This window comes from Acidithiobacillus caldus ATCC 51756 (assembly GCF_000175575.2).
In the GTDB taxonomy this organism is placed as follows: Bacteria; Pseudomonadota; Gammaproteobacteria; order Acidithiobacillales; family Acidithiobacillaceae; genus Acidithiobacillus_A; species Acidithiobacillus_A caldus.
The window spans coordinates 1-114,219 of the sequence record NZ_CP005987.1; the positions used below are offsets into that span (position 1 = coordinate 1).

110 protein-coding genes and 13 pseudogenes (1 of these 123 only partly in view) are annotated in these 114,219 nt (G+C 58.3%); 71 read left to right on the forward strand and 52 right to left on the reverse strand.

Features of this window, described 5'->3' with window-relative positions:
* The 14 genes and pseudogenes from ACAty_RS13670 to ACAty_RS13745 all read left to right on the forward strand — a co-directional run bounded on the left by ACAty_RS13670 (window position 1) and on the right by ACAty_RS13745 (window position 10,817).
* A complete protein-coding gene (locus tag ACAty_RS13670) occupies window positions 1-243 on the forward strand; it encodes a hypothetical protein (RefSeq protein ID WP_226823132.1) in 243 nt (80 codons plus the stop codon).
* 439 nt (window positions 244-682) lie between these two features.
* Entirely contained in the window at window positions 683-934 is a 252-nt protein-coding gene (locus ACAty_RS13680; RefSeq protein ID WP_226824455.1) for a hypothetical protein, read from the forward strand.
* A 163-nt stretch (window positions 935-1,097) separates the two neighbouring features.
* A complete protein-coding gene (locus tag ACAty_RS14985; protein ID WP_051620877.1) occupies window positions 1,098-1,970 on the forward strand; it encodes a hypothetical protein in 873 nt (290 codons plus the stop codon).
* Window positions 1,971-1,972: 2 nt separating this feature from the next.
* Window positions 1,973-2,359, forward strand: a complete 387-nt coding sequence (locus tag ACAty_RS13695; RefSeq protein WP_004868193.1) for a hypothetical protein — start codon at window positions 1,973-1,975, stop codon at window positions 2,357-2,359.
* A 62-nt stretch (window positions 2,360-2,421) separates the two neighbouring features.
* Window positions 2,422-2,727: a hypothetical protein gene (locus ACAty_RS13700; protein ID WP_004868191.1), complete on the forward strand. Its 306-nt coding sequence runs from the start codon at window positions 2,422-2,424 to the stop codon at window positions 2,725-2,727.
* 18 nt (window positions 2,728-2,745) lie between these two features.
* On the forward strand, window positions 2,746-3,267 hold the full coding sequence (locus ACAty_RS13705; protein ID WP_004868189.1) for a hypothetical protein: 522 nt from the start codon (window positions 2,746-2,748) through the stop codon (window positions 3,265-3,267).
* Between the two features lie 24 nt (window positions 3,268-3,291).
* Window positions 3,292-4,101 carry a hypothetical protein gene (locus ACAty_RS13710; RefSeq protein WP_004868186.1) on the forward strand — a complete coding sequence of 270 codons (810 nt, stop codon included), beginning with the start codon at window positions 3,292-3,294 and terminating at the stop codon, window positions 4,099-4,101.
* A gap of 49 nt (window positions 4,102-4,150) precedes the next feature.
* Window positions 4,151-4,741 (forward strand): hypothetical protein, encoded by a 591-nt coding sequence (locus ACAty_RS13715; protein WP_004868184.1) that lies wholly within the window; start codon window positions 4,151-4,153, stop codon window positions 4,739-4,741.
* Window positions 4,742-4,852: 111 nt separating this feature from the next.
* A complete protein-coding gene (locus ACAty_RS13720) occupies window positions 4,853-5,398 on the forward strand; it encodes a single-stranded DNA-binding protein (protein ID WP_004868180.1) in 546 nt (181 codons plus the stop codon).
* Between the two features lie 10 nt (window positions 5,399-5,408).
* On the forward strand, window positions 5,409-5,651 hold the full coding sequence (locus ACAty_RS13725; protein WP_040131303.1) for a TraR/DksA C4-type zinc finger protein: 243 nt from the start codon (window positions 5,409-5,411) through the stop codon (window positions 5,649-5,651).
* Window positions 5,652-5,723: 72 nt separating this feature from the next.
* A pseudogene (gyrA, locus tag ACAty_RS13730) lies at window positions 5,724-8,230 on the forward strand (DNA gyrase subunit A).
* Window positions 8,227-8,484 (forward strand): hypothetical protein, encoded by a 258-nt coding sequence (locus tag ACAty_RS13735; RefSeq protein WP_040131306.1) that lies wholly within the window; start codon window positions 8,227-8,229, stop codon window positions 8,482-8,484. Before gyrA ends, ACAty_RS13735 begins: the two are co-directional and overlap by 4 nt.
* Window positions 8,485-8,487: 3 nt before the next feature.
* The gene (gyrB, locus tag ACAty_RS13740) at window positions 8,488-10,443 is read left to right on the forward strand and encodes a DNA topoisomerase (ATP-hydrolyzing) subunit B (protein WP_040131308.1); all 1,956 of its coding nucleotides are present in this window, start codon (window positions 8,488-8,490) and stop codon (window positions 10,441-10,443) included.
* Window positions 10,443-10,817, forward strand: coding sequence for a hypothetical protein (locus ACAty_RS13745; protein ID WP_004868161.1), 375 nt, complete (start codon window positions 10,443-10,445; stop codon window positions 10,815-10,817). The genes gyrB and ACAty_RS13745 overlap by 1 nt, the downstream gene beginning before the upstream one ends.
* A gap of 137 nt (window positions 10,818-10,954) precedes the next feature.
* On the opposite strand, the gene ACAty_RS13750 is transcribed toward ACAty_RS13745, so the two are convergent.
* The 18 genes and pseudogenes from ACAty_RS13750 to ACAty_RS13835 all read right to left on the reverse strand — a co-directional run bounded on the left by ACAty_RS13750 (window position 10,955) and on the right by ACAty_RS13835 (window position 32,617).
* Window positions 10,955-11,803 (reverse strand): IS5 family transposase, encoded by an 849-nt coding sequence (locus ACAty_RS13750; protein ID WP_169737332.1) that lies wholly within the window; start codon window positions 11,801-11,803, stop codon window positions 10,955-10,957.
* Between the two features lie 222 nt (window positions 11,804-12,025).
* Complete coding sequence (locus tag ACAty_RS13755) at window positions 12,026-13,081, reverse strand: IS5 family transposase (protein ID WP_040131310.1); 1,056 nt, start codon at window positions 13,079-13,081, stop codon at window positions 12,026-12,028.
* 48 nt (window positions 13,082-13,129) lie between these two features.
* Window positions 13,130-14,146: a nitric oxide reductase activation protein NorD gene (locus ACAty_RS13760; RefSeq protein WP_153801860.1), complete on the reverse strand. Its 1,017-nt coding sequence runs from the start codon at window positions 14,144-14,146 to the stop codon at window positions 13,130-13,132.
* 93 nt (window positions 14,147-14,239) lie between these two features.
* Complete coding sequence (locus ACAty_RS15980; RefSeq protein WP_153801861.1) at window positions 14,240-14,920, reverse strand: hypothetical protein; 681 nt, start codon at window positions 14,918-14,920, stop codon at window positions 14,240-14,242.
* A gap of 96 nt (window positions 14,921-15,016) precedes the next feature.
* Window positions 15,017-16,060 (reverse strand): aliphatic amidase, encoded by a 1,044-nt coding sequence (locus tag ACAty_RS13770; RefSeq protein WP_040131316.1) that lies wholly within the window; start codon window positions 16,058-16,060, stop codon window positions 15,017-15,019.
* 54 nt (window positions 16,061-16,114) lie between these two features.
* On the reverse strand, window positions 16,115-16,426 hold the full coding sequence (locus ACAty_RS13775; protein WP_040131318.1) for a DUF190 domain-containing protein: 312 nt from the start codon (window positions 16,424-16,426) through the stop codon (window positions 16,115-16,117).
* 81 nt (window positions 16,427-16,507) lie between these two features.
* A complete protein-coding gene (locus tag ACAty_RS13780; RefSeq protein WP_014002536.1) occupies window positions 16,508-17,725 on the reverse strand; it encodes an ISL3-like element ISAtc2 family transposase in 1,218 nt (405 codons plus the stop codon).
* A 340-nt stretch (window positions 17,726-18,065) separates the two neighbouring features.
* Window positions 18,066-19,277, reverse strand: a complete 1,212-nt coding sequence (locus ACAty_RS13785) for an APC family permease (RefSeq protein WP_004868141.1) — start codon at window positions 19,275-19,277, stop codon at window positions 18,066-18,068.
* 37 nt (window positions 19,278-19,314) lie between these two features.
* Window positions 19,315-20,379 carry an outer membrane beta-barrel protein gene (locus ACAty_RS13790; RefSeq protein WP_238323834.1) on the reverse strand — a complete coding sequence of 355 codons (1,065 nt, stop codon included), beginning with the start codon at window positions 20,377-20,379 and terminating at the stop codon, window positions 19,315-19,317.
* A gap of 368 nt (window positions 20,380-20,747) precedes the next feature.
* A complete protein-coding gene (locus tag ACAty_RS13795) occupies window positions 20,748-21,779 on the reverse strand; it encodes an alpha-E domain-containing protein (RefSeq protein WP_040131320.1) in 1,032 nt (343 codons plus the stop codon).
* Window positions 21,764-23,230, reverse strand: a complete 1,467-nt coding sequence (locus tag ACAty_RS13800) for a circularly permuted type 2 ATP-grasp protein (RefSeq protein ID WP_004868127.1) — start codon at window positions 23,228-23,230, stop codon at window positions 21,764-21,766. The genes ACAty_RS13795 and ACAty_RS13800 overlap by 16 nt, the downstream gene beginning before the upstream one ends.
* A 159-nt stretch (window positions 23,231-23,389) precedes the next feature.
* Window positions 23,390-25,918, reverse strand: coding sequence for a transglutaminase family protein (locus ACAty_RS13805; RefSeq protein WP_004868125.1), 2,529 nt, complete (start codon window positions 25,916-25,918; stop codon window positions 23,390-23,392).
* A gap of 68 nt (window positions 25,919-25,986) precedes the next feature.
* Window positions 25,987-27,248, reverse strand: a pseudogene (locus tag ACAty_RS13810) (IS256 family transposase).
* A 109-nt stretch (window positions 27,249-27,357) separates the two neighbouring features.
* Window positions 27,358-28,182 (reverse strand): annotated as a pseudogene (locus tag ACAty_RS13815) (transglutaminase family protein); the annotation flags it as partial.
* 31 nt (window positions 28,183-28,213) lie between these two features.
* Window positions 28,214-28,984: a peptidase gene (locus ACAty_RS13820; RefSeq protein WP_051620880.1), complete on the reverse strand. Its 771-nt coding sequence runs from the start codon at window positions 28,982-28,984 to the stop codon at window positions 28,214-28,216.
* Window positions 28,985-29,095: 111 nt separating this feature from the next.
* Window positions 29,096-30,037: a PDC sensor domain-containing protein gene (locus tag ACAty_RS13825; RefSeq protein WP_004867800.1), complete on the reverse strand. Its 942-nt coding sequence runs from the start codon at window positions 30,035-30,037 to the stop codon at window positions 29,096-29,098.
* 144 nt (window positions 30,038-30,181) lie between these two features.
* Window positions 30,182-31,444 carry an IS256 family transposase gene (locus ACAty_RS13830; RefSeq protein ID WP_004868469.1) on the reverse strand — a complete coding sequence of 421 codons (1,263 nt, stop codon included), beginning with the start codon at window positions 31,442-31,444 and terminating at the stop codon, window positions 30,182-30,184.
* Between the two features lie 408 nt (window positions 31,445-31,852).
* The gene (locus ACAty_RS13835; RefSeq protein ID WP_040131324.1) at window positions 31,853-32,617 is read right to left on the reverse strand and encodes a hypothetical protein; all 765 of its coding nucleotides are present in this window, start codon (window positions 32,615-32,617) and stop codon (window positions 31,853-31,855) included.
* A gap of 192 nt (window positions 32,618-32,809) precedes the next feature.
* Here ACAty_RS13835 and glnL point away from each other — a divergent pair, with 192 nt between their 5' ends.
* The 5 genes from glnL to ACAty_RS13860 all read left to right on the forward strand — a co-directional run bounded on the left by glnL (window position 32,810) and on the right by ACAty_RS13860 (window position 37,648).
* The gene (glnL, locus tag ACAty_RS13840) at window positions 32,810-33,898 is read left to right on the forward strand and encodes a nitrogen regulation protein NR(II) (protein ID WP_040131326.1); all 1,089 of its coding nucleotides are present in this window, start codon (window positions 32,810-32,812) and stop codon (window positions 33,896-33,898) included.
* A complete protein-coding gene (ntrC, locus tag ACAty_RS13845) occupies window positions 33,895-35,340 on the forward strand; it encodes a nitrogen regulation protein NR(I) (protein ID WP_040131328.1) in 1,446 nt (481 codons plus the stop codon). The genes glnL and ntrC overlap by 4 nt, the downstream gene beginning before the upstream one ends.
* Before the next feature lie 110 nt (window positions 35,341-35,450).
* Entirely contained in the window at window positions 35,451-36,407 is a 957-nt protein-coding gene (locus tag ACAty_RS13850) for an IS5 family transposase (RefSeq protein WP_004871535.1), read from the forward strand.
* Window positions 36,408-36,808: 401 nt separating this feature from the next.
* The gene (locus ACAty_RS13855) at window positions 36,809-37,060 is read left to right on the forward strand and encodes a hypothetical protein (RefSeq protein ID WP_226830180.1); all 252 of its coding nucleotides are present in this window, start codon (window positions 36,809-36,811) and stop codon (window positions 37,058-37,060) included.
* Window positions 37,061-37,063: 3 nt separating this feature from the next.
* Window positions 37,064-37,648: a hypothetical protein gene (locus tag ACAty_RS13860; RefSeq protein WP_004873278.1), complete on the forward strand. Its 585-nt coding sequence runs from the start codon at window positions 37,064-37,066 to the stop codon at window positions 37,646-37,648.
* Between the two features lie 33 nt (window positions 37,649-37,681).
* Here ACAty_RS13860 and glnA read toward each other — a convergent pair whose 3' ends face one another.
* Window positions 37,682-39,091 (reverse strand): glutamate--ammonia ligase, encoded by a 1,410-nt coding sequence (gene glnA / locus ACAty_RS13865; RefSeq protein ID WP_040131434.1) that lies wholly within the window; start codon window positions 39,089-39,091, stop codon window positions 37,682-37,684.
* Between the two features lie 478 nt (window positions 39,092-39,569).
* Between glnA and ACAty_RS13870 the strand changes: the two genes are divergently transcribed.
* From ACAty_RS13870 to ACAty_RS15985, 6 genes and pseudogenes are all read left to right on the forward strand, one after another.
* Entirely contained in the window at window positions 39,570-39,908 is a 339-nt protein-coding gene (locus ACAty_RS13870) for a P-II family nitrogen regulator (protein WP_004872123.1), read from the forward strand.
* 51 nt (window positions 39,909-39,959) lie between these two features.
* Window positions 39,960-41,267 carry an ammonium transporter gene (locus tag ACAty_RS13875; protein ID WP_040131329.1) on the forward strand — a complete coding sequence of 436 codons (1,308 nt, stop codon included), beginning with the start codon at window positions 39,960-39,962 and terminating at the stop codon, window positions 41,265-41,267.
* A gap of 103 nt (window positions 41,268-41,370) precedes the next feature.
* Window positions 41,371-41,907 (forward strand): hypothetical protein, encoded by a 537-nt coding sequence (locus ACAty_RS13880; RefSeq protein ID WP_082179252.1) that lies wholly within the window; start codon window positions 41,371-41,373, stop codon window positions 41,905-41,907.
* Window positions 41,908-41,944: 37 nt separating this feature from the next.
* Window positions 41,945-42,700: a type 1 glutamine amidotransferase gene (locus ACAty_RS13885; protein ID WP_040131331.1), complete on the forward strand. Its 756-nt coding sequence runs from the start codon at window positions 41,945-41,947 to the stop codon at window positions 42,698-42,700.
* Window positions 42,682-43,026 (forward strand): P-II family nitrogen regulator, encoded by a 345-nt coding sequence (locus ACAty_RS13890; RefSeq protein ID WP_040131333.1) that lies wholly within the window; start codon window positions 42,682-42,684, stop codon window positions 43,024-43,026. The genes ACAty_RS13885 and ACAty_RS13890 overlap by 19 nt, the downstream gene beginning before the upstream one ends.
* Before the next feature lie 247 nt (window positions 43,027-43,273).
* A pseudogene (locus ACAty_RS15985) lies at window positions 43,274-43,428 on the forward strand (integrase core domain-containing protein); the annotation flags it as partial.
* A 130-nt stretch (window positions 43,429-43,558) separates the two neighbouring features.
* On the opposite strand, the pseudogene ACAty_RS13895 reads toward ACAty_RS15985, so the two are convergent.
* The 3 pseudogenes from ACAty_RS13895 to ACAty_RS16700 all read right to left on the reverse strand — a co-directional run.
* Window positions 43,559-44,416 (reverse strand): annotated as a pseudogene (locus ACAty_RS13895) (IS5 family transposase); the annotation flags it as partial.
* Window positions 44,417-44,563: 147 nt separating this feature from the next.
* Window positions 44,564-45,619 (reverse strand): annotated as a pseudogene (locus ACAty_RS13900) (IS5 family transposase).
* Between the two features lie 58 nt (window positions 45,620-45,677).
* A pseudogene (locus tag ACAty_RS16700) lies at window positions 45,678-45,845 on the reverse strand (IS5/IS1182 family transposase); the annotation flags it as partial.
* A 62-nt stretch (window positions 45,846-45,907) separates the two neighbouring features.
* Here ACAty_RS16700 and ACAty_RS16550 point away from each other — a divergent pair.
* A pseudogene (locus tag ACAty_RS16550) lies at window positions 45,908-46,105 on the forward strand (hypothetical protein); the annotation flags it as partial.
* Between the two features lie 117 nt (window positions 46,106-46,222).
* Here the strand turns inward: ACAty_RS16550 and galU are convergent.
* From galU to bcsA, 5 genes are all read right to left on the reverse strand, one after another.
* Window positions 46,223-47,182 (reverse strand): UTP--glucose-1-phosphate uridylyltransferase GalU, encoded by a 960-nt coding sequence (gene galU / locus ACAty_RS13915; RefSeq protein WP_226824308.1) that lies wholly within the window; start codon window positions 47,180-47,182, stop codon window positions 46,223-46,225.
* Window positions 47,183-47,488: 306 nt separating this feature from the next.
* Window positions 47,489-48,706, reverse strand: coding sequence for a cellulose synthase complex periplasmic endoglucanase BcsZ (bcsZ, locus tag ACAty_RS15590; protein ID WP_169737330.1), 1,218 nt, complete (start codon window positions 48,704-48,706; stop codon window positions 47,489-47,491).
* A 73-nt stretch (window positions 48,707-48,779) separates the two neighbouring features.
* Complete coding sequence (gene bcsS / locus ACAty_RS13920) at window positions 48,780-49,529, reverse strand: cellulose biosynthesis protein BcsS (protein WP_040131339.1); 750 nt, start codon at window positions 49,527-49,529, stop codon at window positions 48,780-48,782.
* A 1-nt stretch (window position 49,530) separates the two neighbouring features.
* Entirely contained in the window at window positions 49,531-51,741 is a 2,211-nt protein-coding gene (locus tag ACAty_RS13925) for a cellulose biosynthesis cyclic di-GMP-binding regulatory protein BcsB (protein ID WP_004868104.1), read from the reverse strand.
* The gene (gene bcsA / locus ACAty_RS13930) at window positions 51,738-54,335 is read right to left on the reverse strand and encodes a UDP-forming cellulose synthase catalytic subunit (protein WP_004868100.1); all 2,598 of its coding nucleotides are present in this window, start codon (window positions 54,333-54,335) and stop codon (window positions 51,738-51,740) included. The genes ACAty_RS13925 and bcsA overlap by 4 nt, the downstream gene beginning before the upstream one ends.
* Before the next feature lie 607 nt (window positions 54,336-54,942).
* Between bcsA and ACAty_RS13935 the strand changes: the two genes are divergently transcribed.
* From ACAty_RS13935 to ACAty_RS13965, 9 genes are all read left to right on the forward strand, one after another.
* Window positions 54,943-55,344, forward strand: coding sequence for an MbcA/ParS/Xre antitoxin family protein (locus ACAty_RS13935; protein WP_004868099.1), 402 nt, complete (start codon window positions 54,943-54,945; stop codon window positions 55,342-55,344).
* A gap of 219 nt (window positions 55,345-55,563) precedes the next feature.
* Window positions 55,564-56,076: an RES family NAD+ phosphorylase gene (locus tag ACAty_RS13940; RefSeq protein WP_004868097.1), complete on the forward strand. Its 513-nt coding sequence runs from the start codon at window positions 55,564-55,566 to the stop codon at window positions 56,074-56,076.
* Window positions 56,077-56,182: 106 nt separating this feature from the next.
* Window positions 56,183-56,365, forward strand: a complete 183-nt coding sequence (locus tag ACAty_RS13945; RefSeq protein ID WP_004868093.1) for a hypothetical protein — start codon at window positions 56,183-56,185, stop codon at window positions 56,363-56,365.
* 177 nt (window positions 56,366-56,542) lie between these two features.
* On the forward strand, window positions 56,543-56,743 hold the full coding sequence (locus ACAty_RS13950; RefSeq protein WP_040131342.1) for a hypothetical protein: 201 nt from the start codon (window positions 56,543-56,545) through the stop codon (window positions 56,741-56,743).
* A 101-nt stretch (window positions 56,744-56,844) separates the two neighbouring features.
* The gene (locus ACAty_RS13955) at window positions 56,845-57,141 is read left to right on the forward strand and encodes a hypothetical protein (protein ID WP_004868089.1); all 297 of its coding nucleotides are present in this window, start codon (window positions 56,845-56,847) and stop codon (window positions 57,139-57,141) included.
* A 9-nt stretch (window positions 57,142-57,150) separates the two neighbouring features.
* The gene (locus ACAty_RS14990) at window positions 57,151-57,987 is read left to right on the forward strand and encodes a single-stranded-DNA-specific exonuclease RecJ (RefSeq protein ID WP_004868086.1); all 837 of its coding nucleotides are present in this window, start codon (window positions 57,151-57,153) and stop codon (window positions 57,985-57,987) included.
* Between the two features lie 54 nt (window positions 57,988-58,041).
* Window positions 58,042-58,668 carry a DHHA1 domain-containing protein gene (locus tag ACAty_RS14995; protein WP_051620884.1) on the forward strand — a complete coding sequence of 209 codons (627 nt, stop codon included), beginning with the start codon at window positions 58,042-58,044 and terminating at the stop codon, window positions 58,666-58,668.
* Complete coding sequence (locus ACAty_RS16160) at window positions 58,644-58,880, forward strand: hypothetical protein (protein ID WP_238323839.1); 237 nt, start codon at window positions 58,644-58,646, stop codon at window positions 58,878-58,880. Before ACAty_RS14995 ends, ACAty_RS16160 begins: the two co-directional genes overlap by 25 nt.
* Window positions 58,877-59,173 (forward strand): hypothetical protein, encoded by a 297-nt coding sequence (locus ACAty_RS13965; RefSeq protein ID WP_004868078.1) that lies wholly within the window; start codon window positions 58,877-58,879, stop codon window positions 59,171-59,173. Before ACAty_RS16160 ends, ACAty_RS13965 begins: the two co-directional genes overlap by 4 nt.
* A gap of 172 nt (window positions 59,174-59,345) precedes the next feature.
* Here the strand turns inward: ACAty_RS13965 and ACAty_RS13970 are convergent, their stop codons facing one another.
* From ACAty_RS13970 to ACAty_RS13985, 4 genes are all read right to left on the reverse strand, one after another.
* Window positions 59,346-59,792 (reverse strand): hypothetical protein, encoded by a 447-nt coding sequence (locus ACAty_RS13970; protein WP_040131344.1) that lies wholly within the window; start codon window positions 59,790-59,792, stop codon window positions 59,346-59,348.
* 149 nt (window positions 59,793-59,941) lie between these two features.
* Window positions 59,942-60,127, reverse strand: a complete 186-nt coding sequence (locus ACAty_RS13975; protein WP_004868067.1) for a hypothetical protein — start codon at window positions 60,125-60,127, stop codon at window positions 59,942-59,944.
* Window positions 60,120-60,305 (reverse strand): hypothetical protein, encoded by a 186-nt coding sequence (locus tag ACAty_RS13980; RefSeq protein ID WP_004868065.1) that lies wholly within the window; start codon window positions 60,303-60,305, stop codon window positions 60,120-60,122. Before ACAty_RS13980 ends, ACAty_RS13975 begins: the two co-directional genes overlap by 8 nt.
* 238 nt (window positions 60,306-60,543) lie before the next feature.
* Entirely contained in the window at window positions 60,544-61,263 is a 720-nt protein-coding gene (locus ACAty_RS13985) for a hypothetical protein (RefSeq protein ID WP_040131347.1), read from the reverse strand.
* A gap of 289 nt (window positions 61,264-61,552) precedes the next feature.
* Between ACAty_RS13985 and ACAty_RS13990 the strand changes: the two genes are divergently transcribed.
* The 11 genes from ACAty_RS13990 to ACAty_RS14040 all read left to right on the forward strand — a co-directional run bounded on the left by ACAty_RS13990 (window position 61,553) and on the right by ACAty_RS14040 (window position 69,965).
* Window positions 61,553-62,260, forward strand: coding sequence for a hypothetical protein (locus ACAty_RS13990; protein WP_226824306.1), 708 nt, complete (start codon window positions 61,553-61,555; stop codon window positions 62,258-62,260).
* A 12-nt stretch (window positions 62,261-62,272) separates the two neighbouring features.
* Window positions 62,273-62,731, forward strand: a complete 459-nt coding sequence (locus ACAty_RS13995; RefSeq protein WP_004868057.1) for a metal-dependent hydrolase — start codon at window positions 62,273-62,275, stop codon at window positions 62,729-62,731.
* 28 nt (window positions 62,732-62,759) lie between these two features.
* Window positions 62,760-63,221, forward strand: a complete 462-nt coding sequence (locus ACAty_RS14000; RefSeq protein ID WP_004868056.1) for a hypothetical protein — start codon at window positions 62,760-62,762, stop codon at window positions 63,219-63,221.
* On the forward strand, window positions 63,211-63,666 hold the full coding sequence (locus ACAty_RS14005) for a LysM peptidoglycan-binding domain-containing protein (RefSeq protein WP_040131348.1): 456 nt from the start codon (window positions 63,211-63,213) through the stop codon (window positions 63,664-63,666). Before ACAty_RS14000 ends, ACAty_RS14005 begins: the two co-directional genes overlap by 11 nt.
* A gap of 3 nt (window positions 63,667-63,669) precedes the next feature.
* Window positions 63,670-64,440: a transglycosylase SLT domain-containing protein gene (locus ACAty_RS14010; protein WP_004868038.1), complete on the forward strand. Its 771-nt coding sequence runs from the start codon at window positions 63,670-63,672 to the stop codon at window positions 64,438-64,440.
* A gap of 64 nt (window positions 64,441-64,504) precedes the next feature.
* Window positions 64,505-64,783, forward strand: coding sequence for a plasmid mobilization protein (locus ACAty_RS14015; RefSeq protein ID WP_040131350.1), 279 nt, complete (start codon window positions 64,505-64,507; stop codon window positions 64,781-64,783).
* A complete protein-coding gene (locus ACAty_RS14020; RefSeq protein ID WP_014003737.1) occupies window positions 64,783-64,995 on the forward strand; it encodes a hypothetical protein in 213 nt (70 codons plus the stop codon). Before ACAty_RS14015 ends, ACAty_RS14020 begins: the two co-directional genes overlap by 1 nt.
* Window positions 64,996-65,547: 552 nt before the next feature.
* Entirely contained in the window at window positions 65,548-66,765 is a 1,218-nt protein-coding gene (locus tag ACAty_RS14025; RefSeq protein ID WP_014002536.1) for an ISL3-like element ISAtc2 family transposase, read from the forward strand.
* Window positions 66,766-67,346: 581 nt separating this feature from the next.
* Window positions 67,347-68,138 (forward strand): COG4705 family protein, encoded by a 792-nt coding sequence (locus ACAty_RS14030; RefSeq protein WP_040131355.1) that lies wholly within the window; start codon window positions 67,347-67,349, stop codon window positions 68,136-68,138.
* Between the two features lie 358 nt (window positions 68,139-68,496).
* A complete protein-coding gene (locus tag ACAty_RS14035) occupies window positions 68,497-69,024 on the forward strand; it encodes a DedA family protein (protein WP_238323836.1) in 528 nt (175 codons plus the stop codon).
* 539 nt (window positions 69,025-69,563) lie between these two features.
* Window positions 69,564-69,965 carry a DUF4168 domain-containing protein gene (locus ACAty_RS14040; protein WP_051620706.1) on the forward strand — a complete coding sequence of 134 codons (402 nt, stop codon included), beginning with the start codon at window positions 69,564-69,566 and terminating at the stop codon, window positions 69,963-69,965.
* A 245-nt stretch (window positions 69,966-70,210) separates the two neighbouring features.
* Here ACAty_RS14040 and ACAty_RS14045 read toward each other — a convergent pair whose 3' ends face one another.
* From ACAty_RS14045 to ACAty_RS14060, 4 genes are all read right to left on the reverse strand, one after another.
* Window positions 70,211-71,494, reverse strand: coding sequence for a Y-family DNA polymerase (locus ACAty_RS14045; protein ID WP_004867765.1), 1,284 nt, complete (start codon window positions 71,492-71,494; stop codon window positions 70,211-70,213).
* A 6-nt stretch (window positions 71,495-71,500) separates the two neighbouring features.
* Window positions 71,501-71,977, reverse strand: a complete 477-nt coding sequence (locus ACAty_RS14050) for a LexA family protein (RefSeq protein ID WP_004867761.1) — start codon at window positions 71,975-71,977, stop codon at window positions 71,501-71,503.
* Entirely contained in the window at window positions 71,967-72,212 is a 246-nt protein-coding gene (locus ACAty_RS16165) for a hypothetical protein (RefSeq protein WP_040131357.1), read from the reverse strand. Before ACAty_RS16165 ends, ACAty_RS14050 begins: the two co-directional genes overlap by 11 nt.
* A 92-nt stretch (window positions 72,213-72,304) precedes the next feature.
* Window positions 72,305-72,985 carry an SOS response-associated peptidase gene (locus tag ACAty_RS14060; protein ID WP_040131360.1) on the reverse strand — a complete coding sequence of 227 codons (681 nt, stop codon included), beginning with the start codon at window positions 72,983-72,985 and terminating at the stop codon, window positions 72,305-72,307.
* A 251-nt stretch (window positions 72,986-73,236) separates the two neighbouring features.
* Here ACAty_RS14060 and ACAty_RS14065 point away from each other — a divergent pair, with 251 nt between their 5' ends.
* The 4 genes from ACAty_RS14065 (at window position 73,237) to ACAty_RS14080 (ending at window position 76,846) form a co-directional block, all read left to right on the forward strand.
* Window positions 73,237-74,241 carry an IS5 family transposase gene (locus tag ACAty_RS14065; protein ID WP_153801871.1) on the forward strand — a complete coding sequence of 335 codons (1,005 nt, stop codon included), beginning with the start codon at window positions 73,237-73,239 and terminating at the stop codon, window positions 74,239-74,241.
* Between the two features lie 99 nt (window positions 74,242-74,340).
* Window positions 74,341-74,778, forward strand: coding sequence for a transposase (locus ACAty_RS15595; protein WP_215846437.1), 438 nt, complete (start codon window positions 74,341-74,343; stop codon window positions 74,776-74,778).
* A 31-nt stretch (window positions 74,779-74,809) separates the two neighbouring features.
* Complete coding sequence (locus tag ACAty_RS14075) at window positions 74,810-75,718, forward strand: LysR family transcriptional regulator (protein WP_004869209.1); 909 nt, start codon at window positions 74,810-74,812, stop codon at window positions 75,716-75,718.
* A gap of 138 nt (window positions 75,719-75,856) precedes the next feature.
* Window positions 75,857-76,846: a hypothetical protein gene (locus ACAty_RS14080; RefSeq protein WP_004869210.1), complete on the forward strand. Its 990-nt coding sequence runs from the start codon at window positions 75,857-75,859 to the stop codon at window positions 76,844-76,846.
* A gap of 228 nt (window positions 76,847-77,074) precedes the next feature.
* Here the strand turns inward: ACAty_RS14080 and ACAty_RS14085 are convergent.
* Window positions 77,075-78,370 (reverse strand): annotated as a pseudogene (locus tag ACAty_RS14085) (ISNCY family transposase).
* A gap of 166 nt (window positions 78,371-78,536) precedes the next feature.
* Between ACAty_RS14085 and ACAty_RS14090 the strand changes: the two are divergent.
* Window positions 78,537-79,499 (forward strand): IS5 family transposase, encoded by a 963-nt coding sequence (locus tag ACAty_RS14090; protein ID WP_004867880.1) that lies wholly within the window; start codon window positions 78,537-78,539, stop codon window positions 79,497-79,499.
* Window positions 79,500-79,577: 78 nt separating this feature from the next.
* Here ACAty_RS14090 and ACAty_RS14095 read toward each other — a convergent pair whose 3' ends face one another.
* Complete coding sequence (locus tag ACAty_RS14095; protein ID WP_004867878.1) at window positions 79,578-80,633, reverse strand: IS5-like element ISAtc5 family transposase; 1,056 nt, start codon at window positions 80,631-80,633, stop codon at window positions 79,578-79,580.
* A gap of 426 nt (window positions 80,634-81,059) precedes the next feature.
* On the opposite strand from ACAty_RS14095, the gene ACAty_RS14100 reads away from it, so the two are divergent.
* The 4 genes and pseudogenes from ACAty_RS14100 (at window position 81,060) to ACAty_RS16555 (ending at window position 84,756) form a co-directional block, all read left to right on the forward strand.
* The gene (locus tag ACAty_RS14100) at window positions 81,060-82,019 is read left to right on the forward strand and encodes a glycosyltransferase family 2 protein (RefSeq protein ID WP_082179312.1); all 960 of its coding nucleotides are present in this window, start codon (window positions 81,060-81,062) and stop codon (window positions 82,017-82,019) included.
* Window positions 82,020-82,028: 9 nt separating this feature from the next.
* Window positions 82,029-83,669 carry an ArnT family glycosyltransferase gene (locus ACAty_RS14105; protein ID WP_040131364.1) on the forward strand — a complete coding sequence of 547 codons (1,641 nt, stop codon included), beginning with the start codon at window positions 82,029-82,031 and terminating at the stop codon, window positions 83,667-83,669.
* Window positions 83,670-83,881: 212 nt separating this feature from the next.
* Window positions 83,882-84,052 (forward strand): hypothetical protein, encoded by a 171-nt coding sequence (locus ACAty_RS16005; protein WP_153801866.1) that lies wholly within the window; start codon window positions 83,882-83,884, stop codon window positions 84,050-84,052.
* 350 nt (window positions 84,053-84,402) lie between these two features.
* Window positions 84,403-84,756: pseudogene (locus ACAty_RS16555) on the forward strand (integrase core domain-containing protein).
* A 191-nt stretch (window positions 84,757-84,947) separates the two neighbouring features.
* On the opposite strand, the gene ACAty_RS14120 reads toward ACAty_RS16555, so the two are convergent.
* Together ACAty_RS14120 and ACAty_RS16655 are read right to left on the reverse strand one after the other, a co-directional pair.
* A complete protein-coding gene (locus ACAty_RS14120; RefSeq protein WP_004872622.1) occupies window positions 84,948-85,994 on the reverse strand; it encodes an IS630 family transposase in 1,047 nt (348 codons plus the stop codon).
* Between the two features lie 323 nt (window positions 85,995-86,317).
* On the reverse strand, window positions 86,318-86,449 hold the full coding sequence (locus ACAty_RS16655; RefSeq protein ID WP_004870081.1) for a hypothetical protein: 132 nt from the start codon (window positions 86,447-86,449) through the stop codon (window positions 86,318-86,320).
* Window positions 86,450-86,827: 378 nt separating this feature from the next.
* Between ACAty_RS16655 and kdpA (ACAty_RS14135) the strand changes: the two genes are divergently transcribed.
* From kdpA (ACAty_RS14135) to proB, 6 genes are all read left to right on the forward strand, one after another.
* Window positions 86,828-88,588: a potassium-transporting ATPase subunit KdpA gene (kdpA, locus tag ACAty_RS14135; protein ID WP_038471437.1), complete on the forward strand. Its 1,761-nt coding sequence runs from the start codon at window positions 86,828-86,830 to the stop codon at window positions 88,586-88,588.
* Window positions 88,589-88,592: 4 nt separating this feature from the next.
* Window positions 88,593-90,653 carry a potassium-transporting ATPase subunit KdpB gene (gene kdpB, locus ACAty_RS14140; RefSeq protein WP_051620888.1) on the forward strand — a complete coding sequence of 687 codons (2,061 nt, stop codon included), beginning with the start codon at window positions 88,593-88,595 and terminating at the stop codon, window positions 90,651-90,653.
* Window positions 90,654-90,663: 10 nt separating this feature from the next.
* Window positions 90,664-91,266, forward strand: a complete 603-nt coding sequence (kdpC, locus tag ACAty_RS14145) for a potassium-transporting ATPase subunit KdpC (protein WP_004870087.1) — start codon at window positions 90,664-90,666, stop codon at window positions 91,264-91,266.
* A 245-nt stretch (window positions 91,267-91,511) separates the two neighbouring features.
* Window positions 91,512-92,681 (forward strand): porin, encoded by a 1,170-nt coding sequence (locus tag ACAty_RS14150; protein WP_038471440.1) that lies wholly within the window; start codon window positions 91,512-91,514, stop codon window positions 92,679-92,681.
* 101 nt (window positions 92,682-92,782) lie between these two features.
* Window positions 92,783-92,977, forward strand: a complete 195-nt coding sequence (locus ACAty_RS14155; RefSeq protein ID WP_004870092.1) for a hypothetical protein — start codon at window positions 92,783-92,785, stop codon at window positions 92,975-92,977.
* Window positions 92,978-93,022: 45 nt separating this feature from the next.
* A complete protein-coding gene (gene proB, locus ACAty_RS14160) occupies window positions 93,023-93,925 on the forward strand; it encodes a glutamate 5-kinase (protein WP_077272696.1) in 903 nt (300 codons plus the stop codon).
* A 681-nt stretch (window positions 93,926-94,606) separates the two neighbouring features.
* On the opposite strand, the pseudogene ACAty_RS14170 reads toward proB, so the two are convergent.
* A pseudogene (locus ACAty_RS14170) lies at window positions 94,607-95,143 on the reverse strand (IS1595 family transposase); the annotation flags it as partial.
* A gap of 289 nt (window positions 95,144-95,432) precedes the next feature.
* Between ACAty_RS14170 and ACAty_RS14175 the strand changes: the two are divergent.
* From ACAty_RS14175 to ACAty_RS14205, 7 genes are all read left to right on the forward strand, one after another.
* Window positions 95,433-95,882: a hypothetical protein gene (locus ACAty_RS14175; RefSeq protein WP_004870098.1), complete on the forward strand. Its 450-nt coding sequence runs from the start codon at window positions 95,433-95,435 to the stop codon at window positions 95,880-95,882.
* Window positions 95,883-96,500: 618 nt separating this feature from the next.
* Complete coding sequence (kdpA, locus tag ACAty_RS14185) at window positions 96,501-98,078, forward strand: potassium-transporting ATPase subunit KdpA (RefSeq protein WP_004870103.1); 1,578 nt, start codon at window positions 96,501-96,503, stop codon at window positions 98,076-98,078.
* Between the two features lie 44 nt (window positions 98,079-98,122).
* Window positions 98,123-98,869 carry a response regulator gene (locus ACAty_RS14190; protein ID WP_004870104.1) on the forward strand — a complete coding sequence of 249 codons (747 nt, stop codon included), beginning with the start codon at window positions 98,123-98,125 and terminating at the stop codon, window positions 98,867-98,869.
* A gap of 243 nt (window positions 98,870-99,112) precedes the next feature.
* On the forward strand, window positions 99,113-99,382 hold the full coding sequence (locus ACAty_RS14195) for a metal-sensitive transcriptional regulator (RefSeq protein ID WP_004868027.1): 270 nt from the start codon (window positions 99,113-99,115) through the stop codon (window positions 99,380-99,382).
* A gap of 328 nt (window positions 99,383-99,710) precedes the next feature.
* A complete protein-coding gene (locus tag ACAty_RS16245) occupies window positions 99,711-99,875 on the forward strand; it encodes a hypothetical protein (RefSeq protein WP_004868022.1) in 165 nt (54 codons plus the stop codon).
* Window positions 99,875-100,132: a hypothetical protein gene (locus ACAty_RS14200; protein WP_004868019.1), complete on the forward strand. Its 258-nt coding sequence runs from the start codon at window positions 99,875-99,877 to the stop codon at window positions 100,130-100,132. Before ACAty_RS16245 ends, ACAty_RS14200 begins: the two co-directional genes overlap by 1 nt.
* A 21-nt stretch (window positions 100,133-100,153) precedes the next feature.
* Complete coding sequence (locus ACAty_RS14205; protein ID WP_014002116.1) at window positions 100,154-100,381, forward strand: hypothetical protein; 228 nt, start codon at window positions 100,154-100,156, stop codon at window positions 100,379-100,381.
* Between the two features lie 150 nt (window positions 100,382-100,531).
* On the opposite strand, the gene ACAty_RS14210 is transcribed toward ACAty_RS14205, so the two are convergent.
* Window positions 100,532-100,948, reverse strand: a complete 417-nt coding sequence (locus ACAty_RS14210) for a GNAT family N-acetyltransferase (RefSeq protein WP_004868018.1) — start codon at window positions 100,946-100,948, stop codon at window positions 100,532-100,534.
* 72 nt (window positions 100,949-101,020) lie between these two features.
* Between ACAty_RS14210 and ACAty_RS14215 the strand changes: the two are divergent.
* The 3 genes and pseudogenes from ACAty_RS14215 to ACAty_RS14225 form a co-directional block, all read left to right on the forward strand.
* Window positions 101,021-101,560: pseudogene (locus ACAty_RS14215) on the forward strand (IS5 family transposase); the annotation flags it as partial.
* Window positions 101,561-101,599: 39 nt separating this feature from the next.
* Window positions 101,600-102,499 carry an IS1595 family transposase gene (locus ACAty_RS14220; protein WP_014002140.1) on the forward strand — a complete coding sequence of 300 codons (900 nt, stop codon included), beginning with the start codon at window positions 101,600-101,602 and terminating at the stop codon, window positions 102,497-102,499.
* 9 nt (window positions 102,500-102,508) lie between these two features.
* Window positions 102,509-102,976, forward strand: a pseudogene (locus tag ACAty_RS14225) (IS5/IS1182 family transposase); the annotation flags it as partial.
* A 167-nt stretch (window positions 102,977-103,143) separates the two neighbouring features.
* Here the strand turns inward: ACAty_RS14225 and ACAty_RS14230 are convergent.
* From ACAty_RS14230 to ACAty_RS14280, 11 genes are all read right to left on the reverse strand, one after another.
* Complete coding sequence (locus ACAty_RS14230; protein WP_004867997.1) at window positions 103,144-103,455, reverse strand: type II toxin-antitoxin system TacA family antitoxin; 312 nt, start codon at window positions 103,453-103,455, stop codon at window positions 103,144-103,146.
* A 60-nt stretch (window positions 103,456-103,515) separates the two neighbouring features.
* Entirely contained in the window at window positions 103,516-105,777 is a 2,262-nt protein-coding gene (locus ACAty_RS14235; RefSeq protein WP_051620890.1) for a DEAD/DEAH box helicase, read from the reverse strand.
* A complete protein-coding gene (locus tag ACAty_RS14240; RefSeq protein ID WP_040131374.1) occupies window positions 105,747-106,907 on the reverse strand; it encodes a hypothetical protein in 1,161 nt (386 codons plus the stop codon). The genes ACAty_RS14235 and ACAty_RS14240 overlap by 31 nt, the downstream gene beginning before the upstream one ends.
* Before the next feature lie 130 nt (window positions 106,908-107,037).
* On the reverse strand, window positions 107,038-107,610 hold the full coding sequence (locus ACAty_RS14245; RefSeq protein WP_004867740.1) for a hypothetical protein: 573 nt from the start codon (window positions 107,608-107,610) through the stop codon (window positions 107,038-107,040).
* A 166-nt stretch (window positions 107,611-107,776) separates the two neighbouring features.
* Window positions 107,777-109,816 (reverse strand): ATP-dependent helicase, encoded by a 2,040-nt coding sequence (locus tag ACAty_RS14250; RefSeq protein ID WP_040131375.1) that lies wholly within the window; start codon window positions 109,814-109,816, stop codon window positions 107,777-107,779.
* A 193-nt stretch (window positions 109,817-110,009) separates the two neighbouring features.
* Window positions 110,010-110,630 carry a hypothetical protein gene (locus ACAty_RS15005; RefSeq protein ID WP_051620892.1) on the reverse strand — a complete coding sequence of 207 codons (621 nt, stop codon included), beginning with the start codon at window positions 110,628-110,630 and terminating at the stop codon, window positions 110,010-110,012.
* Between the two features lie 397 nt (window positions 110,631-111,027).
* Window positions 111,028-112,362, reverse strand: a complete 1,335-nt coding sequence (locus ACAty_RS14260; RefSeq protein ID WP_004867732.1) for a type II toxin-antitoxin system HipA family toxin — start codon at window positions 112,360-112,362, stop codon at window positions 111,028-111,030.
* A complete protein-coding gene (locus ACAty_RS14265) occupies window positions 112,362-112,727 on the reverse strand; it encodes a helix-turn-helix domain-containing protein (protein ID WP_014003854.1) in 366 nt (121 codons plus the stop codon). The genes ACAty_RS14260 and ACAty_RS14265 overlap by 1 nt, the downstream gene beginning before the upstream one ends.
* A gap of 135 nt (window positions 112,728-112,862) precedes the next feature.
* Window positions 112,863-113,429, reverse strand: coding sequence for a DUF6094 domain-containing protein (locus tag ACAty_RS14270; protein WP_082179322.1), 567 nt, complete (start codon window positions 113,427-113,429; stop codon window positions 112,863-112,865).
* A gap of 101 nt (window positions 113,430-113,530) precedes the next feature.
* Window positions 113,531-113,881: a hypothetical protein gene (locus tag ACAty_RS14275; RefSeq protein WP_040131460.1), complete on the reverse strand. Its 351-nt coding sequence runs from the start codon at window positions 113,879-113,881 to the stop codon at window positions 113,531-113,533.
* Window positions 113,882-113,947: 66 nt separating this feature from the next.
* Window positions 113,948-114,219, reverse strand: partial view of a ribonucleotide-diphosphate reductase subunit beta gene (locus ACAty_RS14280; protein ID WP_004867720.1) — the end only. 766 nt of this gene lie beyond the right edge of the window; only the last 272 of its 1,038 coding nucleotides appear in the window; the start codon falls outside the window, past its right edge — the gene reads right to left on this strand; its stop codon occupies window positions 113,948-113,950.

Genomic DNA, 114,219 nt, shown 5'->3' on the forward strand with positions numbered 1-114,219 from the left:
ATGTCTGCACCGGAAACGGTTGCGGCACGACGCTCTGCGTCTGCTTGCGCAACCCAGGAACAGATGTTTTATGCCGCATCGCGGCACAACAGCCTGCTCGACCAGCTGTTCCTCACCTTTGTCGAGGACGGCCTCACCCGAGAGGAACTCGAGAAGAACATCCGCCGCCGACCGCACCTGTGGCGCCGGTGGGAGAACTGGCTCGACAAACTCCCCAGCAATCGGAGAACCCAATGGAGATAAAGGGTTTTTTCACCGCTACAAGGCTCCAAAAATTGAGCCATGAGCTCTCTCTATTGGGTCGTGGCGTGGCCGGAGTGCTTGCATACTCCGGCTATACAGACGACCATTATTTGGCTATCATAGAAGGAGTAATTGCATGGGCTCTGGCTCAGGGCGTTGCCACGGCAATCTTGCCGAATGGAGGCACACAATGAGTATCGACAACACCATATTCTTTTCGTCCATCGCCATCTCGGTCATCATCTTCGCCTTGGTAAGATGGCCGATTGGCAGGCCAAGCACCGAGCGGACAAGAACAAGAAGCACGATTCGAACCATTCCGGCGCCTGACGCCGGGATCTTGATAAACCAGCCAGGAAGCGCCTAGCGCTCCTGGCCACCCCACGCCAAGCCCGCGATCACCGCGGGCTTTTTCATGCCCATTTTTCCGGAGGCATCCATGCGAAACCTCGACCAATGCGTCGCGGCGGCCAGGGAGCTATTGGCCATGCCGCGGCCGCAATCCACCCAAAGCATCACAGACCGCCTGGACCGCATCTGCGAGATCCAGCGCGACTATCGCATAACCATAAGGCTCTGCCAGGTCCTCGGGGCCGCGGTGGACTATTGGGAAGAAGCCCAAGAGATCCACAAGAAGCTCTGCCGTTTGGGGCGCGATCTGTTGGCTCAACACCATCAACTGTCCGTCTAGGAGGAGCCGACTCAGGCTTCTCCCCGCGGGCGTCTTCGGCGAAAGTGTCGGGTCAACCTGAAGGCGAATATCCTCAAGCACCCAAAACAGGGACGAGCATCACGCTCTCCCTGAAATACCCATCGCTGGGTATCCAGCAATCCAATCCAAACAGGAGCACATTATGTCTGTCACATATACCTGCAAACGGGTCGCCGCCGCTTTCCGAGACGGTGACGACGTGGTTTACGCTCTCGGGGAAGTCACCTACGAGAGCAATGTTTACCCCCACACGCGGCATCTGAGCACTACCTTCATTGGCAAGTTGCCAGACGCCATTAAAACCGTTTTTGCCTTTGCGGCAGACACGTGTGGGGGCGATCTCAACAGTCCAGACAGGAAGATGACGCCAGAGCGCTATATCAAGTCCGCGCTCAATGCTTTGAAACAGCCACTTCCGCTGGATCCGGACATGCCGCTTCACATTTCCTCTTGGGACAAAGAGACGGTAGACCGCATCCTGAACACGCTCCAGGAGCGAGGCACGCCGGCCATCTTGCGGAATCATTACGATGTTCCGCGTATCAATTGGTTTGTGAAGCTGCCATTCAGCGACGAGGGCAGACCCCTGTTGGAACCGTGTCCAGATTTGGGCTACCAACCAAAGAAATCTGCTGAACTTCCGCAAGTGAATTTTGGCAAGGTGCTCAAACTCCGGCCATCGTCCGACAATTGGTTCGTCCGAATCGATGCCGATGGGAAGATTCTGGGCCGTCCAGAATGGCAATACCGCATCCTGGGCGACTACGTCTCCAGCATTTGGGAGACGGAGTTGACCCATCCCGGAAGCTACAAAAAGCTGATCCCGGCCTTCCGTGACTACCTGCGGGACTTACCGCAATCCGACGTCCTGTGCGTGCTCGATCCGGGTACAAAGTATTACGGCGTGGACGAGATGATCGCAAAGTACGGGGATGGCGAATTCTTGCTTTCGTCGGTGGATCAAGAAGATCTCTACAAGATCTACGCCGCTCTGAAAAGCGTCCGGGAGGTGTGATCGTGGCTTCCATCATCGCCCTCTCGCTTTTTGTCGACGACGAAACGGACCTGGAAGACTTCTCGCTCGGACAGGTCATCGATCTGGTCCAGACCTTGCGTTCCAGCAGCCGAATCATCGATGGAGTATTTTCATCGAAACGGACGATTCCCGAGCTGGACGACAGCGTCGTGAATGAGACCTACGTTTCCGGAGAGGCCTTTGCCAAGAAGTGGGTATGGTACTCACCGTCCGAGCAGGCCAAGACCGGTTACGGGTATTGGTGTACCAAGACGCAGGGCTTTGAGGACCAAAACCTCGCTACCCGCTTTTTACCGCTTCTCGACGAAGCGGCACACGCGCTGGGAGACCGAACAGACCGCGACCTGACCATCGTACAGATGGACTGAAAGCGGGCACGCACCACAATCCGGCCGGTCCAACCCGGCCATTCCAATCGCAGGAGAAAACCATGGCCTATTTATACGAGGCAGAGATCCATGTTGCCCGCTTCCGGCTTTTGCTTGGTCTTGGGTTATCCCAGGAAGCAGAGGCGGAGCTGCTGCAGGCACTCGACGCCTGCGCAGACGCAGCGAGCAATTACGGGTATCACGGGATGGCGCTTCCAGAACACGTCCGTCCAAGCCCAGAGATCGTCGGCGTATGGGAACACTTTTATGACGACGGGGCATCCTGGGCGCAATCGGAAGCGGAAGATTACGCCAAAATGATCGCTTTCACAGAAAGCCAACCTACCGTCCGCCGATTTCACGGCTGAACCTATCGGGAGAGAAAAATGGGAAACACCAACTATGAGGTGGCAGCCTCCGACTGCTTCATCCACGTACTGGCCGACACCGCGGAACGGGCCATGGAGATCGCCCAAAAGGCAGACCCAAAAGCCGAGATTCTCGGCGCGCAGCGGATGCTCGAGGACGATCATTGCGTACATTACGTCGTGATCGGCGGGAATATCCTGGGCTTTCTGTGGGGGGGCACCGGCAAGGCCGGGGTTCTGCGCAGCAAAGACCAGACCGTGCCGGAGGCCTGCGGACCGATCCTCACCATGGGGCGGAGCTTTCGCCCGGCCACGGTCCAGGACTTTCGCGAATTTCGTGTCTGCGTCCAAGGTTGCCCTCTGATTTACTCGGCAAGCGAAGCCGCCATAAACGCGGGTGCAGGCTTCTGGAATAGTCAATTGGGTTTTACCGACCTCGAAGGCGCGCAAGTCTTTTCCGACGACGAGCTCCTCATAAACAATCGTCCCAAAAGCACGGGAGACGATGCCCGGTTTTTCCGCGCTGGGGCATTTCTGTAAAACACCAACGATCAGGAGAAAATCATGTTTTATGAGAAAAAGGTGAATCGCTACAATCGCAAGGCAATGGTGGAGTTTTTGGCTGGACACTTCACCCACGATGGCATTGTCGCCAACCGGGTGAAGTTTTGTTACCTGGGCCTCTCCAAAAAGCTGGAGGACAAGGCCTGGGAGATGCGGTCCGCCGACGTCAGTTATTGGTCCCACATCTGGGGCCCGGTAATCGATTTTCAGAAATCGTGTTTCCACGAATACACGATCTGCAATGCCGGACGCAGCGGCGGATACCTCGCGCTATACCACAGCCAGCTCGTATCGACGGGGTATTGGTCGTATTGCCGGTCCTGCGGGCAGCGCAACTACCGTAAGGTCGCGCCGGCACTACCGGACGCCCCGCTCGAGCGCGCTGTAGCCACCGAGATCCTGAAAAACGGTGGCGCCTGGTCCGATTCGGCGTACCTGGGCCAGGAAGCCATTCGTTCCCTGCCAAACTCCGACGAGGAAAAACTTGCCGTCATCGCCCGGCTCAAGCCGGAATGGAAGGAGTATTCCTCCACCAATCGGTGCGGAGCCTGCGGCGCCGAGGGCGAGGAAGGACGGGTCAACTATCCGACCCCCCCGATGCAGCTGCACACGCGCCAGGGCGTATCCATCGGAGATATCACCAACATGGATATGATCGAGCTCCACCACATGACGGGAATCGTCGCGGACTTTGATCGCGCCTGCGACCAGGTGCGGGAGCAGTTCATCGAACTGCTGCAAAACTGCGAAGTGCGTGAGGAAGTGGTGATGGTACCCAAGACCGTACGCACGTTGCACTGCACCTGCTAATCACCCAATCAACCATAGGGCCGGGAAACCCGGCCCAGAAGGAGTACATATGCGAGAAATACGCTGTTCCGTATCGATTTACCACGCCGATCACCTGAATCGAGCCGAGTTTATCCGGGAGCTGGAATCGCTCGGCTACGATCTGGTATCCACAAACACGGAAACCAAGCCAGACCTGCACGTGGAACTCTCTGGCGAAATGCCAGAGAGCGACTTTGCGGAACAAACCCTGCAGCGCGGCCTGGTACGCCTTGCGGAAAAGTTTAATGTCGATCTTCTCGGCGTGCTGTACGACCAAACCGACCAGGAGCAATACCCCTTTGTGGGTGGGAAAAACGGAGACGCCCGGAGACACCTTGAATCCGAATACGTCGTCCAGGCCGCCATGAAGGCCTTGTCGGATCTGGGGCGGCAATCGCCGCCGAGCCTTGCGCTCGCCATCCATAGCCTGCTGGAGAATCGCCCATTAAGAGCGGTCCTCTATCAGTCGGGCGGCACGAACGAGGGCCTCAAGGCCGAAGCACCAATCCAACTACTGGTCGTCGACGAGAAAGACGCCTATGCCGAGCTGTTCTCGGTCGATGGCAAAGACCAGGAATCGGTTGTGGCGGAGTTTGACGAGTTTTCACAACATTTCTAACCTTTCGACCAGCACCCCCGCCTGGGGGTGCTTTTTTTTGGTCCAGCGTCGGTAAATAGGGCAATTTTGTGGTAAACTGAGTGCTGTTTAATAAGCAAAGGATCAGCAAAAATGGCCGGTGTAAATCGCGTATTTCTCTTAGGGAATCTGGGGCGCGATCCCGAGATGCGCTACCAGACCAATGGGGCCGCTATCGCCACCCTGAATCTGGCCACGTCGGAGACCTTCAAAGACCGGGATGGCAACCGCCAGGAACGCACCGAGTGGCATCGTGTGGTGCTTTTCGGGCGGTCGGCAGAGGTTGCCGGCGAATATCTCAAAAAGGGCAGCTCCGCCTATGTCGAAGGCCGCTTGCAAACCCGCAAGTGGACGGACAAGGAGGGCCAGGAGCGGTACACCACCGAGATCGTCGGTGATCGGCTCCAGTTGATCGGCGGACGCCGGGACGACGCCGACGCCGATGACCGGGGGCACCGGACGTCGCCGCGCGCCGGTCCGAGCAGCCGCGCACAAAGCAACGGAGGCGGGGGCGGAATCCATCAAAATACCAGCGGATTCAGTGAGCTGGACGACCAGGATATCCCCTTTGCGGCCGCTGATCCCGCCGCCGATCCGATGTGTCGCCTTACCCACCGGTTGCGGCGCGTGCGCTTCTAAGGGGCCGGGGATGATCCACGGAGACGAAGCCGACGTGGCTGCCGAGCTGGAGCAGCGTTATCGGGAACTGGCTCTGGCACGGCTGCGCGCCCTGCCAAGCGAGGAGCCGGACGAAGACGCCAACGGCAACCGCTTTTGCCTCGATTGCGGGGAGCCCACCCCCGCCGATCGGGTGGCCGCGGTTCACGCGGTGCGCTGTGTGACCTGCGCCACCCGCCGCGAACGGCTGGCACGGCAACGAGCCCCCGGATAGTATCGCCACAGGGAACGGCCCAGGGCCGCTCCCGCCCGGAATCGAGGCACGATCCGCAACCAGAGGAGAACCATTTTGCCGATCGCCAAACACATCGAAAACCGGTCCGTTGAGACCGAAATAAGCAAGTCCTACCTCGACTACGCCATGAGCGTCATCGTCGGGCGCGCGCTACCCGACGCCCGCGACGGCCTGAAGCCCGTACACCGCCGTATCCTCTACGCCATGCGCGAGCTGGGCAACGACTGGAACAAGCCCTACAAGAAGTCGGCGCGCGTCGTCGGCGACGTGATCGGCAAATACCATCCGCACGGCGACGTGGCCGTGTACGATTCCCTGGTGCGCATGGCACAGGATTTTTCCATGAGCCTGCGCCTGGTGGACGGACAGGGCAATTTCGGCTCCGTCGATGGCGACAGCCCCGCCGCCATGCGCTACACCGAGGTCCGTCTGCAGCGGGTGGCCAACACCCTGCTCGAAGACCTCGACCGCGATACGGTGAATTTTCAGCCCAACTACGACGAGACCCTGCAGGAACCGTCGGTACTCCCGGCAGGATTCCCGAACCTGCTGGTCAACGGCAGCGAGGGCATCGCCGTCGGCATGGCGACCAAGATCCCGCCGCACAATCTGGGCGAAGTGATCAACGCCTGTCTCGCGCTGATCGAGCGCCCGGACCTCGACAGCGACGACCTCTTTTCCTACATCCCCGGCCCGGATTTCCCGACGCGGGCGATCATTCTGGGGCAGCAGGGATTCCGCCAGGCTTGCCGCACCGGCAACGGTCGCATCACCCTGCGCGCCCGCACCGAGATCGAGACCGACAAAAAGGGCAAGACCACGATCGCCGTCACGGAGCTACCGTATCAGGTGAACAAGGCCCGCCTCATCGAGGGCATCGCCGAGCTCGTGAAGGAGCGCAAGATCGAGGGGATCAGCGACATTCGCGACGAGTCCGACAAATCCGGCATCCGCATTGCGATTGAGCTGCGCAAGGAGGCCATCCCCGAGGTCGTGCTGAACAACCTGTACAGCACACCGCGTTGCAGACCAATTTCTCCATCAACATGGTGGCCCTGGTGGACGGGGCACCGCGCACCATCACCCTGCGGGAGGCGCTGGAGATTTTTCTGCGCTTTCGCGAGGACGTGGTCATCCGCCGTACCCGCTTCCTGCTCAAGAAGGCCGAGGCGCGCGCCCACATCCTCGAAGGCCTCATGGTTGCCCTCGACAATCTCGACGAGATGATCAGCCTGATCCGCCAGGCCGAGTCGCCCGCCGCAGCCAGGGACGCCCTGTGCGCGCGGGAGTGGTCGGGGGCCGCCGTGGGCGAAATGCTCATTCGCGCCGGGCGGAAGGCAGCCGGTGCAGTCTACCGCCTGAGTGTCGAACAGGCCCAGGCGATTCTCGATCTGCGCCTGCATCGGCTGACCGGCCTTGAGCGCGACAAGATTCAGGGCGACTTCACCACGACCCTGGCCGAGATCGCGGACCTCGAACGGCTGCTTGCGGATCGGACGGTGCTGTTGGCCAAGATCGCCGAGGAATTGCGCGCGATCCAGAGCCAGTACGCCGAGCCCCGGCGCAGCGAGATCGTGCTCGACGCCGACGACGATTTTGTGGCCGAGGACCTGATTCCCGACGATCCGGTCATCGTCACCCTTTCCCACGCCGGATACATCAAGGCGCTCTCCGCCAACGAGTTCCGCACCCAGAGCCGGGGAGGGCGAGGCAAACTCGCCGCCAGCGTCAAGGACGGGGATTTCCTGGAGTACATCTTTACGACGACCAAGCATGGGGTCCTGCTCTTTTTCACCGACCAGGGCCGCGTTTTCGCCCGCCGTGGGTACCAGATCCCGGAAGGCAGCCGGACCGCGCGCGGCCGCGCCATCCCCAACCTGCTGCCCCTCGATGCCCAGGAAAAGGTAGCCACGGTTTACGCCACCCGTGCGGATGCCGATACCCAGGGAAGCCTGCTCATGGTGACCCGGCAAGGTACGGCCAAGCGCATTGCTCCAGACCAGTTCACCCGGATTCGCAGCACCGGAACGCGAGCGATCAATCTGCGCGAGGGCGATAGCCTGCTGGCGGTGCTGGCAACCCAAGGGGAGGGCGAAATCCTGCTCTTTACCGAGGCGGGAAGGGCCATCCGTTTTGCCGAAGCCGAGGTACGGGAAATGGGCAAAAACGCTGCGGGCGTGCGCACGATCCGGCTGCAGAGCGAGCAGGATCGGGTCACGGCGGCCATTGCCCTGGAACACGCCGAACAGAAGGTGCTGGTCGTGACCAGCGATGGCATGGGCAAGGTCACCACCGCCGAGGAGTTCCGGCGCACGGCGCGGGGCGGGCAGGGGGTCATCGCCGCCCGCAAGCCCATTGCCGGCGCTGCCCTCATCAACGGCGAAGGCGAAGATATCCTGCTCTTGTCCTCCCAGGGCATCGTGACCCGGATCCCGGCCAACAGCATTCGCGAAACCAGCCGCACGGCGCGCGGGGTGCGCCTCATGCGCCTCGACGCAGGAGACCAGATTCTCGCCGTGGAGCGGGTGCCCAACACCGAGGAAGGAGAAGACCATTGAAACCCAACGAAGCGGACCGGGTACGGCCCGACGATCTGCGCTGGCCGCGTAAGCAGGCGGCCAGCAGCAAAGACATTACTCAGACCCTCATCGAGCTCGCCGAGCGCGCCCACAGCGATCGCACCTTGCCCTACGAGGCCTATCTGCAGCGGCTGCACACCCTGCGCCTGGTGGCCGAAGCGCTGGGGGCCGAGCTTCCCGGTACCGCCTGGGCCGTGCGCGTCCCGCGCCGTGGCAAACCCAAAGGAGAATAATTCGTGAGCGAACCATCCTACGACGCTTCCAGCATCACCGTTCTGCACGGCCTCGAGGCCGTGCGCCGCCGTCCGGGCATGTACATTGGCGATACCGGTCAGGAAAGTTCCGGTCAAGGTGGCCAGGGCTTACACCACATGGTCTTCGAGGTCGTCGACAACAGCGTCGATGAGGCGCTGGCCGGGTATTGCGACCAGATCACCGTGCGCCTGCTCGCCGACGGTGGCTGCGAAGTGAGCGACAACGGCCGCGGCATCCCGGTAGACACTCACGCCGAGGAAGGGCGCTCTGCCGCCGAGGTCATCATGACGGTTCTGCACGCGGGCGGAAAATTCGACGAAAGCTCCTACAAGGTCTCCGGGGGTCTGCACGGCGTCGGTGTCTCCGTCGTCAATGCGCTCTCGAGCCGCCTCGAGCTCTCCATCAAGCGCGAGGGCCAGCGCTGGGAACAGGAGTACCGCCGCGGCGATCCGGTCGCCCCGTTGGCCGCCGTCGGCCCCGCGCGAGGTACCGGCACGACGATCCGCTTCTGGCCGGATCCCGAGATTTTCGAGAGTGTGGTGTTTGCCTTTCGCAAGCTGCAGTCCCGCTTTCGCGAGTTGGCCTACCTCAACGACAACCTGCGCATCACCCTGCGGGACGAACGGCCCGGGAAGATCCGCGAGGAAACCTACCACTACGAGGGCGGGGTCGCCGCTTTCGTGCGCGACCTGAATCAGGGCCGTACCCCCATTCACCCGACCATCCTGACCATCAAAGGCGAGCAGGAGGGCATCGTCGTCGATGCCGCGGTGCAGTGGAACGACGGCTACAGCGAGTCGGTCTACCCCTTCACCAACAACATCCCGCAGGCCGACGGGGGCACCCATCTGACGGGATTCCGGGCGGCCATGACCCGCGCCCTGGGGGCGTATATCGAGCGCGAAACCGCCAACAGCAAGTCCAAGGTGGCCGTCGAGGCGGCGGACATGCGCGAGGGGCTGACCGCGGTACTTTCGGTCAAGGTGCCCGATCCCAAGTTTTCCTCGCAGACCAAGGACAAGCTCGTCTCGAGCGAGGTCCGCCCGGTGGTGGAGGCCCTGGTCAGCGACCAGCTCACGAGTTTTCTGGACGAACACCCGGTCGAGGCCCGGGCGATTGTCGGCAAGATCGTCGAAGCCGCCCGCGCGCGCGAAGCGGCGCGCAAGGCCCGCGAGATCACCCGGCGCAAAAGCGCGCTGGACGTGGCCAACCTGCCGGGCAAGCTCGCCGACTGCCAGGAACGCGATCCCGCTTTGTGCGAGATCTATCTCGTGGAGGGCGATTCCGCCGGCGGTTCGGCCAAGCAGGGGCGCGACCGCAAGTTCCAGGCGATTCTCCCCCTGAAAGGCAAGATCCTGAACGCCGAGCGGGCGCGTTTTGACCGCATCCTGTCCTCGGACGAGGTGGGCACCCTGATCACCGCCCTGGGGACCGGGATCGGCGCCGACGAGTTTCGTCTGGAAAAGCTGCGCTACCACCGCATCATCATCATGACCGACGCCGACGTCGATGGCAGCCACATCCGCACGTTGCTGTTGACCTTTTTCTTCCGGCAAATGCCGGCCCTGCTGGAGCACGGCCACATCTACATTGCCCAGCCGCCGCTGTTCAAGATCGCCAAGGGCAAGCAGGAAACCTACGTCACCGACGAGCGGGCCCTTGAACAATTCCTGAAGACCGAAGCGGAAAAAAGCGGGAAGAGCCTCGAGGAAACCAAGGCGGGCTTCACGATCCAGCGCTACAAGGGTCTGGGGGAGATGAACCCGGAACAGCTGTGGGACACCACCATGAACCCGGAACACCGCCATCTCGTCCGCATCACCGTGGACGACGCGGCCATGGCCGATCAGACCTTTGGGCTCTTGATGGGCGATGCCGTGGCCCCGCGCCGGGCCTACATCGAAGAAAACGCCCACTTCGCGGCCCTGGACCTCTGATGCGCGGACCCGCCTGGGCGATGGTGCCCTTGCAGCAGATCCGCGAGCGGCCCTTCTTGCCGCTCATGGCCGGTGCCGTGACCATCTGGCTTGCACTCCTCAGTAGCCCTGTGGCGCGCGAGCTGTCGGCGGATAGCGGCCTGCCGGCCTTCTATCCCATTCTGGCCGGATATTTCGCGCTCTCTTTGCTGGGATTCGGCATTGCGGCACTCCTGTGCCTGCGCGGGGCGCAGGAACCCTGGACACGCGTCGGCAAGGGAACCATGGCGCAGATCGTTGTGCTGGAAACGGCGTTTGCGAGCCTACTCAAAACGTTGATGAACCTTACGCCCCCACCTGCTTGTACTAGCATCGCGAACAAGCTAAACACTTAAGTAGCTAAGGAAGATCTGATCTAGCCGAAGAAGGCATTGCCGTTGATCCAGAATCTCAAAAAAACGCCATGAGGCCCATTGCTGATCGAAATACCACTATTTTCTGGGAGATTCCCAGAATCTGGACGCACCACTCCCTACGCAGCCAGCAGATACCTCCGCAGCATGTACAAATTAGCCAAGGCAAAGAGCGTGGTCAGTTGAGCACCGTTCTTGGCCAGACCCCGATATCTGGTTCGCTGATAACCGAATTGGCACTTCAGCACCCGGAAGGCGTGTTCTCCCCGGGCACGGATCCGGGCAATGGCGCGGTTGTAGCGCTTGAGGGCCGCCAATCCGGTTTTCTGCCCAGGATAGCGTCGCCGCGCTACCGCGTTCCGTATGCCTCGGGCCGCCAGCGTGTCATGCGCCTGGGGATAGTCGTAGCCCCGGTCAGCGAGGACCACCGACTCCTTTCCAGTAAGGAGCCTATCCAGCTGATTCCCTTTCTTGGTGGAGCTCATCTCTGGATCCCGCTTTCGGTCTCGGTTCTTGGTGGAACTCGGGGCGTGAATCCAGGTGGCGTCCACGGTCTTGCCTTCCTGCAGCAAGAGCCCTTTCTCCTGCAACACCGCCTGTACCTCGGCAAAGATGGCCGGAGCCAGTGCGTGGCGTTCCAACAGGCGGCGGGATTTCAGGATGGTCGTCTCATCGGGAACGAAGTCCCGGCCCAGGTCGATACCGACGAATTGACGGAGCAGAGGAACCTCGTACAGGGCCTCTTCCATCCCCGGATCGGAGTAGCCGAACCATTGCTGGAGAAAGTGGATCCGCAGCATCCGCTCCAAGGGCATGGGCTTGCGGCCACTGCCACCCTTGGGATAGTGCGGCTCGATCAAGGCCACAAGCCTGGCCCAGGGAACCACGGCATCCATCTCGGCCAGAAAGCGTTCCCGCTTGGTCTGCTTGCGGCGCCGCGACAGGCTGGGCTCCTCGGCAAAGGTCATCTGTCCGGTCATGGATGGCATCTCCTAGCTACTAGGTCAACCCATTGTATCAGAGGGCTAAATCAGAGGGACCCTAAGAGGTCGCTGAAAAAATATTGAAAAATCTCTTTTGATCGGGATATTCGGTCAAAAGACCCCGGGAAACAGGCGCGGGCGCAGCTGTTTTGTTGTTTTTCTGAGCTTTTGGTAGCCCTTGGACGGATTCCGGACGCACGAATCCCATCAAGCCACTGCCAGTCGCGCCATCCGCACGAGGTTGTACGCGGTGGCCGCCAAGGAGAAGTGCAGACCGACCCGTTCTAAACCACGGAATCGGGTTTTCCGCATCCCTCCCACAGTCTTCATCCAGCCGAAGATGGATTCTATCCGCCGCCGGACGTGGATGCTCATGGCATAGCCCCGGTGGCGAGTAGTCCGGGCATCGATGGCCGAGCCTTTCCGCTTGCGGGCTACATGAGGGGTCACATTCCGGTCCCGGAGATCCTGAACAAAGCCGTGACGGTCATAGCCCTTGTCGGCACCGAGGGTGATGCGCTGGTTCCCGCCCAGATCGTCCACCAATTGGGTAGCGGCATCCACTTCTGCCGTGCCATCGGCGGTGGTCACCTGTTCCCCGGCAATCAATCCATGCCGATTATCCATGAGCACATGACCCAGGTAGGCCAGACGGGACGCCTCTCCGGGAGCCTTCTTGTACAGCCGGGCATCGGGGTCCGTCACCGATGCGTGGGTCTCATTGCTGCGCTCCTGGCCCCGGAAGTCGGAGCCATCACCGCTACGATCTTCGGGATCCTTGGGCTGAAAGGATTTCTGCGAGGCCCAGGCCTCCAACAGCGTACCATCGACGGAGAAATGCTCTTCGGAGAGCAGATTCTGGCCGCGGGCCTGTTCCAGTACGGAGCGGAAGCATTCCCGCACCGTCCCGTGATCCAGCAACCGATCGCGATTCTTAGTAAAGACCGTGGGCACCCAGACCTCGTCGTCCATTCCCAAACCGACAAACCAGCGGAACAGCAGGTTGTAGTTGAGTTGCTCCATCAGCTGCCGTTCCGAGCGGATGCTGTAGAAGACCTGCAGGAGCAGTGCGCGCAGGAGAAACTCCGGGGGAATGGAGGAGCGACCGTAGCTCGAGTACATCGTGCTGAAGTGGCTATCCATCTCCGCCAGGGCGCGATCCACGATAGCCCGGATCGCTCTCAGCGGATGGTCCTGGGGCACCCGTTGCTCCGGGGAAACGTAGCTAAATAACCCTTGGGTCTCTACCTTGGCTCCACGCATCTTTCCACCCCCCGCTGCACCATTTTGCCCAGTATACCACTGACTTTTTCAGCAGCCTCCTAAATACTTGAACAACTGTGGTAGTAATCGAGGTAGATTACGCAGACTTTCGAGAACCAAAAACCGGTTTTCTCCAAAAACAACTTTGGCATATCGATCTGCATGTGGATCAATATTAACGCAAAACATCTGCACTCGACGTCGGCGAGCCTCGATCACCGCATCGCGCGCATCGAGTAACAAATGATCAGGATCGAAGACGTCAATATCCGAGGGCTCACCGTCGGTCACGATCACTATCGCCCGATTGTGCGTACCCCGTCCGAGCAATGACTTGGTCGCATGTCGTATTGCCGTACCCATCCGTGTTGAATAACGTCCTTTAAACCCTGCGAGGCGCGACTTAGCCACTGCATCAAAAGGCTCTTCGAAGCGCTTGGCAATTTGGTAATCCACCAGATGACGTCCTTGGGATTGAAACCCAGCCAAGGACACCTCTAAACCGAGATCGATCGCAGCCACTGCAAACAGAAGAGCCAATTCACGGGACAGCTCCAGCATAGGACGGCCAGTAAATGTATCGAGCCTGTTCATCAATTCGGAAAGATCAAGAAGTAACGACAACGCAAAACCCCGATCGTAATCGGGCCAGGAATGAAGGAGAACGCGCGGGTCTGGCGCTTTGCCGTTCCTGATATCTGCCATCACCATCAACGCCGCGTCCAGATCCAGCTCATCCCCAGTTTCTTGTTTACGCAATAAGCGAAGGCGCTGCCTGCGCAAGCCACCGAACCCGCGACGCAACTTGGACAACAACGATGGATTCTTCGCAATAACCGCAGACGCCCAATCTACCTCACCAATTTCTGCGTTTCGTTCGTAGACGACAGACCAATTCTCGCGTTTGACACCCAGCCGGGCGAACCACTCCGGATATCGTTCTGGATGGCTTTCCTCTTCTTCGCGGGTTTGTAAGAAGGCCAATCGCGCCTCCTCAGTAACCTCCTCTATTCGGTAGCCTATCTCATCACCTTTAGATATCCACGGATATTCGGTAACAGCCAATCGCTGTCCTACGACAGTTTCCGCCAACTGCGGGCCGCATTGAAAGTGCTTAGTAGCCTGATCGGCAGTTAATACCTAATCAAACAGTTGGCGTTATTCTAACCATAGATGCTGATTGTCATCTCGGTAGATGGCACCCGTTGGGAGACCGTCTTCATTCATCGGAAGACGCATCTGCCCGATGTCCTGGGCTAAGCGCAAGCCAATTTCTCGGGACACCGCTACGCCATCGGTTTCACAAGAGTTTTCCTGAAAAAGTGCAATTGCTTTACGCACCAGGAAGTCATCGTCCGTGGAGATCTCCAGCTCCAGCAAACCACGGGAAAGACGCCACATCAGAGTCGCAAAAGGCGTTGGGTCCGGGGGCATCGAAGGGTGTAGATCCAACCAGAGCTGGCGTAACCTCGGGAAGCGTAAAAACGTGAGATACTCAACTCGAGCATCCTCAACTAGCTCGATCAGATATCGCTGTCGCGCACTTAGTGTCTTGGGTCTCAACGGTTGACTATCCATGCGGCGAGCTGCGGCATGCACTGCAGATGCGATGTAGACTTCTTGCGCGGTCACATGCCCTTGTTGAGTCATTTCAGATGGCAGTCGGATGTACGTTCGATCGATGCATGGTCGATCCGTAGCGCCAGGGTTAGTCGCGGGCATAGCGGCCAGATCAAATGGTTTGCCCCACAGTGCGATCAGATAAAGATACAATACATCCCGCGCCTCATTAAAGGAGCGAGATGGAGAAGCAGATGTTGCATTTATCTCTTTATGCACGACATCGGCCAGCGAAGACTGATCAAGACTCGGCAGGCCGAATTTATGCTGCTAGAACATCGCGCCATCGCCGTTAATATATTGAAACTATATTCTCTATTTATGGCGACAAAGATCTGATTCAATCGGAATACCCTGGATCGGACATTCAGCTGTGCCGGGTGACGAACGGGTAATATTCTCAACGTTCTCCCGCGCCTTCTCTGGGTCCGTGATCCATGTTTTATAAAATTCAAAAGGGCACTCATAAGCACCATTCACGTCTTCGCCTGAGTTGATCATCCCAGTGTAACCGCGGTGTAGAAGCTTGAATAGATGATTCTGGCTCTGCCAGTTCTTGCGCGCATCGCGAATCTGCGTTAAGGACAATTCTGCGTACTGTATGCCGTATTCCTCTTCACCACACTCACCAAGTGTACGACCGTCAAAACCTACGATGGCGGAGTGTCCAAAATAGGAATACACACCATCGAAGCCGGTCGCATTAGCCACGGCGACGTAAGTATTGTTCATCCAAGCCATAGCTTTTGCGACCATGACTTGCTGATCCTTCGCCGGATACATATAACCCTGACAACGAACGATCAGTTCGGCACCCTTCATAGCACAATCCCGCCAGATTTCTGGATAGTTGCCGTCATCGCAGATGATCAGACTAACTTTCATTCCTTTGGGTCCTTCGCTCACATAAGTCCTTTCACCAGGATACCAACCTTCAATTGGGCACCAGGGCATGATCTTGCGATACTTCTGCACGATTTGCCCCTGGTCGTTGATCAGTATCAGTGTGTTATAGGGTGATTTGTTCGGGTGTTCTTCATGACGCTCACCCGTCAGCGAGAACACACCCCAAGTCCTCGCCTGGCGGCAGGCAGTCGAAAAGATTTCAGTCTCATCGCCCGGGATGATTGACGCTGTCTCGTACATTTCTTTCGGATCATACATTATCCCATGGGTACTGTACTCTGGAAAAACTACAAGGTCCATGCCCGGTAGACCCTGTTTCATGCCCACGACCATATCTGCAATCTTATGTGCATTTTCCAAAACCTCAGCCCTGGTATGCAGGCGGGGCATCTTGTAGTTAACGACAGCGACACCTACGGTGTCTGAACTGGAGGAAATATCACCATGACGCATTACTCTCTCCTTTTTGACAAGGCACGCAAATTAACTATCTTAATCTTAGGAAGTTCAACCGCACTGCGCTTCCCATCGTATTATATGGTTACCGGCTACAATCTGCTCCAATTGTGGGATGATAGAATCTATGGCTGCCGGCTCATCAAAAAATTCCAACACCAGAGGTAGATGTATATTGAGTCTCAGAATATCATCTGCGTGAACGGTTCCTCTGCTACCAAACCCCGCAATACCCCGAAACGCGGTCACACCGAGAAGTCTGTAATGATCATGCATCATGCGAAATATTTCCTTCATGAGAATTTGTCCATCTTGTTTGTCTCCTTCTCGCATATAAAACCGCACTACCGATATCGTCCTCACTTTCCGCCCCTCAGATGCTCCGCGAAAACCAGGCTCCGGAAAATGCCGCCGCTACACACAAAAATAAGGTTCTTCGACGTTTCATGTGGGTAGCCGGAGATCGAGCTTACCCAGGATGAGATAGGCCATATTGATGAAGTTCTTGTGGGTGCGGTAGCCACGGGCCTTGGCCTTGGCAGACTGCAGGAGGCTGTTGAAGCCCTCCAAGATACCGTTGGTGATCTGGCTCTCGAACCAGCGGAGGATGCCATCCCAGTGGTTCATGAGGGTGTAGGTGACTTTGACCAGAGGGGGTAGTCCGCTGGCCTTGGCGTTTTCCATCCAGGCCTTGAGGAGCACAGCGCCCTGGTGGCGATTCTGGATCGTGAAGATTTCTTGGAAGGTCAGGCGGAACTGGTAGGCCTGGGCCGTCTTGAGGTTCTGGTTCTTGAGGAGCTCCTGGAGCTTGGCGCTCTGCTTGGCCGAGAGCTTTCCTGGATTCTTGAGCCAAAGCCAGCGGCTCTTCTTTAGGTCGGGTTGGGAGTACACCTCTCCCTTGCGCACGACGTCCACGGCCTCATTGATGAGCTTCATCAGGTGAAAGCGATCGAAGGTGACCTGGGCGTTGGGTAGGTGTTCTGCGGCACCTTTTTGGAAGGCTGGAGAGAGGTCCATGCTCACCTCCGCAATAGCCTCGGAGTTACCACCATGGGCCTGCAGATCTTCGCAGAACTTCTCAAAGGTCTGAGCATCCTTGCCTGGGGTGGCGAAGAGTAAGCGCTTGGCCGCCAGGTCCACGAACAGGGAGATGTAGTCGTGGCCGCGCCGGCTGTTGGTTTCGTCGACACCGATGGCCTGAACCTCCGACATGTCCACCGCCTCGCGGGCTTTGGAGACATAATGGTCGATCACCCGCCAGAGTCGCTGGTCCGTCTCCCGGACCAATCGGGAAACCGTCAACACCGGCATCTCCCGGACCATGGCCATGACGAGAGCCTCGAAGAGCAGTGTGAATCCTGAGCCTTCCCGCGCCCAGGGGACGGGCACCAAATGCACACCGTGTTCCGGGCACTGGACCCGCGGCACCCGAGCATGGAGGTAGGCCGCATGCTGGAAGAAGTCGAGGTGGCGCCAGACCTTCTCCTGCGTGTCATGGACGGGACAATCCTGACCGCAGACCGGACAAGGGAAGTGGCTACCTCTTGAGAAGTTCACATAGAGGTCCAGGCGCTTCTCCTCCACCGTAAACCGAACCGCGTCCACCGCCCACGGTGGAACTAGGCCCAATGCCAGCGTGAACAGCTGATTCCCTTGGTCCATAAATCCCCTCGGCTTGCTGACCGCTCCACTAGGCAATCATACCGCCTTACCCACTCAAAATGTCGAAGAGCCACCCATAACATGGACCAGAAAAAGCCGATATCTCCGCTTCCTCCCAAAACCTTGGGGCCGAAGTAGGAGAGGAGCCAAAGTCCGATAAAGTACGGAAAGATCCAGGTGATATTGTAGAAACCGGACATGCCTGAGTTCTTTCCACGTATGAGGCGCAAGACCCCGTAGACGATCAGTATCGCAAACAAGGCACCAAAAATATAACTGAGGGCCTGGAATCCTCCCCAAAAAGCGACCAACGAAGAAAGGATAAAGGCGATCGGAGCGATCACCGGAGCAGCCCAAAGACGAAAGGGGCGCTTGAGATCGGGTACCGATCGGCGTAACTGCAAGAGCACGATCGGCCCGATCCCATAGGTGATGACGGAAATGGTGGTAATGAACCCCACCAACTTTTGCCAGGATGGGATGGGAAGGGCAGGAAATAGAGACAGCCAATCGCATAGGCGACGATCACCCCCACCCAAGGGACACCCGAGGGGCTGATTCTCGTGAAGACACGCGGACCCGCACCGACCTCGCCATTGGCGACCACCGCACGGGCCGCTGAAGTGCCGTAAACCAAGGCAGTCCCTCCCGGCGATATAAGGGCATCCGAATAGATCAACACGGCCAACCAACCTATCCCCAGGAGCGAGGCGATGGCGGCGAAGGGACCGAAGAGCCCTGGGAAATTCAGCTTCTGCCAGCCTTGGCTAATCTGATCCGGTGGCATCGCGACCAGAAAGGCCCACTGCAGCCCTATGTAGATAATAGCGCCAATTACGATAGCCCCGATCACGGCTCCGGGGATATGACGACCGGGATCCTTCGCTTCGCCACCCAACTCGATCGCTTGGCGAAATCCCAAGTAGCTGAAAACGATTCCCGAAGACGCCACGGCCACGAACATTCCGTGAAAACTGCTCTTCCAGTGCAGTATCTGGAGGTTTTCAGGATGATAGCTAGCGCTAACCAAAACGATAATGGTGAGAATCGGTATGGCCAACTTCCACCAACCGAGCCCGGAGAAAAGCATGGCTACCCTTCGGATGCCCAGAAAGTTGAGCACAAACATCGCTCCCAAGAGCAGCACCGCTGCGATCAGTCCCAAACCGCTCAGCAAACCCGTATTGCCTTGGAGCAATCCTGGCACGTAGTTGTTGGCGTAAGTGAGCACCGCAACCACCTCGACAGGTGCGATGGCGATATAAAACATGAACAGTAGCCAGGCCCATATTTTACCTAACAGATCCCCATGCACCACATTAGCGATATGCGCAGCCGCACCGGCACGAGGAAAGAGTGGTCCGACCTCGGCGTAGGTCAGCCCCAGTAGCAGAATGGTGAGGGCACCAACAATCCAGGAGCCGATACTCAACGGCCCAGCGATCTGGGCAGCATCTAAAGGACCAAAAAGCCATCCCGAACCGATGATACCCCCCAAACTCGCGAAAATCAGGCCAGAAAATCCGACCTCCCGCTTTAATTTTCCTACCATAGCATCATTCCTCAATGGTTAGGCTCAGACTCTTGCCTCAGAGAAAGAATCCGGTATTGATCATGGCCACGAATTGATTGGGTTGATTCCCATTCTGTCCGAACGCTTCACCCGGAGCGATGTGATAGGCGTGGACATAACTCAGTTCACCCTCGATAAACCAGTGCTTGACCTGATAGATTGGTGTAAGGGTTAGCCCAACCGCCCGGCTCCCCGGACCATAGCCCATTTCATTCCCTTGGAGGACAGTTCCTGCGTCGTTATAAAAGGCCGGGGTCGCCACCGGTGCCGCGTCACTGTATGCCATATAATCTAAGCGGGCGCTGATAGAGTAGTTCGGTGTAAAGGCATAATTTGCATCGATGCTTGCGCCGTACTGATTCCCATCCCCACCGGGGTTACCCAGCTGTGCGCCGTTGGTCAGTCTCTGGTATTGCAGGTAAGCGAACAGATTGAGGGCGCTGCCACTGTAGTTGTAGCCCAAAAGGTAAAAGTCCGAATTGTCCAGTGGACCGGAGTAATCGGTGTGGCCGGCATTACCGCCTCCTTGCACAATAATGGTGCTTACTGCACTGGGTGCATAGGTGAGCTGGCCAACGACCCAGTTAAAACGCTTAGAATAGTAACCATCGGTCCAGGCTACTGAGGCTGAGAAAGGACCCCTGCTATAGTTCATCTGGATGCCACGGGAGATCGTTTGCTGTTGCCAGCCGTCTAATCCAAATTGAATGTTATACGAGCTCGTAATTAAATCTGTAAGCGGCGTGATGCCTGTAATAGCCGCGAGCTTGCCAATCTGGATGTTGAAATTCTTGTCCGGCGTAATCTGCACATAGGCGATGGGCAACGGTCCGAACGTATTGCTTATGGTCGTTCCTGTAGAACTCGCAGGCTGGCCGATTCCGTAAAAGTTGTAGGCACCGGCCTCGAGGTAGAACTGTAGCAGTCCATGTGTCTTGGCGACCGTTACCAAGCCATCGGTAACGTCAGCGCTAAAGTATTTACCAGCAGGACCCGAAGCATCGTACCGATTGCTCTGTGCCCGGCCGTTAACACTTAGTAGGCCGCCTACGCTCACCTCACCCAAGGGGCCGGCGTTCACGTCGACTGTAGGGGGAGTTGAGGTAGCACGGCAGCAAATGCAGAACTCGAGAGAAAACAGCCTATGATTGCCGCAAATGTCCGATGAAACGTCATTTTAGCCTCCTAATCGTGCATCAGATCAATGAACATGCCTTATGGTGGTGCATCAATGCTAATTTATCGTGCGGTGCTGCACCAACAGCGCACAGACACACGGGGAAAGAACTACCAACTGCCGGCGTTAGTAACCACTGCAGGATGCATGCCATCATCATCCCGATACCGTACAGTAGTTCGCGACAGGAAGGGTGCTCGACTCGGCGCTCAACCACGGCGATGCCTTTCGAGACGATTCCGCAGCGATCAGATGGTTCCGACGCATCCGGCTTAAAAGGCCGCATGCTGTTGGAACTGCGTTGTTGCCAGAGGGCCAGGGCTTTCGTCGGCAAGCCCTCTGGCTACCGCGTCTTCTGTCGAGCCGTCCCTATGCAGAGGATCAAAATACTGCCTATGGATCACGCGATGAATGGAACCGAGATCTTGTTGTAGGTGATCCAGATATTCGTGAAGTACGGCAGAATTTAGGTCCGCAAGATCCAATTGGTCCAGCCGCTTACGCCCCCGGCGCAATGCTCCCTGGGCGGCCGAGTTGGCGGGCAGAGTGGCCAGAGCGACTTCCATTTCCCCGAGGCAGTGGTAGACCGTCCGCGGGAATTTGCGATCTCGGATGAGAAACTCGACCACTTCGTTGCCACGCACCTCGACGGACACGTGGCGCCGATACATCTCAAAGGCGCTCATGGCGCGTAAAACCCCGATCCAGAGGCTTTCGCTGAGGGTTGCTTGTAACTTATCCCTTTGGGGAAGAATAACCGCTGTCGTGACGTCCACAATGCGCGTGGTCATGTCGGCGCGCTCCATGTTCCTTCCAAGTTTGACGAACTGATAGGCGGCATCTTGGCTCATGGTTCCAACCAGGAGGCCCACGAGGGCATGACGCCTGGCAATTACCTCACTCAAAAACGCGTACCGATCGTGTCGGTTGCCGATCGAGGCACTGGCATAATCGCGGACGAAAAGAAAAAGGGAGTTGAGGCGCTCCCAAAACTCGGAGGGAAGGATTTCCCGAAATGTCCGACTATTCTCTCGAGCCTGGTGAATACAGGAAACAATAGCGCTAGGGTTACGTTCATCCGCGATCAAGAACCCCATGATCCGTTGCTCGTCGAGGTTTCCGTAGCGCGTTTCGTAGAGTTCGGCGATACCGGCAATCCGAAGCAGTATATCCCAACCAAACTCGGCTTTTGGGGGCAGATCGAGCAGCAGCAAAGTAGTCGCATTGATCAGACGCGCCATATCCTCACTCCGCTCCAGATATCGGGCCATCCAATATAAATGCTCGGCTATGCGGGAAAGCATGGTAGGTCTCCGAGGTCCACTATCCACGTATCTTTGGAACCACCGCCTTGGGAACTGTTGACTATAAGCGATCCCGATTGCATTGCTACCCGGGTGAGCCCGCCTGTAGTAACGTATAGTTCGTCCGCCTGCAGAATGAAAGGACGCAAATCGATATGTCGAGGCTCTAGTCTATCGCCCACCAAGGTTGGTGCGGTGGAGAGCGCGAGAGTGGGCTGGGCTATGTAATTGCGCGGATCCTCCTGGATACGTTGTGCAAAGCGATGCCGCTCCTCGGGCGTGGCTCGAGGGCCGATGAGCATGCCGTAGCCACCCGACTCGTTAGTGGGTTTTATCACCAGTTCGTCGAGGTGCTCCAGCACGTACGCACGATCCTCCTCGCGCATGCACAGGTAGGTGGGTACATTGGGCAGGATGGGCTCCTCGTTGAGATAGTACCGAATCATGTCGGGAACGAAGGCATACACGACCTTATCGTCTGCCACACCCGCGCCGGGTGCGTTGGCGATGGCAACGGTGCCTTTTATCCAGGCGCGCATGAGTCCGCGCACGCCGAGCACCGAATCGGAGCGGAAAACCTCCGGATCCAGATAGTCGTCGTCAATCCGGCGGTATATGACGTCCACACGTTGCGGGCCGCTGACGGTCTTGAGGTAAACGATATCGTCCCGACCTACAAAGAGATCCGTCCCTTCGACCAAGAACGCGCCCATCTGTTGGGCAAGGTAGCTGTGCTCAAAATAGGCCGAATTGTAAATTCCCGGTGTGAGAACGACGATAATGGGACGGGATCGAGCGCGAGGCGAGATCGCAGCCAAGGTGTCGTAGAGGCGGCTGGTATAGTCATCGATCGGCAGGGGCTTGCATATCTGGAAAAGTTCGGGAAACAGCCGCTTCATGATTTGGCGGTTTTCGAGCATGTACGAGACACCGGAAGGTACCCGGAGGTTATCCTCCAAGACATAGATGGTCCCGTCGCTATCGCGTACGAGATCACTTCCGCAGATGTGCGCCCATACACCCAGGGGCGGGTGAACGCCGCGACAGATAGCACGAAAATTGCGGGAGCTTTTCAGAACGGCTCGGGGGAAGACACCGTCGTTGACGATAGACTGCGCGTTATATAGGTCGTCAATGAAGCAATTCAATGCCCGCACCCGCTGTTTGAGACCGGCCTCAATACGTTGCCACTCATTGTACGCCAGCATTCGTGGAACGACATCGAAGGGCCAGGCCCGATCGATGTTGCCGGCTTCCGTATAGACGGTGAAGGTGATGCCCATGGCGAGAATGGCTGCTTCCGCGGCCTGGCGTCTTGCCTTGATCGTGTCGATGCCCAAATGCGCGAGGTGAGAGATCAAAGTTTGGGCCACAGGCCGTGTCTGCCGCTCTGTGTTGATGAGTTCGTCATAGGCCGTTTGATGGCTGTAGTACTCTGAGAGCAGATCCATACCTTTCCTCTATGGAGCTCACGGTGTGGGCTCTAGTCCTGTTGTCCAATGACGCAATAGGCGTGCCATACCACGGGGACGAATCGGATCTGTGAATAGAACGCTTCTGGAGAAACGATTCTGGGTGTTTTCCCTATATAGGTGCATAGGTGCGCTACCCTAGTGCTTCGCGCCATTTGGTGGTGCTGGTCGGCGCAGATCCAAAACCGTGGGGTAATCGGGATTGCCTTCTTCGGGAGGCGTGTCTCCCAGGGACCATCGAGGATCGTCGGTAAGCGGTGCGTCTCCTGAGCTGCGCTTGGTTCCGAGGGTAACGTCGGGATTCATGCCCGATACATGTCCAGTGGAGGTAAAACGGCTGTGGCGACGTGCTTCGGCTTCCCAGGCGTTGATGGGCGGGTGTTCGTAGTGATGCCCGCCGGGATGAACGACGTGATAGGTACATCCACCGATGGACAGGCCATTCCAGGAATCCACAAGATCGAACACCAAAGGAGAGTGGACGGGAATCGTTGGATGCAGCGCAGACGGGGGCTTCCACGCGCGATACCGCACCGCTCCCACATAGTCGCCGGTGCGTGCGGTGGGGCGCAGAGGAACGCGTCGTCCATTGCACGTGAGCGCGTAACGCGCGGGATTCAGTCCAACCACGCGCACCTGGAGACGTTCCACCGAAGAATCGACGTAGCGAGCGGTACCCCCTGCGGTGACCTCTTCTCCGAGAACATGCCACGGTTCGAGGGCCGCCCGGAGCTCTATGCGGCTATCCCCGATTTGGACCTCGCCGTATCGCGGAAAACGAAACTCCAGGAAGGGCGCAAACCATTCGCTCTCGAACGAGAGGTCGTGCGCGCAGAGATCGGCCACAATCTCGTTCAGGTCCTCCCAAAGGTAATGCGGCAGCATGAAGCGATCGTGTAGCTCCGTACCCCAGCGGATGAGCCGATGCCGGTATGGGGCCTCCCAAAAACGCAAGATCAAGGCCCGCACCAGGAGTTGCTGGACGATATGCAACCGCGCATGGGGAGGCATTTCAAAAGCGCGCAGCTCGACCAAACCTTGCCGCCCGGCCGGGCCGTCGGGGGAATACAATTTATCGATACAGATCTCTGCACGGTGCGTATTGCCACTGACGTCTACAAGCAGATTCCGAAACAGTCGGTCCACAAGCCACGGCTGGGGAATTTCGCCGACCGGGGTTTGCGCAAACGCGATCTCCAGCTCATATAGGGCCTCGTGTCTAGCCTCGTCGATGCGGGGGGCCTGACTCGTTGGACCGACAAAAAGACCGCTAAAAAAATAGGAGAGGGCGGGATGGTGTTGCCAAGAGGTAATGAGGCTTTGCAGGAGATCTGGGCGTCGAAGGAAGGGGCTGTCGAGCGGTGTTATCCCCCCAAGGGTGATGTGGTTACCGCCACCCGTACCGGTATGGCGTCCATCGATCTGAAATTTCTCTGCGACCAGGTGCGATTGCCGTGCTGCGGCGAAAACCCCCTCCGATAGGGAGACGATTTCCGACCAGGACCGCGCCGGATGCACATTGACTTCGATTACCCCAGGATCGGGGGTGACCAGCAATTTTTCCACGCGCCGATCTTTTGGCAGAGGATAGCCCTCCACCACAATGGGCATTTGCAGTTCCGACGCGGTGGCCTCAACGGCTGCCAACAAGGCAATCGCCGGTTCGAGCGTTTCAGTCGGCGGCAAGAAAATATAGAGACCACCCGTGCGAACCTCCGTGGTCAGAGCGGTACGTGGAACCGGTAGAGGAGAGCTATTCGGGTCCCGATCTTGAACTAGAGATACGTCTGTGTGCGCACTGCCCGAGTCATGGAGATCGCTGAGGGGGGCAATCGGCGCGAATGGGTCGTTTTCGACTACGATATCGCGTTTCTGCGGATCGACCCAGGGGAGGCTGTCCAGGGGCAAGCGTAAGCCGAGCGGTGAGTTGCCGGGGAGCAGGATGAGGCGGCTTCGCCGAAAGGTCCAGGCCCCCGAATACCAGCTGGACCGACGGATATCCCAAGCGATGGGCAGGACAAAGCCTACCGGGAAACGCAGATCCTTGGAGAGCTTCTCCGCCAGAGCGCGGCGCTCGTCGCTATCGGCGAGGTCGTGTGTGTCCAGATCGAGGTTGGCCGGTAGCGTGGACTCCCGATACAGATAGTACAGGGTGTCCTCATAGGCAGGCTGAATGAACGGTTCCGGAATACCTAAACGTCGCGCTAGTGCAGAGAGAAAGCGTTCGGCGTCTGCCCGAGTTCGGCCGTAGTCGGTACCCGCCACGGCGAGAAGGGAGGGGTCTTGCCACAGGGGTACGCCATCCTTGCGCCAGTACAATCCCAATGCCCAGCGCGGAAGTGCTTCGCCGGGGTACCATTTACCCTGCGCAGAATGCAGCAGGGCTCCGGAGGTGAAGCGATCTTGCAATGCGCGAATAAGGGTTTCGCCCTTCTGGCGCTTTTCGGCACCCAAAGCCTCGAGATTCCACTCGGGTGCCTCTGGGTTGTCCAGAGACACAAAGGTTGGCTCGCCTCCCATGGTCAGTCGTACATCCCCAGCAGCGAGCCGCGTATCGATGCGTTCCCCGAGTTCCACGATATGGGACCATTGGCGGTCCGTGTACGGCTTGCTGACTCGGGGGGATTCCCGAATGCGCGCTACGGTATTGTGAAAAGAAAAATCCACCGTACACGGTTCCGTAGAACCGACAGAGCTATGGTCAAGATTGGTGTATGAGCATTTGCTAACACGATTCAGGCGGCGTCCTGTTGAGGATCCAGCCGGGTTTCGTTGGCAGGCATCCCATCGACAAATGTCACCCCGGCAAAGAGCTCGCGCAGTCTTTCCGGATGCTGAATCCCGCGCCAGTGTCTCTCTGCCTGCTGGATGAGCTTGTAGCTCAGGCCAAGGAAAGTGGCTCGAGAGACACAGTTTTTAGTGCGGCTGCTGCGTTGCCGTACGGTGGCGAAGGTCGATTCGATGGCGTTGCTGCTGCGGATATGCCGCCAGTGCTCTGCCGGGAAGTCGAAGAAGGTCAGCAGCACGTCCCGGTCCTTCTCGAGCTTTGCGACCGCTCTGGGATATTTGGCCTGGTAGTCCCGCACGAAGGCTTGCCAGGCTTTCTCCGCAGCTTCACGGGTGTCGGCCATCCAGATCGCCTGCAGGGCGGCCTTGGCTTTCCCCTGAAGGCGCTTCGGTAGCTCGTTGAGGATGTGGCCGTCTTGTGCACCCAACAGCGCTGATGACGGGTTTGTGGGTAAATCTCGTCCAGGGCGGCCCAGAAACCCATCGCCCCATCTCCTATGGCCAGTAGTGGCGCCTCCTGCAGCCCGCGGTCGCGCAAGTCCCGCAGGATCTCTAGCCAGGAGGCTTTGGACTCCCGTAAACCGTCGGTGACCGCCACGACCTCCTTCTTGCCCTCGGCCGTCACGCCAATAATGACCAAGAGACACATCCGGGGATCGTCCTCCGCCCGCAGCTGGGTATAGACCCCGTCGGCCCACCAATAGGCGTAGCGTTTTCCCTGTAGAGACCGGCGCTGCCATTGGGCATGCTCTTGCGCCCATTCGACTTTCAAGCGTCCCAGCACGGCCGGAGAAAGCCCCTTGGCCTCCTCGCCCAGGAGAACAGACAGCGCCTCGTGCATCCGTCCCGACGATACCCCGTGCAGGTACAACCAGGGGAGCGCTGCGGCCACGGTCCGCGACTTGCGCACGTAGGGCGGTACCAGGGAAGAACGGAAGACCACGCCCGAACCGGAGCGGTCTCGCACCTTGGGGACCTGTACAGGCACGGGGCCGACCGCTGTCAGGATCTCCCGCTCCGGCAGATATCCATTCCGCACGACGGCCCGGCGACCATCGACCATGCGTACCGCGGCATACTCCTCCAGCAGCACCTGCACCTCGCCCTCGATGGCCTGTTGGATCAGCTGGCGCGCGGACCGCCGCAATAAGCCCTCGATGTTCAGGCCCAACTCTCCCATTCCTCCGTCGAAACCAGTACTCTCTTGCATGGCGCACTCCTCATTCGTTGCGAATCGGATCCAGAAACCCTTTTCTAGCAACAGTGCGCCACCCTCCTCAAGCTAGTTGTAGACCTCCCGTACACCAGATTCGAGCATAGCTCGAACCGACAATGGGTGCAGCGGCACGGGGTTGCGGGGTGCAAGCCAGAGGAATATGCCCCTCTCCAGCGAAAAGGCCAGAGGTGGGATCCAGACCCACCCATCCCGCGCCCGGAAGGTACACCTCCGCCCACGCGTGCAGATCCGTAAAATCTTTGGAGGGTCCTGCCGGGCCGTGCAAGGGGATCTCATCTGCCGCAAGCTGAACGAGGTATCCAGAGACAAAGCGACTTGCAAAGCCCAGGTGACGGAGCAGTTCCACCAGCAACCAAGCGGTGTCGCGGCAAGATCCCATACGGCGCTCCAGCGTCTCTTCGCAGGTCTGAACGCCCGGTTCCAGACGGACGCCGTAATCGATAGCCTTTTGAAGATTCTGGTTTAGCGCCACCAGAAATTCTACCGTGTTTTGCGTATCTTTGGGGACTCTCTGCAGATAAGCGGAGAAAAGCGGACCAGCGTTGGCACACTCTCGATAGGGCCAGAGCTCTTTAGCAATCGCGTGGGGATACGTGAATGGCCAGGTCTCAGCAAAGTCCTCCACGAAAAAGTCAAACGGATCCAGCACAGTCAGGTCCGCAACGACTTCGACCTCCACCGATAGCGCGCGAGCGGGTTTCGGGAAAACGAGGCGTCCTTGATAATTCGCAAATGGATCCTGGTACCAATGTAAGAAGTGTTCGGCCGGTTCGACGGTCAGTTTATAGGCGAGAATTGGCGTGCGACAGTGTGGTGCTGGGCGCAGGCGAAGGAGGTGCGGATGAATAACCACCGAGCGATTGAATCGGTACTCGGTGTGATGACGAATGGCGACGTGCGTGCCCATGGATACCCCTCTTGGCCCCGATGGGGCATGACTAGAAATGGGGTGCCGAGTCCTGCGACACCGTATTGTCCGTGTTTTTTTCCCAAAAGAATCGAGGCAAATTGTCCAGGGCTTGCAAAAGTCCGTTGGACCAGCACTCGGTTACGGAACGGAAGAACTGGTTATCCTCATCAAATATCAAGATCCGACCCTCCTGCAGCGAACCCGCGCTGTACAGTGCCAGTTCTATCGGCGGACCCACCGTGACGTTACTGCGCATGGTGGAACTCATGGAGACCAAGGCGCAGCGTCCCGCCGCTTCCAGGGACAGGTCTGGTCGAATAACCCGATCCAGTATGGGCTTGCCGTATTTGATCTCACCGATTTGCAAGAAGGGGTGCTCTGGAGATTCGTGAATGAAATTTCCTTGCGGATAAATGAGAAATATGGCTGGCGCTTCGGTGTCAATTTGTCCGCCAAGGATGAACGTCGCTTCAAAGTTGACGTTGTTGATCTCCCGCTCCATCTGATTGCGCTGGACATCGGCACTGATCATGCCCACGTACTGGGCCACGTCGGTCATGGTGGGAAGATTGAGGAGATTGATGTGCGCGTTGCGCTCCAGATCTTTGTTGAGACGGCCAATAACTCCCTGGGTTGTGGCCAGGTTCCCTGCCGATAAGAGGAAAAGCACCCGGTTCCCCGGCCAGACGAAACGGTGCATCTTGGAATAGGTGTTGACCTGGTCCGTTCCGGCATTCGTGCGGGAGTCGGTACACAGCACCAACCCTGCATCCAGACGTATGGCACAACAGTAAGTCATCGCGTATTTCCTAGGTTGAAGGGAGAGAGAATACGGACACGGTGTACTCAAAAAACGATCTTCGAAGAGACCCTGCGCTGTGGGCGGATCCAGCAATCACGGGGAAAAATCTCACGACCGTTGTGTCCGTGCCCGCTGTGCAAGCAACAGAGTCTCTGCGCGAGCACCGAGATAGACGTAGCCACCGAGCGATAGCAGGAGCAGGGCGGCCGCCGCGAGCAAGGCTACCGCGAGCCACAGATCGGGGGGATCGTCCAGGGCAAATTTGAACACCAGCATGAGCCCTTCGATGGAGACGGCAATCAGTATGGCAGCGATGAAGCGTGTCAAGGTGCGGCGGGTGCTGCTGTGGCGGCGAATATCTTTTCGCAGCAGTACCTCCTCTTCGAAGATCGTTTTGGCCAGATCGAAAACGGCGAGGGCCAGGGTAAACAGGATCGTGGCCTGAAACGGCGCACTGAAATGTGGTAGTTGCGCGTGCAGTGACCAAATGCGCTCGAGGGAAAGACCGGCATGCAGGCCCAGTGAGAGGCTCACGATCAGCAATCCGAGGGAAAAGATGGCATAAACCATCTTGAAGTAGGGTTCGGCGAGGCGTCGGGTATCGTCCTCCTCCAACAGTGCCAGGGCACGATCCAGTTCGCTGTCGGCAACGACAATCCCCAACACGGCTCCTTGGGCGTCCCGCACCGCGATGGCAACGGTAACGCATATCCGGTTGTTGGCCGAGGAGAGGTACGGATCGGTGAGCACGGCGTCATCGGCTGCCATGGCGAGACGATAATAGGGTCGATGGCTGCGATCGGCACCGGCTCCACCTTGGGTCCCTCGACGCCGATAACTGGCAAGGTTATCGCCAATCTGCCTACCCTCAGGATCGAGCAAATACACGAGCTCGATAAATGGATGCCGATCGAGGAGCGGGCGGAGGATACTACGCTGGGTTTCTGCATCGCAGGAAAACAGTGTGGGTTGGGCGATGGATTCCAGTGGGCCCGCGATCAATCGCAGTATATCGCTGCGCAGCTCCCGGAAGTGCTCGAAACGGTTCATCTGGCGTGCCTCTCGGGGGAAGGTCGTGCAGCATGGAAGGAAGCAAGACCTATGCCGTATTTTTCAAACAGAAGCGGTAACGGGTGGCACGACGATTGCGTGAGCTATGGTCAAGATTGGTGTATGAGCATTTGCTAACACGATTCAGGCGGCGTCCTGTTGAGGATCCAGCCGGGTTTCGTTGGCAGGCATCCCATCGACAAATGTCACCCCGGCAAAGAGCTCGCGCAGTCTTTCCGGATGCTGAATCCCGCGCCAGTGTCTCTCTGCCTGCTGGATGAGCTTGTAGCTCAGGCCAAGGAAAGTGGCTCGAGAGACACAGTTTTTAGTGCGGCTGCTGCGTTGCCGTACGGTGGCGAAGGTCGATTCGATGGCGTTGCTGCTGCGGATATGCCGCCAGTGCTCTGCCGGGAAGTCGAAGAAGGTCAGCAGCACGTCCCGGTCCTTCTCGAGCTTTGCGACCGCTCTGGGATATTTGGCCTGGTAGTCCCGCACGAAGGCTTGCCAGGCTTTCTCCGCAGCTTCACGGGTGTCGGCCATCCAGATCGCCTGCAGGGCGGCCTTGGCTTTCCCCTGAAGGCGCTTCGGTAGCTCGTTGAGGATGTTGGCCGTCTTGTGCACCCAACAGCGCTGATGACGGGTTTGTGGGTAAATCTCGTCCAGGGCGGCCCAGAAACCCATCGCCCCATCTCCTATGGCCAGTAGTGGCGCCTCCTGCAGCCCGCGGTCGCGCAAGTCCCGCAGGATCTCTAGCCAGGAGGCTTTGGACTCCCGTAAACCGTCGGTGACCGCCACGACCTCCTTCTTGCCCTCGGCCGTCACGCCAATAATGACCAAGAGACACATCCGGGGATCGTCCTCCGCCCGCAGCTGGGTATAGACCCCGTCGGCCCACCAATAGGCGTAGCGTTTTCCCTGTAGAGACCGGCGCTGCCATTGGGCATGCTCTTGCGCCCATTCGACTTTCAAGCGTCCCAGCACGGCCGGAGAAAGCCCCTTGGCCTCCTCGCCCAGGAGAACAGACAGCGCCTCGTGCATCCGTCCCGACGATACCCCGTGCAGGTACAACCAGGGGAGCGCTGCGGCCACGGTCCGCGACTTGCGCACGTAGGGCGGTACCAGGGAAGAACGGAAGACCACGCCCGAACCGGAGCGGTCTCGCACCTTGGGGACCTGTACAGGCACGGGGCCGACCGCTGTCAGGATCTCCCGCTCCGGCAGATATCCATTCCGCACGACGGCCCGGCGACCATCGACCATGCGTACCGCGGCATACTCCTCCAGCAGCACCTGCACCTCGCCCTCGATGGCCTGTTGGATCAGCTGGCGCGCGGACCGCCGCAATAAGCCCTCGATGTTCAGGCCCAACTCTCCCATTCCTCCGTCGAAACCAGTACTCTCTTGCATGGCGCACTCCTCATTCGTTGCGAATCGGATCCAGAAACCCTTTTCTAGCAACAGTGCGCCACCCTCCTCAAGCTAGTTGTAGACCTCCCGTACACCAGATTCGAGCATAGCTCCGATTGCGTAGTCTACCGTGACTACGGGTCATGGTGGTCACTCCTCCTCAGGTAGTTTTGGGCGGGTATCCCGCCCATTTTCTTTTGCAGATCCCCGTGCAGGGTTTCCCAAAGGTGCAGGGGCCGGACGAGACCTCTGGGGCGCACCCAATCGGCTATGCGCGGTTCGCTGGTGGCCAGGAAGCCGCCGAGCTTGGGATATAGCTCGATCGATCATGCATCAAACTCGTGCAGAAATCCTCATAACCGTGCGCGATGCACCTTGCTGGAGAGGGCGATCCCCGGGGAAAAACGGCTAGCGAGCGTTTTTATAGGTTTTCTCGCGGTTCAGGGAGGATTCTTCCCAAGGAAACGGCGGTAATCTGCCGATGGCTGCGGCCAACCCCTGGTGCCACTGGCTGCGCAGTTCGCGCAAGAAAAGGTGCTCGCTTCCCCAGCGCAGATGCCGGCCCCCGTCGAGACGATCTCCTGTCAGGATGAGTAATTCCACGGGTGGTCCCACGGAGAGATTGCTCTGCAGCGTGGTGTCCATGGATACGAGCGCGCAGCGGGCTGCCGCCTCGAGGGACCATTGGCTTGTCACCATGTCGAGTAGGGGTTTGCCGTACTGAACCTCACCCATCTGCAGAAAGGGGTGTTCGGGCGATTCGTGAATGGCATTGCCTTGCGGGTAGATCAATCGCAGCCCCGGGGGCGCCGATCCGATTTGTCCGCCCAGAAGGAAGCTCGCTGTAAAATCCGTCGGTTCCGAGTGTCGGCGGGCATGCCTCTGCTGTACTTCAGCGCGGATACTGCCCACATAATCGGCGGCAAGATCCAGGCTGGGGACGGTGCGCAAAGAAATCCTCTGGTCCCGTTGCATGTCCTGACGCAGGCGGTGGAGCACGCTTTGGGTGGTAGCGAGGTTCCCTGCGGACAAGAGGCAGAAATGGCGCTGATCCGACCAACCAAATCGGTGCATTTTGGAGTAGGTGCCGACGTTGTCGATACCCCCATGCGTCCGGGAATCGGAGCAGAAGACGAGCCCAGTATCGACACGTATAGCCAGGCAATAGGTCATCACGGTGTGGTTTGCAGAGGATGTCCCGGAATGATGTCGCAGTTCCTCCCGCTTGGGAAGGTGGCAACGGGCTGGGCGCCATCGGACTTGGGCGGTATCATTGCACCGTCATGGTGCGAGTCGCCCCGGACTCGTCAGCACACCTCTGGCGCGTGAATTGCTTATCGGATTGCAGGACCTGTAGGAGAAGCCATGGACTACCGCGCCATCGTTACATCACCACGACTGGGCTCGACACTTACCGGAGCGGGCCTGATCGAAGCGCTGGATTCGGGGGTAGTACATCTGGACGAAGATCGACGGATTCTCTACCTCAATCCGGCCGCAGAGCATTTACTGAAGGTTAGTCTGTCGCAGGCGCGGGGGCGCGCCTATGCAGAGCTATGCGTTCCAGAGGGACCGGAGGGCCTGGATACGATGCTCGATGCCGCGGTGGCGTCGGGTCGGATACAGTATCGGCGCGCCTTGCCCCTGCACCGGGTGGATGGGGATCTCGTAGTCCTGGACATGGTGATCAGCGCACTGGAGGGATCCGGCTGGTTGATCGAGCTGCGCTCGGTGGAGCTTTCCCTCCGGCAGACAGAAGAGGCTTTGCAGGAGCGTGTTTACCTGTCGGCCCAAGAGATGCTGCGGGGGCTCGCACACGAAATCAAGAACCCACTTGGCGGTCTGCGCGGAGCCGCGCAGCTTCTGGACGCCGAGTTACCGCGCGCGGACCTGCGCGAGTATACGCGCATTATTCTGCACGAAGTGGATCGCTTGCGTGGTCTGGTCGATCGGTTGCGCGGGCCGGCGGGTGCCCCGGTGCTGCAGTCGGTAAACATCCATGCCGTGTTGGAGCACTGTCGTCGCTTATTGCAGACCGATTTGCCGGAGGGGATGGTCTTGCGTTTCGATTACGATCCATCACTCCCGGAGATCCAGGCCGATCCGGGACAATTGGTGCAGGTATTTCTCAATCTCCTGCGCAACGCCGAGCAGGCCGTGCAGGGGCGTGGACAGGTGCTTTTGCGCACCCGAATCGAGCGCCAGGTCCCCTGGATGCAGCGCATCCATTCTCTGGCTGTGCGCGTCGATGTGGTGGACGACGGGCCCGGGATTCCCGCCGATTTCTTGCCGCGCATTTTTCTACCGCTGATCACGACTCGGCCCGAGGGTATGGGCATGGGTCTGGCCATCGTGCAGGGCATCGTTCGGGCGCACGGTGGCGCCGTGCACTGCCGATCTCGCCCGGGTGAGACGGTATTCTCGGTATGGTTTCCGCTGGAGCGCAGACCATGAAGGGATGCGTCTGGATCGTCGACGATGACCCCTCCATACGCTGGGTGCTGGAGAAGGCCCTGCAAAAGGCCGAGTTGCAGACGGTGAGCTTTGCCGACGCCGACGCGGCGCTGCAACGGAATCGGACCGAATTGCCGGACGTCGTGCTGACGGATCTGCGCATGCCAGGGACCCAGGGATTTGCGTTCTTGGAGACGCTACAAAAGCGCCATCCCGAACTCCCGGTCATCGTCATGACCGCCCACTCGGATCTCGAGAATGCGGTCACGGCTTTTTCTGGAGGGGCCTTTGAGTATCTGGCGAAACCCTTTGACCTGGCCGACGCCGTGGAGTTGGTGCAGCGCGCATTGCGTCGACGACTGGGCAACATGGCGGAATCGAAGGAGGCCGATGACGCAGAACCCGACGCCGAGATCATTGGTCAGGCCCCGGCCATGCAGGTTGTGTACCGAGCCATTGGCCGCCTGTCGCGTTCGGAAATTCCCGTTCTGATCTTGGGTGAGTCGGGTTCGGGCAAGGAGTTGATTGCGCGCGCACTGCATCGGCACAGCCCACGTTCCAGTGGGCCGTTCATTGCCATCAATACGGCGGCGATCCCCGCTGAATTGCTCGAGTCGGAGCTTTTCGGTCACGAGCGGGGTGCATTTACCGGCGCGGTACAAAGTCGTAAGGGCCGCTTCGAACAGGCCGCTGGTGGTACCTTGTTCCTCGATGAGATCGGCGATATGCCGGCAGCCCTGCAGACGCGCCTATTACGTGTCTTATCCGACGGCAGTTATTACCGAGTCGGTGGCCAACAGGTGCTGCAGGCTAACGTACGTCTGCTGGCGGCCACCCACCAGGATCTCGAAAGCAAGGTCAGGGACGGGAGTTTTCGGGAGGATCTGTACCATCGCCTCCACGTGGTTCGCCTTCAGATCCCACCCTTGCGGGAGCGACGGGAGGATATTCCGCTGCTGGCTCGCTATTTTCTGCGACGCGCTGCGACCGAGCTGGGTACCGAAGCCAAGCGCCTCGCCCCAGAGGCCGAGGTCTGGATGGAGGCATGGCACTGGCCCGGGAACGTGCGGCAGCTGGAAAACGTCTGCCGCTGGCTCACGGTCATGGCGCCGGCACCGCAGGTGGAGGTGGCCGATCTGCCGCCAGAATTGCGGCATCGGCCGGGAGATTCTGTCCACGATACATCGGACGCCCCGATGGGTAGGATCGACGGGTGGCTGAAGGAATTGCGCGAGGAGCTCGAGCGCCGACTGCGTCGAGGCGACGACGAGATCCTCGACGAACTCGGCACGCAATTTGAGCGCTGTTGCCTGGAAACGGCGCTCCGCTTTACCCGCGGACACAAACAGCGCGCGGCCCAAAAATTGGGCTGGGGACGTAACACCATCACCCGCAAACTGCGGGAATTGGGGATCGACGTAGAGGCAGACGATACCCTATAGAACCATAGCGGTAGTCTCTCGGGAGCGCGAGCGTGTTTCTCGAGTCTAAGGAGTCTCTGATTTAGCCATCTGATACAATGGGCTGACCGAGTAGCGAGGAGATGCTATCCATGTCCGGACAGATAACCTTTGCCGAGGAGCCCAGCCTGTCGCGACGCCGCAAGCAGACCAAGCGAGAACGCTTTCTGGCCGAGATGGATGCCGTGGTTCCCTGGGCCAGGCTTGTGGCCTTGATCGAGCCGCACTACCCCAAGGGGGGCAGCGGCCGCAAACCTATGCCTTTGGAGCGGATGCTGCGGATCCACTTTCTCCAGCAATGGTTCGGCTACTCCGATCCGGGGATGGAAGAGGCCCTGTACGAGGTTCCTCTGCTCCGTCAATTCGTCGGTATCGACTTGGGTCGGGACTTCGTTCCCGATGAGACCACGATCCTGAAGTTCCGCCGCTTACTGGAGCGCCATGCGCTTGCCCAGGCCATCTTTGCCGAGGTGCAGTCCGTGTTGCAGGAGAAAGGGCTCTTGCTGCAGGAAGGCAAGACCGTGGATGCCACCTTGATTCACGCCCCGAGCTCCACCAAGAACCGAGACCGCAAGCGGGATCCAGAGATGAGTTCCACCAAGAAAGGGAATCAGTGGTATTTCGGGATGAAGGCGCATGTGGCAACGGATCTCCAAGGTATCGTACAGGCGGTGGACTTCACGGCGGCCAAGGTACCGGATCATCAGCGGCTGGAGGGGCTCCTTACCGGAGAGGAGTCGGTGGTCCTCGCTGACCGGGGCTATGACTATCCCCAGGTGCATGACACGCTGGTGGCCCGAGGCATACGGAACGCGGTAGCGCGGCGACGCTATCCTGGGCAGAAAACCGGCTTGGCGGCCCTCAAGCGCTACAACCGCGCCATTGCCCGGATCCGTGCCCGGGGAGAACACGCCTTCCGGGTGCTGAAGTGCCAATTCGGTTATCAGCGAACCAGATATCGGGGTCTGGCCAAGAACGGTGCTCAACTGACCACGCTCTTTGCCTTGGCCAATCTGTACATGCTGAGGAGATATCTCCTGGCCGCGTAGGGAGTGGTGTGCCCAATATCCAATAATTCTCCAGAAAATGGGGGAATTTGACGGATAAGTGACCTGATAGCAACGTGCTTAGGTCAATACTGGGGACAAGGCGCACCTTTTTAGGCTAGGTCAGAGCTTCCCTAAGGCGAGTCTCCCCTGGAGGAATGGTAGCGTGCGTAGTGACCCCGTTTTACCGATGATTGCGCTTTCGATCTTCGTCGCCCTGGCGTTCGTGGGAATCGGTATCCCAGGCGCGTGGGCCGCAGGCTCACCCGTGACACTGCCGACCACGCATACCCGCAAAATCATCGCTATCCCCCCCAAACGATCCCAATGACCACCACGTACCCGAAGATCTGGCACGCGCCGGTATGCTGCGGCACAGTCCAAAGCTTCCTCCGGGGTGTTGGGTGAAAACCTCTCGTGGTCAAAAATATATTCAAGCGCCCCCAGGTCCCGACGTGTGCTCCGGCGACACCGTGCAGTTGTGGATCGGCGAGGAGTATTTTCATTTTTTGCGGTGTCACGGGCGTCGCTGCGAGACGCTGGAAACCTTTCGTCCCAATGCGGCAGCAGCGGTGGGCGAACAGACCCTGAGCTACTGGTCGACGCAACTGCTCAAGGAACCCCGGATAGTCCTTTGGCAGCCGTCGGGAGGTTGATCGGTGCAGATATTGTCTTGGCATGACCCAGCGTCGGGAACCGATGTCTATCGCGTATTGTGGGATGCCAGCCGTTGCGAAGCCGCCTTTGTCGACATTCCCGAAAGCGCGGTGGAGGAGGCACTTGAGCGTTTGCTGGGTGCAGAACCCAAGCTCCGTCTACGCTACGCGATAACGACGCACTGGCGCGCCGATACGGAGGCGGCAGCGGAACGCTTATCGGTATTGTGTCCGGCGTTACAGATCGTCGCTCCCCATTGGGGAGACTGGGATGCCAGTGCGCTGGCGCCCTTGCGTCTGGGAGGGCATTCGCTGCAACTCACCGCGCTCGGGAATGGCTATTTCGGCGTATACGGACCGACCTACTGCCTCTGCGGCGAGGTTTGGGATGGGCGCGGGCGTTGGCGAGGGGACGCCCTGGGCCAACGATTCCTGCGTCGTCTGTCACCCCACACCCGCCTATTCGCACTGGACTCGACATCACAAGGCATCTTATGGCGGGAGTGGCAGAGCCTCCACGGCCAGCAGGTGGTCAACCTCGCCGCCATCCGCAGCCTTCGGCATACCCGCAAAAAAAGACCCGCGTGAGGTGCGGGTCCAAGGGCGAGGGACGATGGTCTGTCAGAGGCTGTAATACATCTGGAATTCCAGCGGATGGGTGGTCATGCGCATGGCCTGGACCTCTGCCCACTTCACATCCAGGTAACCCTCGAGCCAGCTCTGGCTGAAGACGTTGCCCCTCATCAGGAACTCGTGATCGGCTTCCAGGGCGCGCAGGGCTTCCTCCAGGGAAGAGGCCACGTGGGGAATCTGCTTTTCCTCTTCCGGCGGCAGGTCGTAGAGATTCTTGTCCATGGCCTCACCGGGGTGGATCTTGTTCTGGATGCCATCGAGCCCGGCCATGAGCATGGCGGCAAAGGCGAGGTAAGGATTGGCCGTGGAGTCGGGGAAGCGCACCTCGATGCGCCGACCCTTGGGGTTGGTGACGTAGGGGATGCGGATGGAGGCCGAACGGTTGCGGGCCGAGTAGGCCAAGAGCACCGGGGCCTCGAAGTGGGGCACCAGACGCTTGTAGCTGTTGGTGCTGGGGTTGGTCAGGGCGTTCAGGGCCTTGGCGTGCTTGATGATGCCGCCGATGTAGTAGAGCGCCGTCTCCGACAATCCACCGTAGAGATCGCCGGCAAAGAGGTTCTTGCCATCCTTGCTCAGGGACTGGTGGACGTGCATGCCGCTGCCGTTGTCGCCGACGACGGGCTTGGGCATGAAGGTAGCGGTTTTTCCGTGTGCCGCGGCAACGTTCTGCACGACGTATTTCAAGATCAAGACGGCATCGGCCTTCTTGGTGAGGGTATTGGCACCCACACCGATCTCGTGCTGGCCGGCGGTAGCCACTTCGTGGTGGTGGACTTCGACGGTGAGCCCCATCTCTTCCAGCGCCAGGCACATGGCCGAGCGCAGATCCTGGGCGGAGTCCACGGGCGGTACGGGGAAGTAGCCACCCTTGACGCCGGGGCGGTGCCCCATGTTGCCCGACTCGTACTCCTTGCCCGAGTTCCAGGCGGCCTCTTCGGCATCGACCCGGTAGGAGCAGCCGCTCATGTCGATCTTCCAGGTGACGGAGTCGAAGACGAAGAACTCGTTCTCGGGGCCGAAAAGGGCGCTGTCGGCGATGCCGGTGCTGGCGAGGTAGGCCTCGGCGCGCTTGGCCAGAGAGCGCGGGCAGCGCTCGTAGCCCTGACCCGTGGCGGGTTCCACCACATCACAACGCAGGTTGAGGGTGGTCTCATCGGTGAAGGGATCGAGGACGGCGGTATCGGCATCGGGCAGGAGGATCATGTCGGAGGCATCGATGCCCTTCCAGCCGGTGATGGAGGAGCCGTCGAACATCTTGCCCTCGGCGAAGGTTTTCTCGTCGATGGTGTGGGCCGGCACGGACACGTGCTGCTCCTTGCCCTTGGTGTCCACAAAACGGAAATCGATGAACTTCACATCCTTTTCTTCAATCAGCTTGATTACGTCTTCAGCACTCAGGGCCATAGCTCTCCTGCTCCGTGATAAGGTTCGATAAACGCCCCACTACAATGGGTGGCGTTAAAAAACAAAGCAACACTCATGCCGTCTCGAGGAACCACTCCCGCCCCCTCTCACAATCTCGATGTGCACTAATACAGTGCATTTATGCACTATTGTAGCCCATGTTGACTGCCGTTTTGCACTCGTTTAGTGCCGCCACGAACCGACCTGATAACTTCATGCTCAAGGACTTCGATACGTTTTTTGTCAAGGCCGATATGGCATAGCCATTGCTTGGGGAATTCGTGGACTTCACGGACTAGGAGAGGCCCCATCATGTTTACACGAGATTTTTTCACTGCATACCGCTTGCCCATACCGCGCGGCTTCGCCCTCGCTAAGACGCCTTCGTTGGTGCGTAACTCGGTTGAACTGCCAAGGCGAGGAGTTACGTTGTGACGCCCTTTTCATTAAAATTGATGCAGGAGCCGATGTTATGAAACTCATCACCGCCATCGTCAAACCGTTCAAGTTGGACGACGTTCGTGAGGCCCTGTCCCAGGCCGGCATACAGGGACTCACCGTGACCGAGGTCAAGGGTTTTGGACGGCAAAAAGGGCACACGGAATTGTACCGAGGTGCCGAATACGTCGTCGATTTTTTACCCAAGGTCAAGATTGAAACCGTTGTCCCAGACAATCTCGTGGATATCGCTACGGACGCACTCATCAAAGGCGCGCGCACCGGCAAGATCGGCGACGGCAAGATCTTCGTGACAGAGGTATTGGACGCCGTGCGAATCCGTACCGGGGAGAGCGGTGATGAAGCTCTGTGAGCTCTGTTCTCTCAAGCCCTGTTCTCATCCCACCACAAAAGGAGTTTCCCCATGTCTGTAGCCTGGCTTAACACCGGCGATAATGCGTGGCAGCTGACCGCAGCCACTATTGTCGGTCTGCAGAGTGTTCCCGGCCTGGTTGTCCTCTATGCCGGTATCGTCAAGAAGAAGTGGGCGATCAATTCGGCGTTCATGGCTTTTTATGCGTTTGCCGCCGTGCTCATTGCCTGGGTCCTGTGGGCCTATAACATGGGTTTTGGGAATCAATGGTTTCCGTTTCTGGGGCACCCCGGTCCCATCATCAGCATGCAGAACGAATTGACGCAGGCCCTGTTACCGACGTCCAAGACCACGGCCAACTTCCCCATGGCGACCATGGTCTACTTCCAGTTCGTTTTTGCGGCCATCACTTTGGTGCTCATCGCTGGTGGCGTGTTGGGACGGATGAACTTCAAGGCGTGGATGCTTTTTGTGCCGTTGTGGTTGACCTTTTCCTACACCGTCGGCGCCTTTAGCCTTTGGGGCGGTGGATTTTTGTCCACGATGGGGGTCATCGACTACTCCGGCGGCTACGTCATCCACTTGTCAGCCGGTATCGCGGCTTTTGTGGCCGCTGCAGTGGTTGGGCCGCGATTGGCTCGCGATCGGGAGAATTTTCAGCCCAACAACGTTCTCCTCATGCTGGTTGGTGCCGGTATCCTGTGGCTTGGTTGGAACGGCTTCAATGGCGGGGATCCCTATGCGGCCAGTCGCGATGCCGGTGCCGCCGTGCTCAACACCAATATCACCACCGCCATGAGTGTGCTGACCTGGACCGCCATGGATATCTTCTACTTCAAGAAACCCTCGGTCATCGGAGCGGTCCAGGGCATGATCACGGGTTTGGTGGGGATCACCCCGGCGGCTGGCGTCGTCGACGGCTTCGGCGCCATCGCCATCGGCCTCGCCACGGGCATCATCCCCTGGTTCACCATGAACATCCTGGGCAAACGGCTGTCGTTCTTTCGTAAGGTGGACGACACCTTGGGCGTCTTTCATACCCACGCGGTGGCCGGATTGCTTGGAGGAGTCTTGACTGGTGTTCTAGCCACCAAGGCGGGGTGTGTAGCCTATGGTCTGAGCAATCCGGGTGGGGGTATCGACGGAAACTGGCACCAGGTATGGCTCCAATTGATCGGTGCCGCGTTCATCATTGCCCTGAACCTCGTCATGACCTACGTGATTCTCAAGGTGATCAGTCTCGTCGTTCCCTTGCGTATGGACGAAGAAACCCTGCTCATCGGTGACGATGCGGTTCACGGAGAAGAAGCTTATGCCTTCTTCGGAGAGGGTGAACGGCAACCGGTGCTGGGCGACTGATGCGATAGCGTTCCGGTCCCCGCGGGGGATCGGAACGCGCAGACCCTATGACGAATTGAATTGACGAAGCGGAGGGGGCATTGGCCCCCAAGGAGTTGCAGTCGTGGCACAGTGGAAAGACCTTTATCGGCGCGATTCGGTTCTGGAAAAGACGGTCGCCTCGATAACCAAAAGTAGAGCTACCGTTCGCGTCAGTAGTCTTGCGGACAGTCAGGGAGCTGTGCACGAGCCCGTTACCAATCGCGTGCTGGTATCGCCCGTGTTGCTGCGCGATCGGCCGGAACTCGTACCGGTTCTGGTCGCCGTGAGCCTCGGTTTTGCAAGTATTCGCGAGCGTAGTCGGCGCTGGCGATGGGCGGTCTTGGGTTTTTCCCTGAGCGCGGCGCTGGATATGGTTCTGCTGTATGCCCAGTGGGGTGGGTGCGCTCGCCTCTTGGATGCGGGACTGGCAACGGGGTGTTTTTGGGGTGCTCTCTGGCAGGTACTCGCTCTGCGACGATATGCCCCCCAATTTGAATGCCTTGCGTACGACTGGGCTCGGAATATCGTCCCCGATTTTACGGCGCAGCACGGCGCGGCTCGAGTCTACTGCCGATGGTTGCGCCGTGCGACCGCCTATCGGTCGTGGTCGCCTTCTTGAACGCGCAAAAACCGCCACCGCATTACGGGCATGATCGATGAAACCCCTACTGGTCGTACAACACCATCCAGACGAGGACCTCGGTGCCCTTCGGGAGATGCTCATTGCCGAACGTATCCCGGTACAGGTGCGCCGTTTGGATCTCGAGGAACCCCTGCCTTCTTCGCTGCGCGGCTTTGGCGGTGTCATCAGCCTCGGTGGACCGATGAGTGTGCACGATGAGGGGAACTACCCGTGGTTGAACCCGGAGCGGCGTTGCCTCGCGGAAGCCATCGATGCGGGGTTGCCAACCCTGGGCATCTGCCTCGGCGCACAATTGATCGCGCAGGTCTGCGGCGCGCCGGTACACCGGCATCCCAATGGTCCTGAAATCGGCTGGTGGCCGGTGCGTGTCCGTCCATCGGGAAGGCAGCACCCGGTCGTGACACAGATTCCTCCGGAGTTTTTCCTGTTCCACTGGCACGAGGATCAATACGCCTGCCCCTTCACAGCGACGCCCTTGCTCACCAGTGCGCATACGGACTGCCAAGCCTTTGCCGTGGGCGAGCATGTGCTTGCGATACAGGCGCACGCCGAACTGACCCCTGAGCTTCTCGAGCGCTGGCTGCTTCTTATGGGGACACCGCCAGCAGATTCCGGAAAGATCCAAACGCCCGAAGAAATATCTCGTCTATCGGCAACCCCTCTGGCTGCTTTGCCGCAGGTGCGGCAGCAGCTTTTCGGGCCGTGGTTGCGTTCTGTGCGGATGCGTTGCGATACACCGGAGGCATCGCCATGGCATACCAGCAACTGACCGTCGTGCTTCGGATGTATCGGCTGGACCCCCTCTGCGATGCCTTGGTGGAACTAGGGGTAAGCGGGATCACCCTGAGCGATGTCGAGGGAGTCGGCCGGCAGCAGGGATTCTCGACACTGCCCAGTGGGGTTTGGTACCAGTCGAAGAGTCATCCGAAGGTCCGGCTGGATATCGTGATGCCGCAGACGCTGGTGCCCCAGGCGATTGCTGTGGTCTTGACGCATGCCCGAACCGGCATTGAAGGGGATGGAAAGTTGTGGATAAGCCCCATGGTACGGGCTCCTATCGTCGTAAGAACGATTGACTCGGACGCTGAAGCCTGACCGATCGCGGGCGCGATCGACTCCAGCAGTGATTTTTCTGGGCGAAGAGGCTCTTAGATGTCACTAAAGAACGCCGCGTAGCAACTGCTCACAGCACGACACGTGAAGCTTCTCCTTGCCCAGGTTAGGATACAGCCTACGCAGCCGTCTTATCTCAGCCACGAGCGAGGCTCAGTTCGGGGCCTTCTCTTTCGCATGGGGTGGAGGATTTTGCCGTCCGTGCCGCCGGATTGCCGCAGCCCACGATGTGGGGATCAGCATGGATGGCCGCGGCCGAGCCTTGGACACGTCTTTGTGGAGCGCCTGTGGCGATCAGTGAAGTACGAGGACATCTACCTGAAGGCCTACGCGGGTGTGCCGGACTCGTTGCTAGGGCTTACCGAGTATTTTGAGCACTACAATAGGGCACCTCGATCAACCGCCAAAAATCTGACCACGCGGCATGACGAATCCGCCTGAGGCTCAGAAATGGCCTTTTTGAGCTGGTTTCTCCCTCTGTTTTAGGCTTTCGGTTTTCTGACCTCTGGACGCATTACGCCCCCAGAAAGGCCAAGCGACGCATATTGTAGACGAGCACCATCATGCCCATGGCGAAGGTGGCGCGGGCCTGACCAATGGTGCGGATACGCTTACCACCCCACTGGGCGATGGCAGCAAAGACATGCTCTACCCGCGAACGCACCTTGGCAATGCGCCGGTTCCGCCGCTCCTGGCAGGCAGAAAGCGACTTGCCCTGTTTCGCCTTGCGCTGGATCTGCGGGCGATAGCCTTGCTCCCGAAGGCGTTCCTCCCGTTCGGCACCGACATAGCCTTTGTCCGCATAGATCTCGGCGCTGGTGTTCCACTCATCGAGCGCCGCTTCCAGATGTTGGGAATCGTGCACACACGCCGTGTCGGGCACCCAAGTGCGAATGAATTTGTGTTTACGGTCCACACTCACCGTGAATTTGTAGCCGTGATGGGATTTACCATGCTTCTTGGTCCATCGGGCATCTACATCCTTCTGCCGTCGCTTGGCGGGCTTCCAGTCCGCGGGCATAGCGTCCTGATCCAGGATTGCTTTCTCTTCCCGGGTGAAATGCTGCTTGGGCGCGGGCACCAAGGTGGCGTCGACGATTTGCCCTGCACGAGCCTCCAGGCCGCGCGCACGGATCTGACGATCCAGCTCAGCAAACAGTGCGTTGACCCCGTCCACTCCGATCCGATTCTCAAAGTTCCAGATCGTGGTCCGGTCGGGAATGTTGCGGGAGTGCTCCAGGCCACAGAAACGCCGGAAACTGCGACGATCCAGCAGTTGAAACTCGGTCTGCTCGTCAGAAAGGCCGTGCAAGCGTTTGACCACCAAGACTCGGACCATCACCTCGGTGGGATAGGGAGGACGCCCACCCTTAGGAGGTCGCTGAAAAAATATTGAAAAATCTCTTTTGATTGGGATATTCGGTCACAAAACCCCGGGAAACAGGCGCGGGCGCAGCTGTTTTGTTGTTTTTCTGAGCTTTTGGTAGCCCTTGGACGGATTCCGGACGCACGAATCCCATCAAGCCACTGCCAGTCGCGCCATCCGCACGAGGTTGTACGCGGTGGCCGCCAAGGAGAAGTGCAGACCGACCCGTTCCAAACCACGGAATCGGGTTTTCCGCATCCCTCCCACAGTCTTCATCCAGCCGAAGATGGATTCTATCCGCCGCCGGACGTGGATGCTCATGGCATAGCCCCGGTGGCGAGTAGTCCGGGCATCGATGGCCGAGCCTTTCCGCTTGCGGGCTACATGAGGGGTCACATTCCGGTCCCGGAGATCCTGAACAAAGCCGTGACGGTCATAGCCCTTGTCGGCACCGAGGGTGATGCGCTGGTTCCCGCCCAGATCATCCACCAATTGGGTAGCGGCATCCACTTCTGCCGTGCCATCGGCGGTGGTCACCTGTTCCCCGGCAATCAATCCATGCCGATTATCCATGAGCACATGACCCAGTAGGCCAGACGTGACGCCTCTCCGGGAGCCTTCTAGTACAGCCGGGCATCAGGGTCCGTCACCGATGAGTGGGTCTCATTGCTGAGCTCATGGCCCCCGGAAGTAGGAGCCATCACCGCTACGATCTTCGGGATCCTTGGGCTGAAAGGATTTCTGCGAGGCCCAGGCCTCCAACAGCGTACCATCGACGGAGAAATGCTCTTCGGAGAGCAGATTCTGGCCGCGAGCCTGTTCCAGTACGGATCGGAAGAATTCCCGTACCGTCCCGTGATCCAGCAACCGATCGCGATTCTTAGTAAAGACCGTGGGCACCCAGACCTCGTCGTCCATTCCCAAACCGACAAACCAGCGGAACAGCAGGTTGTAGTTGAGTTGCTCCATCAGCTGCCGTTCCGAGCGGATGCTGTAGAAGACCTGCAGGAGCAGTGCGCGCAGGAGAAACTCCGGGGGAATGGAGGGGCGACCGTAGCTCGAGTACATCGTGCTGAAGTGGCTATCCATCTCCGCTAGGGACCGCTCCACGATAGCCCGGATCGCTCTCAGCGGATGGTCCTGGGGCACCCGTTGCTCCGGGGAAACGTAGCTGAATAACCCTTGAGTCTCTACCTTGGCTCCACGCATCTTTCCACCCCCCGCTGCACCATTTTGCCCAGTATACCACCGACTTTTTCAGCAGCTTCTTAGGCTGCTCTGGACGGGGAGCGATCTTCTCCACCGCTTGCGCCAAAGCAGAGAAGTCGACCACCGCCTCAATCTTCTGCAGGGGATCGCCAATGGCGTCCACCTTCTCGATGTAACCGTCATCCGCCAACAGATCGTTCGTCACCGCCGTCCTACGAGCAATCATCCCGTCTACTCCGTTGCAATCCGGCCTATCGCCATTCTATCAAACCCCGAGTGGCCATGGGGTTTTTCGAGCCGCCCAATACCCTTCGCCCCCATCAATCGCTGGGCTACGCCACCCCCGATCTCGTCTATCGGACTGGGCGGGGCGGTGGTGCCTGTATCGTGGACAAGTATCCAAAAGCGGACCGAAAGGTCGCCAAGGAAGTCGTGGGGCAGCGCCAATCCGCTGCAAATGAGGACACCAGCACTAGCTTAAACTGACCCGCTTTTTGTCTTGACCAATGGGTCCACCATAAGAATACGTCTTGGCGAGCAAAAATAAGCGCCAAACTGCCGCTCGTTACGTTACGAAGCCAATTTACAGATTTTCGCACGGTATTACGGGGATAACTCACACCTTAGAAGTAGGTCGAGGTCTTCCTTTTTGCCAGATTGATCAGCCTTTAGAGAATCCAGATAACGAGTGAATGCCGGGCCAACTTCCGGATGGTTTTTCCCAAATGCAATGGTGGCCTGAAGGTAGCCGAGCTTGTCTCCACAATCAAAGCGCTCTCCTTGGAAACGATAAGCAAGAACCTGGCGCTCCTTGAGCAACTTTTGGATGGCATCGGTCAATTGGATTTCCCCACCCGTTCCGCGATCGAGATTCTCGAGAAAATGGAAGATGCGTGCTGGTAATATGTAGCGACCGATTACTCCAAGGTTGGACGGAGCGTCCTCTGGGGCAGGCTTCTCGACAATGCCACTGACTTGAAAGACCTGGTCATCCCAAGGACGAGCGTCGACAACTCCATAACGTGAACTGTGTTCACGAGGAATCTCCTCTACCCCCAATATGCCTGCTCTATATCGACGATATTGCCTAACCATCTGCGAAAGCACAGGCTCATCGGCGAGCGTGAGGTCGTCTGCGAGTAAAACAGCAAATGGTTCATTCCCGATAACTGGACGTGCCATAAGTACAGCGTGGCCTAGCCCTAATGGGTACGGTTGCCGTAGAAAGATAGTGCTAACGTGTTTTGGAAGTATGGCCTGGACTCGCTCAAGAAGCGCGTTTTTATGCTTTTTCTCAAGTTCCATCTCCAACTCGTAGGAGACGTCAAAGTGATCGGCAATTGCACGTTTTCCGCGCCCCGTAACGAATATGAGTTGATCGATACCTGCCGCTATGGATTCCTCAACCGCATATTGAATGAGTGGTTTATCAACCACAGGCATCATTTCTTTTGGGCTGGCCTTGGTAGCAGGCAGAAATCGGGTGCCCAAACCTGCTACAGGAAAGACCGCTTTACGCACGCTATGGGTTGACGAATCTTCAATCGTTACACCGTTCATCATTAGACTCCTTCTGCTAGGTCGTGGAGAACTCCGATTAATCAAACATAGTCTAAAGCTCGTCCCAAAGTGATATATGAGATGGCTTAAAGCACCGATGGACTGGATTATCCTTTGAACGCATGCTAAAATAATTAGCATGGTTGATATCTTGTTCCGCTACGGGGGGCGACCACAACGATAGATAGGTACAGCGTAGAGAAAGTCCTTCGGCCGGAATAGAACTCGCGCTGGCCTTAGCAGTGCAGGCGGATCTCCAATAAATGCACGGTGCACGCACTCCAATCTTGGCTATGATTAGCTTTCGTTTCATAGCGGCCCCACGGTTGTCTCATGACGAGGTAGTCCTGGATCACCCCTCTCGGCCCAGCGTGTGATAAGGTTGCCTGCTGCTGTGAAATGAAACATATAGCTCAGGTAACCAAGAGCGAAGAGCGCTAGATTTTGATCGTAATAATGTGGGGGGTTTCCGAAAAGTCCCGTATTGGGATCCAATGATCGACTCAAGCGCAGCATCTGGAGGCGGAAGGCGTGTATCTGACGCGTTGCGCGCAGATAGGGCAGGACGGCAGCCGAGAATCCGACTGGACCTTTTCCCTCAGCTTTTCCGGAATACACATTTACCGTGAGCGGTGGGGTTCTGTGATGGACCAGGTAGTTAGCCATGCCTGGGATTGCGGTGATCACTTTTAAATTCACACGACGATTTCCAACACGGAACCCTGCCCAAAGATAGACCCGAATAGCATTGAAGCTTCCCCGATCGCCTTCCGGAGGCTGAAAAAAGGTGCCGTTATGGCTATCCAATCCCACCCAATCGGGAACAAAGCCATGGGGAGATATAGCACGTAAGAGATTCGGAAGTTGTAAAGCCATCTTTCGCCATGGACCGTCTGGATCGGAATGTGCCAGACCAAACAACAGTGGCATCGGCAGGTAACTTGGGTTGAGAACGCAACGATTCCTACCCAAAGTAAAGCCGTAGTAGCCCGGCAAAAGCATCGGGGTGAGGCTTATCGACATTGTGCGCGGGCTGCGTCTGTAGCTAAAGTCTACCGATATGACCTCTGAGCGGGCGATCGTGCGGGTGAGTTCCTCACCTTGTCGGGTATATCGTGGAATTCGCCAGAGGCGTCCTGCTTGCAGAAGGGTGTATGCTATCCAAAGATCGGCATCCGCGGCTGAGTGGGGGCTCAACAGAGTCCAACGTCCCTTCGTATTGCGACCCCACAGCCAACCGGGTAAGCGATTTCCTAGTTCTCCACGTGCCAGATTATTATTCGTCCACGAGAGAATGCGTGCAAACTGTCGGCGCTGATCAGCAACCAGAGCAAAGAACAGCGCATAGGCCTGACCTTCCGATGTAGTGACGTCATGACGTTGCCAATCGATAACCCTGCCTTGGGAATCGACAAAAGTACGCAGATAATGCGACCATAGCTGCTGCCAGAACCCGGGATCCAGAAGGTTCGAAGGGTGGGCGTGTCTGTCTGCTGCGATGGCTGGAAACGAAAGCGTGCTTATCATAAGAATCCCTGGAGCCAAGAGCTGCGCGCATAGTCGACGCCACCCGCAATCTGGATCAGGACGTCCGAGGCGTCTAAAAAACTTTACTAACCGAAAGTGCCGCATATCCAACGTTGGGCAAACCGTTCTGGTGCTGCAAGCCACCATCCGCAGATATCGCCCAGCCCTCAGGCAGGGCGATGTCTAGAAATCCTCCATATTGGCGAATGCGGTACGTATTTCCCCCCGATGGTACGAATTCTGGACCTACAAAAATGCTGTGGAAGAGGGGAAGAGCGAAGCGTAATCTCGCCCAATAAGCGTGCTGATCTATGACATAGCTAGCGATCCCAGAAAGGTACGTCTGCCCAGGTAGAGGAAGGTGGAACTGAATTTGAGGAACGAAGGAAACGGTGCTGCGATATGGTCCCCCGGAGGGAAGTGCTGGAGTAAGAGAGAAATATTGGTACTCCAGACCTCCGGAAAAATTGAGTTGCAGCTTGTCCACAGCAAAGGCATACCCCGCACCAACAAGAAACCCTGGGACGCGCGCACGAACCAAGGTGCTGCTGTTATCGAGACTACCTGTGTAGCGATACCGCAGATAGCTCGCAAACGCCTGGAGATACACCCCGGAGCCGAGCCGGCTCCCTGACAGGGGCTGAATAACGCCAAGATAGTCGTAAGAGCTAAACACCGATTGCTGAATGCCAGCCAGGGCTAAAGTCTGCCCCTCGGTACCCACAGAGAACAGCACGAGCGCGATGAGCAAAGATAGGCTCGTGAAGCGCACCGGCAAGCTGAGCCATAGCCGGCCAGGTGTTCGAATTCCGGGTTCGTTCATCTCAGTCTCCCGACGCAGATAGGACCGGGCGAGCGGATCCTTCCCGTTGTATCCGACGGAAACGATTTCGCACAGCACGGAAAATCGCTGCTGAGATACCTACTGCTACCGCAATTAGCGCAAGGAGAAAGGCCCAAATGTGTTGGCTTGCCCAGACGCCAATACCCCCCGCTGTTCCGAAGGCATAGAATGGCGCATTGGCTATCCCGATAGCGTGAATCGTTTTGCCGTCCGCTCGCCACCAGTCCGTAAACCCCCGCAACTGCGGCCACATGCCGAAACTTGTCAGGCGATTAATAGCCGACCTTAGCGTGGCGGAGTTTGGGGCGGTAAACGCGAGTAGGGGATATCCATCGAATCGCGCCGACAATGCATAGCCGTGCTTCCCTGGAGCGAAGGAATACCCTTCCGAGTTCGGTAATTCTCCATCCTCCGCGGGCTGAAGCGGTCGAGAATATCGCCAGAAGCCATCCCCAGCTTCCTTCAGCGCCAGGGCCCGCTGCAACGTGATTGGCAGTGAACTGAGTGGGCCGACGGCTAGGATTGGGCCGTTGTTGATGTCTTGGGGACTCTCTGCGTGGATCAGAAAGGTACCTCCCTGGCGTTGGGCTACCTTAGCCAAGAGCGTCGCTAAGGCAGATAGCATCTGTGGATCTCGGGGATCGGGAACGACAAGATTTACGACTTCCCCCGCTTTGGCCCCCAGGAAACCGGAGCTGCTGAGTGCTGTGAGATCAAACTGTTGTAAGGAGTTTCCTCCCTGCCACGTCAGGGTGGAATTGGCGTATATGCTGAGCTGAAGGTTTGCCCTTTCGGCATTGTACAGGAAGTCGTGGGTCGCGGCGGGAATGAGATTCGGCACAAGGGACAATGTATTCCAGCCCGTACGTGTTTCGCTGCTAGGAATACTGACAGCATATTTTATATATTTGCCCCCACTGGGTGCATTGAGGGGGATGGATCCTTCAAGCGCTCCATTGAAAAGCACGTTGACATCGGATGTTGGCGCCATCCCTGCAGAGTAGACTAGATTCAGGCGCAATTCGACACTACGCTGCCAACCGCCATTCCAGACCCGCACGTTGATTGGGCCACTAAACCCATTGATGGTGACCGTTTTAAATCCTGTGACGGCGAGCGGATACACGGTGGCGTGGAAAGGAACGGTTGAAATCGGAATTGCCGGGCTTTGCACCTCGGCATTGCCTGAGACTCGGTCAATTTGCAGATGACGCGCGGAGGGATAGGCCAAATTGGGATCCGCGAAGGTCCGCGCCGCAAGCACCACCTGTCTCGCGTCAGCGCCGGTAATCAATAGAATGGCGTGGTCCGGATGACCAGGGTAGACCTGAACGGCGATAGTCGCGCGGTCTACCTTGATTAGTCCCAATCGGTCAAGTATCGGTTGCAAGGACGTGGCGGTTCCAATCAATACCGCGATTCGACTCTTCTGGGGTAACTTTGCAAAAATATCGGTTAAATCATCGGTGCGTTGTGGCCCGCTCTGCACGGTTAAATCATGGACGTTAATCCGTACGGGCAGAAACTGGTAACGCAACCCCACACCCTCCGCGACGTACGATTCCGCATCCACGGCCCACGAAGAGTGCGAGGGCGCGAACACGGACACGACCGGGTGGTAGTCCAGGGAGGCCCGATCAAAGAGCCAGTCCAGGTGATCCAGCTGAGGATTGAGAGGCTGCGGAGTTGTGAGGTACCAAAACTGCGACTCTCGGGTATTGATTTGAAGCCAATTGGTTCCGGAATCACCAGGCACGCCGACCAATCGAAGAACGAGCGTGTGGAAACCCGATGCCATGTGCGCTACCGGAATATCGAAATGTGCAGATAGCTTAGAACCCGGTGTGGTTTTGAATTGTGCGATCTCTTCGTTCCCAGCTTCCGCCTCCAAGAATGCCGTACTTGTCATTCCTTGGGAAACGCTCCCGTGTATGGCAACGCTCAGTCGTTTGACCCGTTGATCGAACGGAATGGAGAAGGAGATACGGGCGGAAGCGCCATGTCCCTGCAGCCGAATCGGAGCCTTACTACCGACTGTTGTGGCGAACGGCAACCGGGCATTCCACGACGGCGTGGGAGCTACCACGGATTTGTCAGAAACCCTCGCTCCCGACCCACCCGCCCACGCGATAATGGGGAGTATCCACAAGAACAGCAGACAACACCGACGGAAAGACCATAGAACGTTCATGCGCGACCCCCTTCTAGCGCAACGGGTGGAATATCCCAGTCTCCCTCAATCGGCCCTGCGTTAATTTCCGCGCCGACTGCCGTACTTGGTCTAGAGACTGGCTGGGCGTTCACCCTGTCTGGGGTTTTGGCACGTAATGAGCGCCAACGAGCAATGGACCAACGACGTAAGACCTTGTGTGCGATCACAAGACCATCCGTCGCCATCCTCTTCCACTGGATATTAGGCAGCCGAGCGGTCGTCAAAAGATGCCCAATGTGGCGAGGCCCCGACAGCGTTGCTAGGCGTACGAACAACCATAGCGCACCGAGGATACTTCGCGCGCGGCGTCTCGAGTGGGCCATCGTAACCAAATCCGAACTCGCGCCGTACGCCCAGTCTACGGCAAGCACGACATCTTCACTATTCTCCAGCACGAATTCGACCGCCAGCGCACCTGCGTGATCCCGAGAGGTAACGCTCGAGTCCACGAGACGCACTGGTAGGCACTTACCAGGCGCCAACATCACGGACACAACCGTATTTCGCTCGAACTCCGTCCAAAACTCTGGCAGGACACGAGCTCCGCGCCAAGAAATATCCTCGGTACTGGCGTCGATGAGCGAGCCATCCGACAGGATCAGCTTGATCGGTTTGCGCAGGCCGACACGGGCTGCAGTCCGTCGCTGAGGTTTCTCATGCGTAACCCCCAGAACAGCCAGCAAAAATAGAGAATCCAACACGGCCCAGAACAGGACAAATAGTATCGCATCAATGTGAGCCCCTGGTGTCTGAAGCAGCCCGATACCTGAAAAAATCGCAACGATGTTGACGACGAGAAGCACATAGAATGGACGGGACGCGACGGAAAGAAAATGTCGGTCAAGAAACTCGCCTTTTGGAGTTACCTTAAAACTTGGAGACCTAGGCTTCAGAAACACCTTCACCATCGCGTGTGCAATAAAAATGCTTTGAAGTGTCTCATACACCTGCGAAATGAACGGCCACCGAACGCGCCGGTAGTAATGCTGCGCCACGATAAGGGAGCTCAGGAGGTACGGCGCGAGATAGGCGAGTAACTGACTCGGCGTGGTTTCGCATAGCGTTATACCAAATATGAGATAGGCGGGTGGAGCCAGCATCAACGCTAGGCGGGAGTACGCAAATAGCCAATAGACGATAAGATTGGTATAAAGAAGACGCTGCACAAAGGTGAGGCCTTTTTGAGTCCACGGATTCTTGAGAAGAAAGATTTGAAGCATGCCTGTCCCCCATCGGACGCGCTGGACAATCATGCCTGTGACCGTTTCTGGCTGGAGACCACTAACCATAGCCTTGTTGAGATACAGTGTTCTGTAACCCCTCTTCATGGCATCAATGGTCGTCTCGGCGTCTTCCGTAATCGTGAGTCCGGCAATGCCTCCCAGAGATTTTAAGATTGGTTGCCGAAGTACCGCCGCAGATCCACAAAAATAGGATGTTTCCCAGAAATCTAGACCCGGTTGCATGACCTCGTAAAATAACTCGTTCTCACCGGGCCCCTTTGGAATATTTAGATTTTTCTCAATGGGGTCTTGTGAGACGAAGTTGTGTGGCGTTTGCACCAAAAAGAGCTTTTCGTCTCTCAGAAAAAAAGGTACAGTATTTTTTAAGAAGTCGCGCGTGGGAATATGGTCACAATCAAATATTGCTACGAGATCTCCTTGGCTCTTGGTAAGCGCATTGTTGATATTGCCGGACTTAGCGTGCGCATTATTACTCCGCGTCAGGTATTTGGCACCATATTGGGCAGCAAGTGATCGGAGATTGTCGCGACGTTTTTTTGCCAAAGCAGCTTTAGCTGAATCGCTTTGATTGCATTTTTGATCGGTCCCACCGTCGTCCAGAAGCCACACCGTAAAGCGGCTCGACGGATAGTCTAGGTTAACCGTTGCTGCGAGCGTTGGAAGTATGACATTTATATCTTCGTTATAGGTGGGGATGAAAACGTCAACGAAGGGGAGGTTATGTTCATCTTTCGGAAGATCCGGTATTGGATGGCTCACAGGATGTATATTAACCAAGTGGTTGAACATCAACATAATAAAACCGTAAGCCTCGGCCAACAGGAGAGTCCATCCGGCCACCTCGCTAGCAATTCCGTACCCGTAAGGCATCGTTTGGGTCGCTCGCCAATAGAGGTAGTGCCAGCCGAAATAGGCGCTACAGAATATAATAGCGTACCGAGAGAGTGTCGTGCTTATGTCACTACGTTTGTGTAAGTCCCAGTTGTAAAGCGATAGCATCAGTGTGAGCAGCATCCCTGATACCACATATTGGTCTGGGAGTGGAATTTGAAACTCGGCCAAGCATACAATCATAATCATCGCAAACGTAATGCCGAGATATGTAATCCAGGGAGTAACGGTCAGTTTGATTTTTGATTGGACGTAGTCGTATAATTGGAATGGTGCAACCTTCTGGAAAGATTGAGATATCCCTACGATGTACCTTCGAAGTGATGGCCTTGCTGGGGATCTGCGGCTTTGGACGACGCTTCTCGATAGAAAGTCGATGCGCATTGCAGTGGGCTCCGAGGTAAGACATAAGTAAACTAGCACGCGCACACGCTGCATTATCTATGCCAGTAGTATAACGTGCTTTTTCGTGCCCGTGCGAAATGAATTTGTAAAGCTGTTGTTACATGTCTTGTGTTATCGAAAAAATATATAGAAAAAACAGCATGTTAATATTTTATGAAATGCCATTTTGTGGTGCGCGCTTGTCCATAACTGTGCATTGATCGCGGGAACGCGCTACCTATCCGTGTGGCAGTGGACGTCACCACAAGCACTGACATGGCACCTTGTTGCGAGGGCGAAAAAGCTTCGAACACCCACTTCCGATGCGAAGCCACCGTCTCGATAATCAGCGGGATCGCTCAGAAGACCAAGCGAATCTTAGTAGCAAATAACACTGAACACTGAGGTGGTTCATCTAGTTTGGACAGCCTGCCTGCCGCGCATCCTTCCCATCTCAAGGGTACCGCTTTCCCAATCTTACCAGCGATTTTTCCAGTACCCCCTAATCCCGTGGTAGCAGGATTACCAGCTGAAGTCTACGCCTACAGAGGGCACCAGGGTCAAGGCAATCAGCGGGATCACCCAGAAGACCAAGCGAATCTGTGTTGCAAGTAACACCGGAAAAGATACAATTGCAACATGGCATTGAGGAAGGTCGGTCATGAGTCAGACAATCACCAGCAGCAGCCAAGCGCACGGGGAACAGGGGCGCGCGGTCTTGGCCAAGATGCTGATGCGAGCCTTTAGTCTCTGGAAGGTGCCCAGCGAAGGCCAGCTCGCCTTGCTGGGCTTGGCACCCGAAAACCGTGCCGCCCTTACCCGATACCGCAAGGGCGGGCCGCTGGCGAACAGCCGCGATCTCTTGGAGCGCGCAGGGCATTTACTTGCCATCCATAAGAGCCTTCGCCTGCTGTTTCCACACGATCGGGATCTGGCCTATGCCTGGATGACCACGCGCAACCGCGCTTTCGGCTACCGGACGCCCGTGGAGGCGATCAGCGAGTGGGGATTCATGGGCCTGTTCATGGTACGCGCCTACCTGGATCGGGCGCGCGGCCGGTAGGTCGTGGACTCGTTCTTCACCGGCCTTGTCCTCGCAGATATAAATGGCCCCCTGATCCGCAACATCGTCAGCCTACGGTGCTCAGAGGAACTCTTCGACGACCTTTCCGACGATCCCGAAGATTGGGCCATCGCGCAGCAAGCGGAGCTCAATGCGAAGCCGCCGACCTACACATCCCCCGTGCCGATCATACGTCGTCCATTCGAAGAATCGGCATGGATGGAGGCCATCGAATTCCCATTCCGCCAGTTCACGGCCAGCCGCTACAGCGATGGCAGCTATGGCGTCTGGTACGGTGCCGATACGGCGGAAACATCGGTGTACGAGACGGTATACCATTGGCGCTACGGCCTGTTGGCTGACGCGGGCTTCGATGGCCTGGTCCGCACGGGCAAGCACGAAAGCATCACCAGCGAGCGCAAGATTTACCGGGTACACTGCCATGCAGCACTGCTCGATCTGCGGCCGCGCGTGGACCGATACCCGGAACTCATCGATCCAGAGAACTACGGCTTCACCCAGAATATCGGCGCACGCATCCATGCAGAGGGCCATCCGGGCCTAACAACACGCTCCGCCCGATGTACAGGAGATACCTTTGCAGTTTTCAATCCCTCTGTACTGTCCAAACCAGCCATCCAAAGTTACCTCACCTATCGGCTCAGCGAGCACGGAGTGGCCGTTTACCGCGGCGGCACAGGGCAGCAAGGCCTCTGGTTCACCATCCCCTGAAGACGGATAGCGATACGCAAGCCGCCCATATCGGCCATATTCTATAGCACAACGCGCATTCTTTTTTTGTGTTAAACTGACTGCCTTATATGCGAGTTATACAGTTATGACCATAATCGTTGTTTCCGCCATCGCCTTGTCTCTGGTGGTTGGCCGCCTCTTTTACGGCCTGATCCGCTGGGAAAGTCGCTGGGATATCCGCATCCTGGAGCTCGGTTTCCACTGCTTTCTGCTTGGCATTTTGCTCACGCTCATCGACATGGCCTGGATGGGCTGGATGATCCTTTAGAGAGAGAAAGAGCCCCATGGAAGAATTCGACATTACCGACCTTTCGGCGCGCGCCCGCGCTATTCTGCGCGAAGATCGCGGAGAAGTGTCCAACAAGCCCGAGCCCGAAAGCATTGCGGGTTTTTTGTTGGACATATCGCCCGCACAACGAAGGCCAACTATCGCTGGAAGTTCACCGTGCTCCGCTTGGTCTATACGACATCCGCCGGTATCGCCCTGCAGGTGTTCTCACCCGCCATACCGATTATCACCAGCGTCGCCACCATCCTCGCCCCGTGGGTTGCCGGAATTACCGGCGCCCTTGTGCGGGTAGCCAGGACTGGTCTAACCTACCTTCCGATCACCGCTACCCTATGGGGTGGCGGTTTTTTGTTATGAAGTTCGTACCGTTGCGCCTGTGAAAATACACGGACTAGCACACATCGCAAACCACCCCTCCTACACGTGGTACAATACAGAAAAACGACAGGAGATATACGTTGGAAAAGCCCTATACCCAAGGCGGTTGGCACCGTAACGTGCCCCCTGCCACCAAGTTCCCAACCATCTTTGCCGGGCGCAACACGCACGTCGCCCGCGTGGTGGTGGATGGTGGCCTCACGCCGGAAGAAATCGAGGCAAACTGCAACCTGATCGCCGCAGCGCCCAAGTTACTTGAGGCGCTGATTGCACTGGAATCCGCTGCACGCACAGGCGAGATCGGTGCCAAGGCGGGCACGAAGGCCCTAGAGCAGGCCCGCAAAGCCATCGATACCGCCTTTGGCGTGTACCACTAGGAGGCAGCCATGCGCATCCAACTCCGCCAAGCCGAACACGAGCCGGTCACCGCGCTCACCTCCGCAGGAATCGATCCGGTCCTTGCGCGGATCTATAGCGCGCGTGGCGTGGCGGGTCCCGATGACCTGGATCTTGGCCTTGCGGGGCTGGCTTCGTACACGCAACTCAAGGACATCGACCAGGCAGCAAAACGGCTGGCCATCGCGATAAAAAACGCAGAGAAGCTGGCCATTGCTGGCGACTTCGACTCCGACGGAGCCGCTGGGGCCAGTTTGCTCATCGAAGGGATCCTCGACCTTGGCGGGAGATTGCCGAGCCTGTTTATCCCGAATCGGATGACCCAGGGCTACGGCCTGTCGCCCGGCCTGGTGGCTGAAATGCCCGCCGACACCAATCTCGTTATCACCGTCGACAACGGCATTGCGAGCATTGCGGGGGTAGCCGCCGCGAGAGCCCGCGGATTCGACGTCATAATCACCGACCACCATCTGGCCGGAGAACGTCTGCCAGAGGATTGCGCGGCGATCGTAAATCCCAACCAGCCCGGATGCGCTTTTCCCTGGAAGGGGACAGCCGGCGTCGGCGTGGCCTTTTATCTGATCGCAGCAACCCGCGCCAAGCTGCGCGAGGACGAGTGGTTCGGGGACCATCGCCCGGAACCCAACCTGTCGAAGTATCTCGATCTCGTAGCCTTGGCGACGATCGCGGATGTGGCGCCCTTCGAGCGCAACAACCGGATCTTCATCGCCGCAGGCCTAGAGCGCATTCGCCAGCGCCGTTGCCGCATCGGCATCCTCGCATTATTGGAGGTCGCCGGCGTTGAGCCGGAAAACGTGACCGCCTAGACGATAGGCTTCATCGTTGCCCCAAGAATCAATGCCGCCGGGCGACTGGAAGACATGCGTACCGGTGTGCGGCTCCTGCTCTCCCAGGATGAGCAGGCTGCCCGAGAGATCGCCCGGACCCTGGACCAGCTGAACCGCGAGCGTCGCAGCATCGAAGACGGCATTCGCGAGGAAGCGGAGGAAATCGCGGCCCAGATCGTGTCTGCACCACAAGACGGAGAACCGTTTGTTCTGTGCCCGTACCAGCCGGACTGGCACGAGGGAGTAATCGGCATCGTGGCCGCCCGCCTGCGCGAGCGTTTCCATCGGCCAACCATCGTGTTCACCAAAACCGCAGACGGATCCATCAAAGGCTCGGGGCGCTCCATCCCCTGGTTCCACATCCGCGACGCCATCGCCGCCGTCGACGCCCAGCACCCTAGCCTCATCACCAAGTTTGGTGGCCATGCGGCCGCTGCTGGCCTGTCTCTAGCGAAGGAGACAGACATCGCCGTATTCACCGAGGCCTTCGCCGCGGTCGCTCGCCGAGAACTGCGCGCAAGCGATCTGGAAGAAATCATTTATTCGGATGGCGAGCTTGGAGAAGCACGGCGTGTCTGGACACGGCGCTGGCGATTGAGAAAGGCGGCCCATGGGGAAGGGAGTTTGAGCCGCCAATTTTTCACGGCACTTTCTTGGTAAAAAACGTCCGGGAATTGCGGTCCAACACGCTGAAATGTACAGTCCAGAAGGAGCAGTGGGCGTTGGATGCCATCTGGTTTCGGCGCAACAGCGAACAATCCCTGGAAGAAGGCAAGCGCTATACGATGGTTTACGCCCTATCGGTAAACCGTTGGCGGAGCCGGGAAAATCTGCAGCTGCGTATTGAAAAGGTATTGGAGGAGCACCCGTGAACACCAAATCCTACCACACGCTTTCAGCGACCAGTCTGGGACTCACCCTGCTACTCGTTGCCGCACTGGTCGCCATCGGTCTCGGTACCGCTCCGGGCCAGATGGCCACCGCTCGCCTCACCCTGGGAGCGCTCGCCTGCCTCAGCGGCGGGAGCTGGCTGGTTTTGCGCCAGCGAGAAGAGGATCTGGCGGCGGGCAGGGCGTTTTCCTGGGCAAAGACCACCGCAAAGATCGGAGGCTGGTTGCTGGTAGCACTGGCCATCGCTTTTGCGGTGATGTGGGGCTTGCACTAGGAACGCGCTGCACCCTTGCTATAATGCGGTGAGGAGCCCGGGCGCAAGCACGATATGCCCCATTGCGGGAGAGCCAGGCCTGATCGGGTGCAGACGTCGTGCCAGATCGATCCATGCGGGCTCCACTCAGCAGAAACAAACTAGTTGCTTTTCGGCAAAACCCGGTCCTCTGCTAGGCAGACACCGGATTTCCTTTCTTGGCCTTCAGTCCGTCGGCAAACCGTTTCTCCAGAACATCCAGCTCAGCCTCATAGTCTGAGAGTTCACACAGGTTCTGCAAATCCGTGCGCAACGACTCCGCGCCGAGCAGATCCCCGCTGCGCTGATCGGCCTGGATGAGCGAAATGAGGGGCTCGGCGGGGAAATACTGCAGGTAGACTGCGCCACCTCGCTCGAGCACTTGGATAGCATCCGCCCGAAATTTACCAATATCGGCATACGGCGTATCCACCAGGATTACGTCTTCATCACCGCCGGTGGGATCGGCGAGATCCTTCAGTTCATGCCGTGGGACTACGCGGATATACAGCTTCGGGAACCGCTCGGGGAGGCTGCGGATCCATGCTTCTGCCTTGCCGCGGCGGGTGCCGATGGCGAACAACACGGTATGGCTGGGCATGCGAACTCCTGGCGTACGCACGGCTTTCTGAAGGCGAGCGCGCACAAATAAAGAAAGAAAACGACAAATGGGACAAACAAATTATAGCGCACAGCGCCAACAAAAAAAGCCCTCCGGTCAACAGACCAAGAGGGCGTTCGTCGATTTTCCTAGAAAGACAGGGGACTGTCTCCCTGTTCCTGAACGTGGTAGTAAGCACCGGACAGGTCCAGCGCATCGCCATCAAAGACCAACTCGCCGCGCAAAAAGGCCGCGATCTTCGATTGGCGATCCAGGGGTTTCGTCTGCTCCCGGTGAAGCCGGAACGCTTCCGGCACCTTGGGATACTCAGACATGCGCCACCTCCCGTTCGTGCAGAGCACGGAGCGAACGAATGTCACGGATGACCTTCTCGGCGCGACGGCGGGGAAGGTAAAGGGGAGCGAGCGCTTCGATCTTTTGGGCAACAGCAAGATCGGAAGCACAATCGAAGTGGAGACCGTCAATGACGCGGTCGAGGACGTTGGTTTGCATGAGGATGTCTCCTGTCGCTGTCGCTCGCGAGCGGAAGGAACAAAAAATCCCCTCTGCGCGACAAAGACATCCACTATCTCCCTCTGGCGGGCGATGTGATGCCCGCAAGAGGGGAGGGTGTGCAGCAACGAAGGCTGCTATTGCGTAGCTCTTGCCAAGGAGCGTTTCTCATCAAGGATGATGGCGGTGTAAGGCTTTAGCCTAGTGCGGCCACACGCCGCCTGTCAAGCACGGGGACTTACCGGCGGTCGTCGAGCGCGGCGGCGAATTGCGCCGGTGCATACACCGCAAGCCAGAAGGACCAGGCAACCGGGAAGATCCAGGCCAACAAAACGAGTTGCAGCAGAAAAAGCGGATAGACGAGCACCGTGTGCCGCAGTATCCACGTGAGGACGAGGAGGGACGAGGGTCCGGTCGCCCAGGCGACCCACTCCAGACGCAGCGCGCCGTCGTGGTCCCCGGTGGGAGAAACCAAAGCGCCCTGCAGCAGGAACCGCAACAGGTCCGCCAGCTGCACACGCCAGCCCTCGACCCGCACGGACCCGGGGAACAGCGCATAGGTCAGCGGGGCCAGGGTCGAGAGCGGGAAGGCGAGCAACAGCAATCGGCCGGAGAGGTCCCCGCGGGCGAGTCCTGGGCCGGGTCCAGACCACGCCCAGAACACCAGGGCGAAGACGCCACCCACCACCGCCATGGCCACCAGCAGGCGCTGCACCAAGACCAACCAATGCAGCCGGTAACCGAGCGCCACACCCCACGCCGCCATCCCCGCCGCCGACCACCCGAGCCCAATCAGGGGCAGCCACTGGGTGGCTATGGGCAAACGCAAGAGCACGAGCAGCGCGGCCACCGGGAAGAGAGCGACGAAGGGATGCAAGCGCACCCGGTCCACCGCCGACCAAAACAACCACCAGGGGAATCGCAAAGGGGTCTCCACACTGTCCGTTTTCCCCATCATCCAGAGAACCCGGGCCGCTGTCCACTGGATCGGCGAAATAGCTGATAAACGGCATAAGCCCATGCTATGCTTACGGCATGAATACCGATACAGGGAATTGCCATAGCTCAGATACCGGCGAGGCATCGAACCGGCAAACCAATCGATACTGCCAGTTGCTGGCCGAGCACGGGATCCACGTTGCCCAAGGCGCGTCTTTTCGCCATCTCCTGCAAGCCAGCGACCGCGCATTGCGGTGCTCACCGCACATAGCCACGGACAACGAGACCACGCACTAGGGAACCTCCGCATGCCGACGACCCAGTTATCCACAATTTCTGTGCATATCCCCGCGAAGAACGATGACAAGCGCCTGACAAAAATAGGCGTTTTGCTGCTGCCCATTTTCGCGGCAGGACTTGCCCACGCGGCCACGCCGACGACCGCGGGATATGCCGAACGCCTGTCCTGTTACCAGAAGATGCGCCAGAACGGGGAGAAGCCCGCGGCGGCCGGGCAGATCTGTGGGTGCTTCTTTCACCGACTGCGGGATCATCCGGTCGAGTGGCTGGAACTGCGAGCCTGGCGCCAGGAACATCCCGGAAAGGCGCTGCAGGGCAACCTGAACCAGGAAGTCACCCGGCAGGCGACCGCCTGCGTTGCCCAGGAGAAAGCCATCGCCGCACATCCGCGGGAGTACCGTGCCGAAGAACAACACAACGCCGCCGTCGCGCAATTCAACGCGCTCGTGCGCACCGAGCTGCAGCGCATGGTCCAAAACTGGCTCGCTGCCGGGGCACAGGCCGGAGAAACGGTGCGCGCCTGCGCCATGCGCATCACCTTCGACCGGGCAGGAGCGGTCCTGCTCACCAAAACGCCGCCGGAACAACCCCACTGCCCCTATTGGCTGCAGCTACGCGCGTACAAAAGCCGGATCGCGGCAGATCGGCTGTGGCATACTATGGTACAGAGCACCTACGCGATCACGGTGCATATTGCATCGACCGCACACGAGTAGAGGACAAGCGTCTTGAACCAGTTCGGCCACCATATTACTGCCGCAGCGCTGGGCATCGCCGGCGCTGCCATCGCCGTCCAATCCGGGCTGCCCGTGCAAGGCGCCCTGTTCTTTGTCGGGGCCTTCGCCGGGGCCTCGGCCCCCGACTGGCTCGAGTTGCCGTTCCCCGGGGGGCGGGTGATCCCGCACCGCACGCTCACCCACGTTCCCTGGATCTGGCTGGTCGCCCTCTTGTGGGTGGCCGAGGCCCTGCACGGGTCCTGGCTCTGGCCGGTGGTCCTGGGCTTCGTTCTGGCCAGCCTCTTGCACCTGGCCATGGACAGCCTGAGCCCCATGGGCATCCCCCTGGCAAATCCTGGAGGACGGCGGTACAGCCTGCACCTGTACCACACCGGAGGGCTCAGTGAGGCGGCCACGATCGCCGGCACGGTTGGGGCCTTTGCCCTGGTCGCCATCGGCATCACCGTATAAGAGCGAACACGTAGAAGAGGAAAATCCCATGTTCCAACGCGAACCACAGAAGATCCAGTTCAGCCTCAACGCACCGCCGACGCAGGAAACGCTCGACGCCCTGCGCCATGAGGCGGCACAGCAAAGCCTGCTGTGGCTGGCTAGTGAGATTGCCTCCGTACTGATCGGCATCGCCATCGGCATCACTCTGCTCCTGCTCCTGCCGCAGTGGTGGATGCAGGTGCTGGTGCTCGTGGCCATCGGCGCGGTCCTGGTGCCTGCCCTGTCCTGGATGCAGCGCTGTCGAACGACCTGGCAAACCCAGGTGCTGGAGCTTGCGCCCGAGCCGCTGGACAACGACAAGGTCACCGCCCTGCTGTGGGCCCAGCCGCCCAAGACGACGCATTATCTCCAGCTGGTCTACGCCCAGGAGCGCGAGCCCTGCCACGTCGAGTACCAGATGCTCACCCTGCTGTCGCAGCAAGAGAGGAAAAGCGGCCATGCGAGCTAACCCACGCGCTGCTACGGCGGTTTTTGTGCTTTCCGGAGTGTTGCTGGCCGGTTGCGCACAGATGCCGGAAGGGACAGCGAATCCCACGCTGGCCCAGCAAAACCTCCGCGAAACCACCCACCTGCTCCACAAGCAGCACGAGCTCGATCTGGCCACCGATGCCGTTGCCAACAAGCTCGATCGCGTCCAGCACATCATCAACCGGCGAATCCGCGATCACCAGCCGTTGATCCACAGCGATAAGATGACCCACTCCGTAAACGTGATCCTGCCGGATACGCCCTGCCAGACGCAGGTCGTTCACCCGGGCGATACCTTGTCCAGCCTCGCCGCCAAATACCAGGTTACGGTCGCCGATCTCATGCACTGGAACGGCATTACCAACCCCAACCTCGTGCGGATCGGGCAGAAGCTGCAAGTAACCGCCTGCCATAAGAAGGGGTAAGGCATGTTCACAGCGCATATTCAGCAGTGCATCGCGCAGGCGGCAGGGCAATATGGCGTAAGCCCAACTGCCATTGAACGACGCATCGACGAACATCCCGATGGAGTGGGCATCATGGGCTTGAACCGCTGGTGGCTGAAGGACCTCAGCCAGCCCGTAACCGCCAAGCAGCTCACCGCGCATCCCTGCCAGGACATCGCCATCGGGGCCTGGGTGCTCTCCGAATCGGAATCGGCCGCCAGCGCCGGAGCGGTACCCACCGTGGCTGCAACAGCCGCACCGCCACAAAAGACCCCCCGGCTCGTCCAGCAAGTCCCAGGCAGCCCCCAGGGCAACGGCATGGCCGCAGCCCGCCGCTGCGCGATCCTCGCCTCCCATTATTACGGGGTACCATCTTTGCTCACGCTCTCCATCATGCGGACCGAGGACGGTCGCCCGGGAACCATCAGCCCAGACGCCAACGGGAGCTACGACATGGGCGTGATGCAGGTCAATTCCATCTGGTTGCCCCGATTGCGGCAGATGGGGATCAGCCGTCACGCGCTGATCTACAATGCCTGCCAGAACGTCGATGTCGGCACCTGGATCCTCGCGCGCTACGTGCACCAGTTCACGGGACCAGCCGGCATGCATTACGCGTGGCGTCACCCCCGCGCCTTCTGGGACGCGGTCGGCGACTATAACTCCCATACGCCGGTGTACAACCACGCCTACCAAAAACGGGTGGCGGCATTTTACAAGACCATAGCGCAACGGATCCGGGAGGGCGATTGATTCCTCACAGGCCTTCGCTATAAACTGATCATGTGCTGAGCATGTGCAGGATAAGGAGGGCAACATGGCGACGGCAAACGAACGCATCCCGGTTTTGGTAACCCCGCAAGAAAAAGAAACGATCGCCAAAATGGCCAGGGACGCCCATATGTCCATGGGCGAATTCCTGCGCCGAGCCGCATCCTCATTCCGCCCAAGCGAGGATGAGCAGGTGCTGGAGAGAATGATCGACCAGATGTTGAAGACGACCGCTCGGGCAAGCACGGCGGTTGATGAAGCATTGTCCTTTGTGGATGCCTCAAACCGGCGTATCGCGACAATGGAGTCTCGGCAGGCACATTGATGGCGATCACCGACAAGATGTGGGACGCCTTGACCACGGTTATCCGGATGAACGACAAGGTGGAGGCCTTGGCCGGAACAGTGAAGGCTCAGCAGGAGAGAATTGAGAATCTCACTGGGCGGATAATCCGCTTGGAAACGGCGTTAGAAATTGCGTTGTCACGGCAAGCGACCATATCGGCAGATACTGCCAGGATAGAGCCAGAAGACTGATCTACCGGCACAGCGCGACCATTCTAATCACGGATGTTCGGAGGTTCCAAAGGAATATCATGAGCGCCCCATATCACGATCCACGATACGCTAGGCAGGATGGCTAGACAGGCAGCCTCCGCAGACGGTATCTGATCCTGAGCGAGCGTTGCCCATAGTGACTTGCGGGGTATCCTCTAACTGAAGAACGACGGCTTGAGACTGATTGCGGGCATTCATTTTTTGTAGTCAACATGATCTCCGATAGCGCCACGATTTGCTCGCCACGGTCCTAACATATGTCTCTGGCTATTTACTACGATACGCAAAGCAAGATTGGTAGCAAACCCAAGCAAAATTAAACTGTTATTCGCCGTTTGCATATCCAGGTATGCGCCAGAACTTTTTTTAAAGATCAAGGCCGCGGTCTTTGTGCCGCTTGCGAGTAGTTCCAAGGTGAATAAGGACGATGAGAAAATAATCGCAACTATCAGTATTACAGGCTCTTCGACATTTTGAGTGGGTAAGGCGGTATGATTGCCTAGTGGAGCGGTCAGCAAGCCGAGGGGATTTATGGACCAAGGGAATCAGCTGTTCACGCTGGCATTGGGCCTAGTTCCACCGTGGGCGGTGGACGCGGTTCGGTTTACGGTGGAGGAGAAGCGCCTGGACCTCTATGTGAACTTCTCAAGAGGTAGCCACTTCCCTTGTCCGGTCTGCGGTCAGGATTGTCCCGTCCATGACACGCAGGAGAAGGTCTGGCGCCACCTCGACTTCTTCCAGCATGCGGCCTACCTCCATGCTCGGGTGCCGCGGGTCCAGTGCCCGGAACACGGTGTGCATTTGGTGCCCGTCCCCTGGGCGCGGGAAGGCTCAGGATTCACACTGCTCTTCGAGGCTCTCGTCATGGCCATGGTCCGGGAGATGCCGGTGTTGACGGTTTCCCGATTGGTCCGGGAGACGGACCAGCGACTCTGGCGGGTGATCGACCATTATGTCTCCAAAGCCCGCGAGGCGGTGGACATGTCGGAGGTTCAGGCCATCGGTGTCGACGAAACCAACAGCCGGCGCGGCCACGACTACATCTCCCTGTTCGTGGACCTGGCGGCCAAGCGCTTACTCTTCGCCACCCCAGGCAAGGATGCTCAGACCTTTGAGAAGTTCTGCGAAGATCTGCAGGCCCATGGTGGTAACTCCGAGGCTATTGCGGAGGTGAGCATGGACCTCTCTCCAGCCTTCCAAAAAGGTGCCGCAGAACACCTACCCAACGCCCAGGTCACCTTCGATCGCTTTCACCTGATGAAGCTCATCAATGAGGCCGTGGACGTCGTGCGCAAGGGAGAGGTGTACTCCCAACCCGACCTAAAGAAGAGCCGCTGGCTTTGGCTCAAGAATCCAGGAAAGCTCTCGGCCAAGCAGAGCGCCAAGCTCCAGGAGCTCCTCAAGAACCAGAACCTCAAGACGGCCCAGGCCTACCAGTTCCGCCTGACCTTCCAAGAAATCTTCACGATCCAGAATCGCCACCAGGGCGCTGTGCTCCTCAAGGCCTGGATGGAAAACGCCAAGGCCAGCGGACTACCCCCTCTGGTCAAAGTCACCTACACCCTCATGAACCACTGGGATGGCATCCTCCGCTGGTTCGAGAGCCAGATCACCAACGGTATCTTGGAGGGCTTCAACAGCCTCCTGCAGTCTGCCAAGGCCAAGGCCCGTGGCTACCGCACCCACAAGAACTTCATCAATATGGCCTATCTCATCCTGGGTAAGCTCGATCTCCGGCTACCCACATGAAACGTCGAAGAACCGTATTACATTAATGGCAGTATTCCAAGTATTATGATCGATGCGCTTAGCTATCAGCACGCAATCTGAAAAATATATAATCGACATCAATGACATTTCGAGAGATATCTCGGTAAATTTTCCCGCATATATTTTTATTATAATAAAAAATAGATAGATAAGAACTGGTATGCTAAGTATAGCAATTTCTGAAAACGAATCGACCAAAATATGGGTGAGGATTCTAGTCTTAAACATTTGGGACCTTTATTTCTCGGATACCACGTGTATCCTGTAACGATTGATGTTTACGAAACACGACTTAAACCGCCATAAGAAAGCGCTTTGCCCCTGCCATGCAGCGCTCCATTTTCATTCTATGGTAGACCCTTGGCAGAAGCTGGTCGCGCATTTCTGCACGAGATCAGGCTGCCATGCCCTGCGCTGTTCCTGCACCGCGCCACTTCTGTTGACATTGGTTCCTATAGATTGGTTCCAAGACATAAGACTTTTCTTGGCGCATTGACTTTTGCTCTGAATGCTTTTACATTTCACACTCATCAAACGGTATTTTGTAGGGGAGGATGGCTATGCCGCAGAATGCTTCTGCAGAGTATGCTGCTAATGATTATCAATCTCTACTGAAGGTTCCCAAGATTACGTTGTATTTCTGGATTGCAAAATTGGTATCGACCGCTTTGGGTGAGGCGACGTCGGATTATCTCGTGTTTCATACGAATCCTTATGCTGCGGTTCTGGGATGTGGTCTGTTGTTTTCTGTTGCTCTGGTTCTACAAGTTTTGTCGGATAGATACGTAGCGCAATATTACTGGTTTGCGGTAATTATGGTCTCGATATTCGGTACACAAATAGCCGATGTTACCCATGTCGTCTTGGGGGTTCCGTATCTGCTTTCGACCGCTCTATTTTTTGTTACCCTCATCGGCATACTAATCCTGTGGAAGCGCTCCGAGGGAACTTTGTCGATCCACTCCGTCCATACACGTAGGCGTGAAATATTCTATTGGTCAACCATAGTCGCGACATTTGCACTGGGCACGGCAGCTGGCGATATGACGGCGTCAAGTTTGCAACTTGGTTATCTCCAATCGGGAGTACTTTTCACCATCTTATTTTCGGTTCCCGTGATCGCCTATCTCATGTTCGATCTGAACGAGATCGCAGCATTCTGGATCGCCTACATTCTGACACGGCCTATCGGAGCGTCCTTTGCAGATTGGACGGATAAACCCATACAGGTGGGCGGGCTTGGGCTCGGTACTGGGCCGGTGAGTGCATTCCTGGGGTGTGCGATGCTGCTCCTCTTGGCTCTGATTGTGAAGACCAGGATAGATGACCCGAATCGCGAGCTGACCAACTGACGACCGTGTAATTGGGTCGTCGTTGTATTCTGCATCGTAGTGACAAGTTTCGATGGCTGTTCTGGTTTGGTTCTCTGCGCGCTCGTGGTGGCGGGCGATGCGCTAGGAATCACAGCCACAAGGCCCTGCCAGTGGTCCCTCCTTAGAGAAACCTTGGCGGGCGCGGTCTAACATCGACACCGCCCCGAGGCCGACGAGTAGGCGGGCCCCGCAGTGAGGCACTCTTGGGGTAAGGCACTCAAGGTCCGGCTCCCTGGACTCCGGAAAAAGGACGCGCGCTTCATGCGGATTATCGGCCAGCGCCAAGTTCAGATAGGCTATCGGGCTTGAACCTCGAAAAAATGGACAGGGCTCTGCTATGCAGCTACTCACCGCTATTCATCAGGATTTACAGAATTCCGTGCGCACTCTGGCGCCTGTGGTGAAGCAGTATGGGGTTTGGATTGTATTTGGTGGATTGCTCGCGGAAAGTGCAGGGGTGGTATTCGCACCGGGTGAGACCCTGCTGATTGCGGCAGGTTTTCTTGCCAGCGAAGGTGCTCTGAATCCCCTATGGGTTCTCATGCTAGGCATACTAGCGACGTCGCTGGGGTGGTTCGGTGCCTACTACCTCGGCAGCTGGCTGGGGATATCCTGGTTGCGGCGTCATGGTCGTTGGATCGGCGTGACGCCAAATCGGTTGCAGAAAACCCACGCCTTTCTGGAAAAATATGGCCCCATCGTCGTCCTGTTCGGCCGCTTCGTAGTTCCGCTGCGGCAACTACAAGGATACATCTCCGGATCCGCAGAATCGTCCTTCAAGCAGTTCTATCTATGGAATATTCTTGGGGCCGCGTTATGGGTTGGATTCTGGGGAGGGGCAGGATATATCTTCGGTCTGTTGTAGATATATCAGAAACAATGTGTTCAATTCGATGAATACTAATAGAATCACCAGAATTTGACAGGGCTAATAACGACGCGTTACGGTGATCGGACGGTGCAGATAATTGCGCCGATTGGCAAATCGCAGTGATTACTGTAAGGAGAGTGGATTGTGAAATACCGTTCGTTACTACGCTATCCGATCGTTGCCCTGGGAGTTACTGCCCTGGGAATCGGCGGAGCCTTTGCAGCAACGACCTACGCACCACCATCCCAGCAGAGCGGCAGTCCTAATCCGCCCCCACAAGCGACCGCGGGGCATTCGAACTCCGGGTATGGAACGATGACCCATCACCGCAAGCAAAATGGTATGGCGACGGGTGGTTCCGACCATGCTACGGGCGGCATGACGCAGTCGCCCTCCGCTCAGCAGAGTGTCAATGGCGGTGGTACGTCGAGAGACTGAGTCGTGTCCCCCGTGCTCCGGGGCGTGATGGTCCTTCCCAGATCGTGGCGTCCGGGAGCATCCCTAATCCGATGTAGATTCCAGAGGAGTAAACGATGGCAAAAACACCGATGGTCTTATCCGGACTCGCGCTGGTTGCGCTGGTCACCGGAGGTACGGCTTGGGCGGGCACGGCCCAAGACAGCAGCCAAGGGGCTCCGACACCGAGTCCCGCCATGACGGGAAAGGGTCCCCACGTAGGGCATCACGAACTCGTGCGTTTCGCCAGTGCCATTCGGGCTATTCAGCCTGTCGATGAGCAGGCACACAAAGTGTTGATGAATCCGCACCTCGCGGCATCGCAGAAGCGTGCAGATCTGGCCCACTACGATCACAAAATCACCACCACGCTACAGCATTATCATTTATCTCCCGTGACCTATGAGACGCTCTTGCACAAGGCACAGGTAGATCCCAGTTTTGCCAAAAGGACAGAACGAATCTTGAAGAAGGGTTAGTTTCAGCGGTGGTTGTTCGATAGGGCTTGCCTCCGACCCCCAAGTCGGAGGTTTTTTTGAGTAAGCTGATCCTCTTTCTAGTAACCGCTGGCATGGATTCCAGACTCGATAGTTGTCTCGCAGATAAATCTATTCTGGATCTCGCGAACGTCCGCTAACGCTGCAGAACCGCCCATACATTCCTTCGAAATTTGGCACGCCTGGAGACTGTTCGATGCTTGGCTTGGCAGCAACTGGTGTCCTAGCTAGCCCAGCTTTGCCGTGGCCAGATCTTCCCATCGAGTGGTGTAAGCTGGAGATTTATTGCCGCGTTTCATGGCCCATCCTCGTGGTGCCTGCAGACCGGCTACTCCAGGCTGCAAGGTACCACTACCAAACCGCGCATTCACCCGATCCAAGGTCTCTAATAACCGATGGTCTCGTGCTTGTTCTTCTGCCGGAGCAAAGAAGTCTGCCTGCCGAGCGTTTGCCGATGCGATCTCCAAGAGATGCACTCCCGCCTTGGCATAAGTGAATCCTGGTCGGTAGACGTCCGAAAGCGCGATTCGGGCGGCTTGCAAGAACACCCGCGTGTCCTGGCTTGGATGGCCCAGCGTGATGGTTTTCGTGCCGTAATATTGCGGCAGGTGCGTTTGAAAAGGACTCGTATGCATGAACACCCGCAGGGCACTGGCTACGGAACCTTGGCGGCGTAGTTTGTCGACGGCTCTTACCGTATACAGGCTGACCGCTTCGCACAGTTCCTCCGCGCTGACTACCGGGCGACCGAAAGAACGCGAGGACTGGATCTCCTGCCGGGGCGGAGGGATCTCTACCATGGCTATACAGGGTTCTCCTCGCAGTTCACGGATCATCCGCTCCATGAGGATGCTGAAGCGCTTGCGCATCCGCGCGGGGTCCGCACGTTGGAGATCCCAGACCGTCCGTATGCCCATCGCCTGGAGTTTTGTGCTGAGCTGCCGCCCCACCCCCCAGACCTCGGAAACCGGCAATTGTTGCAAGAGGCGCTGTTGATCCAGCGTCGGCAGATCGTCCCACACGCAGACGCCAGCATATTCTGGCCGCTTCTTGGCGACATGGTTGGCGAGCTTGGCGAGCGTTTTGGTCGCCGCGATGCCTACCCCAACCGGTAGCCCTAGCCATTGCCGGACCCTCGCTCGCGCCGCTTGCCCAATGCTGTGCAGCTGAACTTGCGCAAACCCCTGCAGATCCAGAAAGCATTCGTCGATGCTGTACACTTCTTGCACCGGGCTGAAGCTCGACAGAACCGCCATCATGCGATTGCTCATGTCGGCATAGAGGGTGTAGTTGCTGGACAGCGCAATGATACCCTCCTGTTTCGCCAGCTTCTGCAGCTGAAACCACGGCGTACCCATGGCGACTCCCAGGGCTTTCACCTCCGCCGATCGCGCCACCACACAGCCATCGTTGTTGGAGAGCACCACGACAGGACGTCCCTCGAGGCTCGGGCGAAACACCCGTTCGCAGGAAACATAAAAGTTGTTGGCGTCGATGAGGGCGATGGCCATGACGCTTCAGACGCGATGCAGTACCCGGGTCACCACGCCCCAGATGCAGAGCTCTTCCCCTTCGTGGAGGACGATAGGCGGAAACTCGGGGTTTTCTGCAACCAGATGTACGGCCCCACCGATCCGACGTAGACGTTTCACGGTCAGATCGCCATTGATGGCCGCCACCACAATTCTGCCATCCGTCGGGGTAATGGCCCGGTCCACAAGGATCTCGTCTCCATCAAAAATCCCTGCATCCCGCATCGACCAGCCGGTAACCCGCAAAATGAAGGTCGCCTCCTTGTGCAGAATCAGGTGGGCATTGAGATCAATCTGCTTTTCGACATAGTCGTCGGCGGGGGAAGGAAACCCCGCCGCAATGCGCGATACCATGAGTGGCAATCTATAACGATGGAGGGCACCCACGGGCCGTGGTGAGGTGGCCAGCATGCCTTTGGCGCCCTGTGTCAGGGAGAGTTGGGCGATGGAATCACAGCGCATACGCGGATAGCCTATGCGCCGCGTGGGGAGCTTTTTGCTGGGCGGTGGACCTGCGGCTCAGGGGGTAGGGGGCGGACGTGCCAGTGGTAGCGGAGATGCCCTCAAATATCCCACCACCTTCCTCCGCAGCATAGCGAGGGGACTGATGGCCGAGCCAACCGGCCAGCAAGAACGCCAGGGTCAGCACCCATAGCCATTGGAACTGCTTGTAGGGTTTTGCGTTCGCGGTTTGCATCGGATTGGGCTCCAGAATGTGTGCTGTATATTTATACAGTAACAGTTCAACTAGGCGCAACTGCTGCTCCGATGCCTGGATTTATCGTTCCCTCAGTCCGCTTCCACCCCATCCCAAGGCAGGATCGCTTCTGGTCCGTCGTAGCGGGTACGGTTCACTCGTGGCGAGACTGCGAAGCTTTCCCAGGGAATGTTTGCCGGCTGAAAACACGATTCGAGGTGTGCCCGCCGCGCATGCGGATGCCACCAAATCGGCCAATGGTGGCGATCCAGCACCAAGGGCATGCGATCGTGGATGTGCTGCAAGGCCGGCAGGGCAGGGACGGTAAGAATGGCGAAGGTCTCTTCGACCGTGCGCTCGGCTGTCGTGCGCTGGTCCCATATCCCTGCGAACGCAAGAATTCGATGATCTTTCGACCGAAGCAGCATGGGGTATTTATCACGGGCCTCGGCGACAGAAGGCCACTCAAAATACCAGTCTGCTGGCACCAAAGCCCGTCTGGCGTGGAAGGCCTGACGAAACAGCGGTTGGGTAGCCACCGTCTCGACACGAGCATTGATGGGTCGGATGTGGGTGCGAGTACTCCATCCCGGTAAAAAGCCCCAGCGCATGGGGACCAATTCCAAGGAGAGATCCGGAGCTTGGCGCACGACCGGGTGTATTTGGCCGGGGGCACGGTTATAGCTGGGAGGGAAATCCCCGACTACGCGCAATCTTCCCCATTGCTGCTGCAGCTCTTCAGGATTGCGAATAAAACCATACCGACCGCACATGACATCTCCAGCGAAATACAGGCAGTACCGATCATGCTACCATTTTCTCTGTAGCCGCGATGATTCGCTGCATCAGAGATTTTTACATGGCTAATTCGGAGCGCCAACAGCAGGACACGCCCAATGAATTGCTCGGTGGATTGATCGAGCGGGTCACCTTCCACAACGAGGGAGCGCCTCGAAAAACCCCATCCTGCCCGAGTTTTTGGTAAAATGGTGGGCAGGTAGATGGCAGCAGGATAGACGGGATGATTGCGCGCAGGACTGCGGTGAAGAAAGACCTATTGGCCGATGAGGGGTACGTTCACAAGGTGGATGCCATTGGGGATCCTCTGCAGAAGATCGAGGCGGTGGTCGATTTCTCTGCGTTGGCGCAGGCGGTGGAAAAGATCGCTCCCCGCCCGGAGCAGCCCAAAGGTGGGCGCCCGCCATATCCGACCGAGGTGATGGTTCGGGTCTTGGTGGTCAAGCGTTTGCATGGCCTCTCTGACGAGCAGACGGAGTTCCAGCTGTTGGATCGCCGCAGTTTCCGGCGTTTCTGTGGCCTGGAGCACTCCTGCAACATCCCCGATCGTACGACCATCTGGAGCTTTGAGAACCGGATCGGGGTAGACGGTGTCACCGCCCTATTCAACGAGCTGGACCGACAGATTCGTGCCCATGGTCTGGAGGCCCGTGCCGGTCAGATCGTGGACGCCACCTTGGTTCCGGCACCCAGGCAACATTTCACGAAAGAGGAGAAGGCGCTGCTGGAACAAGATGCGGTCCCTGCGGACTGGAAGCCCGCCAAGCGGCGGCAGAAGGACGTCGATGCCAGCTGGACCAAAAAGCATGGCAAGTCCCACCACGGCTACAAGTTCACCGTGAGCGTGGATCGCAAGCACAAGTTGGTTCGGACCTGGATTGCCGACACCGCCAAGGTCCATGATTCCCAGCACTTGGAAGCGGCGCTGGACGAGTGGAACACCAGTGCGGAGATCTATGCCGACAAAGGGTATGTTGGGGCCGATCGAGAGGAGCGTTTACGGGAGCACGGCTATCGTCCGCAGATTCAGCGCAAGGCGAATCTTGGCAAGCCACTCTCGGCCTGCCAGGAGCGGCGGAATCAACGCATCGCCAAGGTTCGGGCGCGGGTAGAACACGTCTTTGCCGCCATCACCCAGTGGGGTGGTAAGCGTATCCGCACCATCGGCCAGGCCCGTGCCACCTTCGCCGTGGGCATGATGGTAGTGGTCTACAACATGCGCCGTNCGTAATGCGTCCAAAGGTCAGAAAATAGAGGAAAAAATTTTACAACAGGATGAGAAAACGGCTCAAAAAGTCCATTTTTGAGCCTCGACCGGTTTCTTCATGCCGTGTGGTCTGATTTTTGGGGTTTATCGAGGTGCCCTGGGGACAGTACAGCCGCCACCCTGCTGGCCTTTCTCAGTCCTCTGGACCGCTTTCCTTCAGTCAAGCAGGTGGTCGCCTACGCCGGACTTAACCCCACCCTTCGCCAATCAGGACAATGGACGGGGAAGACTCCCATTGCCAAGGCGGGGAACGCCTTGCTGCGTAAGGCATTGTACCTGCCGGCCGTGGTAGCCAAACGGCACAACCCCCTGATCTCCGCCTTCTGCCACCGACTCCTCCTCAACGGCAAACGCCCCATGCAGGTGGTGGTGGCGGCCATGCGCAAACTACTGCATCTCGCCTTTGGCGTACTCAAATCCGGCAAACCATTCGATCCGGAGTACACCCTGGAGCATAGACACTTGCAATACTACAGGCCAATGACGAATATGGATTCATGAAATTCGTTTATTTTATTACTTGGACTACCCCATGACGCGTCACCGTATCGATCCCGCTCTCCTGCTCCTTTGGGCCCGGGTGACGCGGGCCGGTAACCTCCACGTGGCTGCGGAGGGACTCTTTCTGACCCAACCGGCCATCTCACACCGCCTCAAACAGCTCCAGGAACAAGCTGGGGAGCCGCTCTACCGGCGCGCTCGCCACGGTATCGTTCCGACACCCTTGGGTCTCCGCCTGGCAAAACTCGGAGAAGAGATCGAACTGGCCCTGGAAGAGGCAGAGCATCTCTGCCAGTCCACGGAAGGACTGCTGCATGGCTCCGTACGCATACTGGCCAGCAACAGCAATGCGGAACTGCTGCTCCCGGGCGCGCTGGCGCGCTTTCGCAGCAACCACCCGGGTATCCACCTGCGCCTGACCACCAGCAACAGCCGTCAGGCACGTTTGCATCGGGACGAGGCGGATCTGGTCTTCGTCGAAGACGATCTGCCCGAGCCGCGGGAGGCCCGCTGGGTACAGGAATGTCTGCTCCGTACCCGTATCGTCCTGCTGCTACCGGCTCAGCACCCCCTTGCCGCCAGCGCGGCCCCGGTCCACCTCCACAGCCTCCAGGAAAGCACGCTGATCTGGCGGGAGTCCGGCTCTGGCATCCGCGAGGCGGCTCTACAGGCCTTTCGTGACCTCGGTCTGCATCCCGAAATTCGTTTCGAGCTCAGTGGCCTCGCCGCCATCCGCGATGGCGTGCGCGCCGGACTCGGACTGGCCTTCGTCAGCGCCACCCAAAACAGTGAACCTTCGCCGGGTCTCGTTACCCGCGAGCTGGTTCCCGAGATTCCGCACCGCCTGGCCGTGCTCTATCGCGATCCGCTGGATCGTGCCAGCGATACCCTGCTGCAACATATTCGCGCCGCGATCCCTAAACTCATGCCAACGGAATAGCTCCGGAACGTATCTCCCAAACCTTCTCCGTTATTCAGATATCAATAGGTATTTTATGGTTTTTTCCAATTCACGATGACGCTTGCGGGTGGCCGTGGTAGCATCTTGTGGACAATAACGGAAGCCTCAGGAAAACCCATGCCCAACTCCGCTTACACACCTTCGACGGAATTGCGTCGCGCTTTTGGCACGGTGCGCATTCTGTTCGGCATCGCCTGGCTCGTGAATACCTATCTTCAGATGAATCCTGCCTACAGCGCCCATTTTCTGGATAGCCTGTCGGCGGATTGGGCAGCTGGCCAGCCCAGCTGGCTCGCGGCTTATGGTCATTGGACGGTTCACTGGGTCACGGCCATGGGCGCCGAGCGCGTGGCCGGGATTACCATTGCCCTGGACGCCTTTCTGGCGGCATCCTTGATCAGCGGTCTGGGACTGCCTTTCCTCGCCTGGGTGGGGGTCCTCTACAATCTCTGGCTGTGGAGCACCGTGGGTGGTCTCGGCGGGCCATACACCGCCGGTGCCACGGACCCCGGAACCGCCATCGTCTATGCCTTGGCCTTTCTGCTGGTCATCTGGACACGCAGCTGGGAGGGTCTCAGTCTTGCCCGGGCACGCCCCCAGGCCATTTCCCTCGGCCACATGCGCGCTGCACGGCTGCTCTTTGGCCTGCTCTGGGCCTTTGACGCCTTCTGGAAGTGGCAGCCCTACTTCCTGACGCACGCTGTCAGCTACCTGCAGCAGGCAGAGCCGGGAGAACCCGCCTGGATCGTTGCCTATATCGCCTTTTTCATCGCCCTCATCCAGCTGGTAGGGCCAATAGTCTTCGGCGTTTTTGCCGCACTTGCCGAAAGCCTCATCGCTCTGGCCCTGCTCTTCGGCCGGGGCCTGCGCTGGATGATTCCTCTGGGGCTTGCCTACAGCATCGGTCTATGGACCACAGCCGAGGGCTGGGGCGGTCCCTACCTCCCTGGAGCAACGGCCAACAAGGGCGATGTGCTGGGAACCACCAACATCTACGCCATCGTTTTCCTTTTCTTCGCCGCCTGGGTCTATCTGGGTCCGAGCCGGTCCCGCGTCGCTGCCGAGGAGCGAAGCGCTACCGCCGCAGACCTCGGCGCGCCCGGCTGAAAGCCACGGCACGCAGCTGGGAATGGAAGACTGCCCGGCTGCCCGGCGGTCACGGTCCGGCTGAACCGTGGCAAGTCGGCGGCCAGAGATACCCACGAGTCTGCGTCGAAAGGGCTCTGACAACGGGAACGCCGGCCGGGCATCGCCCAAGCTCCCTGTCAACCCAAAGCTGAAATGTCCTCTTTTCTCCCAGACTGAAATGTCCGCTTTCTCCTGCCTGTTGTGGTGTCAGAGGGTGGCTGAGGGAGAAGAAGTTGCGCTTCGTCTCCACGGATGGTCGGGTGCGGGCTTATAGGTTCTGCGGTGGAGCTGGATGGTCTTGGCTTGCTCGACGGTGGCATGGATGCTCTTCTCGTCGTCTACGGGGATGGGCGGCTCGCCTTCGTTGAGGATGCGATAAGGCAGGGCCTTCCCTTGGTGAAGCAAGGTCACATTGCCGTCGAAGGCCTCGCAGACAGTGATCTGTGCCCCTCTGAGGCGATAGCCCTTGCCCTGCCCGGTGAGCTGGTATTCCCGGTTCTTGTACTGGAGGGTGAGGTTCTTCGAGAGCTTGCGGTGGCTTTGCAGGCTGAAGATCAGGTCGAGCTCCAGAGCGTCGTGCAGCACCGGACGATGCGCGTCGGTGGCATTCTGTGGAGCCGCGGCAAAGCGCGCGTTGTACGCCTTTATGAAGCTCGGCAGGAAGGCGTTGGCGGCGTCGATGTCCGAGATGCCGGCCAGACGCAGTTCCTTGACTAGGCGATCCTGGAGGGTCTGATTGGCCCGCTCGACGCGGCCCTTGGCTTGCGGTGTGTTGGCGTGGATCGGTGCGATGTCCAGGGTCTTGAGCACACGGGTGAACTGCATCAGATCCCCCTCCCGCTCCGGGTGGTTCACCCGGAAGATGCCGTGCTTGTCGGAGTAGAGCGCCACCGGCCGCCCATGTTCACTTAGTTAGCTGCGCAGGGTCTGCAGGTAGGCTTGGGTGGTCTCGGCGGGGGCGAAGCGCAGGGCCAACAACTCGCTGGTGGCATCGTCGATGAACACGATCAACGTGCAACGCGGTCCCCGGTCCTCGAACCAATCATGGGGTGAGCCGTCGATCTGCACCAGCTCGCCCCGGCGGGGACGCCGGGGGCGGCGCTGATGGATCTGGGCCGACTTGCGGATTTTGGGCTTCCACAGTCCCTCGGTCATCATCCACTGCCGCAGCGTCTCCGCCGAGAGCTGGTACCCGTGGCGCTCGCTGAGTTTCTCAACCGCCAGCGTGGGACCGAAATCGGCATAATGATTGCGGATCAACCCCAACACCTCCTGCCGTACCGCTTCCGATAGCACATTGCCGGGACGCCGCCCCAGGTGTCGGGACACCAGTCCTGCGGTACCTTCCTCTCGATATCGGATCAGCAGGCGCCTGACCTGCCGCACGCTCAATCCGAGCTGCTGTGCCGCCTCTCGCTGCCGTGCCGTCCGGCTGATCACCTGCTGCAGCACCTCCAGCCGGTCCACCGCCTTCTGCGTCATCGTAATGGCCTCCTCTGTCACCGCCCCCCCCCAAAACCAAAAGGGGACATTTTACAATTGGACAAAGAGGACATTACGCCTTTGGGCTAACAATCCGGAGTACACCCTTGTCTAACCACGCGCAAGACGGTATCTGATTTGGCCCTCTGATACAATGGGTTGACCGAGTAGCTAGGAGATGCCATCCATGACCGGACAGATGACTTTTGCTGAAGAACCTAACCTCTCGCGCCGCCGTAAGCAGACCAAGCGCGAGCGATTTCGGGCCGAGATGGATGCCGTGGTTCCCTGGGCCAGGCTCGTGGCCTTGATCGAGCCGCACTACCCCAAGGGGGGCAGTGGCCGCAAGCCCATGCCCTTGGAGCGGATGCTGCGTATCCACTTTCTCAAGCAATGGTTCGGCTACTCCGATCCAGGGATGGAAGAGGCCTTCTATGAAATTCCTTTGCTGCGCCAATTCGTGGGCATCGACCTGGGCCGGGACTTCGTTCCCGATGAGACCACGATCCTGAAGTTCCGCCGCTTACTGGAGCGCCATGCGCTTGCCCAGGCCATCTTTGCCGAGGTGCAGTCTGTGTTGCAGGAGAAAGGGCTCTTGCTGCAGGAAGGCAAGACCGCGGACGCCACCTTGATTCACGCCCCGAGTTCCACCAAGAACCGAGACCGCAAGCGGGATCCGGAGATGAGCTCCACCAAGAAAGGGGATCAGGGGTATTTCGGGATGAAGGCGCATGTGGCAACGGATCTCCAGGGCATTGTGCAGGCCGTGGACTTCACGGCGGCCAAGGTACCGGATAATCAGCGGCTGGAGGGGCTCCTGACGGGAGAGGAGTCGGTGGTCCTGGCCGATCGGGGCTACGACTATCCCCAGGTGCATGCGGCCTTGGCGGACCGGGGAATTGAGAACGCGGTAGCGCGGCGACGCTATCCTGGGCAGAAAACCGGATTGGCGGCACTCAAACGCTACAACCGCGCCATTGCCCGGATCCGTGCTACCTGCGCCGCCTGCCTCTGGCTTCGGGCCCCATCGATCATCTGCTGCAACACCGCAAACCGCTTGAGCTCCCGCTCGCTCACCTCTACGAGGGTGCGGAAAAAATCCGTAGAAACGCCGTGGCGCTATCCGATTTGGTCAAAAATTGCCGAATAGGCAGCCCTATCAGTCCTGTTTTGTCCGCTGTTGCAGTCTTTTTTGGGCCATTTTCGGATTCCAGACGCAGTACCCCCATCAGGCCACCCCCAACCGCACCATGCGGACCAGGTTGTAGGCGACAGTGACCAAGGAAAAGTGCAGACCGACCCGTTCCAAACCACGGAATCGGGTTTTCCGCATCCCTCCCACCGTCTTCATCCAGCCGAAGATGGACTCGATCCGCCGCCGAACGTGGATGCTCATCGCGTAACCGGCGTGGCGGGTGGTGCGCCCGTCGATGGCCGAGCCTTTGCGCTTGCGCGCTACATGTGGGGTCACGTTCCGATCCCGGAGATTCTGGACGAAGCCGTGGCGGTCATAACCCTTATCTGCGCCGAGGGTGATGCGCTGGTTCCCGCCCAGATCGTCCACCAATTGGGTAGCGGCATCCACTTCTGCCGTGCCATCGGCGGTGGTCACCTGTTCCCCGGCAATCAATCCATGCCGATTATCCATTAGCACATGACCCAGGTAGGCCAGACGGGACGCCTCTCCGGGAGCCTTCTTGTACAGCCGGGCATCGGGGTCCGTCACCGATGCGTGGGTCTCATTGCTGCGCTCCTGGCCCCGGAAGTCGGAGCCATCACCGCTACGATCTTCGGGATCCTTGGGCTGAAAGGATTTCTGCGAGGCCCAGGCCTCCAACAGCGTACCATCGACGGAGAAATGCTCTTCGGAGAGCAGATTCTGGCCGCGAGCCTGTTCCAGTACGGATCGGAAGAATTCCCGTACCGTCCCGTGATCCAGCAACCGATCGCGATTCTTAGTAAAGACCGTGGGCACCCAGACCTCGTCGTCCATTCCCAAACCGACAAACCAGCGGAACAGCAGGTTGTAGTTGAGTTGCTCCATCAGCTGCCGTTCCGAGCGGATGCTGTAGAAGACCTGCAGGAGCAGTGCGCGCAGGAGAAACTCCGGGGGAATGGAGGGGCGACCGTAGCTCGAGTACATCGTGCTGAAGTGGCTGTCCATCTCCGCCAGGGAGCGATCCACGATAGCCCGGATCGCTCTCAGCGGATGGTCCTGGGGCACCCGTTGCTCCGGGGAAACGTAGCTGAATAACCCTTGGGTCTCTACCTTGGCTCCACGCATCGTTCCAATCTCTCCGGCCTCGTTCTGCCCATTATGCCTCCGACTTTTTCAGCAGCCTCCTACCCCCCTCGCATCACTCGTCCTTGCCTCTCTAATCTTCTAGGCGGACATTTCTAACATGCTGTTAAAACAAGCGATTGCGTGGATCGGAACGGGCGCGTCCGCATTGTACGCTGGTGTCCGCCGCCTACAATTTGGCGCGCATAGAACAACTGGTGGTATGATAAGATGCATTGCGGAGTTCTGGATACTGGGGGTTGTTTGAAGTAAAAGGCAAGAACAACACCTTATCTGGGATGCCTGCTCTGGTTTTTCGACAATTCTGGATGCAACGCCGGTTATGTCTCGGGCTTTCCTGGAGATGTGTAATATCGAAGGATCACAACTTGCTAGCCGATCTCATCTAGCGCACCTGACGCGAGTCAAATGATCAATAGCCAACCCGAAGTTTCACTCGTGGTACCCTGCCACGACGAGGCTGCAAATCTGTCCACTCTCTATGGACGTGTCCGGGCTGTTATGGATGAATCCGGGAAATCTTGGGAAATGGTCTGTATCAACGATGGGAGCAAAGACGATACGCTAGAGCGGCTCCTCACGCTGCACGAGAAAGATCCCCGCATCGTAGTGATCGACCTCTCCCGCAACTTCGGCAAGGAGGCGGCCCTAACGGCAGGACTGGATTACGCGCGGGGCGAATGCGCCATTCCCCTGGATGCGGATCTCCAAGATCCGCCCGAGCTCATCCCCGTGCTCCTAGCCAAGTGGCAGGAGGGGTACGAAGTGGTCAACGCCGTGCGGCTTTCACGGGATGGGGAATCCTGGGCAAAGCGCGCCAGTGCCCACGTCTTCTATCGGATCCTCAATAGGATCAGCGAAGTGGCCATTCCTGAGGACACCGGAGATTTCCGTCTGCTTTCGCGGCCTGTGCTCGAGGCTATCAAAATGCTCCCGGAGCGCCGCCGATTTATGAAGGGTTTGTTTGCCTGGGTCGGGTTTAGGACGACCCAAGTATATTATCGTCGTGAGCCTCGAAATGCCGGTAATACCAAGTGGAATTATCGGCGCCTGTTGAACCTTGCCGTGGAGGGCGTGACCTCCTTCAGTCAAGTGCCTTTACGGCTTGCCGCCCATCTTGGGCTGATAGTGTCCATTCTCGCCTTCCTATATGCGATCTACATGGTGATCGGCACACTGGTCTACGGTAATCCTGTGAAGGGCTACCCGTCCCTCATGGTGGCAGTTCTATTTCTAGGTGGAGTGCAGTTATTGGCTTTGGGTATAATTGGGGAATATATTTCCCGTATCTACGAAGAGAGCAAACAACGACCCATTTATCTCATAAATAATATCTGGTCGCGTTGCGCAGATAGAAAGGACGATTAACCAAAACACATGAAGAAGCTATCGATCGTAACCTACTCCATCACCATATTCCTCGCCTCCTTTTTGTATTTCTCCTGGGCAACAGGCAATACCAGCCTGTGGGATATCGATGAACCCATTTATGCTCAGTCTCTTAAAGAAATGATTGCCCATCACGATTTGGTGGTGCCTACGTTCAACGGTCACATTTTGCCCGACAAGCCGATATTGAATTACTGGTTAATGTGGTGTGGAACGAAGGTTTTTGGCTGGAACTCATTAGGGCTGCGCGTGGGCTCAGCCTTCGTTGGTGCGCTGCTCATTCTGTTGTTATGGATCTATGTCAGCCGGCTATATAACCCTACCATTGCATTACTTGCAGCTTCCATCACGGCCACTCTGCTACATAGTACCGTCATCTTTCGCAGTGCAACACCAGATCCGCTGCTCATCCTTACGGTTTCCGCAGCGCTGATTTTCTTCATCACCGGTTATGTGGAGAGAGACAAGAACCACTATCGGTTCCTGCTTTTCTCTTACGCTGCTATGGCCCTTGCCACGCTGGACAAGGGACCGATAGGCTTTCTTCTGCCCGGTCTCATCATCGTGCTTTTCCTCCTGATCCAGAGAAATCTCCAGTTTCTCTGGAACGAAGGGCGGCTGTATATCGGCATCCCTCTCTTTCTCATCATTGTGCTGCCATGGTACGTGGCTGTTGGCATAGAGACCCATTGGGCCTGGGACCAGGTCTTTCTACTGCAGCAGAACATTGGCCGCTTCGACTCAAGCATGCAGGGTCACCGGGGACCATGGTTTTACTATGTGCTGAGTATTTTCCTGGGAATGCTCCCCTGGTCTATTTTTTTACCCCAGACTCTTGTTTTGGCGATCAGAAAAAGGTACTTTGTGGATGGGGAATTTCATGTTCAGAACTTGTTCTTAGTGATCTGGGCCGCTGTCTGGTCAGTCTTCTTCAGTCTTTCTGCGACGAAGCTACCGAATTATGTCTGGGAAGTGTATCCGCCTCTTGCCATACTGCTCGCCGTGTATTTTGTTCAATTGCTACGAGAGCACGAAACCCGTCCGCCGGTTCTCTACTGGCTATCTGGTCTTGTGCTCTTTACGATCGGGGTTACCCTAAGCATTCTTGGCGGGTGGGTCCTGCCTAGAGTGCAGCCAGAACTCCCAAATCTCGCGTTTATCGGCTTGCCCTATGCTATTGCAGCTGCGATGGCCACGATCTTTCTCTGGAAACGAAGACTTCGGGCGGCTCTGAGCAGTCTTGGAGCGGGTGCGATTATACTCAGCGCGTTGCTGGTATTTCAGTACACCCCAGAATTCAACCACCTGAAGCCGTCGCGCGCTATGGGTGAAAGGATCAGGGAGATACAGCAAGGATTGCCCTACCGTCTTGCCTCGTGGCAATGGTTCCAGCCCAATTTTCTGTTCTATGCCGGAGAGGGCGCCATGCGCATACACCGCCTCCCGAACTTAGACAAGGTGCCTTTGCTGGCTCGTCATATGCCACTGTACCTGGTGTGTCCATATTCGCGGGTACGGGATGTGCTTGCTGCGGTAAAGCCGCCCTATTGCACGACGTTGCTGCTCGTGCGCTATGAGATCTACGATCATGAAAAGATTTCGCTCTTGAGGATAGAGAAGGGTTGTTGAATTGTGGCTCTTCGATATTTCGAGTGGGTAGGGCGATATGATGGTAGAGTATGCAACCTCGGCTTTCGAGCGGGGAAAGATCCGGACTGAGGAGTCCATGGACGTTTAGGCGCTGGATCGGAAGATCGGCCAGCTGGAGCTAAAAGGCAATTTTTTAGCCTCCGGGGTCTCATGTCCCGGATCGGGAGAGGCGGCAGAAGGCGGAGGGGACTGTGGTCAATCTCAAAACCGTGCACCGCGCCGTGCATATCCTCGGTATGGTGGCCATAGCCCCTGGGCCGCACACGAGCACGCCCCATCCACAGCACCCCAAGTACCCCTACCTGCTGAGGAGCGTAGCCATCGATCGCCCGTACCGGGTCTGGTTCACGGACGTGACCTAACGTACGTCCAACCAGTGTAGCCCGCCCATTTGGCGGTAAAGCTGCTTAACCGGGAATTCCTCGAAGGCGGATTGAAGCACACGCTGAATGAGGATATCGCCTTTGCTATGAGCAACACCTGAACGGAGAGCTGGATGCGCTGAGATGTGCAAGTCCGGTTCGGGGAGGAGAGGGGGGGAATAATTTCGACTGCGCCCCGTCTCTTACTCCACTACCCATGGCCCGGGGATTTCAGTACTTCGTCGCCGTCGAGGACTCGTTCAGCGGGAAGGTGTTGTCTTGGCGGGTCTCCAATAGCCTGGGTGCGGGCTTCTGTGTCGGGGCCTTGGAGGAGNNCCTACGTCGAAACGGTGCGCCAGAGATCTTCAATACCGACCGGGGGTCGGCACAGTTCACCTCGGAGGTATTCCTCGGGCTGCTGCGATGGCAGAGGACGAGCTTTGGACAACGGTTTCGTTGAGCAGTTCTGGCGTACAGTCAAGTATGAGTATGTCTATCTGCGGCCAGCGNAAACCGGCACNGAACTNNAGGTGGGTCTCTGNAGCTACCTTGGCTGGTACNATACCNAAGGGCCNCACNTCTTCCCTCANAGGNNAAACACCNGAGGCGATCTANNCCNAAGATNTGGTNNGAAATGCCGGTTCATCCTTATGGGTGCAGGTTCTTGCCCAGGGCTGGCCTTGGACACCGTGCGAACCCACTGACAAATCTGAAACAAGCGATTCATCAGATCTTCAGGGTAGAGTCCCTAGAGCTTACACAATCTTGCCCATCTCGCTCCGGGGATTAACCGAAAGGTGCCAATCTACGGGGACTGGCGCCAAGGCATGAGACACTCTACAAGCGCATACAGCGAATGGGCAGAGTAGAGACGTCCTAGCTATTAACCAGGCCCTTAAATATCTAACATCGCGTAGCGTGCTGCGGGGTGGTGGAAATAGCGCGCGACTTTCTCGGGCAGTTGGCGTAGCCCGTTCATGAAAGTGGTTGCCTTCTCCAGCAAGCTTTGGGTATCTGTGCTCATGGGGCCCGTACGCAGAGCGGTTTTGAAATCGCGATTGAGATACCCGTCGGGGTTGGACTCTGGCGCATAGGGCGGCAGAAATACGAGCTCAATGCGGTCCTGTTTGTCGGCCAGCCACGCGCTTACCACCTTGGCGTGATGTACCCGCAGGTTGTCCACTACCAGGAAGACCTTCTGCGGCGCGCCGGTGATCAGCTTTTCCAGAAAGGCGATAAAACGCTCCGCATGGATGCTGCCCTCCACGATCTCGAAGGCGATCTCTCCGCGCGGGGAAATTGCCGAAATCATCGACAGGGTGGTCCAGCGTGCCGGATGCTCAAGGATGGGGGTCTGCCCCTTGGGGGCATATCCCCGGACCCAGTGGGCATCCTCTTTGACGGCGGTTTCGTCGCCCCAGTGAATGACCGCACCTTCCTGCAGGGCACGCGCCCGAAGCCTGGGGTACTCCACCTCCAGCCACTGCCGTACAGCTTCCGGGTTCTGTTCCAGCGCCCGTTTGACCGGACGTTGGGGAGTAAACCCCCAGCGTTTGAGATATTTGCCCACCAATCGCACCTGCAAATCGATCCCGAAACGCTCCCGAATCAGTTGCCGGATGGCAGGCCGCGTCCAGAGCGCAAAAGGCATCTGCAACTGCCGTGGATCCTTTTGCACGATCTGGTCCCGAATCCAAGCCTCTGCCGCCAGAGTCAATTTACGGCAAGCCCCAACCGGCCGCCCCCGCGGGCGTTCCTCAAGGCTCTTGGTTCCTTCTCGTTTGGCTCGCGCCAACCAACCGCGAATCGTCGAGGGATGGGCACCAGACACCTTGGCCAAGTCCTCTACTCGCATGCCCGACTGTTGGCGCAACCGCACCACCATCTGCCGCAGTATGTTGCGCCCATCCACCGTCAATTTACGCACATCTACCCGTTCCATGACCCTCAGTATAGCAAACTACTATCGGATATTTAAGGGCCTGATTAATAAGTTGAATTGCTGATTTGGTGTGCATCCTGTTCATTTTTCCGCGCTGACCGACAGGGTGATCGCCGAGCGGCACTCCCGACCATCTGCCTTCGGATATCCGGGCAGCGTTCGCGGATCCAGGAAGACAGGCTCCCAGGCCTTGGGTATCCCAGTGCTCTTCGCGTACTCGCCAGGCAACGGCCATGACCGAGATAGTAGTCAACGGCGGCCTGCTTCTGCGCCTCCGTATAAGGCGATCGCGATCGAACGTAACCCTTGGGGCAGTCCCGAGTTCACGCATACTCACGGTACCAAGCGTTGAGGGCGTTTTTGCTCGGATAGCCCAGGCAGAGGATGGTGGCCGCGCGCTTCCCGCACTCCACATACCACTCCACGGCACGAATATGTTCCTCGTAGGAATACATGAACTACCTCGATGGTATCCAAGTTTTATCCGAACCCCCATCTGACCTAAATTTATGCATTTTTTACGCACTTTATATATTTTTTTTATAGACACTGGGTTCGCCGTTTGCAAAGCTCTTTCCCACGATCGGTCGTGGACCGCCCAGTTTGGGCGTCCATGGAGTCTGCTTTGATAGTGACAAGCACCCGGGGGGTTGTTATGGAGTACGTGTATTTACTGATTATATTAGGCTTTTTTCTAGTCTCCATAGGTTTGGTCGAAGGATTGGAACGGTTGAGGAAGATAAAATGAGCCCGTTTATTTGGATCGGCCTCGGCCTGGGTGTTTTTCTCTTTGGTTACCTGTTGGTGTTTCTAATCTTCCCGGAGCGTTTTCTATGATGCCTAGCATCCTACTGACCTTAACCCTCTTGGTAGTAACGATAATACTCGCCATTCCCTTGGGACGATACATGTATCGCGTGTACCAAGGAGAAAACTTCTGGGCATCAAAGTTGCTCGCCCCAGTCGAAAGAGCCCTCTACCGCGTCTCTGGAATCTCTCCGGATCAGGAGATGGATTGGAAGCGCTACGCCATAACCTTGCTGGTATTTAGTTTGTTTGGCGGTTTATTCCTGTATGCCCTCCTCCTGGCACAACGATCACTGCCGCTCGATCCATTGCATTTCCGTGGAGTCCCTGCAGGATCAGCCTTTAACACAGCCGTGAGTTTTTTGACCAACACGAACTGGCAAGACTACTCAGGCGGTTCGACAATGAGTTACTTGTCCCAGATGCTCGGGCTTACCGTGCAGAATTTCCTCTCTGCGGCAGTTGGTATTACGTTTCTGCTACCGCTAATTCGTGCATTTTCTCGACACAGCACCAGAGACGTAGGAAACTTTTGGGTCGATCTAACCCGCACGGTACTTTACGTTCTGCTGCCCTTGGCAAGCATCCTAGCCATTGCGCTGATGGAGCAGGGAGTCGTCCAAACTTTGGTGGCCGATGTATCCGTTCATCTTGTTGCTCCATTTTTATCTCACGGCAAAGAGATCGTCTCACAGACCCTGCATGTCGGACCGGTAGCTTCACAGGAGGCCATCATGATGTTGGGCAACAATGGTGGTGGTTTCTTCAATATGAACGATGCCCATCCGTTTGAGAACCCGACGGGGTTGACCAATCTCCTCGAAACAGGCGCAATGATTTTGATTCCGATCGCGCTGGTTTTTCTTTTTGGGCATATGGTTCAATCGAAACGTAACGCGTGGATCATACTGGTCGCCATGCTCGTAATCTTTGTGCCGCTGACCTTTATCAGTCAGCATTTCGAACTGGCTGGCAACCCTCTGTTAACCCAGATGGGAGTAAATCAGAGTAATACCGTAAACTTAGCTGGTGGTGGGAATCTGGAAGGAGTGGAAGATCGGATTGGTGCTGCTGCCTCGGCGCTCTTTGCAACGCTCGCGACTGCCACGTCCACAGGTGCAGCCAACTGCGCGTATGATTCTCTGATGCCCCTTAGCGGTGGGATCAATCTCTTCCTGATGCAAATGGGAGAGGTCGTATTTGGTGGGGTGGGATCTGGTCTTGCAAGCTTTCTGACCTTTATGATTTTCGCGGTATTCATCGGAGGTCTTATGGTCGGTCGCACCCCGGAGTTTCTTGGCAAAAAGATTGAATCCTATGAAATAAAAATGGCATCCCTGTCGATTCTGATCATGCCGCTTTTGGTGCTTATTGGTACCGCCATCGCAGTTTCTACGCACGCGGGCCGGGCGGGAGTTTTTAATCCCGGACCTCATGGTTTCAGTGAGATTCTGTATGCGGTTACCAGCCCAGCAAACAATAATGGTAGCGCCTTTGGAGGCTTGAGTAATGATACGCGCTTCTACAATATATTGACCGGAATGTGCATGCTCTTTGGTCGGTATTGGGTATACCTACCACTTCTGGCCATGGTTGGCTCATTGGTGGAGAAAAAGCGTGTCCCAGCGAGCGTTGGAACCTTGGCGACAGATACGCCTATTTTCATGGGATTGACAGTCGGGGTGATTCTCCTGGTGGGCGCATTGAATTTCTTTCCGGCACTGGCGCTGGGCCCAATTGCCGAACAATTAACTCCTGTTACCTCCGTATTGACACATCGAGGATAACGTTATGTCGGATATGAATGTATCTTCTCCAATGATTTGGGGTACAATTGTCAAAGATTCTGCTCGCGACAGTTTTACTCTGCTCTCTCTCCGGCATCAGCTCCGCAACCCGGTTATGGCCGTGGTATATTTGTCGTCCTGGCTGTTGCTGGTCATGCTCGTGTACGACCTGTTTAGGGGATCAAGCGAAACCGTTTTTGTCGGATTTATCGACTTGTGGCTTTGGCTGACGCTTCTCTTTGCGAATTTCGCGGAAGCCCTGGCAGAGCGCCAAGGGCAGGCTCAAGCGGCTAGTTTGCGGCAGAGTCGGCAGGAGATGGCCGCAAAGAAGTTGTCTCGGGCCGAACGTTCATCGGCCTACACGATTGTGCCGGGTGCAAGCCTTCGTGTGGGAGACTTTGTACTGGTCGAGGCAGGAGATCTGGTGCCAACTGACGGCGACGCGGTTTTGGGGGTGGCTGCGGTCGATGAAAGCGCTATCACCGGAGAGAGCGCCCCTGTCATTCGGGAGAGTGGAGGTGATCGTAGCGCGGTTACCGGAGGTACGCGCGTGATTTCCGACTGGTTGGTGATTCGTGTTACCCAGGAAGCGGGTAACACCTTCCTCGACCGGATGATCGGCATGGTAGAGAGCGCCACGCGCCGGAAGACCCCAAACGAAATTGCCCTCAGTGTGTTGCTCGTTGTGCTTACCCTGGTCTTTCTGGTGGTCACCCTGACGCTCTACGCATTTTCCTGGTACAGCGTTCACTACGCCAGCCACGCGGGCCATGTGATCAGCCTCCCAATTCTCATAGCTCTCCTGGTCTGCCTGATTCCAACAACCATCGGTGCGCTGTTGCCGGCCATTGGTATCGCTGGCATCGTCCGGCTCCTGAAGGCCAAGGTGGTCGCCACGTCGGGACGCGCCATCGAGGCGGCCGGTGACGCGGACATTCTCCTTTTGGACAAAACGGGAACGATCACCCTGGGCAACCGGCAGGCAGATATATTTTATCCGGTCGGTCGCGTAACCAGTGACGAGCTTGCCCTGGCGGCACGTCGGGCCTCATTGGCCGACAATACCCCGGAAGGCAAGAGCATTGTTGCGCTCGCGGAGAAAAACTTCCCCGATCGTAAGGAAGCCCTCCCCGAAGGCGCCACCTTCATTGCGTTTACGGCAGAGAGCCGCATGAGTGGTGTCAACTGGGACGGCGTGGCCCTGCGTAAGGGGGCACCGGACGCGATCAAAGCCTATGTCCTTGAGTCGGGTGGCGAGTGGCCCAAGGAACTGGACACGCTGGTCGATCAGGTTGCCGGTAGCGGTTCGACACCGCTCGTCGTTTGCGCCGACGCCCAAGTATTGGGAGTCGTCGAACTACGCGACATCATCAAATCCGGTATCCGGGAACGCTTTGCCGAACTGCGAGAAATGGGTATTCGCACAGTTATGGTTACCGGAGACAATCCGTTGACTGCCGCCGCCATAGCCGCGGAAGCCGGTGTGGACGACTATCTTGCTGAAGCCAAACCGGAAACGAAGCTTGCGCGGATTCGCCAATATCAGCAAGAGGGTTATATGGTCGCGATGACCGGCGACGGGACCAACGATGCTCCTGCTCTTGCACAAGCGGACGTTGGCCTGTGCATGGCCAGTGGTACCCAGGCTGCTCGGGAGGCATCCAATATGGTGGATCTGGACTCCGATCCTACGAAGTTGCTGGACATCGTGCGCATCGGAAAGCAATTGCTGATGACCCGAGGAGCACTCACGACCTTTAGCATCGCCAACGACGTTGCAAAGTACTTCGCAATCATCCCCGCTGCTTTTGTCGCCACGTACCCGCAACTCTCGGCGCTCAACATTATGGACCTGAATTCGCCAAGCGACGCCATTATGGCGGCGGTGATTTTCAATGCGATCATTATTCCGTTCCTCATCCCCTTAGCACTGCGCGGAATTAAGTTCCGAGCCGAATCCGCAGAGCAAATCCTTCGCCGAAATGTCTGGATCTATGGGCTAGGCGGCATCGTTGCCCCATTTGTCGGGATCAAGCTCATCGATATGCTGTTGGCCGTACTCTAGGAGAAGACAGATGCTTAAAGAGATCAGAACGGCGCTCGTGTTATTTTTGTTACTGGCGGTATTGACTGGGCTGGTCTACCCCTTGGTCATGACCGGCATTGGTCAACTGGCGTTTCCGTATCAAGCCAACGGCTCTTTGATACGCGAGAATGGCAAAATCGTGGGGTCGGCGCTGATCGGCCAGTACTTTCGCGAACCCCAGTACTTCTGGAGTCGACCCTCAGCAACATCACCCATGCCGTATAATGGGGCGGGTTCGAGCGCCTCCAACCTTGGCCCGAACAACCCTGTGCTGTTGCAGCACGTCAAGGCTCGGGTCGAGGCACTCAAGCGGGCCGACCCCGCAGAAAAAGGCCCGGTTCCGGTCGATCTGGTGACGTCTTCGGCGAGCGGACTCGACCCCGACATCAGTATTGCCGCGGCAAACTACCAGATTTTGCGCATCGCCCACAGCGGAGGGATCAGCCCAGCCAGGTTGAAGGCACTCGTGCAGCGCTATACCACCTATCCGCTTTTGGGTTTTATCGGTGAACCGGTGGTTAATGCCGTACGCTTGAATCTTGCTTTGCACGCCATATATCAGCATATGAGCCGAGGCAGAGAGGGTAAGTAATAGCTTGCCCAGGAAACGGGTGCGATGTCCTCGGCGGGCAAACAAGCACGTAAAACGGGAATATGTCGTTAATAAAAAGGCGCCGAGAGGCGCCTTTCTTTGTGTTCAAATTTTACGCAAATTTTATGTATTATTTATTTTATTTTTACGATAAACCGTCTATCTTTTAGGGAGTACCTAAATGGTGGCGAACCTCACGCTACCAACGTGGGTATCCGTAGAGTTCTTCCAGAAGGAGTGGCAACGTGACGATCCGTAACTCCCTGCGCAGGCAAATCCAGTACGCATGTGTCGCACTCTGCGTGCCCGTATCTGCCAGCGCTCTGACCCTTCCGAGCCCCTATATGGTCTCTGCAGGCCCCTTGGGCCAGATCGGCGTACAGGGGGTAGTCAGTGGTCTTGGGTTTTATCAGGATAATCCCCAAGGGACTGTTGCCGGAACCCTGGCCAGCAAGCATGTCGGTGCCGATATCAGTAACGGTCTTGTCATCGTGCAGAAAAGCAGTGGCCTCGTCCAATTCACCCTCGAGGCCGGGGCCTACAGCTTCCCGACCCTGGCATCCTGGTTCACCTCGGCGAGCCAAACCGTCAACGACTTTGGGGCCCTGCCAGTTGCCTACGTGACGCTTGCCCCGAGCAAGGCGTTCTCTGTGGAGATCGGTAAACTGCCCACCCTCATCGGTGCCGAGGACGGGTTTACCTTTCAGAACCTCAACATCGAACGGGGACTGTTGTGGGATGTGGAACCCATCGTCAGTCGCGGTGTGCAGGCCAATTACAGCATGGGTCCGCTCAGCGCATCTTTGTCCTGGAACGATGGCTATTACTCCAACCGCTACAACACGGTCAGCGGCGACCTGACCTGGACCATCGATGGCAGCAACAGTCTGGAGTTCTACGCGAGCGGGAACCTCGGCAAAGCCGGTGGCAGCACGACCAATACCTACGGTGCGGGGAATATCGCCGACGGGGCCGACGACAGCACGATCTACGGACTGATTTACACCTACAACCACGGTCCGCTGACGATAGAGCCCTACCTGCAGTACATGCGTACGCCGGCCCAGTTGGGGATTGGCCTTGACCACGGCTTTTCCAATTACGGAGGCGCCGTGCTCGCGAGCTACAGCTTTACTCCGACGTTCAGTCTGACTGGCCGGGTGGAGTACCTCGGGGTGTCGGGCCATCCAGGCTTGGGACAGGAGTCCTATGCCAGCGGCATTACCGACCTGCCCGAGGATTCCCACGCTTGGTCGGTGACCCTGACGCCCACCTATCAGGCCGGGGATTTCTTCCTGCGCGGGGAATTGTCCTATGTCACCGCGTCGTGTCCGACGGGCCTTGGTTTCTCAGGGGCTACGGGCCAGGGAACTACCCAGTTGCGGGGACTTATCGAGACGGGTTTTTTGTTTTGAACGACAGTTGATGGTGGAGGCTTCGTTGGGAGTTTGCGAAGCCGTATGGCGCTCGCCCACAGTGGGTATGCCGAATGAGGGTAGCTATGGAACCGCTTAAGATGCAGATAAAGAAGGCCGAATGGCAAGGATATCGCTGGGCGCTGGATCACCCACAGGCCAATCCCGATGCCATAGAAGCCGCCTGTTACACCCTATATTCCGAAAACCGTGCTGGTGTTCTGCTCTATGCCTTCGAGCGCGGCTGTGCTTTGGCGCAAGCCGGTGTCCAGCCGGAAGCCCCCGAGCCTGTGTAGAGATTATCCGACGAGTATACGTGAACCGTCTCAGAGGAGTCCGTCATGTTGAGAAGTGCAAAGGTTGAACTACGGCAAAATCCGTCCACGAGGCACGTCACGTGTCTGGGTCATCGCTGGGTCATCAAAGTGGGAAGCAGCGTGCTCACTCGGGATGACGGCCAACCGGATCGTGTGGCTATTCGCGGCCTGGTCTTTCAGATAGCGGCGCTGCGCGAGCAGGGTGTGGAGATAGTGCTGGTGAGCTCGGGCTCCGTCAGCGTCGGCCAAGGCCACTTGCGCGAGCGTGCCGGCGATCCTGGCACCGATGCGGTGGTACGGCGAGTCGCGGCAAGTTTGGGGCAGGCAGCGCTGATGCGGGTCTTCCAGGAAAGCTTCGAGGCCTGCGAAACGTTTTGTGGACAACTGCTGCTGACGAGCGCGGATCTTTCCGGTCGGCACGCCCAGCGCCGTCTGCGCCGTTCCCTCGGCACGCTCCTGACCATGGGTGCTGTGCCGATCGTCAACGAGAACGATGCTACGACACATGCCGGTAACGGCATTGGCAACAACGATCTGCTCGCTGCCCACGTCGCCCGAGCCTGGCGCGCGGACTTATTGGTTTTACTCACCGACCAGGGGGGCCTGTACACCGCTGATCCACGCCGAGACGCCCTGGCGCGTTTGGTAGAGGTCTGCCATGGCAATGATCCCAGGATACTGGCGATGGCTGGCGGCGACACGGGAGTGCACGGAACGGGCGGTATGGCCACCAAGATTCAGGCGGCTATCCTCGCCGGTGGCCGTGGTATTCCCACGCGCATCGCCGCTGGACGACAGAGTCACGTATTGTTACGCATTCGCCGGGGAGAAAGAGTGGGCACCTGGGTTCTGCCGCCCGCGACCTGGAGCCTGGGTCAGCGCTTGGGGCTGCCGGCCCTCCCGCAACCGGCTTACCAATGGGCGTGAACCGGAAACGCCGCCGCTTGCCCCAAGGAAAGTTATCGTGCTCTCGCCGAACCCATGGCCATCCCTGACGAGGGGTTTGGTTTGGCTGCTGCCGGCGGTGTGGTTTTGCCTCGTGTGGCTTGCACAGAGCAGACTTCGTTTACGCAGGGCATTCCGAGATGGCCAGCGCTGGGCGCGCCAGCACCCGCAGGCGGACTTGCATCCGGCAATTCTTACTGCCCAGGCGCGCTGGCCACTGCGCGATGCAGGCCAAGATCCGTGTTTTTACGCCTTTCTCAAGGGCTATCACGCAGCGCGTCGGCAGGATAGGGACGCGCTGCAAACGGGGTTGAAGCCGTGATCCATGTCGTCCGTAAATCCGTTTTTCTCACCTTGGGTCGCTTTGGGAGGAGTTGCTTATGCTATACGGTGTGATTCTGAGCTTTGCTTTACTCCTTTTGGGCCTTTATTGGCTCTACGCTCGGCACCTCGCCGCTGCCGATTCTGCGCGTAGGGAGCGGCAATCCTTGCGGGCCAGACCGGGTATTTTCCCCGGCATCGAAAAGCTCCTGCCGCGTGTCGCGCCCCACGATCTTTTTCCGTGGGGCAAAGCTTTTTTTGAGCCCAGCCGCAGGGCTAGGGAATCGCGCCAGTGGGAGCTTCTGGTCGACCTCGAGCACCGCGCTTTTTGGTACATGCCTGTTAACCTTTCTCAGCAACAAGCCGGACCGGGATATGTTCCATACAGGCATTGAGCAACCTCAGGGGCAGTTCTGGCTCCCAGAAACGGCGATTGAAGCGATAGACAAACTCGTTCAGATATTCCTGCAGATATTTGCCGGATACCCCATGGAATGTGCCCAAAAGAAAGGCCTTGAGGTTACCAATGGCGATGTGTACCCACGGCAACCACTCGTCCACCTGATGCGGTTTGGTCACGCGCCCCTCATGCTCTTGGCTCTCTCCGAGAACTCGCAGCGCTATTAAGCCGTCGGTGCGGGTAGGTTGCTTGGGGCGCAAGCGTCGCCGCGCGAATTCGCGAATCCGGTCGGCAGAGACCGAAGGCGTCGTCTCGATGGCAATAAAGCCCGCCTTCTTGCCCCGGTTTTCCACGGCAACCAAGATCGGTGTTTTGCCTTCGGCCCCTCGACCGCTCTTCCCCCCAGACCGGCGTCCACCGACAAAGGCATCGTCCAACTCTACCAGCCCTTCCAAGCGATACAGACTGTCGCGATCGCCCTCGTGTGGCTTGCACAGAGCAGACTTCGTTTACGCAGGGCATTCCGAGATGGCCAGCGCTGGGCGCGCCAGCACCCGCAGGCGGACTTGCATCCGGCAATTCTTACTGCCCAGGCGCGCTGGCCACTGCGCGATGCAGGCCAAGATCCGTGTTTTTACGCCTTTCTCAAGGGCTATCACGCAGCGCGTCGGCAGGATAGGGACGCGCTGCAAACGGGGTTGAAGCCGTGATCCATGTCGTCCGTAAATCCGTTTTTCTCACCTTGGGTCGCTTTGGGAGGAGTTGCTTATGCTATACGGTGTGATTCTGAGCTTTGCTTTACTCCTTTTGGGCCTTTATTGGCTCTACGCTCGGCACCTCGCCGCTGCCGATTCTGCGCGTAGGGAGCGGCAATCCTTGCGGGCCAGACCGGGTATTTTCCCCGGCATCGAAAAGCTCCTGCCGCGTGTCGCGCCCCACGATCTTTTTCCGTGGGGCAAAGCTTTTTTTGAGCCCAGCCGCAGGGCTAGGGAATCGCGCCAGTGGGAGCTTCTGGTCGACCTCGAGCACCGCGCTTTTTGGTATTGCCGCGAAACCTCCACCCTGGGATTTTGGCGCATCGATCCCGATGGCGCGGCTTTCTGGCAGGAATGGCGTCTTGCGCCCCAGGAAGTAGACCACCTTCGTCGGCAGTACGTGCAAGAGGGAGCGCAAGCATCGATGTCCTCCGATGTGCAACCGCGTGCCGTTGGTTTTTAGGGAAGATCCCTGCTGTTGTCTGGACGGAAGGCCTTTTACGGATCGAAACGGTATTCCCTGGGGGAAGCCCATCGATCCACGAGAGGCCTTCCGCCTCCTGTATCCCGCTCAGCCGCAAAGGAGTGTGAGGTTATGAAGCAGTTACCGATCATGGCGCAAGTCGCCCAAGGGCGCCTTTCGGGGTTTGCACTGGGACCTTTGGTTCATTCCGCTGAGCAATGCCGAACCTCCGGAACGCAAGGTGCGGCGGATCGGTGCGGTGTATGTGATACGCTTACCCGACCTGGTCTTGCCGGCGCTCCAGCATCTCCTTGAGACGCGTATGCGTGAAAGTTATCTGCTCTGCCTTTGCGTTAGCCAGATCTTTCGCGGCTGCCACCCGCGCGACCACGCCTTCATCCAATCGGACTGGGCAATCTGGTCTTGAGGAGAGCCCCATGCATCCCTTACTTGCCAGCGTCCTCCAAACCCTTTTCGTCCTGGGGCTGACCATCCTGTTGGCCTATCCCCTCGGAATATATCTCGACTCGGTCTACAACGGCCGCGTGTTTTGGGCGCGGCGGGTATTGGGTCCGATAGAGGAGATGATCTACCACCTGGCAGGCAGCGCACCAGGACATGGATTGGAAACGTTACGCTCTCAGCTTTTTGGGCTTCAACGGGCTCGGCGCACCGAGTCTCTACGTCCTGTTGCGTTGGCAAGGGGCTTTGCCTTTCAATCCGGAACACTTTGCCGGCATGTCGCCCATTATGGCCTTTAACACCGCCGCAAGTTTCGTGACCACCACCAATCTGCAGGATTATGGTGGCGAGAGCACGTTGAGTTATCTATCCAAAGCCGCAGGCCTTGCGCAGCAGAATTTCCTCGCCGCCGCCAGTGGCGTCGTTACGCTGCTGGCAGTGGCCCGCGCCTTCATGCGCAGCGAAGGACGGGGGCTCGGCAATTTCTGGGTAGACACCACCCGAACGGTGCTGTACCTCTTCTTGCCGTTGGCCGCCATTTTTACGGTGTTTTATATCCAGCAAGGAGCCATTGAGAATTGGGTGGCCTATGTCCACGCGGATTTGATACAGCCCTTTTGGCATGACGGTCACTGGATAAGACATCAGGTTCTGGCCATGGGGCCGGCTGCCTCACAGGAAGCGATCACCATACTGGCGGGGGATGGAGGAGCTGTTTTCAACGCAGGTGTGGCACATCCCTTCGTGAATCCGACGCCTTTGTCCAACCTCGGGCAGATGGTGTCCTTTTTGCTCATCCCCACCGCCCTGATTTTCTGGTTCGGGCGTGCCTTGCGGCGCCCCCGGGTAGCTTGGGCGATTCTCGCCTGTACCACGCTCTTATGGCTCCCTCTGGCTGTGACGAGCGAAGCGGCGGACCTCGTTTCCAATCCCCAATTCCCACCCAGCGTTTCTCGCGCAAGCGGCCCAGACGCGGGCGGAGGTGGTAATCTGGAGGGGGTTGATCTGCGCTTCGGATCCGGCGCATGTGCGCTTTTCGGCAGTCTCGCTGCCACCACGGGAGCCGGTATGTCTGGCTGTGCCTACGACTCCATGATGCCGCTATCCAGTGGTATCAACATGGTATTTATGCAGCTGGGGGAGCTCTTGTTTGGGGGAGCTCGTGTGGGCCTGGAGAGCTTCCTGGCAACTATGATCTTTGCGGTTTTTTTAGCAGGATTGATGACCGGGCGCAGTCCAGTCTTCTTGGCCAAAAAAATTGAGGCATTCGAGATCAAAATGGTGGCCTTGTCCCTATTGGTGATGCCGGTGCTTGTGTTGCTCACCACGGCTTTCGCCGTGAGTGTGCCTGACGGACGCGCTGCCGTGTTCAATCCTGGTCCCCAGGGGTTCAGCGAGGTCCTCTACGAATTCACGAGCGCGGTAAACAATAATGGAAGCGATATGGGCGGTCTGAATGTCAACACCACCTTCTACAACGCACTCTCGGCCATGGCAATGCTGTTCGGAAGATACTTTGGAATACTGCCGCTTCTGGCCATGGCTGGGAGTCTTATCCAAAAGAAGCGGTTGCCGCAAGGCGCGGGAATATTGCGAGAGAGCTCGGTACTCATGATTCTCTTCGTCACTTTCGTTATCGTCGTACTGGGAGCGATTACCTTCCTGCCGGCCTTTGCCCTCGGTCCGCTGGCAGCACAATGGGCCATCCTGCCGCCCCCACAACTCCAGTGGTGAGCGTGGTGACTGCTTAGACGAGGCGCGCGGGAGGCTAAAACGGTATGGAGAACAAATTGGCAATACTCGTGGTTGAGGACGACTTGCGTATCGGTAGACTCCTCGAGAATAATCTGCGCCTCGGGGATACGTACCTTGTGGATTGGGAGACATCGGCGGCCGCAGCACAGCGGGCCGTGCGCCAGCGCCGCGCGCACGAACGCACGCCCTATTCGGTCGTCTTCTTGGACTTGGGGCTTCCGGATCGGGACGGCTTGGATCTGATTCCGTGGTTTAGAACGCAGTCGGCCGATCAGGTGATTATTGTGGTCTCGGCTCGTGGAAACGAAGCGGATAAGATTCAGGCCTTTCAGCTAGGTGCTGACGACTATCTAACCAAACCCTTTCATTATGGGGAACTGATGGCTCGTCTCCAAGCGCACCTCAGAAGGGTTCATGTCACGACGAACGAGGGCGCTATAGTGCGGGGAGAATGGCGATTGGACGACAACAGACGCGTGCTGGTGATCGGGGAACGGGAAATTCTGCTCACCAATAAGGAGTACCAACTCATGCGCATTCTCTTACGCAACTGCGGAACCATCGTTCCGAGTAAGCGTATCCTGAACGCCATTTGGGGCCACACGCATGAGGAACACACGCATTACGTACGTATATACGTGCAAAGGCTGCGTGAGAAAATCGAAAGCGATGCAAGCCTTCCCCAATTCCTGCTCACTGAGCTTGGAATTGGGTATCGCCTCGTTGTTCCCGACTTTACCGAGAAACAATCAAAAACTAACAGAGATTGAGTAACGACAATAAAGAGTTATTTTTTTAAATCAGCCCACAGGTATTTGTGGTATTCGTTTATCAATCGGCGTGCAAAAGGGGATAATTCTGGTCACGCTTTATCGTGACGATCTCCTATGTGCGAGAAAACACGGAACTATTACAAGCCCATATAGAGCAGATGTACACCTCCGGTAATGCCTTGACAGACTCCTGCGCGCGGGTATCCACTCTGCGTTTAAATACTGTTAGGGGGTATAGGTATGTCAGCACACGATCGACGGGCCATCCTGCAGCGCATGGCCCGTCTGGAAGGTCAGGTCCGCGGTATCCGGCAAATGCTGGAGGAAGACCGCGATTGCCCAGAAGTCCTGAATCAGATGGCCGCAGCGCGCGCCGCTTTGGATAAGGTCGCCCGGATGGTTTTTGAAGATCACCTGGATCACTGCTTGGTAGATGTTATCCGGGACGGGGATGCAGACGAACCGATAGCGAGTATCAAAGCGGCCTTCGCCCGTTATTTCTTGCCCTGATCACGGGAGCTCTTCATGTCTTCTACGCTGCTGTTGCTCCTGCTCGCCGCTTTTTTGGTAGCCTTCTTTCACGCGATCCTTCCCGATCACTGGATGCCCATTGCGATGCTCGCACGCACCCAAAGATGGCCCATGCGACGAGCTCTGCGGGTTGCGGCGTGGGCCGGTTTCGGTCACATCGCGGGTTCTCTCATCCTTGGGGTCATTCTTTTGGCGCTGGGATACAGCCTTGAGAGAAACTTTGCTCATTTTGCTCGGTATCAGGACGAGATCCTGGGAGGCATCTTACTCATGACCGGTGCTGGACTTCTGCTTTGGCAGATGATACGTGGCGCCCCTCACCCTCACCCTCACCCTCACCCTCACCCTCACCCTCACCCTCACCCTCACCCTCACCCTCACCTTCACGACCAAGACCAAGACCACGACCACGACCATCATGGGCATGACCACACAGGGCATGCATCGTTGGGACGCTCTTGGTGGACCTTGATGGTCGCTGGGGTTGCGGCCTCTCCGGATGGGGCTTTTGTCCCGGTGCTCATCGCAGCACTGCCGCTGGGAACGCTGGCCATTACGGCGGTGCTGCTGACCTATTCCCTGGCGACGCTGGTCCTTATCCTACTCTTGGTCTGGCTCGCTACGTGGCTGGGTCTACGCTGGCGGTGGGCTTGGCTGGATCGTAATGGCGAACGATTGAGCCCGCTCATTCTTATGATTCTAGGGCTCGCCTTAGTGGTAGGGCTTTGATACGCAGAACGGGAGAAAAATGTGACTCTCCTGACGATATACGGCGCATCGGTGGTCACTCTGATGATGATTTTTTATGCTCTGGAGCAAAAATCATCGTGGTTTACTCTAGCATTTGGTATAAGCTGCATCGGTTCTGCGATCTACGGGTTTCTTGCCGGAACGTGGCCCTTTGGCATCGTAGAATCTATCTGGAGTTTGGTGGCCTTTCAGAAGTGGTATTCCATGTTGGACAATCCTGAGAAATAGCATACTCCCGAGTCGATAATGTGGATCTCATGAACGGCAGCTTCCGCTGCGTACTCGACGTTGCCACCGCCGCGCCATCCATCCCCAGCGTAAAAGCCAGAATCTCCAGCGCAACCGAATGAATCCGCAACCATGGGCGTCGCCAGGGAATCACAACCCAGATTCCGTGATCGTCACTGGGAGGAACAAAAGCAGAGGGTTGTCCGGCGCGGTCTGGAAACCGTATTGCCGATAATATTCGGCCGCACGCTCATCGATGGCGTCGACAAACAGACCAATGCCTCCTGCCTCGTCGTAAATACGCCGCGCCCTCGTCAGCGCATCCATCAGCAGCAGCGCTCCCAGGCCTTTACTTTGATACTCGCGGTCAACCGCCAGTCGGCTAAGCCGCACACCTGGGATACGGCGCGGCAGCTTCTTGCGCCACGCGTCGGGCAAAAGATGGTTTTCGAGTTCGGCCAAGGTCAGCGCATAATAGGCACAAATGCGTTCGGGCTCTCGCTCACGGGCGGCGATGAAGGTCTTCGATAGACCCTTGTCTTGGTGCTGACGCGCAACCCGCCGCAACCAGTCGTTAAGGAGTCTCTGATTTAGCCATCTGATACAATGGGCTGACCGAGTAGCGAGGAGATGCTATCCATGTCCGGACAGATAACCTTTGCCGAGGAGCCCAGCCTGTCGCGACGCCGCAAGCAGACCAAGCGAGAACGCTTTCTGGCCGAGATGGATGCCGTGGTTCCCTGGGCCAGGCTTGTGGCCTTGATCGAGCCGCACTACCCCAAGGGGGGCAGCGGCCGCAAACCTATGCCTTTGGAGCGGATGCTGCGGATCCACTTTCTCCAGCAATGGTTCGGCTACTCCGATCCGGGGATGGAAGAGGCCCTGTACGAGGTTCCTCTGCTCCGTCAATTCGTCGGTATCGACTTGGGTCGGGACTTCGTTCCCGATGAGACCACGATCCTGAAGTTCCGCCGCTTACTGGAGCGCCATGCGCTTGCCCAGGCCATCTTTGCCGAGGTGCAGTCCGTGTTGCAGGAGAAAGGGCTCTTGCTGCAGGAAGGCAAGACCGTGGATGCCACCTTGATTCACGCCCCGAGCTCCACCAAGAACCGAGACCGCAAGCGGGATCCAGAGATGAGTCCACCAAGACATGCCTCTGAATCATTCTCAGCAATCAAGCTCTAACTCTCTGTGAGGCATAGAGAAAGGAGGTCTGAGATGAAAGCTGAAGCGACGAACCTCTTGCAGTGGCAAGCGCGGTTTGGCACGGAAGAGGCCTGCTTGGAGGCGCTGAAACAAAAGCGCTGGCCCGAGGGGTTTCGATGTCCGAAATGCGGCCATGACCGCGGATACTGGATCGCCGGACGAAAACTCTTTCAGTGCGGGCACTGTCGCCATCAGACCTCGGTGACGGCCGGCACAATTTTTCATTCGTCCAATGTGCCCCTGGTGCAATGGTTCCTGGCCATCTATTTGATGGCGAGCGACAAGGGCGGATTGTCCGCCCTGCGGCTGTCGAAGCAGATTGGGGTCTCCTGGATCACGGCTCACCGGATGTTGCGCCGCATGCGCCGCGCCATGGGCGATCGCGACAGTCTGTATCGCTTGGAAGGGCTGGTAGAGTTGGACGATGCCTTTGTCGGTGGACGCCGGTCTGGGGGGAAGAGCGGTCGAGGGGCCGAAGGCAAAACACCGATCTTGGTTGCCGTGGAAAACCGGGGCAAGAAGGCGGGCTTTATTGCCATCGAGACGACGCCTTCGGTCTCTGCCGACCGGATTCGCGAATTCGCGCGGCGACGCTTGCGCCCCAAGCAACCTACCCGCACCGACGGCTTAATAGCGCTGCGAGTTCTCGGAGAGAGCCAAGAGCATGAGGGGCGCGTGACCAAACCGCATCAGGTGGACGAGTGGTTGCCGTGGGTACACATCGCCATTGGTAACCTCAAGGCCTTTCTTTTGGGCACATTCCATGGGGTATCCGGCAAATATCTGCAGGAATATCTGAACGAGTTTGTCTATCGCTTCAATCGCCGTTTCTGGGAGCCAGAACTGCCCCTGAGGTTGCTCAATGCCTGTATGGAACATATCCCGGTCCGGCTTGTTGCTGAGAAAGGTTAACAGGCATGTCCAGAGATGAGTTCCACCAAGAAAGGGAATCAGTGGTATTTCGGGATGAAGGCGCATGTGGCAACGGATCTCCAAGGTATCGTACAGGCGGTGGACTTCACGGCGGCCAAGGTACCGGATCATCAGCGGCTGGAGGGGCTCCTTACCGGAGAGGAGTCGGTGGTCCTCGCTGACCGGGGCTATGACTATCCCCAGGTGCATGACACGCTGGTGGCCCGAGGCATACGGAACGCGGTAGCGCGGCGACGCTATCCTGGGCAGAAAACCGGCTTGGCGGCCCTCAAGCGCTACAACCGCGCCATTGCCCGGATCCGTGCCCGGGGAGAACACGCCTTCCGGGTGCTGAAGTGCCAATTCGGTTATCAGCGAACCAGATATCGGGGTCTGGCCAAGAACGGTGCTCAACTGACCACGCTCTTTGCCTTGGCCAATCTGTACATGCTGAGGAGATATCTCCTGGCCGCGTAGGGAGTGGTGTGCCCAATATCCAATAATTCTCCAGAAAATGGGGGAATTTGACGGATAAGTGACCTGATAGCAACGTGCTTAGGTCAATACTGGGGACAAGGCGCACCTTTTTAGGCTAGGTCAGAGCTTCCTTAAGCTCCTGCCGACCACAGTCAAATCGCTGCCGATCATGGTTCCCAGTTAAAGGCAGTATCTGCATCTTCCCGCTTGCTCTGGTGATGGCGCATCATGGCAGCCTTCAATTTGGCATTCGGCTCCGGCGGGCTTTCCAGCAAGTCCAGCAGCCAGTTCCAGTCGCGCGGGGTGAGGCGAATGACCGCTTCACGCTCGAGGACCTCCTGGGCCTCTTTCAATGCCGCCTGCACGAGAAACTGATTGACCGTGGCACCAGTCAGCTCGGCAGCACGACACAGAGTTTCATAGACCTCGTGGGGAACCCGAGCGCCGATGCGGTTCTGCTTGGCTACGGTGGAACCCATATCACCCCCAAATGTACTCTGGGTCCTCACTCTATCACTGTCGCCATTTTGGCGCCATACTCAGCTATCCCGTCCAATCTCTTCCAGCAAGCGACCGTGCTTGCGCAGATCGAAGAACACGGTCTCGCTTCCGGACTGGGCCTTGCCGCGCACCTGGCCCCAGCCCCGCTCCCGAAAATCCATCTCCGCCAGACGCAGATCGTCGGTTTCTTCGGCGAAGGCCTGCAGGCGCTGGTAATCGGATCCCGTGTCGGAAGGACAGACCAGTAGACATAAGCCCGCCTCACCGCTGCGCCCGACGCGGCCGCGCAACTGCACGAGGGAGGCGGTACCAAAGCGGTCGGCGTTAGCCAACACCAGGCAATCAACACCCTTAACGTCGATACCGACCTCGACGATCGAGGTGGCCACGATCAGCGGCTTGGCACCGCTGGCAAAGGCCTCGATGGCTGCGGCTTTCTGCGCCGCATTCATCCGGCCATGCACGACCTCCACCTGTCCGGGGAAGTGCCGTTCCCACACGCCCACGGCCTTCTCGAGGTCGCTCCCGGCGCGGTAGAGGCTTTCGCGCACCAGCGGCCGGCTTTCATAAAACCCCGCCCGGATCTCGTCCACCAGCACGTCCCAGGCCTTGGCCTTGCGCCGCCCCTTGGCATCGACCGTGAGCAAGGCCGAGCGCGGTAACACGAACAGGCTGTCGGGGCTGTCGCTGTCGTAGGCGAGGATGGGGAAGGGGGGCGGCGGGGAGCCGTCGCCCGGCCGCAGAATCCTGGCGGCGGAAAACTGCCGGTTGATGCGATAGAAACGCTGCAGTTCGTCGGGGTCGTGCATGCGCGCCCACTCCCAGGCCGAGCGCAGATCGGTGACGCCATCGAGGGGCAGCACTCGATCGCCCGGGAAAAACGACGCCAGGAAGTACGCCCGCTCCCAGTCCACGGCTGTGGGCTCTTCTTCCCGGCGGATCGCGCCGTAGACGACGATGGCCTTGCGACCCGCAGCCAGGGTATCGCGCACGGCGGCCAGGGCCTCGCGCCCCTCATCGCGGGTCAGCACGCGGGTGACTACCCGGCGGTCGTGGGGACGGCCCGCGATACGCACAAGATCCATATCGCCAAAGAGGTAGAGGGACAAGCTGCGCGGGATGGGGGTGGCCGACATGAAGATGCGGTTGGCCTCCATCGGCACCGTGCCGAACTTCACCTGGGCACCGAAGCGGTGCTCTTCATCGAAGATCACGGTACCGACCCGCGACCAGTCGAGGCCGCGATTGAAAAGCCCATGGGTACCAAAGTACACGTCGGCTTCGGGCAGGGCCTTTTTCTTGCCCTTAGCACCGACCACGAGGTGTGCGCGCACCGCCGGAAAATAGGCCGAAAAGGTCGAAAAGAGCTGCTGGCAGAGGATCTGGGTGGGAGCAACGATGAGGACCTTGTTGCGCCCCTCACGGGCGCCGTAGACCGTGGCCCGGGCGGCGATATGGCAGATGGCCGTCTTGCCCGAGGCCACGCCGCCCATGAGCAGAATTTTGGCCGGATAGGGGGAAGCGAGTTTTTCGCGCACCGACTCGAGGGCGGCTTGCTGGCCCGGCGAGAGCGCGAAGGGCAATTCCGCCGCAAATCGCGCCATTTCGTCGGCACTGACGTGAACCTGTACCCCCGGGGTCTGCTGGCGGGCTTCGCGCAGCCGCAAGGTGGCCTCGACGCGCTCGAGGACTTCCATGCGGGCGAGCGTCTCCTGGGCGCGCGCCAGCACGCGCGGGTCTTCCGGGTCGTGGATCGTCCGCACCGCCTGCGGTATTGGGAGCGTTCCGTGTTGGGCCAGCGCTTCCCGCACCCAGGGCGAGGTGATGGACGCCAGATCCGCATCGCTCGCGCCCGCGAGCACTCCCAGAATCTCCGCCCGAATATCCGCCGTCCCGAGTTTCCCGCGGCGCCGATAGATGGGCAGGATCATCCCGATCTCGGTGCGATCGAGAATGGCGGGTTGCTGCAGGTCCACCGTTCCCTGAAAGCTGCCGACCTTACCCAAAAAGGCAAAGGCAGCGCCTGGAGTCAGCAAATCCGTGTGCCAGCGCCGGTAGTGGAAAAAGGTGGCCTGGAACTGAGCGGAACCGAGGTCGCACAAATCGCGCAGGACGACCTTGAGAAAACGGGATTGGGAACGGACCTGCACGATTTCGCCGAGCAGCAAGGCGGTCGTACCGGGGTCGACGTGCCGGGCCGGTTGCGGGAAACGCCGATCTTCGTAACGCAGCGGGCGCACCAGAAGGCGCTCCCGCAAGGCAGAGGAACTCAGTGGCGCTGCTTCTGGCAGGGAAGGCACAAGGTCTGCCCGTATTTCTGCTGGCTGTAGTCGCGGACGCGCTGGTCAACGTCGGCCCCACAGCTCGCGCACTGATCGGCCAGCGGGCCGCGCGGCGCGTTGCCCTGGCGGGCGGCATTACCTTGGCGCGCGGCATTACCCTGGCGGGCGGCATTACCTTGGCGCGCGCCATTACCCTCTCGGGCGGCGCTCCCCGGCTGCGTCGCCGACCGGGGACCATCGTTCGCCAGGGGCGGGGTCGCGGCGAAGGCACCGCGCAACAAGCCCGTGAGGGCTTCGTTGTCGAGCCAGGGATACTCCGCACGGATCTGGCGCGTGAGCAGGCCGCCCATGTAGACCATATCGGGGGCGGCGATCTTCACCGTAAGGCTGCGGCCAGTCGCGTTCATGCGCGCGATGATACCGCCATCCTTGCGCTCGAGGAAAAAGCCCTTGTCGTGCGCCGGGCCGTGCGACGAAAAGGAACACTCACGCAGGTAGCCGTAAAAGACGGCGGCCACCGCAACCAGCTCCGCCTTGGTAAACATGATGGAAATGCGGTTCTGCCAATCGTAGATCCGGGGACGGGCCTGGGGGTCCACCACGTCGGCACCTTCCATGAGGATGGTATAGAAGCCCGGCCGGTTATCCGATTCCTTGGACTTCGCGAGCGCCATGGACAAGGCCGCCTTGGCGCCATAGGCACAATGGCTGATATAGCGCAGGTCCGCATCCGTCACCGTGTCCGTCGCCAACACCACCCGATCCGGCGTCCGGGGCTCGCGTAGGGTTGCGGGTTCCACCCGGGACCGGGATGTCACCGACGTCGTGCGCGGCGCGGCTGCGGCCGGCTCCGTTGCCGGAGTGGTTGCCGGGGTCGCGCGTTCCGCAGCCGGGGCGCTCTGTGCCTCGACCGGAGCCTTGGCGATCCGTTCGCGCACCTGCCGTATTTGCTGTACCGCCAGCACCTTGTCGCGCGCGGTATGGCTGTTCGCCAATAAGACCACGGCGCGTCGCAAGGTCGCGGACAGTTCGCTGTGCGTGCGGAAACGCCGGTGTTCCTCTCCGTCGATTTCCTTCAGGTTGTTTTCCACAAGGACCTCGTTAATGTCCCGCAAGGTACGAATGGACACGACATTCTGGGCTTCCATAAGGGCGACTCCAACCTTTGCTTGTACGAACAAAAGTATATCACAATTTTTCGGGCGTACAGCTTTTTTGCGTATTCCGGGCATAAAAAAAACCGGCTGAAAGATCAGCCGGTATTCGCAGGGATGGGAGTTAGATTTTGGTATTCACCCGCAGTTTGCGAGGCGTCGCGGGCGCTACCGGGGTGCTGGTCGGTTGCGGTGCCGCAGGGGCCTGGGAAGCACCACCAGCGGAACCCGAAGCCGGAGCGGACACGGCCGACACGGGCACCGCAGGCGCCGGTGTGACCGTGCTACCGGGCTGCTGGATGCTCGCAGTCCAGGTCGCGTTGAAGCTCGGCTGGGCCGGGGCCGGCTTACCGCGCAGGGACAAGGCCGCATCGCGCAGGTAGGGCTTGCTGAGCCCAAAGAGGAACAAGAGCCAGGCACCCGACGCGAACAGGAAACTGCCCGTGACGAGCGCGGGATACACCAGACCCGGTAAAAAATAGATCGCCAAAACCAGCGCGATCAGAGCCAGGATCAGATGCCGCCCAAAATAGACGACGAGATGACCTGCGCCCATTTTTGCGGCGGCCAATCGGTTGGGATTGCCGCGCAGATAGCGATAGAGCATAACGCCACCCAAAGCCAGACCCGAACCATAAAAGGCGAGGATCATGATGAGGATGGCGATCGAAAGCAGATTGTGGTCCGCGTACGGCATGATAACGGTCTCCTGAAGAAATCCCCAAAAAGGCGGACCTCGTGCCCGACGGGCAAAGGATCGCCCGTGCGGGGGAGTGGGTATGGATATACCGCCAAAGGCGGCTATTGCGTCGCTCGTGCCAAGGAGCGTTTCTCATCGAAGATGAAGGCGGTGTAAGCCCAGATTATGGCGAAAACGCTTGAACAGCGTCAAGAAAGGCGCCGTCCGCCCACACGCGAACCCCGTCCCAATCGCCAATATCGCTGAGAAAGGGACTGGCGCGTTCGCCGCTTTGCGCCGTAGGCGGCGTGGGCAGTCCGGAAACGCTGGCATACAGCGCGGGATCTTCAGGCGCCAGCAGATAGAGCGCCGATTTGGCGCGGGTCATGGCCACGAAAAAGAGCCGCCGCTCCTCCGCGATGTCGGGCTCGATCTCCCCATACACCAACGGCGACTTGCCCGCCCGTAGGTCGGGGAGAATCACCGCGTCGAACTCGGCGCCCTTGGTCTTGTGCCAGCTCGTGATCACAACGGTCGGCCGGCGCCGGCTGCGCTGTGCCTGGGCATAGCGGGCGGACAGGCGCGTGAGATAGTCCTGCAGTTCCGCCACCGAAAACCCGCGCCGGTCGGCAAAATCGGCCAGCACCTCGTACACCGCCGCGCGCTCCGTCCCGCGCACCGCGCCACCCAGCCCAATTTCCCGCCGCAGGCCGAGGTAGCCGTAAAAAGCGCGAATGAAGTCGCCGGCGGCATCGCGGTTGAGCTGGGAAAGGTGCCGGATGTCGCGCAACAATTGGGCGAGCTGGCTGCCGAGCCGCTGAGAGTAACCGTCCTCGCTCGCCATGGCCTCCTGGCATCGCTCCCACACCCAATCGCGAAACGGCCGTCCGGAGGCAACCCACGCCGCGGCACGGTCGAGGTCGGTTTGGCGCACATAACGATTCGGCATAAGGAGCAGGGCCCGGGCGAGGGTAGCGGCGCGCTCGGCGGGGATCCATCCGCGCTGGTCGTCCAAAGCACCCGTGGCGAGCGCCAGGTATCCGGCCACCGCCTGCGCGTCCTGCCGGTCGAAGAAGGGCTCGGCACCCTCGATCCGGTAGGGGATTCCGGCGTACAGCAGGCCGATTTCGCTCAGGACAGTCTGGTGGTAGGCCCGCACCAGGATCCCGATGGTGGCACCCGCCCGCCGGCCCTGCTCGTACGCGACGATCTCACCGACGGTTTGCGCCTCGTCCGGCGTGAACATCAGGTGGACTTCGGTGTCCTGGTCGCCCGCCGCCCGGGCACACTTGTCCAGACGCTCGTCGTTCTGGGCGATCAACTCGCTCGAAAGGCGACAGAGCAACGGCCCATAGCGAAAGGTGCCGCTCAGCGTGTACGAGGTGAACCGTGGGAAAAAGATACCGAACTCGCGCACCATGAGGCCCGGATCGGCCCCGCGAAAGCCGTAAATGCTCTGATCGTCGTCGCCGATGGCCACGACCGATGCGCGATCCCCGGCCAGCACCCGGATGAGGTCGAGGTTCGCGCGGGTCATGTCCTGAAACTCGTCGACGACGACGAGATCGTAGTGATCGGAAATTTGGTCGTACACCGCACCATCGCGCAGGGCGAGGTCCAGCAGATCGCCGATCAGGTCGTCAAAACCCATAGCCCCGGCCTGCAGACGCTCTTCCTCAAAGGCCGAAAACACCCGATAGAAGTGCGCCGGGTCCTCGATCCCCTGGGCCTGGCACCACGCGAGATCGGCGCGATCGGGGCTCGCGCGCCGCGCTTTCGTTTGTACAATCCACAAATGGTAATGGTCGATTTCCGAGGGAGGGATCTCGCCGGGCGCGATACCATCGGCGCGGGAGAGGGACAACGCCACCAGACCGCGCCAGAAATCTTCCTGGCTATCGTCCACCAGTTTGCGCGGGGGAGCAAGCCCCTGCCGGACCAGACCGCGCAGGAGCCGGTACGCGAGGGCGTGCAGGTTCACCACCAGCGGCGGGGTGTCGCACCCCGATTCCCGCAACAGGGCGGTCAGCTGCGCGCCGAAATCCCGGGCGGCGTCGACGTTGAAACAGACCGTGAGGATGTGTTCGGGCGCGGTCCATCCCGCCCGTACGTGCTGGGCGATGAGGTGGCGCGCGGCGGTGCTTTTGCCCGATCCCGGCACCGCGCGAACCAGCGCGTGGCCGCGGCGATGTTGCGCGATAGCGATCTGTTCGTCGGTGAGCATGGGAACATGCTAGCACAAAACAAAAAAGGCCTCCCGCGAGGGGAGGCCATATCGAGAAAAAGGGCTATGCGGCCTTGTCCGGCAAACCCTGCGGAAATTTCAGGGGCTTGTCTAGGACCAGACCGGGATTCATTCTCGACCACAGCGCCGGGTCCACCATATGCTTTTCGGTGTTACGTTCCTGCCAAGCAGCTTAGGGCGTACCCTCACCCGTGGCAGTTGCACGACATTTCTCGATGGTTTTCTTTTGCTGCTCCTCGGTGGGCAGATAGTGGTTCCCCTCAAGATCGGCTGCGATTAGCTGGAATTCCTTCAACGCTGGTTCCGGCAACCAGCGTGTAGCTTGACATTCGCTTGCCAACACCGCCCGCTTGGCGATGTTTCCGCCGATACCAAACCAACCTGCGACACGGCGCAGTACGGGGTTATTGGCAGCCTCTACGGCGGATTGGTAGGCGTGGGGGTGTGCTGTCCCAGCAATCCCGATCAGCCAGAGCCATTCGCGATCTAGGCGGGTTTCCGACGTGCCGAGAAAGGTTGGAGAGACCGCAACACAACCGTGCTTTCCGGGGATGCCCGTCAGATAGGGCAGGTCGGGTATGTGTCCGACTTGGGCAATCACCGGAGACGGATCTACGTACAAGGGACGGCGATAGCGCGATAGTTTCAGCGCCATGGTTTTGCTGGCCAGCCAGCCCGGCTGAGCGTGCTCCCGCAACAAGGCACACGCTTTCCCCGGACTGCCTATGATGCCCGCATTGGCAATGCCTGTGATGAACACCAGTACTAACCCCCAAGCCAGCGCGCCTGCCAAAGGAGCCGGGGGCTCCTTGATTGACGCTCCCCGCTGCGGTTTGTATGCACTAGGTCGTTTTCTCATGGTTCAGCTCTCCTTGCGCACTTGCACCGCCCCCGACGCTTGCCTTGACGGTCGTTTTCCTTGGCCCTCTGCCGGTAGGCATTCCAGCGCACGCAAAGACTCTACTCACACGGCTCGATGGTGCGCTCCTAAGGACTTTTCCGATGGCATAGCAGTTCCCGTGTACCTTGTGAAGGGCGACAAAGCACCCGTTGGGTTTGCGTCAGTGCATTCGTCGCAGCATTTTCGCTGTTTTCACGGCTGCTATACGAGCCTAGCGTCATGGATTGGTCCTCCGGTCCAGTGTGTGCTCCGGTGTACCCTTTGTGCGGTCGGTCTTGGAGACTACGAGTCATTCCTTGCGCTGGCGTTTCTGAGGCGCTGGAGCACGGGGATCAGGTTCTGAGATGCCGGCCGCGCTCGCCTGCGTCCTGCCCAACGATCGGGCAAAGGCGGACTCTTCGTGCGTGAAGGCGGGCTCGTATTCACGGATCTCGCTGGTGGTCATCCCACACCGGCGGGCGACATCGCGCCACAGGCCGGCAATACGTTCGGCCTGGTCCACCACCAGGGAACGAGCAGTATCCTGTTCGAGCTCAAAAAACTCCGCGGCCTCGAGCAATAGCCCCAGGGAAGCCCGGGTATCCCTCGGATCCAGGATGGCCGTCTTGAGCCGTCGATCCCGCTCGGGGGCAGGGTTGACGTCGAACATCGGGGATAGACGCCAGCCACCGGCACCGCGGTACAACAGACCGTGGTTCTTCAGGTGATCGTCGGCATTGGAGACCAGGATGGTAAAGCTGACCCGAGCGAACAACTCCCGGAGGTCGCGAGGAACATCGCCCGAGAACCGACGCAGCTGCTCGGCGAAGTCGACGTAGGTTCCCCCGACGGCAGAGGACAGCCCGAGAAAGGATTGGGCAGACAGATAGGGAATGCGGCGTGGACCATCTCGATCGAAGCGGTCCAGGACCGCCACCGCGGTATTCTGGGTGAAAACCAGTTCCGCGCGAGGAACGGCAATGCCGCAGGCCTGCGCCAGTCGCAGGGCGAGGACCTCCGCTTTCTCCACCGGATGGGTATCGAAACGGGAGGTGAACTTGGCAAGCGCCAGGTCACCATTAGGCTTGCGCACCGTACACTTGGGGCGCGCACCACCGAGGGAGGCACTGCTCCCGAGCAGTCGTTGGAGGACCTCACGGTCCGGATGCGCCGCCTCGATGCGGTGGATATCGGTGACTAGGCTGTTCAGGTCCACCAGGGGCGGCACCCGCCCTGCACCGTCCTGGGCCACGGCCAAAAACGGTCCCGACTCGCTCTCCCGGAGCCGCAGTGCCCCCAGACGACTCCCATCGTCGACGTCGGTGAGGAGGGTGAATTCGTCTGGATCCCGAGAGAGGCCGCGGGCCTTGCGCAACAGGCCCCGTCCCCAGGCATCGGGAATGGTATCGGCTAGGGGCGGCGGCAGGCTGCTACCGTGGGCCACCTGCGGATCGCCGTGGAAGAACCACTTTTCCGAGGACAGGGGCAAATCCGGCGACAAGGCAAAAGCCCGAGGATGGCGCAACCAGGCCGCACTGTACTGGAATGCCGAAAAGTTTCGCCCGCCAGCGGAGGATAGCCATAGCGTGCCGACCTCGATGGCCGGGTCACCGATGCAAACCTGTAGGACGCGAGCGTCGCTCATTAGAACGCCCCATCGTCCGCCGCGGGGGGCACAGCATTCATGCCAGCCGCCGTCGCGCTGCGCGGCCTGCGGACGCGCTTTGGCAGGGTTTCGACACTCAAGGCCAGCCCCAAGTCATCGGCACCCACATCCAGGAGCTGCGCGAGCCGTTCCGTCTCTCCCAAGACGACCAAGACCATGGCCAGGGATCCCAGAGACACGCTGGGGTGCCCCTGTTCCAGACGACGAACCGTTCCAACATCGATCCCCGCGCCCTCGGCTACCCGTTGCTGGGTCATGCGTCGCCGGCGGCGCGCGATCGACAGGTCCTCTCCGAGCTTCTTGAGCGCGTACCGGGCAGATGGGGCGGGGGCTTTGGATCGCATAACCATGGATATAGAAGCTCGTAAAATGCCTTAACAGCGTATTTGTACAGCATAAAGAAACATCGGACAATGGCGCTAAGGACGTGGCGTTGGCGATGTGTTGGGCGTTCGACGCGCTGGGCCCCAGCCGGAGTCCTAGTAAACCATGACAAAATGCCGCCCGATCATACGGGTAAGGTTGGGATCGGCGCGGAACAACTGGGTCGGAAGAATGGCTACCGTTATCCCGGTGCCACGCTTCGTCCGGGCGATGTGCTTGGTCCAGAAGATGCGCTCGAGGCGCACCGTGATGATCTGCCCATCGCGCTCGTGCCGCTGTTCCCCGTAGGGCGGATTGAATATCGATACAGACGCCCAGTTTTCCGATATCGATACGTCGGGAGAGATGCCATCGGCATGAAGCACCGATCCCGGTATCCCCCGCGCGTTGAGATAGCTGTGCGCCGTCTGAAAACGCTCGTCGTGCAGCTCGATGCCCCACAGGGACGTTTCGGCCCCCATGGCTTGCAAGGCGCTGGCGACCGGCGCCAGGGCATCGACCTTCCCACAGGAGCAGTCGAACAGCTGCACCGGCGTTCCCGGCTGTACGACCAATTTTTTGGTGATCGCCTCAATGGTCTCGCGATCCGTTGGCCAATATCCAAGTCTCGCGATATTGGCGTCTTTCTGTGAACCTCTGGAGAGGTTGTTCACGGGTTGCATAGATCCTCCAACAAAAAACCCGCGCGACGATCGTGCGGGTTTTGGGTAATAAAAAACCGGCGGAAAAGCCGGTTATTAGGGTTTGGTGTCCGAACCTTCGATCATGGCTTCAACTCCAGGACGGCCGTCAAGACGCCGATACCGGTAATCCACATCGCGAACATCCAACGAATGAGCGAAGCCTGCATCTTAGCCATGTCTTGGCCCATCTTAGCCATATCCTGTCGGATTCCAGCCTCCATCTTGGCCATATCCTGCCGGATTCCGACTTCCATTTTCACCATGTCCTGCCGAATGCCGCTCTCCAGGCGTGTGCAGGCGACTTCGAGATCGGCCTTCGTGGCGAGAACGCCACGGATGGCTTTTTCGAAGGCGTTAGCGACCCCTTCTGCCTGCTCTCGATCCATTCCACTCCGGACAAGGTCTTTGGACATTTCGAGTTTGTCGATCATTGGTGACCCCATGGGTCCATTCTCCTTTTCAGCATAGTACGCGAAGCACCTCGAGGAAAGGACCGTTCAGTCGTCCCAGGAGAGCGCTCCGCCGGTTTGGTAGTCCGTGACACGCGATTCGAAGAAGTTTTTCTCCTTCTTCAGATCCATCATCTCGCTCATCCATGGGAAGGGATTCTGCACGTTCTCCCACTGCGGCTTGAGGCCGATCTGGCTGAGACGACGGTTGCCGATGTAGCGGACGTACTCCTTGAACATCGGAGCGTTTAGCCCGAGTATGCCCCGGGGCATGGTGTCGTCGGCGTAGGCGCACTCCAGCTCCACGCCTTGGCGAATGA

Bases quoted from the DNA above. Each gene is read 5' to 3' on its own strand.
- ACAty_RS13670 (WP_226823132.1), top strand. From the start codon at position 1: ATGTCTGCACCGGAAACGGTTGCGGCACGACGCTCTGCGTCTGCTTGC.
- ACAty_RS13680 (WP_226824455.1), top strand. From the start codon at position 683: ATGCGAAACCTCGACCAATGCGTCGCGGCGGCCAGGGAGCTATTGGCC.
- ACAty_RS14985 (WP_051620877.1), top strand. From the start codon at position 1,098: ATGTCTGTCACATATACCTGCAAACGGGTCGCCGCCGCTTTCCGAGAC.
- ACAty_RS13700 (WP_004868191.1), top strand. From the start codon at position 2,422: ATGGCCTATTTATACGAGGCAGAGATCCATGTTGCCCGCTTCCGGCTT.
- ACAty_RS13705 (WP_004868189.1), top strand. From the start codon at position 2,746: ATGGGAAACACCAACTATGAGGTGGCAGCCTCCGACTGCTTCATCCAC.
- ACAty_RS13710 (WP_004868186.1), top strand. From the start codon at position 3,292: ATGTTTTATGAGAAAAAGGTGAATCGCTACAATCGCAAGGCAATGGTG.
- ACAty_RS13715 (WP_004868184.1), top strand. From the start codon at position 4,151: ATGCGAGAAATACGCTGTTCCGTATCGATTTACCACGCCGATCACCTG.
- ACAty_RS13720 (WP_004868180.1), top strand. From the start codon at position 4,853: ATGGCCGGTGTAAATCGCGTATTTCTCTTAGGGAATCTGGGGCGCGAT.
- ACAty_RS13725 (WP_040131303.1), top strand. From the start codon at position 5,409: ATGATCCACGGAGACGAAGCCGACGTGGCTGCCGAGCTGGAGCAGCGT.
- ACAty_RS13745 (WP_004868161.1), top strand. From the start codon at position 10,443: ATGCGCGGACCCGCCTGGGCGATGGTGCCCTTGCAGCAGATCCGCGAG.
- ACAty_RS13750 (WP_169737332.1), bottom strand. From the start codon at position 11,803: ATGACCTTTGCCGAGGAGCCCAGCCTGTCGCGGCGCCGCAAGCAGACC.
- ACAty_RS13755 (WP_040131310.1), bottom strand. From the start codon at position 13,081: ATGCGTGGAGCCAAGGTAGAGACCCAAGGGTTATTTAGCTACGTTTCC.
- ACAty_RS13770 (WP_040131316.1), bottom strand. From the start codon at position 16,060: ATGCGTCATGGTGATATTTCCTCCAGTTCAGACACCGTAGGTGTCGCT.
- ACAty_RS13780 (WP_014002536.1), bottom strand. From the start codon at position 17,725: ATGGACCAAGGGAATCAGCTGTTCACGCTGGCATTGGGCCTAGTTCCA.
- ACAty_RS13785 (WP_004868141.1), bottom strand. From the start codon at position 19,277: ATGGTAGGAAAATTAAAGCGGGAGGTCGGATTTTCTGGCCTGATTTTC.
- ACAty_RS13795 (WP_040131320.1), bottom strand. From the start codon at position 21,779: ATGCTTTCCCGCATAGCCGAGCATTTATATTGGATGGCCCGATATCTG.
- ACAty_RS13800 (WP_004868127.1), bottom strand. From the start codon at position 23,230: ATGGATCTGCTCTCAGAGTACTACAGCCATCAAACGGCCTATGACGAA.
- ACAty_RS13820 (WP_051620880.1), bottom strand. From the start codon at position 28,984: ATGACTTACTGTTGTGCCATACGTCTGGATGCAGGGTTGGTGCTGTGT.
- ACAty_RS13825 (WP_004867800.1), bottom strand. From the start codon at position 30,037: ATGAACCGTTTCGAGCACTTCCGGGAGCTGCGCAGCGATATACTGCGA.
- ACAty_RS13830 (WP_004868469.1), bottom strand. From the start codon at position 31,444: ATGCAAGAGAGTACTGGTTTCGACGGAGGAATGGGAGAGTTGGGCCTG.
- ACAty_RS13835 (WP_040131324.1), bottom strand. From the start codon at position 32,617: ATGACCTATTGCCTGGCTATACGTGTCGATACTGGGCTCGTCTTCTGC.
- glnL (WP_040131326.1), top strand. From the start codon at position 32,810: ATGGACTACCGCGCCATCGTTACATCACCACGACTGGGCTCGACACTT.
- ntrC (WP_040131328.1), top strand. From the start codon at position 33,895: ATGAAGGGATGCGTCTGGATCGTCGACGATGACCCCTCCATACGCTGG.
- ACAty_RS13850 (WP_004871535.1), top strand. From the start codon at position 35,451: ATGTCCGGACAGATAACCTTTGCCGAGGAGCCCAGCCTGTCGCGACGC.
- ACAty_RS13870 (WP_004872123.1), top strand. From the start codon at position 39,570: ATGAAACTCATCACCGCCATCGTCAAACCGTTCAAGTTGGACGACGTT.
- ACAty_RS13875 (WP_040131329.1), top strand. From the start codon at position 39,960: ATGTCTGTAGCCTGGCTTAACACCGGCGATAATGCGTGGCAGCTGACC.
- ACAty_RS13885 (WP_040131331.1), top strand. From the start codon at position 41,945: ATGAAACCCCTACTGGTCGTACAACACCATCCAGACGAGGACCTCGGT.
- ACAty_RS13890 (WP_040131333.1), top strand. From the start codon at position 42,682: ATGGCATACCAGCAACTGACCGTCGTGCTTCGGATGTATCGGCTGGAC.
- galU (WP_226824308.1), bottom strand. From the start codon at position 47,182: ATGATGAACGGTGTAACGATTGAAGATTCGTCAACCCATAGCGTGCGT.
- bcsZ (WP_169737330.1), bottom strand. From the start codon at position 48,706: ATGATAAGCACGCTTTCGTTTCCAGCCATCGCAGCAGACAGACACGCC.
- bcsS (WP_040131339.1), bottom strand. From the start codon at position 49,529: ATGAACGAACCCGGAATTCGAACACCTGGCCGGCTATGGCTCAGCTTG.
- ACAty_RS13925 (WP_004868104.1), bottom strand. From the start codon at position 51,741: ATGAACGTTCTATGGTCTTTCCGTCGGTGTTGTCTGCTGTTCTTGTGG.
- bcsA (WP_004868100.1), bottom strand. From the start codon at position 54,335: ATGCAGCGTGTGCGCGTGCTAGTTTACTTATGTCTTACCTCGGAGCCC.
- ACAty_RS13935 (WP_004868099.1), top strand. From the start codon at position 54,943: ATGAGTCAGACAATCACCAGCAGCAGCCAAGCGCACGGGGAACAGGGG.
- ACAty_RS13940 (WP_004868097.1), top strand. From the start codon at position 55,564: ATGGAGGCCATCGAATTCCCATTCCGCCAGTTCACGGCCAGCCGCTAC.
- ACAty_RS13945 (WP_004868093.1), top strand. From the start codon at position 56,183: ATGACCATAATCGTTGTTTCCGCCATCGCCTTGTCTCTGGTGGTTGGC.
- ACAty_RS14990 (WP_004868086.1), top strand. From the start codon at position 57,151: ATGCGCATCCAACTCCGCCAAGCCGAACACGAGCCGGTCACCGCGCTC.
- ACAty_RS14995 (WP_051620884.1), top strand. From the start codon at position 58,042: ATGCGTACCGGTGTGCGGCTCCTGCTCTCCCAGGATGAGCAGGCTGCC.
- ACAty_RS13970 (WP_040131344.1), bottom strand. From the start codon at position 59,792: ATGCCCAGCCATACCGTGTTGTTCGCCATCGGCACCCGCCGCGGCAAG.
- ACAty_RS13975 (WP_004868067.1), bottom strand. From the start codon at position 60,127: ATGTCTGAGTATCCCAAGGTGCCGGAAGCGTTCCGGCTTCACCGGGAG.
- ACAty_RS13980 (WP_004868065.1), bottom strand. From the start codon at position 60,305: ATGCAAACCAACGTCCTCGACCGCGTCATTGACGGTCTCCACTTCGAT.
- ACAty_RS13985 (WP_040131347.1), bottom strand. From the start codon at position 61,263: ATGATGGGGAAAACGGACAGTGTGGAGACCCCTTTGCGATTCCCCTGG.
- ACAty_RS13990 (WP_226824306.1), top strand. From the start codon at position 61,553: ATGCCGACGACCCAGTTATCCACAATTTCTGTGCATATCCCCGCGAAG.
- ACAty_RS14000 (WP_004868056.1), top strand. From the start codon at position 62,760: ATGTTCCAACGCGAACCACAGAAGATCCAGTTCAGCCTCAACGCACCG.
- ACAty_RS14005 (WP_040131348.1), top strand. From the start codon at position 63,211: ATGCGAGCTAACCCACGCGCTGCTACGGCGGTTTTTGTGCTTTCCGGA.
- ACAty_RS14010 (WP_004868038.1), top strand. From the start codon at position 63,670: ATGTTCACAGCGCATATTCAGCAGTGCATCGCGCAGGCGGCAGGGCAA.
- ACAty_RS14015 (WP_040131350.1), top strand. From the start codon at position 64,505: ATGGCGACGGCAAACGAACGCATCCCGGTTTTGGTAACCCCGCAAGAA.
- ACAty_RS14020 (WP_014003737.1), top strand. From the start codon at position 64,783: ATGGCGATCACCGACAAGATGTGGGACGCCTTGACCACGGTTATCCGG.
- ACAty_RS14025 (WP_014002536.1), top strand. From the start codon at position 65,548: ATGGACCAAGGGAATCAGCTGTTCACGCTGGCATTGGGCCTAGTTCCA.
- ACAty_RS14030 (WP_040131355.1), top strand. From the start codon at position 67,347: ATGCCGCAGAATGCTTCTGCAGAGTATGCTGCTAATGATTATCAATCT.
- ACAty_RS14035 (WP_238323836.1), top strand. From the start codon at position 68,497: ATGCAGCTACTCACCGCTATTCATCAGGATTTACAGAATTCCGTGCGC.
- ACAty_RS14040 (WP_051620706.1), top strand. From the start codon at position 69,564: ATGGCAAAAACACCGATGGTCTTATCCGGACTCGCGCTGGTTGCGCTG.
- ACAty_RS14045 (WP_004867765.1), bottom strand. From the start codon at position 71,494: ATGGCCATCGCCCTCATCGACGCCAACAACTTTTATGTTTCCTGCGAA.
- ACAty_RS14050 (WP_004867761.1), bottom strand. From the start codon at position 71,977: ATGCGCTGTGATTCCATCGCCCAACTCTCCCTGACACAGGGCGCCAAA.
- ACAty_RS16165 (WP_040131357.1), bottom strand. From the start codon at position 72,212: ATGCAAACCGCGAACGCAAAACCCTACAAGCAGTTCCAATGGCTATGG.
- ACAty_RS14060 (WP_040131360.1), bottom strand. From the start codon at position 72,985: ATGTGCGGTCGGTATGGTTTTATTCGCAATCCTGAAGAGCTGCAGCAG.
- ACAty_RS14075 (WP_004869209.1), top strand. From the start codon at position 74,810: ATGACGCGTCACCGTATCGATCCCGCTCTCCTGCTCCTTTGGGCCCGG.
- ACAty_RS14080 (WP_004869210.1), top strand. From the start codon at position 75,857: ATGCCCAACTCCGCTTACACACCTTCGACGGAATTGCGTCGCGCTTTT.
- ACAty_RS14090 (WP_004867880.1), top strand. From the start codon at position 78,537: ATGACCGGACAGATGACTTTTGCTGAAGAACCTAACCTCTCGCGCCGC.
- ACAty_RS14095 (WP_004867878.1), bottom strand. From the start codon at position 80,633: ATGCGTGGAGCCAAGGTAGAGACCCAAGGGTTATTCAGCTACGTTTCC.
- ACAty_RS14100 (WP_082179312.1), top strand. From the start codon at position 81,060: ATGATCAATAGCCAACCCGAAGTTTCACTCGTGGTACCCTGCCACGAC.
- ACAty_RS14105 (WP_040131364.1), top strand. From the start codon at position 82,029: ATGAAGAAGCTATCGATCGTAACCTACTCCATCACCATATTCCTCGCC.
- ACAty_RS14120 (WP_004872622.1), bottom strand. From the start codon at position 85,994: ATGGAACGGGTAGATGTGCGTAAATTGACGGTGGATGGGCGCAACATA.
- ACAty_RS16655 (WP_004870081.1), bottom strand. From the start codon at position 86,449: ATGTATTCCTACGAGGAACATATTCGTGCCGTGGAGTGGTATGTGGAG.
- kdpA (WP_038471437.1), top strand. From the start codon at position 86,828: ATGATGCCTAGCATCCTACTGACCTTAACCCTCTTGGTAGTAACGATA.
- kdpB (WP_051620888.1), top strand. From the start codon at position 88,593: ATGTCGGATATGAATGTATCTTCTCCAATGATTTGGGGTACAATTGTC.
- kdpC (WP_004870087.1), top strand. From the start codon at position 90,664: ATGCTTAAAGAGATCAGAACGGCGCTCGTGTTATTTTTGTTACTGGCG.
- ACAty_RS14155 (WP_004870092.1), top strand. From the start codon at position 92,783: ATGCAGATAAAGAAGGCCGAATGGCAAGGATATCGCTGGGCGCTGGAT.
- proB (WP_077272696.1), top strand. From the start codon at position 93,023: ATGTTGAGAAGTGCAAAGGTTGAACTACGGCAAAATCCGTCCACGAGG.
- ACAty_RS14175 (WP_004870098.1), top strand. From the start codon at position 95,433: ATGCTATACGGTGTGATTCTGAGCTTTGCTTTACTCCTTTTGGGCCTT.
- kdpA (WP_004870103.1), top strand. From the start codon at position 96,501: ATGGATTGGAAACGTTACGCTCTCAGCTTTTTGGGCTTCAACGGGCTC.
- ACAty_RS14190 (WP_004870104.1), top strand. From the start codon at position 98,123: ATGGAGAACAAATTGGCAATACTCGTGGTTGAGGACGACTTGCGTATC.
- ACAty_RS14195 (WP_004868027.1), top strand. From the start codon at position 99,113: ATGTCAGCACACGATCGACGGGCCATCCTGCAGCGCATGGCCCGTCTG.
- ACAty_RS14200 (WP_004868019.1), top strand. From the start codon at position 99,875: ATGGTCGCTGGGGTTGCGGCCTCTCCGGATGGGGCTTTTGTCCCGGTG.
- ACAty_RS14220 (WP_014002140.1), top strand. From the start codon at position 101,600: ATGAAAGCTGAAGCGACGAACCTCTTGCAGTGGCAAGCGCGGTTTGGC.
- ACAty_RS14230 (WP_004867997.1), bottom strand. From the start codon at position 103,455: ATGGGTTCCACCGTAGCCAAGCAGAACCGCATCGGCGCTCGGGTTCCC.
- ACAty_RS14240 (WP_040131374.1), bottom strand. From the start codon at position 106,907: ATGGAAGCCCAGAATGTCGTGTCCATTCGTACCTTGCGGGACATTAAC.
- ACAty_RS14245 (WP_004867740.1), bottom strand. From the start codon at position 107,610: ATGCCGTACGCGGACCACAATCTGCTTTCGATCGCCATCCTCATCATG.
- ACAty_RS14250 (WP_040131375.1), bottom strand. From the start codon at position 109,816: ATGCTCACCGACGAACAGATCGCTATCGCGCAACATCGCCGCGGCCAC.
- ACAty_RS14260 (WP_004867732.1), bottom strand. From the start codon at position 112,362: ATGAGCGACGCTCGCGTCCTACAGGTTTGCATCGGTGACCCGGCCATC.
- ACAty_RS14265 (WP_014003854.1), bottom strand. From the start codon at position 112,727: ATGCGATCCAAAGCCCCCGCCCCATCTGCCCGGTACGCGCTCAAGAAG.
- ACAty_RS14270 (WP_082179322.1), bottom strand. From the start codon at position 113,429: ATGCAACCCGTGAACAACCTCTCCAGAGGTTCACAGAAAGACGCCAAT.
- ACAty_RS14275 (WP_040131460.1), bottom strand. From the start codon at position 113,881: ATGATCGACAAACTCGAAATGTCCAAAGACCTTGTCCGGAGTGGAATG.